Annotated in this window: 92 protein-coding genes and 2 pseudogenes (1 of these 94 only partly in view); 45 read left to right on the top strand and 49 right to left on the bottom strand. The window is 64.0% G+C overall.

The window, feature by feature from the left end; genetic code table 11:
- The first annotated feature begins 140 nt into the window (after positions 1 to 140).
- A complete protein-coding gene (locus D3I60_RS15735; RefSeq protein WP_262777406.1) occupies positions 141 to 1031 on the top strand; it encodes an SDR family oxidoreductase in 891 nt (296 codons plus the stop codon).
- 284 nt (positions 1032 to 1315) lie between these two features.
- Here the strand turns inward: D3I60_RS15735 and hutU are convergent, their stop codons facing one another.
- From hutU to D3I60_RS15750, 3 genes are all read right to left on the bottom strand, one after another.
- A complete protein-coding gene (gene hutU / locus D3I60_RS15740) occupies positions 1316 to 3037 on the bottom strand; it encodes a urocanate hydratase (protein ID WP_262777407.1) in 1722 nt (573 codons plus the stop codon).
- A gap of 279 nt (positions 3038 to 3316) precedes the next feature.
- Positions 3317 to 4528: a CaiB/BaiF CoA transferase family protein gene (locus D3I60_RS15745; protein WP_262777409.1), complete on the bottom strand. Its 1212-nt coding sequence runs from the start codon at positions 4526 to 4528 to the stop codon at positions 3317 to 3319.
- Complete coding sequence (locus D3I60_RS15750) at positions 4525 to 6348, bottom strand: acyl-CoA dehydrogenase family protein (RefSeq protein WP_262777411.1); 1824 nt, start codon at positions 6346 to 6348, stop codon at positions 4525 to 4527. The genes D3I60_RS15745 and D3I60_RS15750 overlap by 4 nt, the downstream gene beginning before the upstream one ends.
- An 89-nt stretch (positions 6349 to 6437) precedes the next feature.
- On the opposite strand from D3I60_RS15750, the gene D3I60_RS15755 reads away from it, so the two are divergent.
- Positions 6438 to 7340 (top strand): LysR family transcriptional regulator, encoded by a 903-nt coding sequence (locus tag D3I60_RS15755; protein ID WP_262777413.1) that lies wholly within the window; start codon positions 6438 to 6440, stop codon positions 7338 to 7340.
- A gap of 317 nt (positions 7341 to 7657) precedes the next feature.
- Positions 7658 to 9130, top strand: a complete 1473-nt coding sequence (locus D3I60_RS15760; protein ID WP_262777415.1) for an MFS transporter — start codon at positions 7658 to 7660, stop codon at positions 9128 to 9130.
- Between the two features lie 77 nt (positions 9131 to 9207).
- On the opposite strand, the gene D3I60_RS15765 is transcribed toward D3I60_RS15760, so the two are convergent.
- The 3 genes from D3I60_RS15765 to D3I60_RS15775 all read right to left on the bottom strand — a co-directional run bounded on the left by D3I60_RS15765 (position 9208) and on the right by D3I60_RS15775 (position 12588).
- Positions 9208 to 10398: a Cmx/CmrA family chloramphenicol efflux MFS transporter gene (locus D3I60_RS15765; protein ID WP_262777417.1), complete on the bottom strand. Its 1191-nt coding sequence runs from the start codon at positions 10396 to 10398 to the stop codon at positions 9208 to 9210.
- A 466-nt stretch (positions 10399 to 10864) separates the two neighbouring features.
- Entirely contained in the window at positions 10865 to 11647 is a 783-nt protein-coding gene (locus tag D3I60_RS15770; protein ID WP_262777418.1) for a CoA-transferase subunit beta, read from the bottom strand.
- The gene (locus D3I60_RS15775; RefSeq protein ID WP_262777420.1) at positions 11644 to 12588 is read right to left on the bottom strand and encodes a CoA transferase subunit A; all 945 of its coding nucleotides are present in this window, start codon (positions 12586 to 12588) and stop codon (positions 11644 to 11646) included. The genes D3I60_RS15770 and D3I60_RS15775 overlap by 4 nt, the downstream gene beginning before the upstream one ends.
- Positions 12589 to 12700: 112 nt before the next feature.
- On the opposite strand from D3I60_RS15775, the gene D3I60_RS15780 reads away from it, so the two are divergent.
- The 7 genes from D3I60_RS15780 to D3I60_RS15810 all read left to right on the top strand — a co-directional run bounded on the left by D3I60_RS15780 (position 12701) and on the right by D3I60_RS15810 (position 22088).
- On the top strand, positions 12701 to 13594 hold the full coding sequence (locus tag D3I60_RS15780; RefSeq protein ID WP_262777422.1) for a LysR family transcriptional regulator: 894 nt from the start codon (positions 12701 to 12703) through the stop codon (positions 13592 to 13594).
- 268 nt (positions 13595 to 13862) lie between these two features.
- Complete coding sequence (locus tag D3I60_RS15785) at positions 13863 to 15086, top strand: acetyl-CoA C-acetyltransferase (RefSeq protein ID WP_262777423.1); 1224 nt, start codon at positions 13863 to 13865, stop codon at positions 15084 to 15086.
- A 201-nt stretch (positions 15087 to 15287) separates the two neighbouring features.
- Complete coding sequence (locus D3I60_RS15790; protein ID WP_262777424.1) at positions 15288 to 16430, top strand: CaiB/BaiF CoA transferase family protein; 1143 nt, start codon at positions 15288 to 15290, stop codon at positions 16428 to 16430.
- A 101-nt stretch (positions 16431 to 16531) separates the two neighbouring features.
- The gene (locus D3I60_RS15795; protein WP_262777426.1) at positions 16532 to 17671 is read left to right on the top strand and encodes an acyl-CoA dehydrogenase family protein; all 1140 of its coding nucleotides are present in this window, start codon (positions 16532 to 16534) and stop codon (positions 17669 to 17671) included.
- Positions 17672 to 17937: 266 nt separating this feature from the next.
- Positions 17938 to 19368 (top strand): purine-cytosine permease family protein, encoded by a 1431-nt coding sequence (locus D3I60_RS15800; protein ID WP_262777428.1) that lies wholly within the window; start codon positions 17938 to 17940, stop codon positions 19366 to 19368.
- A 342-nt stretch (positions 19369 to 19710) separates the two neighbouring features.
- Positions 19711 to 21144, top strand: coding sequence for an Nramp family divalent metal transporter (locus D3I60_RS15805; protein ID WP_262777430.1), 1434 nt, complete (start codon positions 19711 to 19713; stop codon positions 21142 to 21144).
- Positions 21144 to 22088, top strand: a complete 945-nt coding sequence (locus D3I60_RS15810) for a phosphoglycerate dehydrogenase (protein ID WP_262777432.1) — start codon at positions 21144 to 21146, stop codon at positions 22086 to 22088. The genes D3I60_RS15805 and D3I60_RS15810 overlap by 1 nt, the downstream gene beginning before the upstream one ends.
- A 70-nt stretch (positions 22089 to 22158) precedes the next feature.
- Here the strand turns inward: D3I60_RS15810 and D3I60_RS15815 are convergent, their stop codons facing one another.
- The 4 genes from D3I60_RS15815 to D3I60_RS15830 all read right to left on the bottom strand — a co-directional run bounded on the left by D3I60_RS15815 (position 22159) and on the right by D3I60_RS15830 (position 25245).
- The gene (locus D3I60_RS15815; protein ID WP_440588586.1) at positions 22159 to 22584 is read right to left on the bottom strand and encodes a hypothetical protein; all 426 of its coding nucleotides are present in this window, start codon (positions 22582 to 22584) and stop codon (positions 22159 to 22161) included.
- Positions 22526 to 23245 (bottom strand): ATP-binding protein, encoded by a 720-nt coding sequence (locus D3I60_RS15820; protein WP_346659580.1) that lies wholly within the window; start codon positions 23243 to 23245, stop codon positions 22526 to 22528. The genes D3I60_RS15815 and D3I60_RS15820 overlap by 59 nt, the downstream gene beginning before the upstream one ends.
- Positions 23246 to 23327: 82 nt before the next feature.
- Positions 23328 to 24221, bottom strand: a complete 894-nt coding sequence (locus tag D3I60_RS15825) for a dihydrodipicolinate synthase family protein (RefSeq protein ID WP_262777435.1) — start codon at positions 24219 to 24221, stop codon at positions 23328 to 23330.
- 43 nt (positions 24222 to 24264) lie between these two features.
- A complete protein-coding gene (locus D3I60_RS15830) occupies positions 24265 to 25245 on the bottom strand; it encodes an aldo/keto reductase (RefSeq protein WP_262777437.1) in 981 nt (326 codons plus the stop codon).
- 140 nt (positions 25246 to 25385) lie between these two features.
- Between D3I60_RS15830 and pdxA the strand changes: the two genes are divergently transcribed.
- Positions 25386 to 27851 (top strand): 4-hydroxythreonine-4-phosphate dehydrogenase PdxA, encoded by a 2466-nt coding sequence (gene pdxA, locus D3I60_RS15835; RefSeq protein WP_262777439.1) that lies wholly within the window; start codon positions 25386 to 25388, stop codon positions 27849 to 27851.
- 126 nt (positions 27852 to 27977) lie between these two features.
- A complete protein-coding gene (locus D3I60_RS15840) occupies positions 27978 to 28763 on the top strand; it encodes a DeoR/GlpR family DNA-binding transcription regulator (RefSeq protein WP_262777441.1) in 786 nt (261 codons plus the stop codon).
- Positions 28764 to 28797: 34 nt separating this feature from the next.
- Here D3I60_RS15840 and D3I60_RS15845 read toward each other — a convergent pair whose 3' ends face one another.
- Together D3I60_RS15845 and D3I60_RS15850 are read right to left on the bottom strand one after the other, a co-directional pair.
- Entirely contained in the window at positions 28798 to 29967 is a 1170-nt protein-coding gene (locus D3I60_RS15845; protein WP_262777442.1) for a sialidase family protein, read from the bottom strand.
- Between the two features lie 91 nt (positions 29968 to 30058).
- A complete protein-coding gene (locus D3I60_RS15850) occupies positions 30059 to 31432 on the bottom strand; it encodes an Nramp family divalent metal transporter (protein WP_262777444.1) in 1374 nt (457 codons plus the stop codon).
- 238 nt (positions 31433 to 31670) lie between these two features.
- On the opposite strand from D3I60_RS15850, the gene D3I60_RS15855 reads away from it, so the two are divergent.
- Positions 31671 to 32399 carry a sulfite exporter TauE/SafE family protein gene (locus tag D3I60_RS15855; RefSeq protein ID WP_262777446.1) on the top strand — a complete coding sequence of 243 codons (729 nt, stop codon included), beginning with the start codon at positions 31671 to 31673 and terminating at the stop codon, positions 32397 to 32399.
- A gap of 238 nt (positions 32400 to 32637) precedes the next feature.
- Positions 32638 to 34095: a lipase family protein gene (locus D3I60_RS15860; RefSeq protein ID WP_262777448.1), complete on the top strand. Its 1458-nt coding sequence runs from the start codon at positions 32638 to 32640 to the stop codon at positions 34093 to 34095.
- A 155-nt stretch (positions 34096 to 34250) separates the two neighbouring features.
- Here D3I60_RS15860 and D3I60_RS15865 read toward each other — a convergent pair whose 3' ends face one another.
- The 6 genes from D3I60_RS15865 to D3I60_RS15890 all read right to left on the bottom strand — a co-directional run bounded on the left by D3I60_RS15865 (position 34251) and on the right by D3I60_RS15890 (position 42007).
- The gene (locus D3I60_RS15865; RefSeq protein WP_262777450.1) at positions 34251 to 34991 is read right to left on the bottom strand and encodes a DUF1345 domain-containing protein; all 741 of its coding nucleotides are present in this window, start codon (positions 34989 to 34991) and stop codon (positions 34251 to 34253) included.
- 144 nt (positions 34992 to 35135) lie between these two features.
- A complete protein-coding gene (locus D3I60_RS15870; protein WP_262777452.1) occupies positions 35136 to 36443 on the bottom strand; it encodes an amidase in 1308 nt (435 codons plus the stop codon).
- Positions 36436 to 38064: an amidase gene (locus D3I60_RS15875; RefSeq protein WP_262777454.1), complete on the bottom strand. Its 1629-nt coding sequence runs from the start codon at positions 38062 to 38064 to the stop codon at positions 36436 to 36438. The genes D3I60_RS15870 and D3I60_RS15875 overlap by 8 nt, the downstream gene beginning before the upstream one ends.
- On the bottom strand, positions 38061 to 39368 hold the full coding sequence (locus D3I60_RS15880; protein WP_262777456.1) for a M20 family metallo-hydrolase: 1308 nt from the start codon (positions 39366 to 39368) through the stop codon (positions 38061 to 38063). Before D3I60_RS15880 ends, D3I60_RS15875 begins: the two co-directional genes overlap by 4 nt.
- A 60-nt stretch (positions 39369 to 39428) precedes the next feature.
- Complete coding sequence (locus D3I60_RS15885) at positions 39429 to 40754, bottom strand: MFS transporter (RefSeq protein WP_262777458.1); 1326 nt, start codon at positions 40752 to 40754, stop codon at positions 39429 to 39431.
- A gap of 332 nt (positions 40755 to 41086) precedes the next feature.
- Positions 41087 to 42007 (bottom strand): LysR family transcriptional regulator, encoded by a 921-nt coding sequence (locus D3I60_RS15890; protein WP_262777460.1) that lies wholly within the window; start codon positions 42005 to 42007, stop codon positions 41087 to 41089.
- A gap of 416 nt (positions 42008 to 42423) precedes the next feature.
- On the opposite strand from D3I60_RS15890, the gene D3I60_RS15895 reads away from it, so the two are divergent.
- The 3 genes from D3I60_RS15895 to D3I60_RS15905 all read left to right on the top strand — a co-directional run bounded on the left by D3I60_RS15895 (position 42424) and on the right by D3I60_RS15905 (position 46584).
- Positions 42424 to 44790, top strand: a complete 2367-nt coding sequence (locus D3I60_RS15895; protein ID WP_262777462.1) for a DUF222 domain-containing protein — start codon at positions 42424 to 42426, stop codon at positions 44788 to 44790.
- Between the two features lie 210 nt (positions 44791 to 45000).
- Positions 45001 to 45921, top strand: coding sequence for a prolipoprotein diacylglyceryl transferase (gene lgt, locus D3I60_RS15900; RefSeq protein ID WP_262777464.1), 921 nt, complete (start codon positions 45001 to 45003; stop codon positions 45919 to 45921).
- 120 nt (positions 45922 to 46041) lie between these two features.
- Positions 46042 to 46584: an acyl-CoA thioesterase gene (locus D3I60_RS15905; protein ID WP_262777466.1), complete on the top strand. Its 543-nt coding sequence runs from the start codon at positions 46042 to 46044 to the stop codon at positions 46582 to 46584.
- 352 nt (positions 46585 to 46936) lie between these two features.
- Here D3I60_RS15905 and D3I60_RS15910 read toward each other — a convergent pair whose 3' ends face one another.
- The 3 genes from D3I60_RS15910 to D3I60_RS15920 form a co-directional block, all read right to left on the bottom strand.
- Positions 46937 to 48130 (bottom strand): pyridoxal phosphate-dependent aminotransferase, encoded by a 1194-nt coding sequence (locus D3I60_RS15910; RefSeq protein ID WP_262777468.1) that lies wholly within the window; start codon positions 48128 to 48130, stop codon positions 46937 to 46939.
- A 153-nt stretch (positions 48131 to 48283) separates the two neighbouring features.
- Positions 48284 to 48841 carry a hypothetical protein gene (locus D3I60_RS15915; RefSeq protein WP_262777470.1) on the bottom strand — a complete coding sequence of 186 codons (558 nt, stop codon included), beginning with the start codon at positions 48839 to 48841 and terminating at the stop codon, positions 48284 to 48286.
- Positions 48842 to 48961: 120 nt separating this feature from the next.
- Positions 48962 to 49420, bottom strand: coding sequence for a hypothetical protein (locus D3I60_RS15920; RefSeq protein WP_262777471.1), 459 nt, complete (start codon positions 49418 to 49420; stop codon positions 48962 to 48964).
- A 179-nt stretch (positions 49421 to 49599) separates the two neighbouring features.
- Here D3I60_RS15920 and D3I60_RS15925 point away from each other — a divergent pair, with 179 nt between their 5' ends.
- Positions 49600 to 51054, top strand: coding sequence for an NAD(P)/FAD-dependent oxidoreductase (locus tag D3I60_RS15925; RefSeq protein WP_262777473.1), 1455 nt, complete (start codon positions 49600 to 49602; stop codon positions 51052 to 51054).
- 102 nt (positions 51055 to 51156) lie between these two features.
- Positions 51157 to 52347 (top strand): pyridoxal phosphate-dependent aminotransferase, encoded by a 1191-nt coding sequence (locus D3I60_RS15930; RefSeq protein ID WP_262777474.1) that lies wholly within the window; start codon positions 51157 to 51159, stop codon positions 52345 to 52347.
- Between the two features lie 153 nt (positions 52348 to 52500).
- Here the strand turns inward: D3I60_RS15930 and D3I60_RS15935 are convergent, their stop codons facing one another.
- The 3 genes from D3I60_RS15935 to D3I60_RS15945 form a co-directional block, all read right to left on the bottom strand.
- Entirely contained in the window at positions 52501 to 53160 is a 660-nt protein-coding gene (locus D3I60_RS15935) for an OmpA family protein (protein WP_262777476.1), read from the bottom strand.
- Positions 53121 to 53699: a hypothetical protein gene (locus D3I60_RS15940; RefSeq protein WP_262777478.1), complete on the bottom strand. Its 579-nt coding sequence runs from the start codon at positions 53697 to 53699 to the stop codon at positions 53121 to 53123. Before D3I60_RS15940 ends, D3I60_RS15935 begins: the two co-directional genes overlap by 40 nt.
- 141 nt (positions 53700 to 53840) lie before the next feature.
- Complete coding sequence (locus D3I60_RS15945) at positions 53841 to 54491, bottom strand: homing endonuclease associated repeat-containing protein (RefSeq protein WP_262777480.1); 651 nt, start codon at positions 54489 to 54491, stop codon at positions 53841 to 53843.
- A 181-nt stretch (positions 54492 to 54672) separates the two neighbouring features.
- On the opposite strand from D3I60_RS15945, the gene D3I60_RS15950 reads away from it, so the two are divergent.
- Positions 54673 to 55395 carry a haloacid dehalogenase type II gene (locus D3I60_RS15950; protein WP_262777481.1) on the top strand — a complete coding sequence of 241 codons (723 nt, stop codon included), beginning with the start codon at positions 54673 to 54675 and terminating at the stop codon, positions 55393 to 55395.
- Positions 55396 to 55444: 49 nt separating this feature from the next.
- Here the strand turns inward: D3I60_RS15950 and D3I60_RS15955 are convergent, their stop codons facing one another.
- The 3 genes from D3I60_RS15955 to D3I60_RS19215 form a co-directional block, all read right to left on the bottom strand.
- Positions 55445 to 56725: an ArgE/DapE family deacylase gene (locus D3I60_RS15955; protein WP_262777483.1), complete on the bottom strand. Its 1281-nt coding sequence runs from the start codon at positions 56723 to 56725 to the stop codon at positions 55445 to 55447.
- Positions 56726 to 56785: 60 nt separating this feature from the next.
- Complete coding sequence (locus D3I60_RS15960) at positions 56786 to 57085, bottom strand: biopolymer transporter Tol (protein ID WP_262777485.1); 300 nt, start codon at positions 57083 to 57085, stop codon at positions 56786 to 56788.
- 172 nt (positions 57086 to 57257) lie between these two features.
- Positions 57258 to 58058: a VOC family protein gene (locus tag D3I60_RS19215; RefSeq protein ID WP_346659578.1), complete on the bottom strand. Its 801-nt coding sequence runs from the start codon at positions 58056 to 58058 to the stop codon at positions 57258 to 57260.
- A 176-nt stretch (positions 58059 to 58234) separates the two neighbouring features.
- On the opposite strand from D3I60_RS19215, the gene D3I60_RS15970 reads away from it, so the two are divergent.
- Entirely contained in the window at positions 58235 to 61261 is a 3027-nt protein-coding gene (locus D3I60_RS15970) for a DEAD/DEAH box helicase (protein ID WP_262777486.1), read from the top strand.
- Between the two features lie 125 nt (positions 61262 to 61386).
- Here the strand turns inward: D3I60_RS15970 and D3I60_RS15975 are convergent, their stop codons facing one another.
- Positions 61387 to 62484: a type I restriction endonuclease gene (locus tag D3I60_RS15975; RefSeq protein ID WP_262777488.1), complete on the bottom strand. Its 1098-nt coding sequence runs from the start codon at positions 62482 to 62484 to the stop codon at positions 61387 to 61389.
- Between the two features lie 165 nt (positions 62485 to 62649).
- On the opposite strand from D3I60_RS15975, the gene D3I60_RS15980 reads away from it, so the two are divergent.
- Complete coding sequence (locus D3I60_RS15980; protein WP_262777490.1) at positions 62650 to 63894, top strand: glutaminase; 1245 nt, start codon at positions 62650 to 62652, stop codon at positions 63892 to 63894.
- Positions 63895 to 63912: 18 nt separating this feature from the next.
- Here D3I60_RS15980 and D3I60_RS15985 read toward each other — a convergent pair whose 3' ends face one another.
- The gene (locus D3I60_RS15985) at positions 63913 to 65391 is read right to left on the bottom strand and encodes an SLC13 family permease (protein WP_262777492.1); all 1479 of its coding nucleotides are present in this window, start codon (positions 65389 to 65391) and stop codon (positions 63913 to 63915) included.
- Positions 65392 to 65798: 407 nt separating this feature from the next.
- On the opposite strand from D3I60_RS15985, the gene D3I60_RS15990 reads away from it, so the two are divergent.
- The 4 genes from D3I60_RS15990 to D3I60_RS16005 are packed head-to-tail and all read left to right on the top strand — an operon-like array spanning position 65799 to position 71969.
- Positions 65799 to 66962 (top strand): pyridoxal-phosphate-dependent aminotransferase family protein, encoded by a 1164-nt coding sequence (locus tag D3I60_RS15990; protein WP_262777494.1) that lies wholly within the window; start codon positions 65799 to 65801, stop codon positions 66960 to 66962.
- 7 nt (positions 66963 to 66969) lie between these two features.
- A complete protein-coding gene (locus D3I60_RS15995; RefSeq protein WP_262777496.1) occupies positions 66970 to 69924 on the top strand; it encodes an FAD-binding and (Fe-S)-binding domain-containing protein in 2955 nt (984 codons plus the stop codon).
- 54 nt (positions 69925 to 69978) lie between these two features.
- Positions 69979 to 71208: a CaiB/BaiF CoA transferase family protein gene (locus tag D3I60_RS16000; RefSeq protein ID WP_262777497.1), complete on the top strand. Its 1230-nt coding sequence runs from the start codon at positions 69979 to 69981 to the stop codon at positions 71206 to 71208.
- Positions 71205 to 71969 carry an enoyl-CoA hydratase gene (locus tag D3I60_RS16005; RefSeq protein WP_262777499.1) on the top strand — a complete coding sequence of 255 codons (765 nt, stop codon included), beginning with the start codon at positions 71205 to 71207 and terminating at the stop codon, positions 71967 to 71969. Before D3I60_RS16000 ends, D3I60_RS16005 begins: the two co-directional genes overlap by 4 nt.
- A 20-nt stretch (positions 71970 to 71989) precedes the next feature.
- Here D3I60_RS16005 and D3I60_RS16010 read toward each other — a convergent pair whose 3' ends face one another.
- The 4 genes from D3I60_RS16010 to D3I60_RS16025 all read right to left on the bottom strand — a co-directional run bounded on the left by D3I60_RS16010 (position 71990) and on the right by D3I60_RS16025 (position 76643).
- The gene (locus tag D3I60_RS16010; RefSeq protein WP_262777501.1) at positions 71990 to 72406 is read right to left on the bottom strand and encodes a VOC family protein; all 417 of its coding nucleotides are present in this window, start codon (positions 72404 to 72406) and stop codon (positions 71990 to 71992) included.
- Positions 72407 to 72583: 177 nt separating this feature from the next.
- Entirely contained in the window at positions 72584 to 74140 is a 1557-nt protein-coding gene (locus tag D3I60_RS16015; RefSeq protein WP_262777503.1) for an aspartate ammonia-lyase, read from the bottom strand.
- Between the two features lie 15 nt (positions 74141 to 74155).
- Positions 74156 to 75517, bottom strand: a complete 1362-nt coding sequence (locus tag D3I60_RS16020; protein WP_262777504.1) for a flavin-containing monooxygenase — start codon at positions 75515 to 75517, stop codon at positions 74156 to 74158.
- A 199-nt stretch (positions 75518 to 75716) separates the two neighbouring features.
- The gene (locus D3I60_RS16025; protein ID WP_262777506.1) at positions 75717 to 76643 is read right to left on the bottom strand and encodes a LysR substrate-binding domain-containing protein; all 927 of its coding nucleotides are present in this window, start codon (positions 76641 to 76643) and stop codon (positions 75717 to 75719) included.
- 130 nt (positions 76644 to 76773) lie between these two features.
- On the opposite strand from D3I60_RS16025, the gene D3I60_RS16030 reads away from it, so the two are divergent.
- The 5 genes from D3I60_RS16030 (at position 76774) to D3I60_RS16050 (ending at position 82098) form a co-directional block, all read left to right on the top strand.
- On the top strand, positions 76774 to 77226 hold the full coding sequence (locus D3I60_RS16030) for a RidA family protein (RefSeq protein ID WP_262777508.1): 453 nt from the start codon (positions 76774 to 76776) through the stop codon (positions 77224 to 77226).
- A complete protein-coding gene (locus tag D3I60_RS16035) occupies positions 77223 to 77906 on the top strand; it encodes a DUF1028 domain-containing protein (protein ID WP_262777509.1) in 684 nt (227 codons plus the stop codon). Before D3I60_RS16030 ends, D3I60_RS16035 begins: the two co-directional genes overlap by 4 nt.
- The gene (locus tag D3I60_RS16040) at positions 77903 to 79045 is read left to right on the top strand and encodes a M20 family metallopeptidase (RefSeq protein WP_262777511.1); all 1143 of its coding nucleotides are present in this window, start codon (positions 77903 to 77905) and stop codon (positions 79043 to 79045) included. The genes D3I60_RS16035 and D3I60_RS16040 overlap by 4 nt, the downstream gene beginning before the upstream one ends.
- 59 nt (positions 79046 to 79104) lie before the next feature.
- Complete coding sequence (locus tag D3I60_RS16045) at positions 79105 to 80508, top strand: MFS transporter (RefSeq protein ID WP_262777513.1); 1404 nt, start codon at positions 79105 to 79107, stop codon at positions 80506 to 80508.
- A 69-nt stretch (positions 80509 to 80577) separates the two neighbouring features.
- Positions 80578 to 82098, top strand: a complete 1521-nt coding sequence (locus D3I60_RS16050; RefSeq protein WP_262777515.1) for an aldehyde dehydrogenase family protein — start codon at positions 80578 to 80580, stop codon at positions 82096 to 82098.
- Positions 82099 to 82308: 210 nt separating this feature from the next.
- On the opposite strand, the gene D3I60_RS16055 is transcribed toward D3I60_RS16050, so the two are convergent.
- Positions 82309 to 82863 carry a TetR/AcrR family transcriptional regulator gene (locus tag D3I60_RS16055; RefSeq protein ID WP_262777517.1) on the bottom strand — a complete coding sequence of 185 codons (555 nt, stop codon included), beginning with the start codon at positions 82861 to 82863 and terminating at the stop codon, positions 82309 to 82311.
- Between the two features lie 214 nt (positions 82864 to 83077).
- On the opposite strand from D3I60_RS16055, the gene D3I60_RS16060 reads away from it, so the two are divergent.
- Genes D3I60_RS16060 through D3I60_RS16070 form a run of 3 tightly spaced genes read left to right on the top strand, consistent with a single transcriptional unit; the run spans position 83078 to position 86318 of the window.
- Complete coding sequence (locus tag D3I60_RS16060) at positions 83078 to 84685, top strand: AMP-binding protein (protein ID WP_262777518.1); 1608 nt, start codon at positions 83078 to 83080, stop codon at positions 84683 to 84685.
- A gap of 23 nt (positions 84686 to 84708) precedes the next feature.
- Positions 84709 to 85563 carry an enoyl-CoA hydratase/isomerase family protein gene (locus D3I60_RS16065; protein WP_262777519.1) on the top strand — a complete coding sequence of 285 codons (855 nt, stop codon included), beginning with the start codon at positions 84709 to 84711 and terminating at the stop codon, positions 85561 to 85563.
- Complete coding sequence (locus D3I60_RS16070; protein WP_262777521.1) at positions 85560 to 86318, top strand: SDR family oxidoreductase; 759 nt, start codon at positions 85560 to 85562, stop codon at positions 86316 to 86318. Before D3I60_RS16065 ends, D3I60_RS16070 begins: the two co-directional genes overlap by 4 nt.
- A gap of 297 nt (positions 86319 to 86615) precedes the next feature.
- Here D3I60_RS16070 and D3I60_RS16075 read toward each other — a convergent pair whose 3' ends face one another.
- Both D3I60_RS16075 and D3I60_RS16080 read right to left on the bottom strand, forming a co-directional pair.
- Positions 86616 to 88295 (bottom strand): amidohydrolase, encoded by a 1680-nt coding sequence (locus D3I60_RS16075; RefSeq protein ID WP_262777523.1) that lies wholly within the window; start codon positions 88293 to 88295, stop codon positions 86616 to 86618.
- On the bottom strand, positions 88292 to 89695 hold the full coding sequence (locus tag D3I60_RS16080) for an APC family permease (RefSeq protein WP_262777525.1): 1404 nt from the start codon (positions 89693 to 89695) through the stop codon (positions 88292 to 88294). The genes D3I60_RS16075 and D3I60_RS16080 overlap by 4 nt, the downstream gene beginning before the upstream one ends.
- Before the next feature lie 193 nt (positions 89696 to 89888).
- Between D3I60_RS16080 and D3I60_RS19390 the strand changes: the two are divergent.
- Together D3I60_RS19390 and D3I60_RS16085 are read left to right on the top strand one after the other, a co-directional pair.
- Positions 89889 to 90035 (top strand): annotated as a pseudogene (locus tag D3I60_RS19390) (LacI family DNA-binding transcriptional regulator); the annotation flags it as partial.
- An 84-nt stretch (positions 90036 to 90119) separates the two neighbouring features.
- The gene (locus D3I60_RS16085) at positions 90120 to 90914 is read left to right on the top strand and encodes a LacI family DNA-binding transcriptional regulator (RefSeq protein ID WP_262777527.1); all 795 of its coding nucleotides are present in this window, start codon (positions 90120 to 90122) and stop codon (positions 90912 to 90914) included.
- Positions 90915 to 91012: 98 nt separating this feature from the next.
- On the opposite strand, the pseudogene D3I60_RS16090 reads toward D3I60_RS16085, so the two are convergent.
- Together D3I60_RS16090 and D3I60_RS16095 are read right to left on the bottom strand one after the other, a co-directional pair.
- Positions 91013 to 91162, bottom strand: a pseudogene (locus D3I60_RS16090) (transposase); the annotation flags it as partial.
- A 120-nt stretch (positions 91163 to 91282) separates the two neighbouring features.
- Positions 91283 to 91897, bottom strand: a complete 615-nt coding sequence (locus D3I60_RS16095; RefSeq protein ID WP_262777529.1) for a TetR/AcrR family transcriptional regulator — start codon at positions 91895 to 91897, stop codon at positions 91283 to 91285.
- A 137-nt stretch (positions 91898 to 92034) separates the two neighbouring features.
- On the opposite strand from D3I60_RS16095, the gene D3I60_RS16100 reads away from it, so the two are divergent.
- From D3I60_RS16100 to D3I60_RS16110, 3 genes are read left to right on the top strand one after another with little or no spacing between them, the layout of a single operon-like run.
- Complete coding sequence (locus tag D3I60_RS16100; RefSeq protein WP_262777530.1) at positions 92035 to 93591, top strand: APC family permease; 1557 nt, start codon at positions 92035 to 92037, stop codon at positions 93589 to 93591.
- 6 nt (positions 93592 to 93597) lie between these two features.
- Complete coding sequence (locus tag D3I60_RS16105; RefSeq protein ID WP_262777532.1) at positions 93598 to 95559, top strand: primary-amine oxidase; 1962 nt, start codon at positions 93598 to 93600, stop codon at positions 95557 to 95559.
- A 12-nt stretch (positions 95560 to 95571) separates the two neighbouring features.
- Positions 95572 to 96219: a hypothetical protein gene (locus D3I60_RS16110; protein WP_262777534.1), complete on the top strand. Its 648-nt coding sequence runs from the start codon at positions 95572 to 95574 to the stop codon at positions 96217 to 96219.
- Positions 96220 to 96244: 25 nt separating this feature from the next.
- On the opposite strand, the gene D3I60_RS16115 is transcribed toward D3I60_RS16110, so the two are convergent.
- A complete protein-coding gene (locus D3I60_RS16115) occupies positions 96245 to 96571 on the bottom strand; it encodes a CHY zinc finger protein (protein WP_262777536.1) in 327 nt (108 codons plus the stop codon).
- Between the two features lie 380 nt (positions 96572 to 96951).
- Between D3I60_RS16115 and D3I60_RS19395 the strand changes: the two genes are divergently transcribed.
- Positions 96952 to 97287 (top strand): LysR substrate-binding domain-containing protein, encoded by a 336-nt coding sequence (locus D3I60_RS19395; RefSeq protein ID WP_369415390.1) that lies wholly within the window; start codon positions 96952 to 96954, stop codon positions 97285 to 97287.
- A gap of 69 nt (positions 97288 to 97356) precedes the next feature.
- Here D3I60_RS19395 and D3I60_RS16125 read toward each other — a convergent pair whose 3' ends face one another.
- Both D3I60_RS16125 and D3I60_RS16130 read right to left on the bottom strand, forming a co-directional pair.
- Positions 97357 to 99051, bottom strand: a complete 1695-nt coding sequence (locus tag D3I60_RS16125; RefSeq protein WP_262777539.1) for an amidohydrolase — start codon at positions 99049 to 99051, stop codon at positions 97357 to 97359.
- Positions 99052 to 99131: 80 nt separating this feature from the next.
- The gene (locus D3I60_RS16130; RefSeq protein ID WP_262777541.1) at positions 99132 to 100631 is read right to left on the bottom strand and encodes a peptide MFS transporter; all 1500 of its coding nucleotides are present in this window, start codon (positions 100629 to 100631) and stop codon (positions 99132 to 99134) included.
- A 234-nt stretch (positions 100632 to 100865) separates the two neighbouring features.
- Here D3I60_RS16130 and D3I60_RS16135 point away from each other — a divergent pair, with 234 nt between their 5' ends.
- Entirely contained in the window at positions 100866 to 101906 is a 1041-nt protein-coding gene (locus D3I60_RS16135) for a DUF2891 domain-containing protein (RefSeq protein ID WP_262777543.1), read from the top strand.
- Positions 101907 to 101919: 13 nt separating this feature from the next.
- Here D3I60_RS16135 and D3I60_RS16140 read toward each other — a convergent pair whose 3' ends face one another.
- From D3I60_RS16140 to D3I60_RS16150, 3 genes are all read right to left on the bottom strand, one after another.
- Positions 101920 to 103086 carry an amidohydrolase gene (locus tag D3I60_RS16140; RefSeq protein ID WP_262777545.1) on the bottom strand — a complete coding sequence of 389 codons (1167 nt, stop codon included), beginning with the start codon at positions 103084 to 103086 and terminating at the stop codon, positions 101920 to 101922.
- Between the two features lie 394 nt (positions 103087 to 103480).
- Positions 103481 to 105208, bottom strand: coding sequence for an amidohydrolase (locus D3I60_RS16145; RefSeq protein ID WP_262777547.1), 1728 nt, complete (start codon positions 105206 to 105208; stop codon positions 103481 to 103483).
- Between the two features lie 29 nt (positions 105209 to 105237).
- Positions 105238 to 106530 carry an MFS transporter gene (locus D3I60_RS16150; RefSeq protein WP_262777549.1) on the bottom strand — a complete coding sequence of 431 codons (1293 nt, stop codon included), beginning with the start codon at positions 106528 to 106530 and terminating at the stop codon, positions 105238 to 105240.
- A 175-nt stretch (positions 106531 to 106705) separates the two neighbouring features.
- Between D3I60_RS16150 and D3I60_RS16155 the strand changes: the two genes are divergently transcribed.
- Genes D3I60_RS16155 through D3I60_RS16170 form a run of 4 tightly spaced genes read left to right on the top strand, consistent with a single transcriptional unit; the run spans position 106706 to position 109028 of the window.
- Positions 106706 to 107647: an Lrp/AsnC family transcriptional regulator gene (locus D3I60_RS16155; protein ID WP_262777551.1), complete on the top strand. Its 942-nt coding sequence runs from the start codon at positions 106706 to 106708 to the stop codon at positions 107645 to 107647.
- Positions 107648 to 107656: 9 nt separating this feature from the next.
- Positions 107657 to 108082, top strand: a complete 426-nt coding sequence (locus tag D3I60_RS16160) for a (deoxy)nucleoside triphosphate pyrophosphohydrolase (RefSeq protein ID WP_262777553.1) — start codon at positions 107657 to 107659, stop codon at positions 108080 to 108082.
- A gap of 2 nt (positions 108083 to 108084) precedes the next feature.
- Positions 108085 to 108735: a hypothetical protein gene (locus tag D3I60_RS16165; RefSeq protein ID WP_262777554.1), complete on the top strand. Its 651-nt coding sequence runs from the start codon at positions 108085 to 108087 to the stop codon at positions 108733 to 108735.
- On the top strand, positions 108732 to 109028 hold the full coding sequence (locus tag D3I60_RS16170; RefSeq protein WP_262777555.1) for an HNH endonuclease: 297 nt from the start codon (positions 108732 to 108734) through the stop codon (positions 109026 to 109028). Before D3I60_RS16165 ends, D3I60_RS16170 begins: the two co-directional genes overlap by 4 nt.
- Before the next feature lie 69 nt (positions 109029 to 109097).
- Here the strand turns inward: D3I60_RS16170 and D3I60_RS16175 are convergent, their stop codons facing one another.
- The 5 genes from D3I60_RS16175 to D3I60_RS16195 form a co-directional block, all read right to left on the bottom strand.
- A complete protein-coding gene (locus tag D3I60_RS16175; protein ID WP_262777557.1) occupies positions 109098 to 110246 on the bottom strand; it encodes a CoA transferase in 1149 nt (382 codons plus the stop codon).
- Between the two features lie 11 nt (positions 110247 to 110257).
- Positions 110258 to 111115 (bottom strand): FAS1-like dehydratase domain-containing protein, encoded by an 858-nt coding sequence (locus D3I60_RS16180; RefSeq protein ID WP_262777559.1) that lies wholly within the window; start codon positions 111113 to 111115, stop codon positions 110258 to 110260.
- A 119-nt stretch (positions 111116 to 111234) separates the two neighbouring features.
- A complete protein-coding gene (locus D3I60_RS16185; RefSeq protein WP_262777561.1) occupies positions 111235 to 112410 on the bottom strand; it encodes an acyl-CoA dehydrogenase family protein in 1176 nt (391 codons plus the stop codon).
- Between the two features lie 113 nt (positions 112411 to 112523).
- Positions 112524 to 113672 carry an acyl-CoA dehydrogenase family protein gene (locus D3I60_RS16190; RefSeq protein WP_262777563.1) on the bottom strand — a complete coding sequence of 383 codons (1149 nt, stop codon included), beginning with the start codon at positions 113670 to 113672 and terminating at the stop codon, positions 112524 to 112526.
- A gap of 35 nt (positions 113673 to 113707) precedes the next feature.
- Positions 113708 to 115343: the 3' portion of a FumA C-terminus/TtdB family hydratase beta subunit gene (locus D3I60_RS16195; RefSeq protein WP_262777633.1), read on the bottom strand. Its footprint extends 2 nt past the window's final position; 1636 of the gene's 1638 nt are visible here — the last part of the coding sequence; only part of the start codon is in view: it crosses the right edge, with 1 base visible at position 115343; its stop codon occupies positions 113708 to 113710.

Here is a 115343-nt window from a genome sequence, read left to right on the forward strand (position 1 = left end):
CAGCGGCTTCGGCGGTCACCCGGCGGATCGGCCCACCGGTGCCGATCGCTGACTCCGCGGTCTGGGCACGCAGGCGACCGACGGGTAGCCTAGCGTCCTACCCACCTCGATCATCGAACCACGGACGAAGGAGACGGACGATGAGCAATGACAGCATCCTCGGCGAGGGAGAATCCGGACGCTCCCTGGCCGGTCGGACGATTCTCATGAGCGGCGGCAGCCGTGGCATCGGCCTGGCGATTGCTCTGCGCGCGGCCGAGGAGGGAGCGAATGTCGCGCTGCTGGCGAAGACCGCGGAACCGCATCCGAAACTCGAAGGCACGATCTACACGGCGGCCGAGCAGATTGAAGCGGCCGGCGGCAAGGCACTGCCGATCATCGGCGACGTCCGCGACGACGACTCCGTATCGGACGCCGTTGCGAAGACGGTCGAGGCGTTCGGGGGTGTCGACATCGTCGTCAACAATGCCAGCGCCATCGACCTGTCCCCAGTCGAGGACCTGCCGATGAAGAAGTTCGACCTCATGAACTCGATCAACGCACGTGGTTCCTACCTTCTGGCCAAAACGGCCCTGCCGCACCTCCAAACCTCGGACGCCGCGCATGTGCTCACGCTCTCGCCGCCACTCAATCTCAACCCGGCGTGGGCAGGCAGGCACTTGGGCTACACGATGGCGAAGTATGGGATGTCGCTGGTCACGCTCGGATTGGCCGAGGAGCAGCGCGTGGCCGGAGTCGCGGCGAACAGCCTGTGGCCACGGACGACGATCGCGACGGCCGCTGTGAACAACCTCCTCGGCGGCGAACAGCTCATGGCGCGCAGCCGCAAGCCCGAGATCATGGCCGAGGCGGCATGGGTGATCCTCACCAGCGACCCCCGCGAGGTCACCGGCAATTTCTTCATCGACGATGATGTGCTGCGCGGCGCCGGCGTCACGGACTTCTCGATCTACGCCCACGATCCGTCGCGAGTCGGTTCCATCGGCCATGGCCCCGATGACCTCGAACTCGACCTCTTCCTCGACGAGTAGCGCGGGGCGCGGTCGCTCGACGCGCCAGCGCCGACGGCCACTCCCGATCGGCAACCGCCCGCGGCACGGAAAAAGTCGAGCAGCACTGTTTCAAAACTGTGCTGCTCGACTTCTTTCGAGCTATATAACAGTTGCACGGCGAATTCCACGTTCGGTACACCGTGCTCTGAAATACCCACCGAGGAACGTGAGCAATTCAGAACAGCGTGTACCAAAGTGCCCGCTTCAGCCGCGACCGCGCCCGTCGACGCAGCGCCCGTGTGCGCAGCTGCGCCGCAGACTGCTTACTGTGCGGCGGATTCCTCGTCGCGCTTGTCGAGCTCGGGGATCATCGGCACGCGCTGACCGCGCCCCTCAGCCACCTCGGAGGCGCGCTCATAACCGGCATCGACGTGGCGGATGACGCCCATGCCCGGATCGTTCGTGAGCAAGCGTGCCAGTTTCTGAGCGGCCAGCTCGGTGCCGTCGGCCACGGAGACCTGTCCGGCGTGGATGGAACGGCCGATGCCGACGCCGCCGCCGTGATGGATCGACACCCAGGTCGCACCCGAGGAGGTGTTGACCAGGGCGTTGAGCAGCGGCCAGTCGGCCACGGCGTCGGTGCCGTCGAGCATCGATTCGGTCTCACGGTAGGGGCTGGCCACCGATCCGGAGTCGAGGTGGTCGCGACCGATGACGATCGGGGCCGAGATCTTGCCTTCGGCGACGAGCTGGTTGAACAGCAGACCGGCCTGGTGGCGTTCCTTGTAACCGAGCCAGCAGATGCGTGCCGGCAGGCCTTCGAACTCGACGTATTCGTTGGCGGCGTCGAGCCAGGTGTGGAGGTGTTCGTTCTCGGGGAAGAGCTCCTTGAGAGCCTGGTCGGTGACCTCGATGTCCTTCGGGTCGCCGGACAGCGCGACCCAGCGGAAGGGTCCGAGGCCTTCGCAGAAGAGGGGACGGATATAGGCGGGGACGAAACCGGGGAATTCGAAGGCACGGTCATAACCGGCCTTGCGGGCTTCATCGCGGATCGAGTTGCCGTAATCGAAGACCTCGGCGCCGCGGTCCTGGAATTCGACCATGGCCTTCACATGCTTGGCCATGGACTCCTCGGCGCGGATTGTGAACTTCTCGGCATCCTGCTCGGCCTCTTCGTGCCAGTCGTCGACGCTCACGCCCACCGGCAGGTAGGACAGCGGGTCATGGGCCGAGGTCTGGTCGGTGACGATGTCGACTTCGACAGCTTCGGGGCGGTCGAGGATGAGCGGGAGGATCTCGGCGGCGTTGCCGACGAGTCCGACGGACAGGGCCTGCTTGTTCTTCTTCGCTTCGATGACCTTGTTCAGTGCGATGTCGAGGTCGGTTTCGACCTCGTCAAGGTAGCGCTTGCCCATGCGGCGGTCGAGGCGGGTCTTGTCGACGTCGATGATGAGGCAGGCGCCGCCGTTGAGGGTCACGGACAGCGGCTGGGCTCCGCCCATTCCGCCGCAGCCGGCGGTGATGGTCAGGGTGCCGGCCAGCGTGCCGTCGAAGCGCTTGCGGGCGATGGCGCCGAAGGTCTCGTAGGTGCCCTGCAGAATGCCCTGGGTGGCGATGTAGATCCAGGAGCCGGCGGTCATCTGGCCGTACATCATCAGACCTTCGGCCTCGAGTTCGCGGAAGTGCTCCCAATTGGCCCAGTCCCCGACGAGGTTGGAGTTCGCGATGAGCACGCGCGGGGCCCATTCGTGGGTGCGCATGACTCCGACAGGCTTGCCCGACTGGATGAGCAGGGTCTCGTCGTCCTCGAGGTCGTCGAGGGTGCGCACGATCGCATCGTAGGCTTCCCAGGAGCGGGCGGCGCGGCCGGTGCCGCCGTAGACGACGAGGTCTTCGGGGCGTTCGGCGACCTCGGGGTCGAGGTTGTTCATGAGCATGCGCTTGGGCGCTTCGGTCTGCCACGACTTCGCGGTGATCTCGGTTCCGCGATCGGCGCGGATGACGCGGGACGGATCGTGCTGGGTGAACGACGGCTTGGTGGTCATGGGATTCTCCTTGTCGCTGTGTCCGACGAGGCGGATGCTTGGCTGCCGCTTCGCCGTCGCGCCGAGGTGTGGGCTCCCCTGCGCTGTCGGCTCTGACTACACCATCCATTCTGACGACTGGAGCAGAATGCGGAAGTGGCCCAGCTCAAGTTCCGTCCGACATTTCGGACACTAGCGGAATCGGCTACGTCCAGCCGTTCCCCCGAACGCACAGAGCACTGGCCGTCTCGCAAACCATCCGCCCAGACCTCCCCGACGAAGCATCCGCAGCAGTTGTGCTCAGGCCCGCACCGGATCTTCTGCCACCGGATTCCCGGCCTCCGCGAGCGGCTGTCCGTTGACCTCCGCGCCATACTGGCCTTCGCCATCTTCCGCGCCGGCAACCTCCGCCACCGGCTGCACCGGTGAGATCCGATAGCAGGCTGGAGTCCGGGCGAGCTTGATCGGCGAGGCCACTCCGCGGTAGCCGTCACCCATCTCAACGACCATCTCGCGGTGCGCGGTATGCGGGTGCTCGACCACTTCGGCGGCGTCGAGGATCGGACCGGCGGGCACGCCGATGGCCATGAGCTCCTCGGACAGCTTCTCTGCCGACGTCGAAACCATCAGCGCTTCGAGCTCGGTCCGCAGCGCATCCCTATTGCCCAGACGTGCGGCATTGTCGACGAACCGCGGGTCCTCGGCGAGCCCAGGAGCGCCGAGGTGGTCGACGAGCCTGGCGAACTGTCCGTCGTTTCCGGCGGTGATGAAGACCTGCCCGACCCCGGTCGCGAACGCCGAATACGGAGCGATGTTCGGATGGTCGTTGCCGGACAACTTCGGCACGACTCCACCGCCGAAGAAGTTCGGCAGGTGCGGATGCATGACGGAGATCCCACAGTCGAAGAGCGTTGTCTCGACCCGCTGACCGCGCCCGCTGGTCACCCGCTCCTGCAGGGCCATGAGCACGCCGATGGCCGCGTTGAGCCCTGTGACCATGTCGACGGCGGGCATGCCGATGCGCATCGGCCCGGTCGCCTCATCTCCGTTGACCGACATCAGGCCCGACATCGCCTGGATGATCGCATCGTATCCGGGCCGTCCGCCCAGCGGTCCGTCGTCACCGAAGCCGGTGATGGACGCGTGTACGAGGTGCGGGAAGCGGCGCGGAATGTCCGACACCGGGTCGAGCCCCCACTTTGCCAGGGTCCCGGTCTTGAAATTCTCCACGAGCACGTCGGCGCCGGCCAGCAGCCCGTGCAGCGCCTCCTGTCCTTCCTCCGTGCGCAGGTCGATGGTCATCATCCGCTTGTTCCGGTTGATCCCGGCGAAGTAGCTCGACACCTCGGGCGCCACGAACGGCGGCCCCCAGTTGCGCGTATCATCGCCGGACGGCGGTTCGACCTTGATGACCTCGGCACCGTGATCGGCCAGGATCTGCGTGCAATAGGGCCCGCCGAGGATGCGCGAGAGATCGACGACCGTGATCCCGGCCAGTGCTCCCGCGCTCACAGTCCGCCCTCGCCATTGCCCACAGCACCGGGGTCGGCAGAATGATCGGAGCCTCCCTCGCCGAGGATGTCCTCGACAGCCGCGAACGCTTCGTCCCGGCCCATGCCGACACCGTCGATGAGGGCATCGAGGACCGCGTCGTCTTCGACGACGGGGACGAGCGGGTTCTGCGGCATCAGCTTGTGACGCAGCACCAGGGCGGCAAGGACGATGCGCGACCAGTCGCCGCGGCTGCCTCCGATCCGCGCACCTTCCGAGGCCATGATGGACGCGCACACAAGGTTGTAGGTCGCGGTCGCGAGCTGTCGCACACGCGCCTGCTCAACGCCTTCGGGAGTGGATTCGAGCGCGTGCAGCAGCGTCGAACTCAACGACTGGATCTGGCTGCGGAACGCGGTCGGGAGGTCGGCCGCCTCGGCGATGAGCGTCTCCAGGTGGAGGAACAGCGGCCCCAGCGTTCCTGCCCGGTGGGCGGCGCGGATGACGTCGAGGGCGACGATGTTCGAGGTGCCCTCCCAGATGGATCCGAGCTGGGAGTCGCGGAAGACGCGGGCGTCACCGTACTCCTCGATATAGCCGACACCGCCGCGGATCTCCATCGCATCCGCGGTGACCTTGCGGGCGTCGCGAGTGGCGCGGAACTTGATGAGCGGGGTGAGGATGCGCAGCACCGAGGCGGCTTCGGCGTCACCGGCATCGGCGCGGGCGAAGACGTCCGCCGTGTGCAGGGAGATCGACAGCGCCTGTTCCGTGGTCGTCATGATCTTCGCGAGCTGCCGACGTTGCAGGGGCAGCTTGCTCAACGTCGAACCGAAGGCTTCGCGATTGCGGCAGATGTACTTCGACTCCCCGAAGGCCCGGCGCATGAGGCCCGCCGCGCGCACGGCGTTCGACAGGCGGGAGGAGTTGACCATATCGGCCATCTGCACGAATCCGCGTCCGATGTCGCCGACGAGGTAGGCCGTCGCCCCTTGCAGGCTCATCTCACCGCTGGGCATCGACCGGGTGCCGAGCTTGTCCTTGAGACGGACGATGCGCATGGAGTTCGGCGAACCGTCTTCGAGGGTACGAGGCAGGAGGAAGAGCCCGATCCCCTTGATTCCAGGCTTCGCTCCCTCCGGTCGGGCGAGGACCATGGCGAGTTCGGCGTCAGCGTTCGAGCAGAACCACTTCTCACCGGTCAGCGCCCAGGTGCCGTCACCGTTGTCGACGGCCGTGGTCGTCGCTCGGCCGACATCGGAGCCGGCGTCCTGTTCGGTCATGAACATCGCGCCCTGAGTCAGGGTGTCGACATCGGTGCTGGTCAGCCCGTCGATGAAGCGGTCGACGAGTTCGGGTGAACCGTACTTGCGCAGAGTGCGGGTGAGCGAGTCGGTCATGTTCACCGGGCAGAGCAGTCCGAACTCCGCCTGCGTGAACAGGTAGACGAAAACGTACTTGACGATCGGAGGCATCGGTTCGTCCCAGCCGAGGACGCCGGGCCGATGGCTCATCGCAGCAAGACCGAGTTCGCCGAAGGCGACTTCCTGCAAGCGACGGTAGGCCGGATGGATCTCGATCGACTGCTGATCGGCCCCGCTGCGGGTGCGGTGCTGGAGAACCGGAGGATTGACGTCGGCGTCGCGGGCGAGGTCATCGAGCTCTCCGCCGAGGCGGGGCCCGAGATCTTCGAACACCGGCCGCAGGTGCTCAAGCAGCTTCTCATCGAGGTAGAGCGGCAGCAGGTCCTCAAGTGACTTGTCGTCGGCGAATCGGTCGATGCCGTAGCTGTCGGGCACAGGGGTCATGGCCGTGTCGGGCGACGAAGCAGTCTCACGCAAGATAATCTCCTTTGATGGTTTCTTCGACCGTATGCCCGCGAATCTGCGGCTGACAAAGACATTTCTCTTATCCCTGATAATCTTCGGTTATGGCCGAACCGAGTCTCAAGCGCCTCCAGTACTTCATCGCCTTGGCAGAGCACGGAAAGTTCCAGCTCGCCGCCGACGCAGTGAACATCTCGCAGCCGGCGCTGAGTGCCGAACTCAAGAGACTCGAGGACTTCGTCGGCAAACCGCTTTTCCACCGCAGTCCCGTGACGAAGCTGACCGCCGCCGGAGAGGCGCTGCTGCCCTATGCGAAGTCCGCCGTCGGAGCCGCCCACCGATTCAACGAATACGCGGCGGCCGTGAACACGGGGGCGCCGACGTCGATCACGATCGGCACCGTCGCGACGTTCCTCCATCGCGGTCTGCCGCAGACGATCACGGACTTCTCCGCCGCACACCCGGACATCCTCGTCACCACCGAGGAGGCCACCTCGGCGGCGCAGTCGGACATGCTGCTCGGCCACGACATCGACATCGCCTGCGGACACATGCCCCTGCAGCATCCCGGCGTCGTGTGCACTCCGGCTGCCCGGGAGTCGTTCTGGCTGTGCGCTCCGGGGGGCTCACCGATCACCTCCATCGCCGAGGCGGTCGATTCTCCGTTCGTCATCTTCCGCAAGAGCGCTTCCCCGATCTACCACGACACCGTCGTGGGCATCTGCCGCACGCACGGCTTCGAACCGCAGATCCACCATCGGACGGCCAGTTGGTCGGCCGCCGTCGAGATGGTCGCCCACGGGCTCGGCGTCTCCCTCGTTCCCTCACCCGTGGCCCGCAGCTACCACGGTGACGAGCGACTGACCTTCACGCGGGTCGGCACTCGCCCGAATGCCCCGCAGGCGTGGATCACCGTCCGCCGGGAGGATCAGTCGACGCTCATCGGCGATCTCGCCCTCGACCTCGTCATCGCCTCGGAGTCACTCGTCGACCCGGTCGCCGACTGAGGAACCGCGCCCCACCGCACGGGTGTCCGCAGCCGCCTCGGCGAACACGATTTCACACTCTGATACCCAGTCTGACAATAATGACTTACCGAGTAGTCGAGCCTGGTATCAGCAGAAATTCTCCCCTCCCGCTCTACGGGCCGGTAGGCCGCAGAGAATAAGGGAACTCAGCCACAGCATCATTTTGCGTTATGAGGGTATAACCAAAAAGTGTTTGCGCGGCCCACAAGGGCAACTTACGGTGAACGAGCACCTATGCCACGTCAGGGACGCCTGGCATCGGTCGGCGCAATGACGCTCCACCTGAGAGGAATCGCATGTCTGATTCGGTCAACACCGCGAAACGTGCCCGCAAAGCCGGAATCGCATCATTCATCGGAACCACCATCGAGTGGTACGACTTCTACATCTACGGCACCGCCTCGGCCCTGGTCTTCGGGCATGTCTTCTTCCCCGACACCCTGCCTGCCGGCGTCGGCACGCTGCTCTCCTTCGTCACACTGTGGGCGGGCTTTCTCGCTCGTCCGCTCGGCGGCATCATCTTCGGTCACTTCGGTGACAAGTACGGCCGGAAGAAGACCCTCGTCGTCACGCTCGTGCTGATGGGCGCGGCATCGTTCCTCGTCGGACTGCTGCCCGGATATGCGACCATCGGCATCGCCGCTCCGATCATCCTCACCTGCCTGCGCATCCTGCAGGGCATCGCGGTCGGCGGCGAATGGGGCGGATCGGTGCTCATCGCCAGTGAGAACGCCCCGAAGGGCAAGGGAGTCCTCTACTCGGCCTTCGCCCAGCAGGGATCACCGGCAGGAAATCTCATCTCCTCGGGCATGTTCTTCCTCCTCGCGCTCCTGCCGACCCCGCAGTTCCTCCTCTACGGCTGGAGGATCGCGTTCCTCGCCTCGATCTTCCTCATCGTCATCGGCCTCGTCATCCGCCTCAAGCTCGAAGAGCCCGAGAACATGAAGGTCGTGAAGAAGAAGGACGCTGTCGCCAAGGTTCCCGCCTTCGAAGCGATCAGGAAGCACTGGGTGCTCATCCTCCTCGGTGCCGGTGCGCTGCCGCTCATCCAGGTCACCTACCTCAAGACGACGTTCGCCACGGCCTGGGCCACGGACACCGCTCACCCCTGGGCGTACAGCTCGTCGACCTTCCTCGCCGTCGTCACGCTCGCCCTCGTCGTGCAGTTCATCGTCCAGCCCTTCGGCGCGATCATCCTCGACCGGGTCAAGGACATGCGCAAGGCGATCTTCTGGATCATCCTGCCGGAGTTCGTCCTCATGCCGCTCATGTTCTTCGCGATCGAGCTGGGCCATCCCGGGATCGCGCTGGCAGCCATGGCCGCCGCGACCGTTCCGCACTCTCTGTTCTACGCCGGCATCGGCGGAATCATCGCCCGGGCGTTCCCCACGCGAGTCCGGTACACGGGAATCTCGCTTGCCTACCAGCTGTGCTCGATGACCGTGGGAGGCGGCACCGCTGCGGCAGCACAATGGATGTACACGAGCTCGGGATCCATCATTCCGGTGGCGATCCTCAGCGCCGGCTACGCACTCGTCTCCCTCGTCTGCACGCTCATCCTGCTCAACAAGACCGGCTGGACGGCCAGCGAGAACTCGAAGGCCGAAGCCGCCGACGAGGCGGAGTTCGCCGCAGCTCTCGCCGCCGAGAAGGCCGAGCGCGACGCCGACTCGAAGAGCGCGCCTGGCGCGACCGGCTCCGCGCCGGCCGCCGACGCCACACGCGCGGGCTCCGAACCTGCACCGGCGCGCGCTCCCGTCGCTCCCTGAGGGTCCAGCCTCTGCGCCTCGACAACAATGCGGCCCCGGGTCCACCACGGACTCGGGGCCGCATCGCTTTGCGGGGCCTACTGGGCATAAGAGGTCAGGACGCTGTCGACGGGTGCAATCAGCCGAAGAAGCGGAACCGCGACCAGCAGTGCCGTTGTGGTCGCGATGACGGCCACCCAAACCGGTCCGAGCGCACCCGGCCAATCGCTGAGTGCGACTGCGGCAAGTAGGGGACCGACGGCTGCGCCCAGGTTGAGTGCCGCAGTCGCATACGACCCAGCCATCGTGGGAGCACCCGACGCCGCATAAAGCACTCGAGTGATCAGCGTGCTCCCAACAGCGAACCCCAACACACCCAGAGCGAATACGAGACCGAGCAGAGCAACGGGGTTCGTCGCGAATATTGCCAACGAGATCCACCCGAGCACAAGAACGCTTCCACCGCCCACTATGACGATTCGGGGTCGGGAGTCTGAGAACCGTCCTGCAACTGTGACACCGATGAAAGAACCAACGCCGAAGAGTACAAGAGCCACCGACACCCACCACTGGCTCAGGCCAGCGGTATGAGTAACGATCGGCGCTAGGAAAGTCAGCGTGGAAAAGATTCCGGCATTCACCAGGGCAGCGAGCAACATTGTCAAGACGAGGCGCGGGGAGGCAAGCTGCGAAAGCTCCGCTCGAAGCGAAGCCGAGGACGACTCCACCTTTGATGAGGCGACAGACTGAGTAGTGAAGCCCGCGGCAATGCCGATTGCTGCGGGAACGCAGAGAAGAGCGATCGCCCAGAACGCCGACTGCCAACCGAGTGCCGCCCCAAGCAGAGCACCCGCGGGGACGCCGGCGACGGTTGCGACGGTGGTCCCCGCCAACAGAATCGCCACGGCCCGACCTTTGGCGTCGGGTGCCACGAGTTTCGTCGCTGCGACCAGCGCGACAGCCAAGAAGCCTGCATTGACGACCGCGGCGATCACGCGCGTAATGAACAGAACAGTGAAGTCCGGCGTGCGTGCTCCGACCGCATGGGACAGCGCGAACACGACCACGCAGCCCAAGAGTGTCGCTTTCACTGGGAGGCGGCGAGTGAGCGCAGCCATCACAGGTGCACCGATCACCATCCCTACGGCGAACGCCGATGTCAGGAGACCAGCGATCCCCACGGAAACGCCGAAATCGGTCGAGATGTCGGGCACGAGGCCCGCAAGCATGAATTCGGAAGTGCCCATGGCGAAGACCACCAGGGCAAGAAGATAGAGAACGAAAGGCATCGAGTTAGCTCCGAAGCGAGAGTACGAACTAGAGAACGTCTCGTCACCACGGTCAGCACCCAAAGAAACACCCGAAGACCGAGCTGCGTGCAACACTGGGCAGCAGCGTCAGTGGCTCAGCGAAGGTGAGGGGCTGACGGCGTGACCGACAGCCCCTGAGTGTCTGATTCAGGGCTCGACATACGACTCATCGTACCCGTCTGCTCCGCAGCTCCCAACAAGCGTCAACATCTTCATGGCCAGCAACGTTTCGGTACTGTCTTCTCTGAACTGCTCAAGTTCCTCGGTGAGCAATTCAGAGAAAGGTGTGCCGATTCGTGCCTGACACCGCGGTGGGCACAGCAACCGCCGCGCGCTGCTCGCTGCTCGTGGTTCGGCACGGCACCCCGCTTCCGGCGCCCCACTGCCGCCGAAAACTGCCGACCAACGTCTGCCCGCACCCGGCAGCCGGCACCCTGCCCCCGACTCAGCGCAGGTAGAGGCGGACCGTGTCGATCTCGTCGCGGAGCAGGCGCACTTCTTCGGCCGTCGGCGCCTGGGTCTGCGTGACATCCTCGGCGACGGCGAGGTCCCAGCCGGTCGCTTCCTGCACCTGCTCGACGGTCACTCCCGGGTGGACCTCGGTGAGTTCGAGCTCGCCGAGGCGCTCACGCCGCCGCAGTATCCCCAGCGGGGTGATGACGGTGGAGACGCCGAATCCGCGCGGTTGGATGAAGTCCGGGTGTTCGGCCGCGCGCACGGGCGATGCCGAGGTGACGAAGTCGAGTTCGGCGGGGAAGGCCGCCGGATCATGGCGGCGGAGGACGACGAAGACCTCCCCGGCGCCCGCCATGATGTCGGCGGCGCCGCCCGAACCGGGCAGACGCACTTTCGGAGAATCCCAGTCGCCGATGACTGTCGTGTTGAGCGAACCGTACCGGTCGACCTGAGCCGCACCGAGGAATCCGACATCGACGTTCCCACCTTGGAGAACGTAGCCGAAGAGGGCATGCATATTGACGACCGCCTCAGCGCCGGAGACGACGACGGAGTCCGCGATGCCTTCGGCCATCGATTCGGGGTGCGCGCCGGCTACCCCGGATTCGTAGATGAGCTGGATGTTCGGATTGACCGTGCGGTGGGCGAGGTCGACAGCCAGCGTGGGCAGTCCGACACCGGCGAAGACGGTGCGGCTGCGGGCGAGCATCTTCGCAGCTGCGCAGACGATGAGTTCGGTTTCGGTGAAGTCCTTCGCCGAGGCGGTGCTCACTTCAGGTTCCCTTCGCTCGCTTGCGTACGGCGTCCGTAATCGACCACGCCCGAAGGGCGCGGATCCACGAGCAGATCGCGGAGGCGATGGTGACCGATCGATTCGAGGTATTCGGCGTGGTTGCGGGTGCCGCGTACGTGGATGTCGAGCCACTCCTGCAGCTTCGCCGGATCCTTCGAGATCGGGGTCCATTCGCGATAGAAGGCATTGTCGCGGTCGTAGGAACCCTGCACATAGGACGGGTGCGCGCCGGTTCGCACTTCGCACACCGCGTCGACGGCATGGGCAGGAATGAGAGTGCGATTCGGGTCGGAGCGGACGACCTCGTCGTCGACGATCTCCTCGACGGTGACGATAACGTGCGTCGCCGCGTAGACGGCTTCCTGCTGGGTGCCGGTGATGCCCCAGATCTGGACGTTGCCGTGACGGTCGGCGCGCTGGGCGTGGATGATCGTGACATCGGGGTTGAGGGGCGGCACGACGTACGTCCTCTTGCCCGAGTACGGGTCGACGACGGAGCGGATGTCCGGGTTGCTGCCGGGGATGTCGGAGCCGACGAACGAGGCGATCGGAGCAAACGGCAGCCCGGCGGCCCCGGCGTGATAGCGCAGGGTCATCGCGTGGTGTGAGTACTCTTCGACCGCGAGCGGCCGCGGGTCAGCCGATTCGATGCGGCGCCGCACTTCGTAGAGGCTGCCTGCCGAACCGGAGGCGAAGAAGGAGCAGACGAGACGATCGACGCAGTCGGCGGCGATCATCATATCGCTGAGCAGATCGGGGGTGAGCCGGCAGAAGGTGAGTCCGGAGATTCCCCGCCGGATGATCTCGTGTCCGGCGGCGAACGGGATAAGGTGGGAGAACCCCTCGAGCGCCACCGTGGCCCCTTCCTCGACGTAGCGTTCGATGGCCTCAGGCAGACTGACGACTGTGTCACTGTGCATGGTTCGCAGGCTATAGCAATTACCGAAATACGCAAAATATCTCTGTGATTATTGCGTATTCATGCAATAATTAGCGCATTCGTCCAGCGGCCACCTGACACAGGAGAACATTATGGAGCTGCAGCAGATCCGCGCCTTCGTCGCCGTCGCCGAGGAACTCCACTTCGGCCGCGCCGCCGAACGCCTCGGCATGGCCCAGCCTCCGCTGAGCCGCACCATCCGTTCCCTGGAGACCGAGCTCGGCGCCTCACTGTTCCAGCGCACCACCCGCTCGGTCAGCCTCTCCCCCGCAGGCGAGGCCCTGCTCGAACCGGCCAAGCACATGCTCGCCACCCAGCAGGCCGCCGTCGAGTCCGTCCACCGCTCCTCCAGCGGCGAGGTCGGCCGCGTCCGCTTCGGCTACTCGCACCCCTCCTCCCGGGACCTCGCCGCAACCCTCGTGGCGGCCTCACACGAGCGCAATCCGGGCATCACCTTCCACCTCGAATCCACTGTCTACGCCGACGAAGGCCTCGAGAGGATCATGGACGGCACTCTCGACCTCGCACTGGTCCGCTGGCGTCGACGGCCTCCGCTCATCGCGGGTCGCCCAGTGGCGATCGAGCGCCCATGTGTCGCCATGCCGAGTTCACATCGCCTGGCGAATCGGAAGAAGATCGACGTCGCAGAGCTCGCCGATGAGCCTTTCGTCCTCCTGCCCGCACGGCCGAATTCGAACCTGCGCGAGACCGCCATGCGCCTGTGCCTCGATGCCGGGTTCAGCCCGCGCACGGTCCAGGAGGCCCCCGATTCGCAGTCGATCTCGGCGCTCGTGGCCGCAGGAATGGGCGTGACGATCACGTTCGACTCCGTGGCCGCGGGCTACGACTCGCGAATCACCGCGGTGCCGCTCGATCTCCCGAACGAAGCCACCCAACTTCACCTCGCATATCGCCTCGATCAGCAGGACGCGGCCCTGAGCACGGTCCTCGATGTCGCCGAGGAGGTCCTGCCGACAGTCCGCTGAGCTCGGCCGGTCTCACCGCCGTTCACAGAGCCTCCGCGGCCGTCGCCCACGCGACCGACCCCACCATCGTTCGCCGCGCACGCGTCCGCCGGCCATCTGATGCGCGTCCGGATGCCCATTCATTGAGACGACCTCTTGTCTCCGGCGATCTATTCGGATATGTTCATAAATCAGAATGTATTGATATCAGCTTCGGTAGTGATATCGAAGGGATCGATGCCCCACCGCCGCGGCAGGACGGCTCGATCACAACCCTAAGGGAGACTCTGTGTCCGAAGACATCGTCATCTGCGAACCTCTCCGCTCCCCCGTGGGCGGATTCGGCGGACAGTTCAAGAACGTTCCGCATGAGGAGCTCGGCCGACAGGTCCTCACAGCGCTGCTGGAGAAGACCAACCTGCCGGGCGAGGCCATTGAGGATGTCGTCCTCGGCAACTGCTATCCGCACATGGAGACGCCCGCGATCGGACGCGTCGTCGCCCTCAATGCGGGACTGCCGATCACCGTTCCCGGCCGCCAGGTCGACCGTCGCTGCGGCTCCGGCCTGCAGGCGATCGCCGACGCTCACGCGATGGTCTCAGCCGGCTTCGCCGACCTCGTCGTTGCCGGCGGCGTCGAATCGATGAGCCGCGCTCCGTTCTTCAACGAGGAGATCCGCTGGGGCGTCAAGGGCGGCAACATCGAGCTCAAGGACGGCCTCGTCCGCGGCCGTCTCACTGCCGGCGGCAACGATTACCCGGTACCCGGCGGAATGATCGAAACCGCGGAGAACCTGCGTCGGGAGTACAGGATCTCGCGGGAGGACCAGGACGCCTACGCCGTGGAATCGCATCGTCGGGCCGCCTCGGCGACGGAAGAAGGGAAGTTCGCCGACGAGATCGTGCCGATCACGCTGCCTGCCACCAGGAAGACCCCCGAACAGGTCATCACGACCGACGAGCACATCCGCCCCGGATCGACGGTCGAGAAGCTCGCGAAGCTCAAGCCGATGCTCGGGAAGTCCGACGATGAGGCCACGGTGACCGCTGGCAATGCCTCCGGACAGAACGATGGCGCTGCTCTGTGCATCGTCACCACCGCGTCCAAGGCCGCTGAACTCGGCCTGCGGGTCTTCGCCCGCATGCGCAGCTGGGCGGTGGCCGGAGTGCCGCCGAAGACCATGGGCATCGGTCCGGTCCCGGCGACCGCGAAGGCACTGCAGCGTGCGGGTCTCGAACTCGGCGATATCGACCTCATCGAACTCAACGAGGCATTCGCGGCGCAGGTGCTCGCCTGCACGACCGAATGGAAGCTGTCCGAATCCGACTTCGCCGAGCGTCTCAACGTCAACGGCTCGGGCATCTCACTCGGTCACCCGGTCGGCGCGACCGGTGGGCGCATCCTCGCCACCCTGCTGCGCGAGATGGATCGTCGCGAATCGCGCTACGGCCTCGAGACCATGTGCATCGGCGGCGGTCAGGGCATGGCAGCCGTCTTCGAGCGCGTCGCCTGACAGGACGGCCTCGCCTGCGGCCCACAGATCACCGCAGGCCGAGTGAAGGGCCGTCTGCGTCTGTCGCGGACGGCCCTTCACACCGACTCAACCCACCCCAGGAACGGACCGCCCGTCAGCGCTCGGTATAGTCCGACTCCTCGGACGAAATCCGGGGAGACTCCGTTGTCTTCGCCCAGGTCAGCGCCGAGGATGAGGATCATGAACGCAACGAAGCAGCTGCTGACCGGGGTTCGGGTCGCCGATTTCTCCCGAGTCCTCGCCGGTCCCTACGCCACGGCGATGCTCGCCGATCAGGGTGCCGAGGTCATCAAGATCGAGATGCCCGGCCACGGCGACGATTCCCGACATCTCGGACCCTTCACCGAGTCCGGGTCGACTTACTTCACCGGACTCAACCGCGGAAAGCGCTCGATCGAGGCGGATCTCAAGGACCCGGAAGACCACGCTCGCCTGTTCGATCTCATCAAGACCTGCGATGTCGTCGTCGAGAACTTCCGCCCGGGCGTCGCCGCGAAGCTCGGCCTGTCCTATGAGGACCTCAGGGCCGTCAAGCCCGATATCGTCTACGCGTCGATCTCCGGCTTCGGACAGCACGGTGCCCAAGCCAAACGCCCCGCCTATGACACCGTCATCCAGGCCCTGAGCGGGCTCATGGCCTCGACCGGCTTCCCCGACGGCTCCCCCACCCGGGTCGGAGAATCCATCGCCGACGTGTCCGCCGGAGTCTTCGCCGCCTTCGGCATCTCCTCGGCGCTCTTCCACCGCCAGAGCACCGGCGAAGGCGCCCATATCGACATTCCGATGCTCGACGTCATGCTCGCAATGCAGCCGACGAACGCCTCCCTTCACTCCGCCGGATCCGCCCCCACCCGGGTCGGCAATCGCCACCCCGTATCGGCACCGTTCGACACCTATCGCGCCGCCGACGGACTCCTCGTCATCGCCGTCGCCAACGACCGCCTCTTCGGCACACTCGCCCAGACCCTCGACAAGCCGGAGCTGGCAACCGATCCGCGCTTCGCCACCGATGCTCATCGGTCGGACAACGACGAGGCCCTGCGCATCGAGATCGAAGAATTCACCACCGGGCGCACCGTGACCGAACTGTGCGAGATCTTCGATGCAGCCGGAATCCCGAATTCTCCCGTCCTCGATTTCGCCGAGGCGCTCACCGGCCCCATCGGCTCTGATCGCGATCTCACTGCCACCGACCCCCGGTCCGGGCACGCCTTCCTCGGCCACCCGCTCCTCGTCGACGGCGCCCGCCCCGCGTCCGCACTTCCGGCACCCCGCCTCGGCGAACACAACGCCGACTTCGCCCCACCCACCGACGCACCCTGACCTCGCCGAGGCGGTCGCCTCCGCACGGATTCCCGACCCTTCGGATCTGGTCCCGTAACCCGACGCCATCGACCCGATCCCCACCGCAAAGGATCACTCTCATGGCCTTCGACATCACCGCCGATGAACAGGAACTCGTCGACGCCGTCGTCACGATCAGCAAGGACGTCCTCGTCCCACAGGCCGCGGCCGCCGACGCGAATGAACGCGTCTCCGACGAAACCCTGAAGACCCTCGCCGAGGTGGGGGTCATGGGGCTCAACCTGCCCGAGGAATTCGGCGGACCCGGAGTCGGATCGGTGGCGATGAGCCAGATGGTCGCCGCCATCACTGAGGCGTGCGCGTCGACGGCGTCGATCGTCACCGCGCAGTTCCTCGCCACGGACTCGATCCTCCTCGGCGGCACCGATGCCCAACGCGCAGCGTGGCTGCCACGTGCCGCTGCCGGCGAGGTCATCGGAGCTTTCGGGCTCACCGAGCCGGGTGCCGGATCGAACCCGGCGGAGATGTCGACGAAGGCCACACGGGTCGACGGCGGTTGGCATCTCAAGGGCACGAAGTGCTTCATCACGAACGCCGGGTTCGCGGATTTCATCGTCGTCTACGCGAAGACCGACGTCGATGCCGGCTACAAGGGAATCAGCGCATTCATCGTCGATACCGCGGCCGCCTCGGCGGGCTTGGATTTCAATCCCCCGGAGAAGACGATGGGCCTGCGCGGCAGCCCGGTCTTCGAATTCGTCATCGACACGATCGTTCCCGAGGATGCCCTCCTCGGGAACGCAGGTGAAGGCTTCACCACAGCAATGCGGGTGCTCGACCGGGGTCGCATCGAGGTCGCGGCGATGAGCCTGGGAATCGGCAAGGCCGCGCTCGACGCCGCCGTGGATTGGGCGGGCGAGCGCAAGATCAGCGGGAAACCGCTCAACCGCCTGCAGGGCATTGCGTTCAAGCTCGCGGACATGTACACGAAGTACCGGTCGGCGTGGCTGCTGACGATGGACGCCGCCGAACAGCGCGACGCCGAGATGGACTTCACCCGATCCTCGGCGACGGCGAAGCTCGCCGCCTCCGAGGCCGCGGCCTTCATCGCCGACGAAGCCCTGCAGATCCACGGCGGCTACGGATTCACCCGGGACTTCCCGCTCGAACGCTACGTCCGCGATGCCCGGATCTACCGCATCTACGAAGGCTCCTCGGAGATCCAACGCACGATCATCGCGCGCTCTCTGTCGAAGTAGGTGCCGGCACGACACTCATGCGGCCTCAGCCCAGGTAGGGGCCGGGCACGGAACGCAGGTGCCGGTGTCCGAGTTCCAGTCGATCTGTGCGGAATTCGGAAGCGAGGACCCGCACGATTCGTCCGGAACTCGTCGATCCCACGTGAGGCGGGGCCGCCTCGGCGAAATGTTCCGATATTTCGGACAGAATGTGTGATCCGGACCTCGTCGGGTGTTGTGCAGTGGTGCCACACTGAATCAGGTCCATCAGTTCAAAGGAGAAATTCATGGCTAGTACGACCAGTTCGGGGATCGAGAAGCGATCCATCGAGATGGTGCCTGACGCCGAGCGTCACGGAACGCCACGTTCCCAGTTCACCCTGTGGTTCGGCGCCAACACTCAGATCACCGCGATCGTCGACGGGGCTCTGGCTGTCGTCTTCGGCGCCGACGCGCTGTGGGCCATCATCGGCCTGCTCATCGGCAACATCATCGGCGGAGTCGTCATGGCGCTGCACTCGGCGCAGGGTCCGCAGCTGGGACTGCCGCAGATGATCTCCTCGAGGGCCCAGTTCGGCATCATCGGTGCGATCATCCCACTCGTGCTCGTCGTGCTCATGTACATCGGCTTCGCCTCGACCGGCGCAGTCCTGTCCGGCCAGGCAGTCAACCTCATCATCGGCGTGCAGACCCCGTGGATCGGCATCGTCATCTTCGGCGCACTCACCGCCCTGGTGGCCCTGCTGGGATACAAGTACATCCATGTGCTCGGACGGATCTCCTCGGTGACGGGTCTGCTCGGATTCCTCTTCATCACCTACTGCGTCATCACACAGGTCGACGTCCCCGGACTGATCTCGGGTTCAGCGTTCGCCTTCCCCGCCTTCCTCTCCGCCATCGCCCTGTCCGTGGGCTGGCAGCTGACCTATGGCCCCTACGTCGCCGACTATTCGCGGTACCTGCCGCGATCGACCCCGTCGTCGAAGACCTTCTGGTTCACCTTCGGCGGATCGGTCATCGGTTCACAGTGGTCGATGACCCTCGGCGCGCTCATCGGAGCCGCCGCCATGACGGAGTCCGGCAATGAGTTCGTCGAGAACCAGGTCGCCTACGTCGGTGACATCGTCGGCGGTGGTGTCTTCGCGCTCCTCATCTTCATCGTCATCCTGCTGGGCAAGCTCACCGTCAACACGCTCAACGCCTACGGTGCGTTCATGTGTACGCTGACGATCCTCACCTCCTTCGGCAACAAGGCGACCATCCGCCGCTGGACCCGCGCGGTCTTCGTCATCGGCATCGTCACCCTCACCGTGCTCGTGGCGCTTCTGGCCTCGGCGGACTTCCTTGCGAACTTCAAGAACTTCGTGCTCGCGCTGCTCATGGTGTTCACGCCATGGAGCGTCATCAACCTCACCGACTACTACCTCATCTCGAAGGACCGCTTCGACATCCCCGCCTTCTACGACCGCCACGGGCGCTACGGCAACTGGAACTGGCGTGCGCTGGTCGCCTACGGCATCGGCGTCGTCATCCAGATCCCGTTCCTCGCTCAGTCCTTCTACACCGGACCACTGGTCGCCAAACTCGGCGGCGCGGACATCTCGTGGCTCGTGGGGATCGTCGTCACCTTCGTCCTCTACTTCGTGCTCATCCGCAATCACGGAGTCGCCCCGAAGGAGACGATCTACCCCAGCCTCGAGGAACTCGAGCGGAAGTGAGCCCCACCCTCACCGAGGCGGCGCTGACCCAACCGGGCATCTGACCTCGGCAGGGTGGTTCCGCCCCTCCGACGGCCGTCGGCCGGCAGCCTACTTCGCTGCCGACCGGCGGCCGTCGTCGATAGCTCACTCAGGTCGAATCGCCACACCTCGCTCACAACGAGCACTCCATCATCGTCGAACCACTCCTATGTGCGCGGTTCATGCATTCATGTTGCGCACATCACGCATTCGATGGCACACTTGCATGAGCCGTGCCGGCGGGGCCCTCGTGCTCCGATTGGCCCCCGAGGCACCGGCACGATCGCTGAACAGAACCACCTTCGTGCAAGGAAGCCGAGTATGACCGCGCAGAACATCGACCTGGACGACCACACAGGCGCCGACACCGCCGTCGACCCCTACCACCTCGACCCCAAGGACGTGCTCGAACCGCCCACGACCTTCGCAGGCAAACTCAAGTACCTCGGCCCCGGTCTCGTCATCTCGGCGGCGGTCATCGGCTCCGGCGAACTCATCACCACCACGGCACTCGGTGCCAAGGCCGGCTTCGTCCTCCTCTGGCTCGTCATCATCTCCACCGCCGTCAAGGTCTGGGTCCAGCTCGAGCTCGCTCAGTGGACCATCCTCTCGGGCAAGCCCGCACTCGAGGGCTACGGCCACGTCGGCCCCCGCCTCATCGGGCGTGCCGGATGGATCAACCTGCTCTGGATCCTCATGGACTTCGCGAAGGTCCTCCAGCGCGGCGGCATCATCGGCGGTGCCGTCGCTGCACTGAGCATCATGGTGCCCGTCTTCGGCGAGCCGCTCTCGACTCCGTCCCTCATCTTCTGGACGGTCGTCTCGCTCGCAGTCGTCATCGCCCTGCTCGTGACGAACAAGTACAGCATCGTCGAGAAGTTCTCCGTCGGCGCAGTCATCATCTTCACGGTCTCCACCGTCGGACTCGCGGTCTCGCTGCCCTTCACCGACTTCGCCTACACCTCGGCCGACGTCATGAGCGGCCTCACCTTCGCCATTCCCGCCGGCACCCTGGGCTTCGCGGTGGCGATGTTCGGCATCACCGGTGTCGGCGCCGACGAAATGACAACCTACACCTACTGGTGCCTCGAGAAGGGCTACGCCCGTTACACCGGCCCGAACGACGGCAGCGCGGATCGCGCCCGCCGTGCCCGCGGCTGGATCTCGGTGATGCGCACCGACGTGCTCGTCTCGTGGATCGTCTCGACGGTGTGCACGATGTCCTTCTACGTCATCGGTGCGGCCATCCTCCACCCGCAGAACCTCGTGCCCGAGGGCAACGACATGATCACCACGCTGTCGTCGATGTACTCCTCGACGATGGGCGAAGCCGGCCACTGGATCTTCCTCATCGGCGCCTTCGCCGTCCTCTTCTCAACGTTCATCGCCTCAACCGCGAGCGTGCCCCGGCTGTGGACGAACACGGTGTCCATCCTCGGCGTCTTCGAATGGGAGAACACTCTCACACGGTCACGGATCGTCCGCGTGCTCACCGTGGCCTTCCCGATCATCTGGGCACTGAGCTACCTCATCATCCAGTCCCCGGTGATCATGGTCCAGATCGGCGGAGTGGCCAGCGGCGTCTTCCTCATCGCCGTCGTCATCGCCGTCTGGTACCTTCGCTCCCGAGAGGTGCCGGCCGAGTTCAAATCCAACCACTTCTTCACGGTGATGCTCGTCTTCGCCTCCCTGGCGATCGGCCTGCTGGGCATCTACACAGTGTTCGAGACCTTCGGAATCGAGATCGGAGCCTGATGCGCCTCACCGTCCTCACCCCGTCCTTCGGCAAGTATTCGCAGCGACCGAGTGCGCGGTCCGCGCAGCTCGGCCTCGACCTCGACTATCGGACCGAGAATCATCCCAAGACCGGACAGGACCTCATCGAAGCGATCTCCGGCGCCGAGGCGGTCATCGTCGGTCTCGATCGGATCGACGCCGAGGTGCTCGCCGCCTGTCCCGACCTCAAGGTCGTCGCGAAGCACGGAGCCGGAGTCGACAACATCGACTTGGACGCCGCCGCTGCCGCCGGAGTCAGGGTCGTCAACACTCCCGGAGCGAATGCCGAGTCCGTCGCCGACCTCACGCTCGGGCTCCTCATCATGGGCGCGCGCCGGATCCGCGCGGCCGAGGATTCTCTGCGCGCCGGTGAGTGGGGCGTGTTCTTCGGTTCGCAGCTGAGCGGCAAACGCCTCGGCATCCTCGGCTTCGGCCGCATCGGACGGGAGGTCGCGAAGCGTGCCGCAGGATTCGGCATGAACATAGCCGCGTACGATCCGTACGTCCCGGATGAGGCCATCGCCGAGGCGGGGGCCGAGCCCCAGAACCTCGCCGAGGTGGTCGCGGGGTCCGATTTCCTCACCCTCCACCTGCCCGGTGGCGACGAGCCGCTTCTGTCAGCCGGGCTTCTCGCCACGATGCCCATGGGGGCCGGGCTCATCAACGCGGCCCGCGGCGGGCTCGTCGACGAGGCGGCTCTGGCTGAGGCCCTCGGATCCGGGCGGCTGTCATTCGCCGCACTGGACGCCTTCGCCATGGAACCGCCTGCGGCGGACGACCCTCTGCTCTCCGCACCGAATCTCATCGCCACCCCGCACATCGGCGCGTACTCCGATATTGCCAACGAGAACATGGGCACGTGGGCCGTCGAAGACGTCGTCCGGGTGCTGCAGGACGAGGAACCGCGCTTCTCGGTGGTCTGACCTGCGCGTAGTTCAGTGCAGTTCACCTCCGCCGACTCGGCGGTCGGCTCCGAAGTGACCAGACCCTGACTCACGCCTCGTCGGAGAGCAGGAATTCGGGAATCCTACGGTGTTGGATTCCATTCGCGTTTCCCCCGACAAGCGGGTCGAGAGTCAGGAGGTACTTCGGATGGTTGTCCGCAATCGCTTCGAGCGACCGGTGCTCTCGGCGCCTGGTCTCCTCAGTCGCGATCGTCGTGGCAACCTGGAGGTAGATGACTTCATCGGCACGCTGTGCCGCAAAGTCGACTTCAGCTCCTCCGATCCGGCCGACGGTGACGTCGTAGCCGCGTCGCCGCAGCTCCATCCATACGATGTTCTCCAGCACTCCCGGAAGACGCTGATCTGAGTATCCGAACAGGGCATTGACGATGCCGTGATCTCCGACGAAATACTTCTCATCCGTCGCGAGAATCGCCTTGCCGTTCAGATCGAACCGGGGCACTCGCGCGATCACAAAGGCTTCGGCCAGCGCCGTCAGATAGTTGAGTACGGTCCCATGGCCGATCGACCTGCGCTGGGACTTCATGAATACAGCGACACGTCGAGCGGAGAACGGAGAACGGATTGTCCACATTATCGATCGCGAACGCAGCGACGCGTTCGAACATCTCCGCGTCGCGAACTCGATTCCGCGCAAACACATCCCGGACGAGTGTGGACCTGTAGATATCCATGATCATCGAGCGGGCGTCCGCTTCGTCGAGGGGCAGCATGTGTACACCCGGGAACCCGCCGAGTCGAAGATAGCGCGTGAACTCGGCGCCTGTGTCCGCCATGTCGTCGACGGCGAACGACTCCCGGAACGACAGGTATTCACGGAAGGACAGCGGCCATACCTCTATCGTCACGTAACGTCCGGCGATGTAGGTCGTAATCTCACCTGAGAGCAGTCGTGAATTCGACCCGGTGATGTAGAGATCTGTCCTCCCGTCAGCGAGAAGCGAATTGACCAGGCGCTCCCACTCAGTGACTTCTTGGATCTCATCGAGGAGGACGTAGCTGCGGCCCTCGCTCGGCAGCACATCCTTGAGGTGCGCGTTGAGCGTTTGAGCCGATGCCAACGACGCATGCTCGAGGGAATCGAAGTTGAGACGCGCGATGCGTTCGGGGTCGATCTAACCCATTGTGGCGATCATAGTCGCCGCGACTTACCACACGAAGGAAACTGGCGGTTGTGATCGCCACGGACGTGGCGTCTCAGGCCAGGCCGCGCTCCACATCGGCGGCGACCGTCGCAGCGACCTGCTTCTTCGCCTCGTCCGAGAGCGCATTGAACGGCGCCCGCGCCGGGCCGAGTCCGAATCCGCGTTCGTTCGCGGCGGCCTTGACGACCGTGTTCGGGTTGCCGAGTGCCAGGCAGTTGCGGATCGGGCGGATGCTGTCCTGCGCGGAGCGCGCAGCAACGGTGTTCCCGGCGACGAACAGGTCATAGATCGAAGCCATGGTCCCCGGGTAGATGTTCGCGATGCCGCTGATCCCTCCGGCGCCGCCGGCCAGCAGGGTCCAGAGGATGAGGGAGTCATTTCCGGAGATGACGTCGAAGGTGTCGCGATCGGTGCGCTCGAGGTACTGCAGGATCGTGTCGAAGTTCCCGCTCGAGTCTTTGACCGCGGTGATGTTGTCCACGGCTGCGAGCTTCTCGAGCGTCGCCGGTGCCACGGCATTGCCGGTCCGCGCAGGAATGTTGTAGACGATGACCGGAACGTCGACGGAGTCGGCCACGGCCCGGAAGTGATTCTCGATCTCGACCTGCGAAGCGGCCGCGAAGTACGGGGTGATGATCGACAGTGCGTCGGCACCGGCTGCAGCGGCATCGGAGGCGATCGCGATGGTCTCCCGGGTCGTTGCGGCTCCGGCACCGATGACGACGGGGACGGCGCCGGCCACCTCTTCGATGACGATCCGTGCGGCTTCGGCGCGCTCGGCCGCGGACTGAGCGTAGAACTCACCGTTCGTGCCGAGGGCGAAGATGCCGTGGACTCCGGCGGTGAGCTGACGGCGGACATGGGCGCGCAGGGCTGCCTCGGCGATATTCTCGTCTTCGTCGAACGGAGTGGCAGTGGCGGCGAGGATGCCTCGGATGGCTGTCATGGTGGTTCCTTCTCAGATGGTGGAGTGGTTGAATGGCGACGGGTCAGCGGTTGTACTTCGGCTGGGAGCCGCGGATTGCGGCGGTGGCGTCGTCGACTGCGGTGAGCACATCGGCCGGCAGCGGGCCTTTGGCGATCGCGGCAATATTGCCTTCAAGCTGGGAGACGCGGCTGGATCCGAGCAGCAGGGCGGAGATTCCGGGCGCCTCGGCAACCCAGCGCAGAGCGAGCTCGGCCTGTGGGATCCCGGATTTGTCGGCGACGGCGGCGAAGGCCTCGACCGAGGCGAGGACGGAGTCGGAGAGGTAGCGCTGCGAGTACATCTCTGCCAGCACGGACCCCGAGAAACGGTCCCCCGTTCCGTCGGTCGACGGGCGGCGGGCGAGCAGGCCCCCGGCCAGCGGGTTGTAGGCCATCGTTGCGATGCCGTGGGACTGTCCGCATTCGAGCCATTCATCCTCGATCCGGCGAGCCAGGACGCTGTAGACGTTCTGCGCCACGACGGGGCGCGGTGCGCCCGCGCGCTCGGCGGCGGCGATGACGTCGACGGCCTGCCAGGCGGCGAAGTTCGAGATGCCCAGCGCGATGATCTTGCCTTCGGCCCGCAAAGCGGCGATGGTTTCCAGCGTCTCGTCGAGCGCGGCCACACGGTCGGGCTGGTGGAGATAGAAGAGGTCGATCGATTCGACGTCGAGGCGTCGCAGCGATCCTTCGACGCTCGCGCGCAGGCCCGCTGCGGACAGCGGCGAATGCTCGCCGGCGTCGGCGTGGGGCATTCCGGCCTTCGTCGCGAGCACGATCCGGTCGCGGTGCTTCTTCACCAGCGGCGAGATGAGACTCTCGGTCGTCGACTTCGCATATCCGTTGGCGGTGTCGATACCGGTGATCCCGGCCGCCACGGCCGCTTCGAAGACCTCGTGCGCTGCCGCTTCGGTCACGGTGTCGCCGAAGGTCATCGTGCCGAGCACCAGCCGGGACAGAGGGACGGAGACTCCGTCGAGCGTGATGGTCGAGTCTGTGGTCAAGAGAGTCTCCTCGTTGAGTGGGGCAGATCGTCGATACACCGATCTTCCCATCTGTGCGTGGATCGTGCAACAATTTGCGCATTTCGCGCACACATGTCAGTGTAGAGGTTGTTCAGCCGGACCGGACGCAAAGGAGTGCCATGTCATCAGGCGAATCCGGTGTCCTGGTCATCGCCGACGATCTCAGCGGCGCTGCCGAGGTCGCCGCCACACTCGATCCGGGCACCCCGATCGTGCTCACCGCGTCGAGTGCAGAGTCCGCGACCGGCTCAGGTGACACCATCGCCGAGGCGAACGCCGGCGCAGAATCCGATCGATCCTTCGCCGAGACGGTCGATACAGATCCCCGGGACCTCGTCGTCGATCTCGACTGCCGTTATCTGACAGCCGAGTCGGCCGGCGCCCGCACTTCGGCGGCGCTTCGTGACTTCGGCTCGCCCCGCGCCACACTCGTCAAGGTCGATTCCCTGCTGCGCGGCAATATCCGCGCCGCGCTCACTGCGGCCCTCGGCCACGCGAGCGGACCCGTGATCTTCGCTCCGGCACTTCCGCAGCAGAGCCGCACGGTCGTCGGCGGAGTGCCCTTCGACAACGGAATTCGGCTGAGCAGCACCCGCGCCTGGAGCCTCGAGAACGGCAGCGCACCGGAGACGCTTTCGGATCTGTGCCCCGTCCCTGCCCGCCATTTGGGCCTCGACGAACTGCGATTGCTGCCAGGCAGCGATGCTGCCGACGTCTTCGACGACGCCGCTGACAGCCGCGACGTCGCTGTCAGCTCGGATGCCAGCATCGATGCCTCGAATGCCGGCTTCGGCGGCGAGCGCCTCATCACCGCCGATGCCGAGTCGATGGAGGATCTCACCCGTATCGTCACTCTCGCCGAGGCGACCTCAGCCATCCTCGTCGGCACTTCCGCACTCGCGCGCGCCCTGGCCGAGTGTCGAAGAGGCGGACTCACTGCGCCAAGCGACGCATCTGCCCAGGCCGATGCGGGTGACGCGGCAGAGGAACGGCCAGACCCGTCATCATTTCCGCGCACGCCCGCACGGGTCCTCACTCTCCTCGGCACCGCGGCGGAAAGGATCGAGACGCAGATCGCTCACCTGCGTGACCACTCGGACACACGTGTGCTCGACTTCCCCGCCACCGCGGTGGCCGCATGGGCCGACGACCCCCACCGTCTCGGCGATTCCGCCGTACGCGTACGCGAGGCCCTGGCCGAGTCCCACCTCGTCGTCCGACTCACCGACACGGGGGCCTCCGTCGACCCTCGGCCACTGCCGGGCCTCCTCGCCGAACTCGCCACCCGTGCACTGTCCGGATTCGGTCCCGTCGCCCTCGCCGCCGCCGGCGGCGAGACGGCACGAGCCGTGTTCGACCGCCTCGGCGTGCACCGGATCGAAGCGATCCGCGAAATCCACCCGGGTGCTGTCCTGTCCACGGTCGAGACCGCATCGGCGAGCATTGCCGACGATGTCGACTTCGCCGCCGTCGTCACCCGGCCCGGCGGCCAGGGCGGACCCGATTCCCTCACCCTCATCCACGCGGCTCTGACCACCGGTGAGCCCACCACGACGACCGCGGCCACCGTCGCGAACCACGAAGGAGAGTCAATGAACGCGCTTCCCACAGTCGCAGTGACCATGGGCGACGGGGCCGGCGTCGGCCCCGAGATCTGCATCGCCGCCTGCCTCGACCCCTCGGTGCTCGCCGTTGCCGCCCCCGTCGTCATCGGGGATGCCGCACGGCTCGAGCGGGCCGCGCAGGTGCTCGGCACCACGGTCGAGATCCGCGCCGTCGACTCCCCTGCCGATGCCGAACACGTTCCCGGAGTCATCAATGTCATCGACCTCGCCCTCCTCCCGGGTGATCTGCCCTGGGGCGAACTCTCACCCGTCGCGGGAGATGCGGCGTTCCGCTACATCGAACGTGCCTCGCAGCTGGCGATGTCCGGTGAGGTGCAGGCGATCTGTACGGCGCCGCTCAACAAGGAGGCCCTCCACTCCGCCGGGCACAAGTACCCGGGGCACACCGAAATGCTCGCCTCGCTCACCGGCACCGAGGAGGTCTCGATGATGCTCTCCTCCCCCAAACTGCGCGTCATCCACGTGACCACCCACATCGGACTCATCGATGCCGTGGCGAAGATCGAGCCCGGCCTCGTCGAACGCACCGTCCGCCGCGGCCACGATGCACTCGTCCGGGCAGGACTGGAGCGCCCGCACATCGGCGTCTGCGCGATCAACCCGCACGCAGGTGAGAACGGGCTCTTCGGCTACGGCGAAGAGGAGGAGAAGATCACTCCGGCGATCACGAAGCTCCAGGCCGAGGGCATCGACGCCGTCGGGCCGCTGCCCGCCGACACCGCGTTCTTCCTCGCCGGCCGCGGCGACTACGACCTCATCGTCGCGATGTACCACGACCAGGGGCACGGACCCATCAAGGTCCTCGGCATCGATGCCGGCGTCAACATCACCGTCGGCCTGCCGGTCATCCGCACCTCGGTCGATCACGGCACCGCGTTCGACATCGCCGGCACCGGCAAGGTCGACACCGAGTCGATGAGCGAGGCGATGCGGCAGGCCGCAGCTCTCGCCGTCGTCTGAGTCGCTGCTCTGCGCAGTCCGCGCGACCGTCGGACCGGGTTCTTCCCCCGCAGCGAGGCGGCTATGCGCGGTCCGCGCAAGAATCCGCGATACAGTGGCGATCAACGACAACTGATCAGGAGTGAGATGAACGCAGGCGAACGTCGCGAGGAGATCCTTCAACTTGTCCGAACGCAGGGCGAGATGAGCGTCGAGTCCCTGTCGGAGATGCTCAAGGTCACCGCGTCGACGATCCGTCGCGACCTCGCGAAGCTCACCGACTCGGGAGAGTTGGCCCGCACCTACGGCGGCGTCATCGCAGTCCCCACGGAGTCCGAGACCACGCTGGCCGAACGCTCCCACGAAGCCCCCGAGGTGAAACGGGCCATCGGCTCCTGGTGCGCCAGACAGGTCCCGGCCGGCTCGCATGTGCTCCTCGACGCCGGCACGACGACCGCGCAGGTCGCCCGTGCGCTCCGGGATACCGCGCCTCTGTCCGTGGTGTCCTCCGGCCTGACATCACTGCAGCAGATGGCCGACCTCGAAGAGGTCGAATTCACCCTCCTCGGCGGCCGCTATCGCCCCGTCAGCCAGGGTTTCATCGGCCCCATCACCGAGGCGGGGCTGGAGAAGTTCACGTTCGACTTCGCCTTCCTCGGCGCCGATGCCGTCACTGCCGAGGACGGCGTGTGCGAGGCCCTGCCCGAACAGGTCCGCCTCAAAGAGCTGATGAGCCGCCGCGCCACCCACGTCTTCGTTCTCGCCCATGCCGAGAAGCTCGGCCAGCGACCCTTCCATGCCTGGGCCGACCTCGGCAACGGCTGGACGCTCGTCACCGACGATTCGGCCGATCCGGCGCAGATCACACCGTTCGAAGACCGCGGAATCGCCGTCGTCCGTGTCGACCAGATGGGCAACGCCGTGCAGAGCTGACGGCACGCGAGCATACAGAAGCCCCGGGGGGGGCTCAGCCCCAGAGTTTGCAGTCGGTGTGGACCTGATCCTCGACTCCGGAGATCCACTTCTCGTCGAAGACGACGTGTCGGATCGCCCGGCGGGAGCTAAAGGCGTAGACGACGTGGATGAGCCCGTCGGCGTCGACGATGCCGTGCGGGTACTCCTGCCGGCGATTGCTGCGCAGATTGCCCTCACCGGAGAACCCGTCACCGGGTTCGATGACTCGACGCACGGGCCAGGTGCGGCCCTCATCGTTCGACACCGCGATGACGAGCCGCATCCGTTCGTACGGCCAGACCACCTCGCCGGGTTCCGTGGCGACCTGGTGCTCGTTCGAGACGAGCGCGAGCATGCCCGAGGGCAGGCGGAAGGCGCTGAGACCGGCGTTGTTGTTCGGCACCTCGGTGGCTTCGGGCACCGACCACGTCTCTCCTCCGTCTTCGGATCGGCTGAGGTAGACCCAGTCGGCGAAGCGTGAGCGGAAGAGGCTGACGAGGCGTCCCGGTTCGAGCTCGACGATGTTCGGGTGGACCCGGCCTGCGGCGTCGGGGAAATCGACCTGTCGCCAGGCCGATCCCTGATCCGAGGAGATCTGGACGACCGGCTGGTCGGAGCCGTTCTTCGAATCGTCGTCGAAGCACAGCCACTGAGTGTGCACCCACCTCCCATCCTCAAGGACCTGGATGGGCTGTCGGCAGAACGTTCCTTCGCGGTCGAAGAGCGTCTCCGGTTCGCTCCAGCTCACTCCGTCGTCGGTCGAACGGATCATCTTGACCACGGAGGTGTGCTGGAGGTTGAAGGTCTCCGGCACTCCGGACTGCCGCGACAGCTGGGAGGTATAGACGAGCCAGATCGTCCCGTCGGGGGCGGCGAAGAGACCGGGGTTCTGGTCGGATCGGATCTCATCGTGGGTCACAGCCGCCGAGGCGGTCCACCGCCTCGTATCGAAGTCGAACCGGGAGACCAGGATGTCGATGTCCTTGTTTCCCTCATCGCTGCCGCCGAACCAGGCGGCCAGCAGACCGCCGCCGGGCAGGGACAGGATCGACGGCGCGTGGTTCGAGCGCCGATCGGTCGGGACCACCGCGGCCGCGGAACCGTCGTCCTCGAAGAAGCGGAGCCGGCCGTCAGCCGACGGTGCGGGAACTCGTTCGAGTGCGGGCTGGGACAGCAGTGTCATGGGTGTCTCCTCCATGTCTTGGCAACGGAATCAGGATATGCAGGGGGGGGGCGCCTCGGCGGGGGAATCCCGGACCGACGGTCCGAACTCATCATCCGAACGCAGTCTGGAACATCGAGGGGATCTGCATTGCGATCTGGACGCCGACGACGATGGCGATGATGCCCAGGAGAAGCAGCAGTCCGGTCTGCCACTTCCGGTTGACCGCGTAGGAGTGCATGTGCTTCTTCCGTGAGGTCAGCAGCAGGATGCACACGACGATGATCGGGAGGCTGAGCACGGTCGAGATCGCGGTGCCGACGATGTTGAGCGAGATGAGATCCGGGGCGCCGGGGATCGTCGAGGCCAGGGGCAGGATGATGAAGACGATCGACTGGATCCACCGGAAGGCGGGATTCTCCTCGTCACGGCCGAGGAACTTCCGCATCGACGGCACGGTGTGGTTGATGCCGTTGACGGCCAGCTGGGAGAACCCGCGCGACTGCGGCGGGAAGCTCGTCATCGCGGCGAAGAAGATGCACATCCACAGCAGATAAGGGCCGATCGGACCGACGGCGACCGAAAGCATATGGGAGAGGTCGAATTCGTCGGCGATGGAGAAACCGGGGTGGGCGGCACTGAATTCGGCGGCGACGATCCAGAACAACAGGTTGATGATGAGCAGCGGGGCCATGCCGGCAATGAGGTCGAACTGCTGGATCTTCCGATACTTCGGCCCGACCCAGCCCTTGTCGCGCATGAATCCGGAATAGAGGAGGTTGGGCATGTTGCCGGCGATGGTGCCGATCGTCGCCGAGGCGATGACGATGGGCGCGAACGCCGAGGTGTTCTGCTCCTTCGGGATCTCGAAGGCCATGCCCTGGACGAACCCGGCGATGTCGAAGGTGCCGATCTTGATGAGTGCGTAGACGAAGGCGATGATCATCGCGACCGAGGCGAAACGGGCGAAGTATTCGAGGACGACGAACTGCTTCCGCAGCATGACCAGAGACAGAGTGAGCGCAACGATGATGATCGCGCAGAAGAACCTGCCCCAGCTGCCTCCCCACTCACCTCCGGTGAGCTCGTGGAGCCCGACGGACGCAGCGAGGAGGAAGGTGGCTTGGGTGATGAAGCCGGCGATGAGGACGACCGCGGCCATGATCCCCGGCAGCACCGGCGACAGGCGGGCGAATCCGTCGAGGATCTGAGTATCGCCGTGCTTGTTCATCAGCGTGTACTTCGCGATGGACGAGATGATGAACGTGCGGGCGACGAGCGAGAGGATGAGCGTCCACAGCAGCGCATACCCGTAGGAGGCGCCGGAGACGGAGGAGCTGACGAGGTCGCCGGTGCCCAGGAAGGACATGGCCAGCACGAGGCCGGGGCCGACCGAGGTGACGAGACCGAGACCGCGCGGCAGCGGATTCTGCGCGGGCATCGAAGAGACAGAGCTGCGTTTCACGCTATGGACGTCGGCGGCCATGGCTGCACTCCCATGTGTAGATGGACATCTGTGCGATTGCCCGATGAATGATGCAAGGATTGGTCCGCGTCATCACCGTGCACAATCTTCGTAAAGACTAGCGCATTTATGCGTGTTGTGCGCAAGTGATCTCGCGAAAAAGATGCTGAACTGTTCATTCTGCGCATAGACTGGGTGCATAGTCCGCGCAATCTGCGCCGCATGGTCCAATGTTTCAAGGCAGAGGAAAGAGGAGACGATGGAGATCGTCCAGTACCTGATCATCGGGATCGTGGTGCTGAGCTCAGCCTGCCTGCAGGGCTCCATCGGGTTCGGCCTCGGTATGATCACCGCACCGGTGCTCGCGCTCCTGCGCCCCGATCTGCTGCCGTCCGCTCTTCTGCTGTTGGCCACCCTCACCTCATTCACGGCGTTCGCCCGTGAGCGTCAGGACGTCGATTGGAAGCTCGTCGGCTGGGGCGCACTCGGACGACTGCCCGGCATCGCGATCGGCACCGCCGCCGTGGTGCTGCTGCCGGATTCCGGACTGTCTCTGATGCTCGCGATCACCGTCCTCGCCGGTGCCGCATTCAGCCTTGTCGGCTGGTCACCGGCGGCCTCGCACCGCAATATGTTCATCGCATCGTCGGTCTCGGGGATCTTCGGCACGGCCACGAGCATCGGCGGACCCCCGATCAGCCTCATCATGCGCTCGCTCGATCCGTCGTCGATGCGCTCGACGATGAGCGCCTACTTCACCCTCGGCAGCATCCTGTCTCTGACGGGACTGACCATCGGCGGCGAAGTCGGCACCAGGCACCTCATCGCGGCGGCGGTCCTGCTGCCGTTCATGCTCATCGGACTGTGGCTGTCGAACTTCGTCATCCGACGCGCCGACCGCCGACTCCTCTACCGCCTCGCCGTCGGCGCCTCGATCGTCGGCGCGCTCCTCGTCATCGTCGAAGTCGTTCGCTCTCACCTCGCCTGACCAGACCCGACCAGACAACAGACCGAATCTGCCACTTAACTACCACTCAGTTCTACTATCAAGTAATGTGTGTGACGCCCGTCACAATCAGGGCGTCCAACGGTGAACACTCTGGCCGACAGCACCCCGTCACCACACTGACCTCACCGTCACGGTGCACTCCACCGCGATCTGCACCGACACTACTGTCCCGCACCTTCTCAATGCCGAGAGACATGGCAGAACAGGACCACCGCCTATGAGCACGCCAACCACAGCACTGCCCACCACCTCCTCACACGGGCCCCGTCGTCGCCTCCAGGCTCTGAGCGCCGCAGCCGTCGTCGGCCTCGCACTCACTTTGTGCACGACCACCGCACCAGCACAGGCCGCCGAACTCGTTCCGCAGACCGATGCCGAGGCCGAACAGTTCCTCGACGACCGTGCGGCAGAGGATCCGAGCACACTTGATCGCGAATCCGTCCCCGAGGGCATCAGCGTCGAACAGGCGAAGAAAGCCGTCGAGAAGACCGACGAGCTCACGCCCGCCGACGTCGAATACGCGGCCGCACAGGAAGATCTTCCGGCATCAGGAGTCCCCGGGAACTTCTATCAGACCCCGGACTCGCTTCCGAGCGAGGACGGCACAGTGCTCAAGCAGGCCGACTCGGAGTTCTACCTCGATCCGGTGAAACTCATCAAGCATGACGCGAAATCGACGGTCTTCATGTACAAGACCACTGATGAGAAGGGCCAGGCCCGAGCCGCGACCGCCACCCTGCTCACGCCGAACGGCGCGAGCGGCCATGCCGACGATGCCGTCGTCATCTCGCCGGGCACTCAGGGCGTAGCCGACAAGTGCGCTCCCAGCCGTCAGCTGGGTATGGGAACCGAGTACGAGGGGATCTCAGTCGCCTCGGCTCTGGCCGCGAAGCATCCTGTCGTCGTCGTCGACTACATGGGCCTCGGCACCGAGGGCACTCACCACTTCGTCGATCGCGTCGAAGAGGGTCGGTCGGTCCTCGATGCGGCACGTGCCGTCCAGCAGGTCGAGGGCAGCGAGATCGATGAGGACACCAAGCTCCAGCTGCGCGGCTACTCGCAGGGCGGTCATGCCACAACGGCTGCCCTGGAACTCCAGAAGGAGTGGGCACCCGAGCTCAACATCGCCTCGGCTTCGGCCGGCGCAGTGCCGGTCGATCTGCACAAGACCGTGTCCGGGCTCTCGAGCGTCTATACGGCATTCGCGCTCTACGGTGTCGTCGGGTTCGCCGAGCAGGCCGACATCGATACAAGCGAATTCCTCAACGAGAAGGGACAGAAGATGGTGGCCGAAACAGCGGACAAGTGCACCGTCGAGGCCCTGCTCTCGACAGCCTTCACTGATGGGAAGTCGCTGACGAAGAACGGCGAGTCATTCACCGACATCATCGACGAGCACTTCACGGACATCGTTGACCGGCAGCGGTTGGGCAAGGCCGAAGTGCCGGATGTTCCGCTGTTGGTCAACCACAGCCGCCTCGACGACGTCATCTCGTTCGATCAGGGCAAGGAACTCGCCTCGACGTGGTGCCGAGCCGGCCACAAGGTGGCATTCGAGGACAACCTCGGGCCCACGCACGTCGGCGGCTACGTCGCCGCGCTGCCGCGCATCGAAACCTTCACCACCCGCACCTTCACGGGCAAGGCTCCGCTCGACAGCTGCTGGAGGCTGTGACCTCCGACCTCGCCGAGGCGGCCCGCCCAGTTGAGTAATCCAACTTCACCGAGGCGGCCCGCCCAGTTGAGGAGCCCATACGACCGAGGCGGTCCACCCTGAACGGGGTGGGCCGCCTCGGCGATATTCACAGGGTTGGGCTGTTCCAGTGACGGTCACATGAGGTAGGAGAGGATCATCGAGACGAGGGTCGCAACGACGACGGAGTTGAAGGCGAAGGCGACGATGACGTTCGTGCGCACCATTCGCCAGGCTGTCCGCGATACCGCTCGGCCGGGGAGCGCGGCCGTCATCGTCGACGACAGCACGGAGAAGGTGAGGTAGTCGCCGAACTCGCGCGGGCCTTCCATCTCGAACTCGAGTTGCCGCTCCCCCGGGCTGCCGCCGCCGCTGAGGTCGAGACGCATGAACTCGAGTGCGAACGAATACACGAGCACCGCCCACGAGGCGATGACATTCGCGATTCCGAGCGATGCAGAGACGACGATGCTGGCGTTCGAGCCAGAGGTGACGAGGAAGATGTTGACGATGAATGCGAGGTAGGCAGCCATGGTCGCCCAGGACACTGCTCCGCCCATCCCGAACCGCGACCACCACCGGCGGCGGTTCGCCACTGACCACCGGGAATGGACGATGAGCTCGATCTCGTCGAGGTCTCTCAGTCCTGCGTGGGTCCACAGCAGATAGGTCAGCGCGAAGAGCGGCCAGAAGACGAGGAAGAGGTTGAAAACCTCATGCGGCAGGGCCAGCGGTGCCGCCATGTTCGGGCCAGAACCCAGTGGGTCGAAGTCGAATCCGAACACGAGGATGCCGCTGACGATGAGCGCAGGAACTCCCGCGATATTTGCACGCATATCGTCGGAGAGGGTGAGCATCTGACTGTGCGTGGGTCTCATCGGCCCGACTCCGGTTCGTTCGACGCGGCGGCTGTCGGAATTCAGCCTAGTCGAGGGTGGGTTCGGTTGGCCCGATCCCCGATTCAGACCAAGCGGCCTGCGACAGACCAGCCAGGGTCCCCGGATGACTCCGGCCGGCCCGAGTCAGACCAGCCGCGAGGCGAAGGCGAGCAGTTCCCGATCACCGCCGGGGCGACCGACCAGCTGCACCGCCTGCGGTCCGGCTCCGGCGCCGGGCAGCGGGATCGTCAAGGCCGGCCAGCCGAGGACGTTGAACGGCATCGAATAGCGCATGAGCTTCGCCGCCGTGCCTGAGTCGATCTCATCCCACCGGACCACGGGCCCGTCGATAGCTGGAGTGAGCAGGTAATCGGTGCCGCCGAAGACCGCGAGCGACCGTTTTCGTAGTTCCGCGAGCGCGTCCAGCTGCTTCCGGTATTCCGCATGCTCGAGGCGTCGTCCCGCCTCGACCTTCGTGGCCACACCCGGCTGGTAGTCCGCGGCACGTTCGGCGAAGAGGTCTTTGTGGACCTCGAATGCCTCATAGAGGCGGATGTAGTCGTAGATCGGTGCGAGGTCGTCGAGGAGATCATCCAGGACCGGCCCATTCGCCGAGGTGATCGTGAGGTCGGGAACCGACATGAGCAGTTCGTTCGACCGGTCATCGTCTTCGGCGAAGAGACTGACATCGAGGGTCCGTTCTCCACTGCCCATTGAGCCGTCCACCGGTGTCGCGGCGGTTCCTGTCCTGCCAGCGGCCGGGCCGGTCCAGCCTCCGGCGGCAATGCCCGACGCTGCGCTGTCGCCTCGGTCATCACCCGCACCGGTTCCCGCGATCACGTCGAAAGCCCTGGTCAGTATGCCGAGGTCGGAGGCGAAGAGTCCGACGGTGTCGAAGCTCTGCGAGAGCGGGAAGACTCCGTCCACGGGCACTACCCCGAAGGTCGGCTTGAACCCGAGCACGCCTTGGCAGGCCGCCGGCACGCGCACAGATCCGGCTGTGTCAGTGCCCAACGACAACGGCACCACCCCGGCAGCGACGAGTGCGGCCGATCCGGAGCTCGACCCGGCGGTGCACAGCTCCGGATCGACGGGATTGACGACGCGGCCGAAGGCGGACTCGTCGCCGAGGATTCCGTACGAGTACTCCTGGCAGTTCGTCTTCGCGACCGGGATCGCGCCCGCCGTTTCGAGCCGGTCGACGACCGTCGCCGAGGTGGTCGCCGGGGCATCGCTGCGAACATTCGATCCCATCGTCGTCGGGTAGCCGACGAGGTCGATGACGTCCTTGATGGCGAAGGGAATCCCTTCCAGACGCCGAGGCGGCTGACCGGAATCCCGACGGTCGATCGATTCCGCAGTGAGGGCATTCGCGCGGTCGACGGTCATCGCTGTGACGGCGTTGAACTGCGTTCCTGCTCGCTCCACCTCGGCGAGGGCGTGCTCATCCATCCGATGAGCCTATCTGAACCGTCGGCGCCAGTCCTGCCCATGGGCGCAGCTGCTCGATCGCGGCGGCGACGTCGAAGGCGCGGGCGTCGTCATAGGTGTGGGCGATGACCTGGACGCCGGTGGGGATGCCGCAGTCAGCCATGCCCGAAGGCACATTGACGATCGGCGCGCGGTTGCAGATATTGAACGGCATCGTCATATGCGCCTGCCAGTAGTGGTCGAGCCGGATCCCCTCAACCGGGTGCTCCGCACTGTCCTCATGTCCGGCGTTTCCGGCACCGCTCGAATCGGCGCTTCCCGAATCTGAGTGCACTTCGCGACCGATGCCGTCGGCGCCGATCGTGATCCCGTCGAGGTAGCTGGCTCCGGCCTCCAGTCCCGCCACCGCCGAGGTGGGTGCCAAGAGCACATCGAACCCGTCCATTGCTGACGCCAGCTCCGCCTGGATCTGAGCTTCCATGGCGAGTCCGTCGTAGAAGGAGCGTCGGCCGGCGACCGCCTCGGCGTCGGCCATGAACCGCAGCGTGTATTCGGCCAGGGTGTCCTCGTGTCCACGGGTGGCGGCGCGCATGGCGGGGGCGAGGAGATTCCCGAAGTGGGTGAACGCGGTTTCGAAGATCCGCTCGGCCGTCCACGGCAGTTCGATCTCCTCGACGTGTGCCCCGGCCGATTCCAGCGCCGAGGCGACCGCGCGGGTATTCGCTTCGATGTCCTTCCCGACGGGGAAGTCCCCCAATCGCACGCACAGCGCGACCCTGCGTCCGCGGAGCCGGTCGGCTGCCTCGGCGGGGTCGAAGTCATCGAGGAACCCGGGCGAGGCGATGGTCGCATGATCGCTCGGATCGACCCCGACCATGACCTTGGCGAGCAGGGCGGCGTCGGCGACGGTGCGCGCCATCGGCCCGTCCCCGCGGTACCAGTCCGCGGCCAGAGGTTGGGCGCCGGGGATCCGACCGTATGGGGCCTTGTAGCCGACGGTGCCGGTGAAGGCGGCGGGCAGCCTCGTGGATCCGGCGATGTCCGAGGCCGTGGCCAGGGGCGCGAACCCGGCGGCCAGCGCAGCACCGGACCCGCCGGAGGACCCGCCGGGCGAGAGGTCGGGATTCCACGGATTGCGGGTCACGCCCCACATCGGCGAGTGCGTGATCGTCGCGCAGCTGAACTCCGGAGAGGTCGCCCGGGCGTGGACGAATCCGCCGGCGGCGCGGATGCGGGCGATGATCGCGGCATCATGGTCGGCGACGGTGTCCCGTTCGTGCAGCAGTCCTTGAGTGAGGCCGCGGCCGGCGAGCGCGTGCTTCTCCTTGGCGATCACGGGAAGTCCGAGCAGCGGACGGGTGGCGGCCGCCCCGGCGAGGTCATCGCTGGTGGCGTTCGCGTAGAAGTCCTCGGCCTCCCGCGCCGAGGTGACCGCCTCCTCGACGACTTCGGTGACCGCATTGATGCGCTCGTCTTCGGCGGTGATGCGGCCGATGAAGGAGGTCAGGTAGTCGATTGGGGACAGATCCTTGGACCGGAAGGCGGCGAGCGCCTCGGTGGCGGACAGGGTCCAGGGTTCGGTCGTCGAGCTGGTCGGGACTGCGGCCGTGGCGGCGCTGGGGCGCGGGTCGGCGTTGCTCATGCGCGCGCCTCGGCGACGGACGAACCGACCCAGACGGCACCGTCACGGACATCGGCGAGCTCACCGCGGACGAGTTCACCGGCCACCGAAGTGAGTACGCGGACACCGCGAAGCATGTCCTCATCGGTGGTGAACTCGCGTTCGCAGTGGGAGACGCCGTCGACGCTGGGAACGAACATCATCACGGCGGGCACACGGTGATTCATCGCCACGGAATCGTGACCGGCCATCGTCTCCAACCGGCGGATGCTCAGGCCTTCGTTGGCCACGGCCTTCTCGGCGAGTTCGACGCCTTCGGTCGGGAAGTGGCGCTTGTCGCGGATGTCGAAGTCGCGGGCGTTGATGGTGATGTCGTGGGCACGGGCGATCTCAGCGATCTGGGTCTTCAGTGAGTTGCGGGCAGCTTGGACGATGGCCGGATCGGAGGAGCGGAGGTCGGCGACCATGTGGACGCGGCGGGGCACGACGATCGGCGAGTTCGGTTCGACGACGTGCTGGCCGACCGAGGAGACGAGGGCTTCTTCCTCGAACTCGTCGACCACCTCGGCGACGGCGAGGACGACCTTGGCCGCGGCGACGAGAGCGTCGTGGCGGTCGGCCATCGCCGTGGCCCCGGTGTGGGATTGTTCGCCGAGGACATCGACGTCGAGCTTCTGCGTGTACCAGCTGGACTCGACGACGCCGATGTCCGTGGCTTCGCGTTCGAGGATTCGGCCCTGTTCGATGTGGATCTCGGCATAGGAGATCGCCTCGGGCGGGGTGTCGGTGCCGGCATAGCCGATGGCGTCCAGCGCCTCGGCGACGGTGGTGCCTTCGAGGTCGGTGACGGCGAGCATCTCATCGAGGTCGAAGAGCCCGGCGTAGACGGAGCTGCCCATGATCGACGGGGCGAAACGGCCGCCTTCCTCGTTGAACCAGTTGACGACTGCGAGGTTGAAGGCGGGCTGCAGGCCCGATTCGGCGAGCTCCTCTTTGACGCGCAGGGCCGCGAAGAGGGCGGCGATGACTCCGTAGGCGCCGTCGAAGCGGCCGCCGAGCGGCTGCGAGTCGAGGTGGGAGCCGATGAGGACGTACGGGGCATCGGGAACGAACTCGAGGCACGCGAACATGTTGCCGATCGCGTCGACGCGCACGTCGAAGCCTTTGTCCGTCGCCCAGCCGCGCATCCAGTCACGCGTCTGCTTGTCCTCCGCCGTCAGCGCCTGTCGGTCGACGCCGTTGTTGTCGGTGGCACCGATGGTGGCGACGAAGTGGAAGTCTGCGAGGAAGGCCGCGTCGGAGGATGGGGGTGCCTGAAGGTTCATTGCTGATCGCTGCTTTCTTATGGGTGGTGTGGGTGTGGGTCTGTGGTGGAGTTGGCGCGCCTACCCCAGCCGTCCGCGGGTCTCGGGGAGGCGCGTGACGAAGATGAGGACGAGGCACACGGCGGCCGCAGCGGCCATGTAATAGCCGGGCGCGGTATTGACGCCGGTGATGTCGACGAGCCAGGTGCCCACGAACGGAGCGGTTCCGCCGAGCGCCGCGTAGGAGATGTTGTAGCTGATGGCCGCCGAGGTGAACCGCGTCTTCGTCGAGAAGCGCTCGCAGAAGAAGGTGTAGCAGCCGCCGCCGTAGCAGCAGAGCGCGAGGACGAAGATCGTCTGCCCGAGGAATGCCAGCCCCATGTGTCCGCTGGTGACCAGCCCGAATGCCGGCACCGAGGTGACCGCGAGCAGGATCGCACCCGCGATGAGCATGGGCCGACGTCCGAATCGATCACCGAGGTGGCCGGCGATGGGCAGGAAGATCGTGTAGCTGGCCATCGCGATCGCGTTTGTCAGCAGCGACTGTTCGCGGCTGAGGTCGCCGGTGGTCTGGATGTAGGTGACGAAGTACGCCGAGAGCATGTAGAAGCCGAGCGCGGTGACGCCGAGGACGAAGAAGACCTGGAGCATCCCGACCCAGTTCTCGCGGAAGCTTTCGCGGATCGGGCTGAACTCTTTGGGCCGTTCGGCAGCTGTCTTCTTGAACAGCTCGGATTCGTCGGTCTTCGACCGGATCCACAGTCCGACGGCCGACAACGGCAGCGCCAGGAGGAACGGAACGCGCCAGCCCCATGAGTCGAATGAGGCGTCGCTCATCACCGTTGACAGCAGGAGGATGAGGCCGCCGGCGAATACCGAGGGCAGAGCGGTCGCGGCCAGGGTGATGTTGATCCACAGTCCGCGCTTGGCAATCGGAGCGTGCTCGTAGACGAAGGACGGTCCGCCGACGGATTCGCCGCCGGCAGAGAAGCCCTGGCCGAGTCGGGCGAGGATGAGCAGGATCGGCGCGAACCAGCCGATCGTGTCGAACCCGGGGAGGATGCCGATGAGGGCTGTGCAGGCTCCGACGAGGAAGATCGTGATCGTCAGGGTCTGCCGCCTGCCGACCTTGTCGCCGAGAGCTCCGAAGAACAGTCCACCGAGGGGGCGCATGACGAAGGCGACTCCGAAGGTCGCGAAGATGACCAGCAGACCGGTGATCCGGTCGCCGTCGGGGAAGAAGTACTCGGACAGGATCACTGCCGACAGACCGTACAACGTGAAGTCATAGAACTCGACGAACTGGCCGATGCTGCCGCCGAGCAGCACCTTCCGCTGCATCTTCGTCGACGGACCGTGACCGTCGACAGCCCGCGTGTGCTCCTGGCCGGTGATGGGAGTGGACATCAAAGCTCCTTTGCTCTGTCCCATGAAGGGTCTGTCACCCTGATGGGGCGGAAGCATCACCGTCTGCCCGTGTGATGCCTGCCATTCATTGTCATCAGCGATTCGGAATCGGTCCAACAGATACTTTTGAACATTGTCATCAATTGAATCAATGAGAACTGGCCGGGTCGGCGGCCTTTGCTCGTCCACTGCGCCGCGATGTCGCGATGTCGCGATGTCGCGGTGTCGCGGTGTCGCGATGTCGCGGTGTCGCGGTGTCGCGGTGTCGCGATCACCGCCGATCCTCCGCGCCGGCCGCGGGCCTTCGGTGCATACATGCCAGATCCGGACCGTCACTGTTGCACGGCAGCACCCAGAACCTCTCTGCTGACTTCGCAGAATGCCTTCCCGCGTCGGCTCAAGCGCACGCCGCTGGGCCAGATCACTGCCAGGTCGATGCTCGGGAAATCGTCGAGCAGGGGAACGTCGACGGTCTGCAGGCCGATATAGGTACCCGCCGACACGCTTTGGCTCAGCAGCGAATACCCGTGCCCCATCGCCACGAACGAACGCAGCGTCTCGTAGCCGGAGAACGAGTGACGGGTCTTCGGCACAATGCCTGCGATGCGGAACAGTTCGTCGTAGTACTGCCTGGTGAACGGCAGATCGAGCTGAATGTAATCTTCCGCAGCGAGCTCACTCAGACGCACCGGCTTCGGATCCCCGCCCCCGGCAAGGCGATGATTGCGTGACACCAGAACGTGAGGCTCGACGACATCGAGAAGGAATGTGTCGAATCGGCCCGTCGGACCGAGCATGTACGTCAGCGCCAGATCACAGTCGCCTGCTGTGACGGCCCTCTGCAGCTCCTCCAGGTCGGCCTCGAGGTAAGTCACCTGCACATCCGGGTAGCGTTTCGCGAACTCGTCGTGGATCAGCGGCAGTCGGGTCGGCGCGATCGGCGAGAACACGCCGACAGTCAGACTCCCACTCAAAGACCGGGACAGCCCCAGCGCTGTTTCTCCGAGCGCATCAGAGGCTTCGAGAAAGCTGGTCACTTCGGCCAGGAATCGCTTTCCTGCCGGAGAGAGCACGACCGATCGGTTCTTCTGCCTGATGAAAAGGTCGAGGCCGATGGTCCGCTCGAGCTGCGCCATCGCCGTCGAGATCGCCGACTGAGTGACGTTGAGCTGCTTCGCCGCCTCGGTCATGTTCTCCCGCCTGGCGACCTCCTGGAAATAGCGCAGCTGCACCAGGGTGAAATCAAGGGCCATAGCTCCCCATCATCCCACCCGCAGTGACCTCGCGTGCAGATCCAATCTCGCCGAGGCGGTTCTATCCGAGCACTACCGTCCGACACATTCCGGACGGCCAGGCTCCGCCCCTTCCTGGACGACCAGGCTCCGACGCTTCCTGGACGGCAGGCATCGCACAGATCACCCACCTCTATCGCGTCGGATCCAGTTCCGAGAATCCTCCCGACACTTCAATCGTCATCGGTCCCGAGTCAGTGCCGACGAGTAAAGTGCCCTCAAACTGACTGACATCCCGATAAACCATCCAAAAGCGACCTCCACATTTAGCATGTCATTTCCAGTCGAATCTTTTTCGAAGATTATATTGCTTTCAATTCACCTACTGTCTACAATTGGGCTAAGAGGCCTTCAATGACGAACGGAACTCAACAGCGATGACCTTCACCCCCGACCGCAAGCGACGCAAGTCAGGAAAGCGCGACCGCTGCGCTGCCGCTGACTCGCGCGGTGGGGCGAGCAGAAGACCGCCGACGAACACCGCACCGGCAGACCTCACGGGCCTGACTCCTCGAGATGCTGGCGCGCTGAAGGACACCGAGCCTGCACAATCCGAGGAAGCATCGAGCCCCACATCGCTGGCCGAACAGCTCAAGGCAGCCGGGCTCGACCTCAGCGGCCACCACTTCGCCGAGGTGTTCGAGGCCCTTGACCCAGTTTCGTCCGACGATGACGAACCGAACGACGATACGTCGATCGCTGACGTCGAAGAACCAAGCAATGCAGTTGGAATTGCCGGTTCCGACCAACCACGCGAAACCGTCGAATCAGCGGACACAACAGAGCTCACTACGACCGCTCCGGCCGAATCGACTGCGCAACCCGGAACGGATGAGCAGGACAAGACGACCACACATCCTGCACCGGTCCAACCGGCAGAACCGGCCGCAGCAAGCAACAACACCGCAGATCGCCACGCGACACAGCCAGAAGGCGGAGACGTTACTCAACGCCCGACTTCGATGCACCCGATCCTCACCGACGCCGCCTGGAACGACCTTGCTGCGAGCGCTCCCGAAATCACCGACTCGATCGCCTCGCTCACCGGACTGGTCGGAGGTCTTCGTGCATTCGACCGGCCGATGGGGCCGAACGAGGCACTGCAGGTCATCGATGGGGCAGAGGCTCTGCGTCGACTCAGTGAATCTCTGTCCACCCTGGCGCTGGCCGTCTACGAACGCGTCGGCACGCCCAAAGACAGTGGCGCCAAGTCGACCAAGGCGCTCATTCAGGAACGCCTCAACCTCTCGGGGAGAGAAGCGAACCGCAGAGCAAAGCTCGCAGAGAATCTCGGCGGACGAGTCGCACTCGACGGCCAACCGCTTGAGCCCGAACACCCGCTTGTCGCCGAGCAGCTCCACCTCGGCACCCTGCCCGCAGAACATCTCACTGCCATCGAAGACTGCCTCAAGGCACTGCCCGCATGGGTGGACCACGAGACGAAGTCCCGTGTGGAGACCGACCTCGTGAAGTACGCGAAATCGGTGACTGTCAGCGAGCTCCGCGATGTCTTCCGTCAGATGCTCACCCTCATCGACCCCGACGGAGCCGAGCCGCTCGACCCCAGCGATCGTTCCGCCTACTTCATCACTGCCCGGCCCAAGCGCAATGGAGACTGGAGGCTGGAGGGCGTCCTCGATCCCGTGGCGGGATCCGAACTGCACGGACTGCTGACCTCGCGGATCCAATCCGCGAAAGACAACACATCGACAATCGCAGAACCCACCGACTCCGATGCGGACGAAGCCGAGCGCGAAGACGCTTCCCCACTCGCTCCGAACGCCGGGCCAGACCAGACTCCCGGTAGTGGCGGCCTCGACCGTGGCGGCCTCGGCCAGACCCTCGACGAGCAACGGCTCGAACCTCTCGATGCCGTCCTTACCGGAGATCGTTTCGATGCACCTCCATGGGCCGTCATCGAGGCCACCGGAGGCACCGCAACCGCCGATGATGCCAATAGCGCCCGGGACTCCCACACCGTCAACGGTCCCGAGTCCACCAGTGGCATCGAGTCCACCAGTGGCATCGAGTCCGCCAGTGGCACAGAGGCTCCAGATGATCCCGAGCCCGAATCCGCGGATCCCGCTGCCAACCGTCCCGTTCCTGCCGGTCACGGGGTCCGCGCCGATGGTGCGGCAGTCGATCTCATGAGCGAGCAGCCCAGTGCGAAGGCTTGGATCTACGAACGTTTTGCCACCCTCATTTCACGCATCAGCATGAAGGAAGCAGCCAAAGGCTCGCCCTACGCCCTGGTCGTCACAGCCAAAGCGTCCGACATTGCCAACGGCATCGGCGAAGCTACCACAGGCTCCGGCGACCGCTTCCCGATGGGCGACGTCGCTCGACGCGGCCTCGATGGCACCGTTTTCTTCCACCTGATGGACGAAAAGGCTCGCACGGTGGAAGTCAGCACTGAACAGCGCTTCGCCAACAAGAAGCAGACCGCAATCGTCACCGCCAGGGATCGCGGATGCGTGTTCCCCGGTTGCGATGCACCGGCGGGGTGGTGCGACGTGAACCATATTGTGCCGCACGCCCTGGGCGGCAAGACCGACATCAACAACATGTGCCTGCTGTGCTCCTTCCACCACCACCTCATGGACCGCTCCGACTGGGAAGTCTTCATGCTCGGCGACGGGCGGCCGGCATGGCGACCGCCCGAAAGCATCGACCCCGCTCGCACCCCGATCTTGCATTCGAGGTACATCACTGACGACATCATCGACGGCCTCTTCGGCACATAGCTGCGAATGGCAGTTCAATGGCACCGCTGTGCCTCCATTCTGATGTGAGCGCGAATGGCCTTGTCGCGGCCACCTTCACCCCACAGGGCTCGTGTTTACGCGCTAGTCAGAGCGCAGGCGGCACAGCGATCGGCCCGAAAACGGTCCTCGCCGGTCAGAGACCAGCCGCTGCATAAGAGATTCTCAGACGGGTGCAAATAGACTGGCCCCATGCACCTCGGCCTAGTGACTTCCAGCGCGACCGCGATTCCGCACGACATCTCGGCGGCAATCCCCAGCCCGTCCATCTCGAGCTTCCAACTCGGACCGCTGACGATCCACTTCTATGCGCTGTGCATCCTCGTGGGCATCATCATTGCGATCGTGCTGACGAACCATCGCCTGACCAAGCGCGGCGTCGAGGACTGGCAGGTGCTCGACATCGCAACCCTGGCCGTGCCGATGGCCATCGTCTTCGCGCGGATCTACCACGTCATCACGCATTACACCGACTACTTCGGCCCCGGCCGCAACCCCTGGAATCCGTTCGAACCCGGTTCGGTCTGGGCGATCTGGGAGGGCGGAATCGCGATCTTCGGTTCGCTCATCGGCGGAACCTTGGGCGCATGGATCATGTGCCGCAGACTAGGCCTCAAACTCACCACCCTGCTCGACGCCCTGGCTCCGGGACTCATTCTCGCCCAGGCCTGCGGGCGCTTCGGCAATTGGTTCAACCAAGAGCTGTTCGGCCAGCCCACCACCCTGCCATGGGGCCTCGATATCGATCCGGGCAACCCGGCCATCCCGCTGGGCACTCCGCCCGGCACGTTGTTCCACCCGACGTTCCTCTATGAGGTCATCTGGAACAGCCTCGGCGCGCTCGTCCTGCTCTACTTGGGCCGGCACATCTTCTTCCAGTGGGGACGCCTCTTCGCCGTCTATCTCATGTGGTACGGCGCCGGACGCATCGTCTGGGAATCGATCCGCCTCGACCCGAGCTTCGTCATCCTCGGCCTGCGGACAAATGTGTGGGGCGCGATCGGCGCGGTCGCCCTCGGTGTGGCTATCATGCTCATCCAGTGGAAGCGCCACCCCGAACCCGAAGAATCACCGTTCCTCCCCGGCCGCGAACCCGAACCTGCGAAGGACTGACAGAGACCCTCGCCGAGGTGGCACCCGTCGCTCGCGCAAGAATTCGCCTCCGCGACCGTGAAGGCGCTCCTCGTTCAGATGCGCTTCCACGCGAAACTACTGTGAAGTAACATCGGTTTCATGCACTTCTTCCGCATGATCCTGCACCTGCTCAGGTCCCGGCGACGTTCCGCGCGCGATATCTGGGACACCTATTCCCTCCCCATGCGCGTTCACCTGGGTGAGATCGACATCTTCATGCATCTCAACAACGGCAAGTACTTCTCGATCATGGACTTGGGGCGACTCGACATGATGGTGCGCAGCGGAGCATGGCAGGCGATGCGCGACCGCGGCTGGACAGGCGTCGTCAGCGCCGAAACCATCAGCTTCCGCAAGTCGCTGAAACTCTGGCAGCGCTACAGCCTCGAGACCAAGGTCTGCGGCATCGATGAGCGCACAGTGTTCTTCGAACAGCGCATGGTCGTCGACGGAGAGATCTTTGCCCGGGCCTTCGTGGCCACCCGACTCATTTCCGAAAGCGGCCCGCTCACCAGGGACGACCTCGTCGACGCATTCGGGGCGCCGGAGAACGAACCCGAACTTCCTGACTGGATCCACAATTGGCGCCGTGACAACGCGCTGCCGAGCACTCGCCGACCAGCGTGGCACAGCTGGACGTAGTTGAGCCATAGTCAGAAACGGCTGGCCGAAACTGCGCCGCAGCCAGTCACTGTTGAACTCAGTTGACGACGATTGGACCCAGTCACTACTGACCCCAGCCAGTAACGACGGGACACAGCCAGTAATGACGGGGCACAGTCAGGAACGGCCCGCCGCAGTCGGCCAAGGTCGGACCTGCCAGCACACACCGAGATCCGAACTCCGTTCAGCACACACCGAGATCCGAACTCCGTTCAGCACACACAGAGATCCGAACTCCGTTCAGCACATGCAGAGATTCGGAGTCCGTTCAGCACACGCAGACGCCCGGAGTCCGTTGAATCGACCTGCCCGACCTGCCCGACCAGTCGGCTCAGGCCTCGATCCACTCCTTGAGTCGCCCCAGACCCTTCGTGATCGCGGCTTCCTCGATACCCGAATAGGCCAGCCGGATATAGGATCGATCCTCACCGGGCTGCGGTGAGCCGAAGTGCTCGCGAGTGCAGAAGGAGACACCCGTGTTGTGCAGAGCTTCGGTGGAGAAGTCGGTCAGAGTCGCGATCCCCTTCGACTCCATCGCCTCGGTGACATCGGGAAAGACGTAGAACGTCGAGCCCGGGGTCGCCACGGACATGCCGGGAATCTCATTGATGAGCCGGCAGGTCGCATCGCGTCGCTTGCGCAGCACCTCGAGCATCTGCCCGACCGGACCCTGCGGTCCGCGCAGTGCGGCGATCCCTGCCCACTGCACATACTGGTTCGTGCAGGATTCGTCATTGGTGTTCATCAGCGAGATCGCCTCGGCGACTTCCTTCGGCGCCACCGCACAGCCGAGCCGCGAACCAGTCATCGCATACTTCTTCGAAAACGTGTAGAGGATGACGGTGCGCTCCCTCATCCCCGGCAGCGCGGCGATCGACTGCGACTTTCCCTTGTAGCGCATCTCGAAGTACGCCTCGTCGGAGAGCACCCACAGGTCGAACTCCTGCGCGATTGCAGCAATGGCCTCCCGTTCGCCCGGAGTGGACTCCGCCGAGATCGGATTCTGCAGATCGTTGTAGATGATGGCCGTGGTGTTCTCATCGATCGAAGTCCGCAGATGGTCGAGGTCGATCGCGAAGCCATCGGAGGTCGGGACGTACCGGTAGGGCAGTGCCGTACCGCCGAGATATTCGATCTGGGATTCATAGATCGGGAATCCCGGATTCGGGTAGAGCACTCCCTCGCCGGGATTCATCACTGCTTGGAGGAATTTCGTGATCACGGGTTTTCCTCCGGTGGTCACGACCACCTCGGCGGGGTCGATCGTCATTCCCCGCCGCGAGCCGATGTCATCGGCGAGCGCCTCCCGAAGTTCAGGGATTCCCGGTCCGGGGCAGTAGCCGGTCTTTCCGTCGGCGATGGCCTGCTCGATCGCATCGACGATATGCCCGGCCAAGGGAAAGTTCAGATCACCGAGGTGGAACGGGAACACCTCGTTGCCCTTCGCTTTCCAGTCGGCGGCGGCCTGGGCCACGCGGAAAGCGGTCTCGGTGCCGAGGTTGTCCAAACGGCGAGCAGTCTTCATCGTCGACTCCTTCTTCGGGGTACATCTCTTCGAGGGCAATACTGAGGTGTCCGTGGGTGCTGCGCAACGTAGGACGAAACCGTCCCGGCACGGTGCGCACCGGTTCACTCACGATAGAGCACCTGGCCAGGGATTGTCAGCGGTGTCCGAGATTCATCCGACGGCGAGCGCGCTGCGTCCGGCGAGCAGACACCACAGGCCGATGGCGAGGAAGACCGGAGCGCCGAGGGTGCCGCACCAGAAACTCGGCGCCGCGGTCTTGCGCGGCAAGATGAACGCGACCACCGCGATGATGGTCAGCAGCAGCCCCGCCACGTGAAGGACGGGCTGGCCGAAGACGACAGCGAGCGCGAAGAAGTGGATACCGACGATCGCGAGGATGAGCGGAGCGATGATCTCGGCCCGGCCGGTGCGGATGAGGAAGAAGCTCGCCACCGCGCCGATGATGACCTCGGCCCAGAACACGATGAGGTATAACGCGAATGCGGAATTCCCGGTGATGAAAGCGCTGGGTTCCGACCAGTTGCCGATGGCGATGAGAATGCTCGGCACTGCGAGTGCGAGGCCCGCGACTCCGAGCCCGGCGAGCACGAGCCGCCAGACCAGTGCTCTGGGCGGCGCTTCCTGCGCCCAGCCTGACCAGATGAACGCGGCGAGTCCGAAGATCGCGCCGATCATGACGAGGTCGCGCGGGTGGGCCAAGTCGATCATCGTTGATCCCTTTCGTCCAAACGGGCTGACTTCGACACTACTCAACGAGGAGAACCTGCGCCCATGACGTTTTCCCGACTCCCTCGGCCCCTGCGCACCCTGCTCGCCAGAGCGTGAAGTTCACCCTTCGCTGGGCGAAATGAACAGCTTCCGCAGCGGCGTTCCGTCGATGTACCAGCGCGTCTTCATCCCGTCATCGAGGCAGACCAGCAACCCCGGCACCAGTTCGATGGGGTCACGGCGGGGTTCGTCGAATTCGATGCGTCCGGTCCCGGAGATGACGAGAAAGACCTCGTCGCCTTCGATATCGCGCATCGCTCCTCCGCTCATCTCCCACAGCCCGAATTCGGCTCCGCCGATCGTGCCTAGTTCGGCGACCCCTGTCGTCACAGGTTCGACCGGCGGCTCAGCCGAGACTGCGTCTTCTGATACCTCTGCCGAGGCGGCCGTCCCTTCCGACTCGACCGAGCTGCTCCAGTTGGTGCCCCTCACCGAGGCAGTCGAGACGTTTTGCCAATCCTCGACCGGTTCGTGGCTGAGAGGGAAATCGTGGGTGTTGATCGGCTCCGTTGCGCTCATGCGAACAGTGTAGTCAGACGGCTCGCCCAAGTCCCGCGATAACGAAGAGATCAGTAGGTTGCCGAGCTTGTTTCAGCACTCAATACAGAGCGGCGCAACTATTTACTTCACCTTGCGAGTGAGATAGAACTGTTTCCGTAGGCGACCGCCTGGTTCGCCTCGAGTTCAGGAGATGATCCGTGTCCTACTTCAATGGTGAAGCCTCGCATTGGCTGGCGGCCTCCCCCGCCGACGACATCGACTCAGCCCCTCTGCCGCGCGAGAAGCAGGACCTCGTCATCGTCGGCGGCGGACTGACCGGTCTGTGGTCGGCCTACTACGCCAGGCAGGTTCACCCCGATTGGTCGATCACCATCATCGAAGCCCGACATATCGGCTACGGCGCTTCCGGTCGCAACGGCGGATGGCTGTCGACCCTGCTTCCGGGTAACCGCACCAAGTTCGCCGAGGCGGTCGACCGTTCCCGGAAAAACGATCCCACAGGGCCGGTCGGCTCGGCAGGGCTCGACGGCGTGGCCAGCGTGAGCGCATTCCAATCCGCACTCTTCGACTCCATCGACGAGGTCCTCGACGTCTGCAAAGCTGAAGGCATCGATGCCCACCAGGTGCGCGGGGGCCATATCGACATTGCTCAGTCGGAGGCCGGACTGTCCCGTCTGCGCGATCTTCAGGCCGGCAACGAGCAGTTCGGCTATGGGCCCGAGGATATGCAGTTCCTCGACGCCGAGGCGACACGTGCCCACATCAACGTCGACAAGGCGCTCGGCAGCCTCTACTGCCCCGGCACCGCCGCCATCGATCCCGCGCTGCTCACCCGGGGACTCGGCCACGTCCTCAGGAGACAGGGTGTGACAATCTGCGAAGCCACCTCGGCGAGGCATGTCCGCAGAGATTCGGTCGCCACGGACCGCGGGCCCGTACACGCGGACACGATATTCGTGTGCCTCGAGGGGTATTCGGACACGGTCGGCGGCGACCTGCCGGGATTGCAGGGACGCCAGGTCATCCCGGTGTTCTCGTCGATGATCGCGACCGAGCCGCTGTCCGACGAGGCGTGGGCATCGATCGGCTGGGCGAGGCGCGAATGCCTCGGCGACACGGCGCACACATTCATCTATGCCCAGCGCACCTCCGATGGTCGGATCGCGCTCGGCGGCCGCGGGGCACCGTATGCCTATCGGTCGGGTCTGCCTGGTGACGGCGAGGTTCCCGCCGAGGTGGTGGACCTATTGGCCAGGCGCCTGTCCTCGCTCTTCCCGGACCTCGAGTTCGAGGTGGCACATGCCTGGCGGGGTGCGCTCGGGGTGACTCGGGATTGGTGCGCCGGTGTCTTCTTCGACCCAGCACAGCGCATCGGGGTAGCCCGGGGCTACGCCGGACACGGGGTGACGGCGACTCATCTGGCTGCGAAGACCCTTCTCGATCGGGCCGCCGGGGCCTCGACCCCGCTGACCGGACTGCCATGGAACGACCACTTCTCCGGACAGTGGGAACCCGAGCCGATCCGGTGGCTGGGTATCCGATCGATGTACAAGATATTCGGTTTAGCTGACTCGTGGGAGGCAGCGACCGGGGCGAAGAAGACGAGCCTGCTTGCCCGGTTCGGGTCCCGGTTGGCGGGGCTGCACGAGTAGGCGGGGCGGTCTCACGCCGACGAAGCGCCACCATGTGCAGGCACGGTCTCGCGCTTCGACCCGTCCTTGTCGCTCCCGCAGGATCAGAGGCAGACTGAGGCCATGACGAGTTCGCACAGCCGCATCTCCCCCATGGCCGCTTCCTACCCGGCGTCGAGCATTCGCAAGATGTTCAACCTCGCCCTCGACTTTCCCGATGCCGTGAAGCTCACCGTCGGCGAGCCGGACTTCACCACTCCGGAGCACATCAAGGCCGCCGGCATCCGCGCGATCGAGAACGACAAGACCCGCTACGTCGCCAATGCGGGCATCCCCGAACTGCGCTCCGCCATCGCCGGAAAGTACTCAAAACGCTGGAATCGCAGCATCGCGCCCGAGAACGTCATGGTCTCCTTCGGCGCTATGGAAGCGCTCACCTTCGCCCTCGATGTCACAGTCTCCCCCGGTCAGGAGGTCATCATCCCCGATCCGAGCTTCCCCAACTACATGGGTCAGGTGCACCGCCTCGGCGGGGTTGCCGTGTCCGTCCCCGTCACCGAAGACAACGATTTCAAGCTCCGCGCCGAGGATGTCCGCTCAGCGATCACGAACAGGACCGCGGCCGTGATCGTCAACAGTCCGTCGAATCCGTTGGGTTCGGTGATGGATCGGGCCGACCTCGAGCAGATCGCTGCGCTGGCCGATGAGTACGGGTTCACCGTCATCTCCGATGAGGTCTATGACGAGATGGTCTTCGATGATGCCGTCTTCACCTCCATCGCCGAGGTGAATCCATCCACCGCCGAGGTGGGGGCTGAGTTCGATCGGTTCCTGGCCATCGGCAGCTTCTCGAAGACCTATGCCATGACCGGGTGGCGGTGCGGTTTCGTCATCGGTTCGGACGATCTCATCGCCCCGATGGCATTGCTGCAGGAGGGTCTGACGTCGAGCCTGCCTGGATTCGTTCAGGAGGCTGCGGTCGCAGCGATCGAGGGACCGCAGACGGCTGTCGAAGAGATGGTCGCCTCCTATGCCAGGCGACGCGAGCTTATGGTTGAGCGCATCAATGCCATCTCGGGCTTGAGTCTGCTCCGACCGGCGGCGACGTTCTATGCCTGGGTGAACGTTTCCGAGTGGGGTTTGGACTCGTGGGAGTTGGCGACTCAGCTCCTCGAGATGCACAACCTCGCAACGATTCCCGGTTCGGCTTTCGGCCCGGCCGGCGAAGGCTACCTGCGCCTGACCTTCGCGGTCTCGGACGACACCATCAACACGGCGTGCGACCGCCTGGAAGCGTTCGCCGCCGGACGGTGAGCTGACAGACCGAGAGTCGGCCGGCTGTAGGCTGGCCGGAGTTGAGCCGGCGAGCGCTCAAGTTACCGCCGACGGCACAATGCGTAACACGAGCGGTCGGCGGGGCGATGTGCTGTCGATGAAGAATGGCCCTCGCTCGACAGCGCCCGGCGCTCAGCTGTCGTCGTAACTGATTTCGACGCGGCGGTTCTTCGCCCGACCCTGCGGGTAGTCGTCGCCCTTCTTCGTCGTGTTCTTCGCGACAGGATCGGCTTCGCCGAAGCCTTTGACTCTCAGATCGAGGTCGTCACGTTCGTCCTTGATGACATCGGCGACGGCCTGCGCCCGCTTCTTCGACAGCTTCTTGTTCGCTTTGTCGTCACCGACCGAGTCCGTGTAGCCGGACACAGTGATTTCCGTACCGTCGGGGACTTTCTCCACAGTCTTCGCGATCGCTTCCTGAGCGTCAGCGGAGATCTTCGCGCTGTTGAAGTCAAAGAGGATGTCGCTGGCCAGAGTGATGACCGCGTCGTCGCCGTCCTTCTTGTTCGTCACCAGCGGTTCGACAGATTCGGAGGTGTTCCACTCGTGCACCCCGTTCGGCTTCCAGCGTTGAACCGAATCGTCCAGCTGCGTTTTGGTCGGCTGAGGCAGGTCCGCTGGCGAAGTCACCTGCGATTCGGCGGCAAGACCGGCAGAGGAGCTGGTCGTGATTCCAAGCCCTGAGCCCAGCAGAACACCGACTCCGACGACGCTGAGAGCAGGAACCCAGCGAAGACGCATCCCTGTGATCATCACGATTCCGTGACCGGAATGTCGGTGAACTTCGGCCACGACTCCTGCAGACGTATGTCGACGGAGTCGATGTCGTTCTCCGGAGCTTTGAACACCGCCCACGCTGTCATCGGCTGATTGTTCGTGGTCTCGGTGTATACCGAATCCGCGGTCCACTCCTCGTAGGTGTCCGAGATCGGCGAATAGACCTTGAGATTGTCCGCATCGATGAGCTGCGGGAAGAACCTGTTCTCACCCCACGTGTCATAGATGCTGATGACGTCATCATCCGCCACGGATTTGAAGTGCGGGGTGATGACTACGGTCAGGGTTTGTGTCTTCCCTTTGACCTCGAGAGAGTGGATCCCGACGGTCACCGTATCTTCTTTGGAACCGGGGACTTTGACGTCTTGTTTGACGATGACATCGTCAGGATCGACATCCTCGACTCCTGGCTTCGCCCCGTCTTTGCCACCGCCGTCTTGCGACGTTGAATCCTTATCCTTGGAGTCTGAGTCAGGTGATGACGAGCATCCCGTCATGGCCAGCGCACAGATGGCTGCACCGGCGAGGCCCCTGCTGAGTCTGCGGGAGATCACAGTGAGAATACTTTCCTGTCGTCGGTCATGGCACGAAACCACCGACGCCGACAGCTTCGTCATTCTCGATATTTCACATTAGCACCGGCGTGGTCGTTGACAAAGGATGTTGACACAAAGGATAAAGCCATCTCCATCCTCTCAACCGACGGCGGCGAGCGCCGCGTTCCAGCTTCCGTAGAACTTCCGGACAGCCGCGGCCGAGGGGACCTTGCCCTTATGCTCCGCGGCATATTCGGTGTAGGCCTTGTAGGTGGTGGCGGTCCCACGTGACTCGCAATCGGCGAGGAATTCAGCGATCGCCCTGTCGTAGGCGGCCGCGTCGAAGCGCAGCTGCCCCTTGGCCCGACCGATCTTATTCGTCGCCAGACCGGCGGCTTTGAGAGCTTCGTTCCAGGATCCGAACCGCTGCACTGCGGTCTGACTGGTCGGCGGCCAGATGGTTGCGCCCTTCGCCGAGGTGGCACCGAGGCTCTCGAGCACCGTGCTGCGGACCTTGTCGTACCTGCTGGCAGTGAGACTGGGGACCTCGGCCCGGCCACGGACGTACGCAACTGCCGCAGCCACCTCGGCGAGGGTGGACGTCACGGATATTCCTGAGCCCTCGAGTTGGACGGTCAGTGCGGATTCCACCTCGGCGAGGGTCTCCCGGTCGGTAGAGCTGAGCTTCGCCGGGTCGGCGCTCGCGGGGGTCCCCGGCGTGCCGGCGGAATCGAGGCTGCGGGCGGCGACGAACAGAAGCGCGCCGATCACAGCCAACGATGGGGTGTGGGATCTCCCGGTATCAGACATCCACTCCATTGTACGATCTCAGGTGCCGACGCGCGCGACCAAGTCGGTCATTCCGCCGATTCCGTGTGATTCCGTATCGATGGCGCCGTGCCGATGGGGCCCTTGTCGACTCCGAACACCGCCCAGTCTAGGCGGACGGACTGACATGGACGGCCTGATCTGCTCGGGCTACCGTGAAACCATGAGCACAGGATTCGATTCGGTCGAGGCCCTCGTCTTCGACATGTTCGGCACGGTCGTCGACTGGCGAACACGGGTGGCCGCCGAGGTGGCAGTGCACCTGCGCGACCATGTTCCCGATCTCGACGCGCATGATTTCGCGGATCGCTGGCGCGCGGAGTACCAGCCGTCGATGGAGCGGGTCCGCAGCGGTGAGCGGGAGTTCGTCCGCCTCGATGTGCTCCATCGGGAGAATCTCGAAACTGTGCTCAGAGGGTTCGGCGTCGATCCGGACTCGATTCCCCCGCAGGTTCTCGACGAGGTCAATCTCGCCTGGCATCGGCTCGATCCGTGGCCGGATACGATCGCGGGGCTGACTCGGCTGAAGGAGCGGTTCATCATCGCTCCGTTGTCGAATGCGAACGTCCGGCTCGCCCTCGACGTGGCCAAACGGGCCGGCCTTCCCTGGGACGCGATCCTCGGAGCCGAGGTGGCCGGAGCGTACAAACCGGATCCACAGTCGTACCTGCGGACCGCCGAGACCCTCGGCATCGAACCTCATCAGGTCGCCATGGTCGCCGCACACAACAGCGACCTGGCCGCGGCGCAGGCACTCGGGCTGCGGACGTGCTTCGTCTATCGCCCTTCCGAGCACGGACCTGCCCAGACGACGGACCTCGAGGCCGAAGGCGAGTGGGACGTCATCGCGGAGGACTTCGAGGACCTTGCCGACCAGATCGGCTGACGCATCGGTCAGGCGCGGCACCGAACGTCGATAGGCCGCCTCGGCGCGTCTAACTCAGCGGCTCCAGCCCGCACCACTCGGCGATGAAGAGCGCGATGGTCTTGGTGATCTTGCGGACGGATTCGATGTGGACCCGTTCGTCGAAGGCGTGGATGTCGAGGGACCTGGGCCCGTAGGTCAGGGTCGGCATCGCTCCGTAATTCGTATAGACCCGACCGTCGAGGTAGCCCGGCGTGGTGAACGACTGCAGAGGCTGGCCGAACACATCGTGATGGGCCGAGCCGAGCACGGACTCTGCTTCCCCACCTTCCTCGAGCCGATATCCCGCAGCGAAGAAACCGGTCTTCTCCATCCGTGGCAGACGACCGTCCTGGCCGAGCCGCGCGATGCTTGCATGCCGGACGTGCTCCTGGATCTCTTCCCACGCCTGTTCCGGATCGACCCCTGGGTAGATGGCGGCGCGCACGGAGATCTCACACCATGACGGGACACTGGAGGGCCAGTCTCCGCCCGAGATCTCTCCGACATTGAAGTTGATCGGATGATCGACGTCCTCGAAACCTGGGTGCTGGTCCTTCTGAGCATTCCACTCCGCTTCGAGTGCGCGCAGGTCGGCGATCACGTCATTGGTCGCGTCGAAGGCGTTGAATCCCTGACTCATCTCGCGGACATGACTCGGTTTTCCTTCGACCCGAACGGTGAACCAGATGACTCCGACGTTGGTTCGCACCAGAGCGTTCTCCTCTGGTTCAGGAACGAGCACGGCATCGCCGGTGTAGCCGCGCAAGAGGGCCGACAGCGCACCGTTGCCGGTGCTCTCCTCCTCCACGACCGACTGAAGCTGGAGTGGTGCCGCGGGAGCGAAGCCGGCAGCAGTGATCGCGTCGAAGGCGAAGAGGTTGGCAGCGAGCCCGGCCTTCATGTCCCCGGCACCACGTCCGTAGAGCCATCCGTCCTCGATTCGAGGCTCGAAGGGCGGGGTGGTCCAATTCTCCAGCGGCCCGGTCGGCACCACATCCACATGTCCCTGCAGAATGAGCGACCGGCCCCGCACGACAGTCGGCCGATAGCTGCCCACGACGTTGAAGTCTTCGTCGTAGGGCACGGTCATCGGACCGAAGCCCGCATGATCTTCGATGTCCTCTTCGTCGATGCGCCAGCGGTCGATCTCCAGTCCTCTGTCGGCGAATTCCTGTTCCATGCGGTCCTGGATCGCCGCTTCACTGCCGCGGACCGAAGGACAGCGGATCAGATCACCGGTGAACTCAAGCTGACGATCGAATGCGTTGTCGACGGCGTCGGTGATGGCCTGGGCGACTTCTCGATTCATTCTTCACTCTTCCACATACTCAGGTTGTTGGTTGACGGAGCTGCTGACTGGCAATTGAGCTCAGCGTAGTTCCTGCAGTGACTCCTCGGCACGTCGTTCGCGGTCTTCAACCGCCATGTCCCACCAGTATTCGCCGCGTTCGCCGAGACCGTGCTTCGCGATGTTCACCTTCCGCCTCGCCTCCGCGAGATCGTTCTCATCGCCCCGCTTCTTTGCTTGCCTGACGGCATTCCTCGCAGCGCCGAGGTGACTCTTGAGTTCCTCGACGACACGAGGTTCCAGTGCGGGATCGGTTCGCCGCCACCGCCGTCCCTTGACGATCAGCCACCGATCGTCATCGCCGTCGCCGTTCTCGCTCATGCGACGAAGATACAGGACGTGTCGCCGAAGAATACAGGTCGCGTCGGCGCGTCGATGCAGGACTACTTCGCTCCCGACGAGATCGAACTGTTCAATCCCTGAGCCCTGACCACACTGGAGCCCCTCGATACCGAGACATCAGCGATCTGCCGTCGAGCCCACGCATTCACTTTCAGGCCACGAAGATGCAGAACGGGTGCCCGGAAGGATCCGCGAAGACGTAGAGCGGCTCGTTCTCGTCATCGGCTCGGTCGAGAATCAGTCGCGCGCCGAGGCTGTCGGCGCGTTGTCGCTGAAGTTCAAGATCGTTCAGATCCTCGACCGTGAAATCAAGGTGAAGCTGCATGGGCACTGTGGGATCGGGCCACGTACTCCGTTCAAGGCTCTCGGTCTTCTGGAAGGCGATCATCCTCCGCCCTGCTCTGTCTGTAAGCACCAGCCAGACATCGTCATCGGGGCCAGTACCTTCAGGCGGCTCGTCACCAGGGCGATAGACATAGCCGAGCAGCTGCCGATAGAACTCGGCGAGTTCTCGCGGTTCGGTTGCGTCGATGACGGTGTGCAGCAGGTGGGGATAGTCGCCAGTGCCAGACTGCTGCACCGGATCGTCGACCGCCATCGGGGTGAGCACGGCGATCTTCCACCCGCCATCATCCTGCACGAGCTGATACATGTTCCGCTCGTCCGGCGCACCGCCGTGATATCGCCAGGTGACGTCGGCCCAGATGCTGTGCCCGGTCGATGCCGTCACGGTGACGGCGGCGTCGACCTCCGTGACGCCTTCGTACTGTCCGAAAGCCTGCGCGAAGAACTGCTCGCTCTGCCGCGCCTCGGTGACGAGGATCCGCTGTCCCGGGAACTCGATGAGTGCCGGCACCGCATAGTGGTCGGCAATCGCCACGGCATCCCGGTCGAGCAGCGCACGGGTGTAGGCGTCGAAGAACTGTCTGTGAACATCGCTGTTCTCATCCATGCCGCAGATGCTACTCCGCGCTCATGACACGACGATCCCCTATCGGACCGACAACGTCCCGGTCGGCACGAATCCATGCGATGACCCGTCGGCAACATCTCGGCATGCCCTTCTCAAGGAGCAGCGCTGCGCATCCGTCGAAAGTCCGCGTCACCGACAGGTGAGAAGATGGCTTTGTGCCTGAAACTCAACCGTCCGCTGTCACGACCGGTTCCGCCATCCCCGCCGATTGGCGCGATGCCTTCGCACCACTCGCCGAGGCGGCTCCGCACTCGCACACGCCCGTGGCCTTGGGATTCGAGCTCGTCCAGGTCATCCCCCGCACGTGGTTCGAGGCCCAGCACTCCGTCCTCCTCGACAAGGACGATGTCACCCCGGGCGCGAATCCGAGCCTCGCGATCCGTCCGCTCATGCTCAGCGAGTCCGGCAACTGGGTGAAGAAGTCCCTGTCATGGCGCACCATCGACCGCATGGCCCGGCAGTTCGACATCGACCCGGCCCACCAGGAATGGTTCACCCAGCTCGCCGGACTGCGCACCCGCGGGAAGACGGACTTCACTCCCGACGGGGCGCCCTACCACCTCGGCGATTTCCGAACTCCCCTGCTGTGGGACCACTTCGTACAGGGGAAAAAGCTCGGCATCGAATTCGTCGGCATCAACCCTGACATGACAGTCCGCATCGGTCACAACGCGAAAGCCGCCATCGACATCCGCCGCAGCCAGAGCCGCCTGCAGGTGCAGACGCGGGCAACCATCGACGAACGCGAATATCTCCCCGGGCTGATCAGACCGATCTGGACGCACGGATTCTTCGGCATCGACATCACCAGCGGTTTCACCGTCACCCTCGCCCCCGCGGAGACCCCGACGAAGGAAACCGCGCTGCCCGTGCTCCAGTCTCCCGGGCCGATCACGATTCCCGCGGCCGAGGCCGAAGAGTTCTTCGAGGAGTACTACCCGTTGCTGCGCTCCAGCGCCGAGGTCATCAGCAGCGACGCCACCGTCGCCTTCCCGCAGTATGGTCGCCCCCGGCTCGTCGTCTTCGCCGCGTTCGGCGCCGGGGACAAACTCTCCTTGCGCTGGTACTGGGAATACCAAGGACCGCGCCGCACCTTCCCGGTCATCGATCGGACGAATCTCAGCGCCGCCTCGGCGAGGGAGTACGCGGAGCAACGCGAACTCGACTTCGAAGATGCCGTCGTCACCGAGGTCGACAGACTCCTTGCCGACACCCACGAAGCCGGGTCCGCTCTGCCGGGCATCGTGGACGTCGAACTCGACGACGCGGACACCGCGGATTTCGTCGTCAACGTCCTGCCCGGGCTCGAGGAGCTCGAGCACGTCAAGGTCATCACACGCGGGAAGAAGCAGCCGTACCGGGAGCTCGGCGGGGAGCCGAACGTGAAGATCACCTCGGTCGAGTCGGAGAAGAACGACTGGTTCGATCTCGGCTTCCAGATCAGCATCGACGGCCACCCGGTCCCCTTCGTCAAGCTGTACAAGGCGCTGGCGGCCGGGACGAAGAAGATCAAGCTCTCAGACGATTCGTTCCTGCCGCTGAACAAGCCGATCTTCGACAAGCTCAAGGCACTCCTCACCGAGGCGGACCTCATCCCCGAGTGGGAGCCCGGGGCACCGAAGATCTCCCGCATGCACGCGGGCCTGTGGTCGGATTTCGAGGACCTCGCCGATGAGTCCGAACCGGCCGCGACCTGGCGCGATTCCGTGCGGGCCCTGGCCGACCTCGATCGCCTGCCCGCCACCGAGGTGCCCGATCTGAACGGCGCGAAGCTGCGTCCGTATCAGGTGCAGGGTTTCCGGTGGTTGGCGCTGCTGTACTCGTGCCGCCTCGGGGGGATCCTCGCCGACGATATGGGCTTGGGCAAGACCCTGCAGACGCTCGCGCTCATCAAGCATGCTAAGGCCAGCGCCCCCTTCCTCGTCGTGGCGCCGACCTCTGTGGTCCCGAACTGGGTGAAGGAGGCGACCGCATTCACTCCTGACCTGGATGTTCGTGTCGTCGCCGAGTCGACGCGGGCCCGTGGGGTCGACCTCGCCGAGGTGGCTCACGGTGCCGATGTCATCGTCATGTCGTATGCGATGCTCCGATTGGAGGAGGTCCCGATTTCGCGGATGGAGTGGGCGGGTCTGATCCTCGACGAGGCACAGTTCGTGAAGAATTCCAATGCTCAGACGCACTTGGCGGCGAAGGAAGTGCGTGCCCCGTTCCGTCTGGCGCTGACCGGAACCCCGTTGGAGAACTCGCTGAAGGACGTGTGGTCTCTGTTCTCGATCACGTCGCCAGGACTGTTTCCGTCACCGCATCGATTCGAGGAGGAGTACGTCCGACCGATCGAATCGGGTGAGAACCCGGGACGGATGCAGAGGCTGCAGCGGCGGATCCGGCCTTTCATGATGCGCCGGACGAAAGATCTGGTGGCGGCGGATCTGCCGGAGAAGCAGGAACAGGTCATCTCGGTCGAGCTCAATTCCGCGCACCGGAGACTCTACGATCGGATTCTGCAGAAGGAGCGGAAGAAGATCCTCGGCTTTGTCGACAGCGAATACGACAAGCAGCGGTTCATCGTGTTCCGGTCGCTGACGCTGCTGCGGATGCTCGCGCTCGACCCGTCCATCGTCGATGCCGAGCATGCCGAGGTGCCGTCGTCGAAGCTCGCAGCGCTCCTGGAACGGCTCGGGGATGTCATCGCCGAAGGCCACCGGTCGATCGTGTTCAGCCAGTTCACGTCGTTCCTGTCCAATGTCGCTGCCGAACTCGATCGCCGAGGCGTTCCCTATGTTCTCCTCGACGGTTCGACGCGGAATCGCGGGGCCGTGGTCGATGCGTTCCGGTCGGGTGAGGCACCGGTGTTCCTCATCAGCCTCAAGGCAGGCGGCTTCGGGCTCAACCTCACCGAGGCGGACTATGTCTTCCTCATGGATCCGTGGTGGAATCCTGCCTCAGAGAATCAGGCGATCGACCGCGCGCACCGGATCGGGCAGACGAAGAACGTCATGGTGTACCGCTACGTCGCCGAAGGCACGATCGAGGAGAAGGTGCTCGCCCTGCAGAAGCGCAAGGCCCAACTCTTCGACGAACTCATGTCCGATGCCGGCACCTATGAGGACCGCGGCCCCGGCGGCCAGGCCTTCAGCCAGACCATCACCGCCGCGGACATCAAGGGGCTGCTCGAGGGGTAGAAGCGGCGCCGAGCAGAAGATTCTGCCAAGCGCGGAGTCCGCGTCGTACCGGCCCGCATCTGGGCTCACAGATCCGCCGAGACGATCTAGGCCAGCGGTCCTTAAGCAGATATTCTCGGCCCGGCTCAGACCAGATAGCGCTTCACCGTGGCCCGGATAGCCTCTGCATGGAGGTAGATCTCTTCAAGACCTTCGATCGTGTGCCTGGTCTCGACCTTTTCTTCATCGAAGAGACCCAGGTACTTCTGCTTCTTACCATTGAAATGGAGTCGAGCGATGGGCTTTCTGTTGTTGTCATCCAGAAGCACGGCAAAATAGGACTTCGCATCACGTTGAACTACTCGTTCCGGCTTCACCTCGCTGCAGCTGATGGCCTTGACGATCTGGTAGCCCTCGAGTTCTTCCAACGTCGTTTCGATCACTGTATCTCTGTCCAGATCTGATTCGACGACAGGCTCGCTGGCCACAGTATCCTCCCTAGCAGGATCCTCCGCTTGCGGAACATCAGAGGCTCCCAACGCAGTCTTCAGGCGGTCGTTCACCCTTTCATTGAGGAACTGTTTCGCCGCTTTGGACACCAACTGGGTGAACTGCGCCTTGGCGTCCTGCGTAAATCGACCGTCGTAGACACGGCTGGTGAAGAGGCGCACGAACGCCTCATCCGGCTCCTTGAACTGCCCGGCGATTTCCCTCTTGATGGCTCCGACGTACTTCAGTTCTTCTGCAGCGCTGACCACCGAATCGAGGTCGAACACTTCTTTGGTCAACTTCTTGAGTTCCGGAACGATCGTCTCGTCGATCTCATTGAGGTCGAGCACCAGGAAGGGCCTGTCGTCCATTTTGTTCGGTGCATCGAGGTCGGTATAGAAGTTATAGACCTCGCCGTTTGTGAGAACTGCGATCCGAGCATTTGTCACGGAGAAATACCGGAAGAGCTGGGACGCGTGCTCGATCTTCAACGGCTCCGTCGACTTCTTGCACTCGATGAGGATCTGCACTTCACCATCGCGCATGATGGCGTAGTCGACCTTCTCGTTCTTCTTCACTCCGACATCGGCCGAAAACTCTGGCACCACCTCAAGTGGGTTGAAGATGTCGTAACCCAGGATCGTTGAAATGAAGGGCATAATAAACGCGTTTTTCGTTGCCTCTTCGGTCTGAATCGCTTCTCGCTGGTTGCCAACCTTGGCAGCCAAGGCAGACAGCCGCTCTTCGAACTCCATTGTTCCTCCACAAGCTCACGTCATCGATAGTTGCGTAATTTCAAACTGTAGCCTGCTGGGAATGATATGAACCGTCCGGACGCGCATAATGCTGTTTGCATCAGCCGGAGCGTTTAGTCTTGGACCGAGACGACCCGACAGTCCGATCACAGAGGGAAGGCTCCCATGCGCACACCGATCCCCGACTATCTCGACGAGATCCTCGATGCTCTGCGCGACGATGACTCAGGAAGCGTCGCCGACTACATCCCGGCACTCAAGGCAGCGAACCCCGATCTGTTCGCCGTCGCCCTGACGACAGTGGCAGGCAGGACGTACAGCTCGGGCGACTGCGATGTCGAATTCTCGATCCAGTCGATGTCGAAGCCCTTCACCTACGCTGCCGCACTCGCCGACCGAGGCGAGCAGTTCGTGACCTCACACGTCGGAGTCGAACCTTCCGGTGAGGCCTTCAACGAGCTCTCCCTGGAGACCGGGAGCCACCGACCGAAGAACCCGATGATCAATGCGGGCGCAATCACGACTCACCACCTCCTCGTCGACTCCGGCACCAGCCGACAGGCTCGGGTCGAACGCGCCCGCGATTTCTTCTCCGAACTCGCCGGCCGCCGACTGCACATCGATGAGCGGATCTTCGAATCCGAGCTCGAAGCCGCCGACCGCAACCTCGCCATCGCCCACATGCTGCGCAGCTACGGCATCATCGAGGACGACCCGCACGAAGTCGTCGCCGGATACACCGCGCAATGCTCGATCTCAGTGACGGTGCGCGACATCGCGATGATGACTGCGACACTGGCCAACGGCGGAATCCATCCCGTCACCGGCACCACAGTCGTCGCCCGCCCCATCGCCCGGCGGACCCTGTCGGTCATGGCCGCTGCAGGCATGTACGACGCCGCGGGTTCCTGGTTCACCGATGTCGGAATTCCGGCGAAGAGCGGAGTGGCCGGCGGCCTTCTCGGCGCCCTTCCGGGGCAGGTGGGCATCGGCACGCTCTCCCCACGCCTCGATGACCACGGCAACAGCGTCCGAGGCCAGAGAGTCTTCCGTCGCCTGTCTGCGGATATGGGGCTCCACCTCATGGACGCCGAGGCGCTCGGTTCACGTGAGCCGCGCAGCATCGCGGTCGGTGGAGATACGACGACCGTTGCCCTGCAGGGAATCATCGACTTCACCGGCGCCGAGGTGGTCCTCGACCGACTCGACCGCTCCACCCCGACGACGCCGAAGGTCATCATCGACCTCTCTCGGGTCGACAGCTTCACCGACGTCGGTCGCCGAATGGTCCTCGAGGGGATGCGGCGCCTGAGCCTCGACGGTCTCGCTGTCGGACTCAAGGATCCGGATGGCGTCCTACCCGAGCCCGACCTCGGCGATGGGACCTTTCCGTTCATCCCGAACGGCTGAGCCCGGCGCCGACGCCGCTCACCCCCAACCGGGGACGACGAAGATCAGCCAGGTGACGATCGGTGCGATGACGACCATCGAGAAGCCCCACACCATGAGCTGCTTGAACACCCTGTCCCGCTGTTCTTCAGGCGAGTTCGCCACAACCAGAGCACCAGAGGTGGAGAACGGCGAGGAATCGACCACCGAAGACGAGATCGCCAGGGCGATGATCAGCCCGATCTCGCCGACGCTGCCTGTGAGCAGGAACGGCACAGCCAGAGGAATGAGTGCGCCGAGGATGCCCGTCGTCGACGCGAATGCAGAGACGACCGCGCCGATGAAGCAGATGATCAGTGCCGCGAAGAGCGGAGCTCCCATGCCGGCGACCTGACCGCCGAGCCAGTCGATCGTGCCCAGACGTTCCATGAGCTCGACATAGGTGACGATGCCGCAGATCAACAGCACAGTGGGCCACGCGATCTTGCTCACCGCGCCCTTGCTGGTTCGGGGCGAGAAGAACGAGATGATCACGGCGATGCTGATCGCGGTGAAGCCGACGTCCTGATTGAGCGGGGGCACAACCATGACCGCAAGAACGATGAGCCCGACGAGAGTGACGATCCGATTCCGATCGAGGGTGGTGACTTCGACATCCTCGTCGGTGTCCTTGACCATCGTCGTCTGGACCGACCGTCGAGCCGCCCTCCGCTCGGGATCGTGATACGGCGCGGGCGAGCCGCCCGATCCGCTGCCAGAACCGCCCACCCCGGCACCATCCAAGCCAGACGTGCCCGAGTTGCCGCTGCCTCCGGCACCGCTGCCGGAGTCGACGCCGCCGCCCCCACCGGATGCGCCGACGTCGACCAGTTCCCCGTCTTTGTCCTCGAGGCCGTGGCCCAGGTCGCGCTTGCCCAGCAGCTCCCGTCCGCCGAAGAGGAAGAAGCAGACAAAGCCGAGGATGACATTGAAGACGAACGATGCGAGGAAGAGCAGCAGCGGGCTGCCCGGAAGGTCATTGCGTTCGACAACCTGATTGGTGATCGTGCCGAAGATGCTCAACGGCGAGAAACCGCCGGCTGTCGCACCGTTGATGACCATCAGCCCCATGAGCAGCGGTCGGATGCCGTACCGCCGGGCAAAGCCCATCCCCATCGGCGCGATGATCGCGATGGCGGCCGGCACCACGGAACCGAAACCGGACAGAAGAGCCGTGACGACGAAGAACACCCACGGGATCAGGGCAATTCGGCCGCCGACGGCCTTGACGAGGACATGGACGATCCAATCGACTGTGCCGTTGTCCTTCGCCAAGGCGAACAGATAGGTGACGCCCACCAGAATGAGGAACAGATCTGCAGGGAAACCCGACAGCAGAGTGTCGACGTCCTCACCCAGGACAAAGGTTCCGAACAGAAACGTCGCCATGAGCGCGAGCGCGCCCATATGGACCGAAACGAAGGTGGCGATGACGAACAGGGCCACGAGGACGAGTATCGAAGCAATTTCCAAAGACACAATTCGCTCCTATGCGATGTGTAAATCAGCCGGAAACGACCCCATTGCCGCAACCGGCATTCCACGATGTGGAAATGTTCTTGCTACTTTATGAAAGTCTGCCCCGAGCAATTCCAAATCGTCAAGACATCGACTTCAGTTTCCCGAATATCAGGATCATGTATACCGGGACGCTTCCGGCAAAAGAATCACGGCGTCTTACGGATCCACATATCCCCAGGTCCAAAGCTCAGAAGAAATGGAATACCTCCAGCTGAATCGGAGCAGAAATACTCGACTCGCTCGACGAGACGATCGGCGCAGATTTCCGTTCCGAATCCTGGAAAGGGCATTTTTCATTCGAAATCATTGTGGTAGCGTCAAATGAAAATGATGTACCGCATCGTGGAATCAGAGAGGATTCTTCAATGACTATCAGCGGACGGCATTTCCTACAGATTCCGGGCCCCAGCAACGTTCCCGATACTGTTCTTCGGGCCATTTCGATGCCCACCATCGACCATCGCGGCCCGGCGTTCAAAGAGCTCTTCAGTCATGTGCTCTCAGGCATGGCCGACATCTTCGGAACCGCCAATCAGGTCGTCATCTACCCAGCCACGGGAACCGGGGCGTGGGAGGCTGCGCTGGTCAACACGCTCAACCCCGGCGACGAGATCCTCTGTTACGAAACCGGTCATTTCTCCTCACTATGGAAGACGATGGCCGAGAAATGGGGTCTCAGACCCACGGTCATTGCCGGGGATTGGCGCACCGGTGCCGATCCGCAGAAGATCGGCGAGGCTCTCGCCGCCGACACAGCTCACCGCTTCAAGGCCGTATGCGTCGTCCACAACGAGACCTCAACCGGAGTCACGAGCCGCATTCCCGAGATCCGCGCGGCCATCGACGCCGCAGACCACCCAGCTCTGTTCATGGTCGACACGATCTCCTCGCTCGGTTCCGTCGACTACCGGCACGACGAATGGCGCGTCGACGTCACCGTCTCGGGCTCACAGAAGGGCCTCATGCTCCCGCCGGGGCTGTCCTTCAACGCCGTCAGCGACAAGGCGCTGGCCGCCCACGAGTCCTCGTCCCTGCCGAAGTCCGTATGGAACTGGACGGAGATGCTCGCCGCCGGCAGAAACGGAATGACTCCCTACACCCCGAACACGAACATCCTGTTCGGACTCAAGGAGTCTCTGCGGCTGCTGAACGAAGAGGGCCTGGAGAACGTCTTCGCTCGACATATCCGCTTCGGCGAAGCGACGCGAGCCGCGGTCGAAGCCTGGGGCCTCGAAGTGCTGTGCACGAACGAGAGCGAATACTCCCCCGTGCTCACCGCCGTCGTCATGCCCGAAGGGCACGACGCAGACGAGTTGAGAAAGCTCATCCTCGACCGCTTCGACATGTCTCTGGGGGCGGGCCTCTCCAAACTCCAGGGGACGGTCTTCCGGATCGGCCACCTCGGCGATCTCAATGATCTCACCCTTGCAGGCACACTGGCCGGGGTCCAGATGGGACTGCAGCTGGCGGGAGTGAAGATCGACCCGGCCGGCCTCGGAGCCGCCCTCGACATCCTGCGCGAGGGCTGAGCTCACCATGAGCGCCGACACGACTGCTGACACGAACACGAACGTCACCGACCTCGTCACCGATCTCACGCGCAGCATCGAAGGCGGCGTCGACACCTCGGCCCGCCGTCTGGCCGAATATGCCGTCGACGCCTCGAACTACCGGATCGTCCCGCAGGTCGTGGCCTTCCCGAAGACCACGGCCGACGTCGTCACGATCCTCGACGTGGCCAGGTCACACCGGGTGCCCATCACCTCCCGCGGCGGCGGCACCTCACAGGCGGGCAATTCGATCGGCACCGGCATCGTCATCGACTTCTCCCGCCACCTCAACCGTATCCTCGACATCGACCCGGTGGCGAAGACCGCTCGTGTCGAACCCGGGGTGCTCATGAGTCAGCTGCAGAAAGCCGGGAAACCACACGGGCTGACCTTCGGGCCTGATCCGTCGACGAAGAACCGGGCGACGATCGCGGGCATGATCGGCAACAACTCCTGCGGACCGCACGCGATCTCGGCCGGTCGCACCGTCGACAACATCGTCGAGATGACGGCCATCGACGGCAACGGCCGGTCGTTCCTCGCCGGGTCCGGGCTCGATCCCATTCCCGGACTCGCCGAGGTGGCCGGCCGTCATCTCGGAGTCATCCGCACCGAGTTCGGTCGGTTCAGCCGCCAGGCATCGGCCTATGCGATGGAGCATCTGCTCCCGGAGAACGGCCCGAATCTCGCGAAGTTCCTCGTCGGCAGCGAAGGCACCCTGACGACGATCACCGAGGCGGTCGTGAGCCTCGGCGATCTTCCGAACTCACCGACGGTGCTCGTCCTCGGCTACCCTGACATGTTCGAGGCCGCCGATGCCGTGCCCCGGGTGCTGCCCCATGGGCCGCTCGCCGTCGAAGGCATCGACTCGCGGCTCATGGACATGGTCCGCAACCACAAGGGCAAGGACGCCGTGCCTGAGCTGCCGGCGGGCGAGGGCTGGCTGCTCATCGAGGTCGCCGGCGCCACCGCGGACGAAGCGGTCGCGAATGCCGAGGTCATCGCCGCGGATGCCGGCACCGATCACTTCCGCATCCTGCCTGCCGGCAAGGAGGCGAGCACCCTGTGGGGCATCCGCGCCGACGCCGGCGGACTGGCCGGACGCACCGAAGACGGCAATCCCGCCTGGACCGGATGGGAAGATGCCGCGGTGCCGCCCGAGGTGCTCGGCGACTACCTGCGCGACCAGGACGAGCTGATGGCTTCCTACGGCGTCCGCGGTCTGCCCTACGGTCACTTCGGGGACGGCTGCGTGCACATGCGCACGGACTTCCCCTTCGACCGTCCCGACGGCGTCGAGATCTTCCACGATTTCGTCATGGAGGCCGGGCGACTCGTCACGAAGTACGGCGGATCCGCTTCCGGCGAGCACGGCGACGGGCGAGCCCGCTCCGAACTCCTCGGTCTCCAGCACTCGGATGAGGCGATCGCCGCCCTCGGCGAGGTCAAACGGCTCTTCGACCCGGACAACCTGCTCAATCCGGGCATCATCGTCGACCCTCTGCCGATCACCGCTGACCTGCGCAGGCCGCAGTCGATCTCGATCGGCACGGCCGGCGGCTTCGCCTTCGCCCACGACAAGGGCAGCTTCACGAACGCCGTCCACCGCTGCGTGGGCGTCGGCAAATGCCGTGCGGATACCTCCGGGGCCGGCGGCTTCATGTGCCCGTCGTATCTGGCGACGAAGGATGAGAAGGATTCCACCCGCGGCCGCGCCCGAGTCCTCCAAGAGGTGACCAACGGAGGCCTGTTCGACACCTGGGACAGCGCCGAGGTGGCTGACTCGCTCGACCTGTGTCTGAGCTGCAAGGCCTGTTCGTCCGACTGCCCGGCCGGGGTCGATATGGCACAGTACAAGTCCGAGGTCCTCCACCGCACCTACCGCGGCAAGCTCCGTCCGCTGTCGCACTATTCCCTGGGCTGGCTGCCGAGCTGGGGGCGACTGCTCACCGCGATTCCCGGAGTCAGTTCAGTGGTGAACGCGGCGCTGGGGGTCCGTCCCCTGGCCAAGCTGGTCCTGTCCGGCGGCGGAATGGACCCCCGACGGAAGATGGTCCGGTTCAACGACCGACGCTTCTCCCGCTGGGCGAAGTCCCGCCTCTCCCCCACCGAGGCGCGCGATGCCTCAACGGCGGATCGCGACGCCCTCGTCGCCGACGAATACATCAGCACTTCCGACGCAAGGAAGAAGCAGGTCCTGCTGTGGGCGGATTCGTTCACCGAATACCTCTCCGACGCCGGGGCGAGAACGGCCGTCGACCTGCTGGAGTCGGCCGGTTTCGAGATCCTGCTGCCTTCGAAACAGGCCTGCTGCGGGCTCACACTCATCTCCACCGGACAGCTCGACGCGGCGAAGCGGAAGCTCGAGTCGACGATGGCGATCCTCGATCCCTACGCGCGGAAGAACATTCCCATCGTCGGAATCGAACCGAGCTGCACCGCGGTGCTGCGCAGCGACCTCGACGACCTGTTTCCCGATGACGAACGGGCCAGGCGGATCGCGGCGACCACCTCGACGCTGGCCGAGGTCCTCGTCGATGCGGAGTTCGATGTTCCCGATCTCACGGGCCGCACCGTCGTCGTCCAACCGCACTGCCACCAGCATTCGGTCATGGGCTTCGCCGCAGACCGGGCGCTCCTCGAGCGCACGGGAGCGACGGTGCGCGAGCTCGCCGGCTGCTGCGGTCTGGCCGGGAACTTCGGCATGGAGGCCGGCCACTACGAGACTTCGGTGGCGGTGGCTGAGAACGCTCTGCTGCCGGCTCTGCGCGACGCCCCGGCGGATTCGATCTTCTTGGCCGATGGGTTCTCCTGCCGGACACAGGCGGCGGATCTCGCGAACGTGAACGGCATGACACTGCCGCAGCTGCTCACCGGCGAAGCCTCGAAGCCGGAGCATTCGGCCCGCGCCTCCCGTCTGCCCGAACCCGCCGATGGGTGAACTGGCGGGTGCCCCGAAACGACTGAGACGAACCGACCGATCAGAGAGGACGAGATGAGTGAGGACTCAGCACCAGGACCGCTGTCGGGGGTGACCGTGCTCGAGCTCGGCGTGTTCATCGCCGGACCGTACGCGTCGATGCAGCTAGCCGATATGGGCGCCCGCGTGATCAAGATCGAACCGCCCAGCGGCGATCCGATGCGCTCTTCAGGGCCGTTCGTCGATGGCGAGTCGAGCCCGTTCATCCGCCTCAACCGCAATAAGGAGTCGATCGTCCTCGACCTCAAATCAGACGCAGGCAGGGCGGGTCTGCACAGTCTGCTCGCCGAGGCGGATGTGCTCGTGGAGAACATGCGACCCGGGGCGCTGACAAAGATGGGGTTCGGGTACGAGGATCTGCGTCAGGACCATCCCGGGCTCATCTACGCTTCCGCCTCCGGGTGGGGTCAGGACGGTCCGCTGGCTCCGCTGGCCGGCCTCGACATCATGGCGCAGGCCCGGTCGGGACTGATGAGCATCACAGGATTCCCCGATCAGCCGCCGGCGAAGGTCGGGGTGCCGATCTCCGATCTCTCGACCGCTCTCTACGTCGCGCTCGGCATCGTCTCGGCGCTGTATGAGCGGCGCGAGTCCGGGCAGGGCCAGTACCTCGACGTCTCTCTCTTCGAATCCGCCGTGTCCTTGGCGGTGTGGGAGGCCGGCGGGTACTTCGGCGCCGGGACGGTGAGCCGACCGAACGGCTCGGCGCATCAGGCGCAGGCACCGTATCAGGCGATCGAGGTCGGCGACGGGTTCGTCACCATCGGTGCGAACACCCCAGCCACGTGGATGCGGTTCTGCTCGGCCTTCGACCTCGCCGATCTCGAGCACCACCCGAAGTACGCCGAGCCCGAGCTGCGGTTCGCCAACAGGGAGGCTCTCATCGCCGTCATCGAGGATCGGCTGCGGAAGCGCACCATCGCCGAGGTGGTCGAGGAGATGAATCGCGTCGGCGTCCCGGCCGCCCCGATCAATGACTACGAGCAGGTCTTCACCGACGCTCACCTGCGGGAACGGAACTTCTTCTGGCCTTCCCAGCACCCCCGCCTCGGCGAGGTGACGCAGGTGGGCAACCCGATGCGCTTCTCCCGTTCGCCGCTGACCCACGGCCCTGCCGGACCGTCACTCGGCGCGGACACCGACCGGGTGCTCGCGGAGTTCGCGGGCACTGCGGAGACGGGCGCTGCCGGATCGGGCACCGCCGATGCCGGAGCCCGCAACGTCACCGAGGAGGTCCGGCCATGAGCGATCATGTGCTCACCGAAGTGGTCGGGGCCGGTCTGCGCGTGACCTTCAACCGTCCCGAGGCCCGCAATGCGATGACGTTCGAGATGTACCAGAAGCTCGCCGAGGCGGCTGCCCGGGTCGACGCGGATCCGGATCTGCGTGCCCTCGTCCTTCGCGGAGCCGGGGGTCGGGCCTTCGTCGCCGGCACGGACATCGCGCAGTTCCGTGGGTTCACCGGTGAGGACGGTGTCGCGTACGAGCGGCGCATCGACGAGGTGCTCGGTGCCCTGGCCGCGGTCGACAAACCGGTCATCGCCGTCATCGACGGCCACTGTGCGGGCGGAGGACTGGGAATCGCGTGCTGCGCGGATCTGCGGATCGGATCTGCCTCCTCGGCGTTCTCCGTTCCCATCGCTCGGACCTTGGGCAACACTCTCTCGGCGAACACGCTGCGCCGGCTGGTCCGGGCTTTCGGCGAACCGCGGACCGCGTCGATGCTCATCACCGCACGGAAGGTCGACGCCCAGGAGGCGCTGGCCTCCGGATTTCTCACAGCGGTCGCCGAGGATCTCGATGCCGAAGCCGAGGCCCTCATCGATCGGGTCGTGTCCGGGGCACCGTTGACGCAGTGGGCGATCAAGGAGAATCTCCGCCGGCTGGCCGACGGCAATCCCGTCGACGATGCCGATGTCGTCTCACGGGTCTACGGCAGCCAGGACTTCGCGAACGCCGTCGAAGGCTTCCTCACCAAGACCCCGGTGGAGTGGACCGGGGAGTAGCCGGTTCTGCCTCGACGCGGCTAGCCGTCAGACGCGGCGGCAGTATCGACGATCCACGGCACCCCGTACTTGTCGAGACACATGCCGAAGCCTTCGGACCAGAACGTCGGCCCCAGCGGCATCTGGACCTCGCCTCCCTCGGACAGTCCGGCGAACACCGTGCCGGCGGCCTCCAGGTCGGAGGCCGTGTAGGACAGAGCGATGCCTCGCCTCGGACCTCCGTCACCTGTGGTGTCGTCCGAGCCCATCAGCAAGGTGTCCCCGAATTTCAGGGCAGCGTGCATGACGGTCTCATCGGTCGAACCGGGCATGCGCTGGTCTTCGGGGACGTCTTTCATCAACATGATCGTCAGCTCGCCGCCGAAGATCTCCTGGTAGCGGTTGAACGCTTCAGCGCATGTTCCGTCGCTGAAGAACAGATAGGCATCAATCGACATCGTGCGTCACCTCTCGGAGCTGTCATCGGTCGGAGAATCAGTGGTTCCACGTGCACAGTGCTCCTGCAAGGTTACGCGCGCGGACACACGACATGTGCAGTCCGGTGATGCCCTGGGCGGACTGCGATCATCGAGCGTCGAAGCAGCAGCGCGCTTGGCGACGGACAACCGAGCCGTTCAGCCCTCCGAATCAGGGATGACGGGAAGCTCCCCGGTCATCTCGTCGCGAGGAACCGCCTCGGCGCTGTCGGCCGAATTGTCGACGCTGTCGTCAGCCGGCATTCCGGTCAGCCGTTCGGGACTGAGGATCTCACCGAGCTGATCTCGCTCGAGCAGGCCGTGTTCGACGACGAGGTCCGAGATCGATTGGTTCCTCGCCAGAGCCTCCTTGGCCAACTTCGCTGCCGAGGCATAGCCGATGACCGGGGCGAGCGCGGTGATGACGGTGACGGAGCGGTCGACGATATCGTTCAGCCGGTCCTCGTTGGCAGTGATTCCGGTGACGCAGTTGACCCGGAATGTCTGGCAGGCCCGTTCGAGCCACGTGATCGACTGGAACAGCGAGTGAGCGACGATCGGTTCGAAGGCATTGAGCTGCAGCTGCCCAGCCTCGACGGCCATGGACACGGTGACATCGGCCCCAGCCACGGAGTACGCGACCTGGGAGACCGCCTCGGGGATGACGGGATTGACCTTGCCGGGCATGATCGACGACCCCGCCTGACGGGCGGGCAGGTTGATCTCGCCGAGGCCGGCCTGCGGTCCCGAGGACAGCAGACGCAGATCGTTGGCGATCTTCGACATCTTCAGCGCACTGCGCTTGAGCGCACCCGAGAACGTGATGAAGACTCCGGTGTCAGAGGTGGATTCGACGAGATCGCCGGCGGTGACCAGATCGAGACCGGTGATCTGTCGCAGGTGCTTGATGACCGCTTCCTTGTAGCCGACCGGGGCGTTGATCGAGGTGCCGATGGCCGTGGCCCCCATGTTCACCTCGCCGAGGAGTGCGACTGCCTCTTCGAGCCGCTGAACGTCCTCACGCAGAGTCACCGCGAACGCGGTGAACTCCTGACCGAGGGTCATCGGCACCGCATCCTGCAGCTGGGTGCGCCCGACCTTGACGATGTGAGCGAATTCCCGCCCCTTGGCCGCGAAGGCGTCGGCGAGCAGGGTGAGCTCGCCGAGGAGGTTCTGCAGTGAGAACGACAGTGCGATCTTGATGGCGGTCGGGTAGGTGTCGTTCGTCGACTGACTGTGGTTGGTATGGTCGTTCGGGTTGAGGAAGGCGTAATCGCCCTTGGGTCGACCGGCGATCTCGAGGGCGCGGTTGGTGATGACCTCGTTGGCGTTCATATTCGTCGACGTGCCGGCTCCGCCCTGGACGACCCCGACGGTGAACTGATCATGGAGCTTGCCGGCCTTGATCTCTTCACACGCGGAGTCGATGAGGTTCGCCCGCTGCTCGTCGAGCGCCCCGATCTCCGCGTTCGCCCGAGCCGCGGCCTGCTTGACGCAGGCGAAAGCGCGGACGAAATCAGGGTAGACGTTGATCGGGCGGCGGGTGATCGGGAAGTTCTCGTTCGCCCGGGCCGTGTGCACGCCCCAATAGGCGGTGTCGGGAATCTCCATGCTGCCGATCGAGTCGGTCTCGGTGCGGGTCGGCACGGTCTGCGGGTTCTGCGAGGTCAGGGGAATCGAAGCGGTCTGCGGTGAGGATGAAGTCGACTCAGTCATAGTGATTTCAGCGTCTCACATTTCGACGGGTGCGGGAATGAGACCTCGGTGACGGCTGTCCGGCTCCTCGGACTGCTGACGGTTTCCTGACCCTGCCGTCTCAACCGCAGCCGCCGTCCTCGGCGTGTAGTCACGGTACATCCGCTGGATGCCGATCTGGTCGGCGAGGTACTTCGCGTCGTGCCACACTCCCCAGATGAAGCTCGACCCGCGTCGGGACAGCCAGGGCAGCCCGAGGAAGTACATACCGGGGACAGGGCTGACCCCGCGCTTCTGCACTGGGTATCCGCTTTCGTCGAGGACGCCGTCGACGCCTAACCAGGAGTAGTCGACACCGAATCCGGTCGCCCAGATCACGGTGCGGATCCCCGCTGCAGCAATGTCGAGTTCGCGGATCGGGTCGCTGACGCTGTCCGGGTCCGGTCCGAGGACGTGCGCCTCGGGCTCGGGTGGCAGGTCGAGGCCGTTGCGTTCGATGTACTCATCGGCTTCACGCAGCAGCGACAGGTAGTTCTCGTCGCCGCGGGCGATGTTCCGCTGCAGGTCGTCACCGATGTGCAGGATGCCGTCGGCATAGGAGTTCGCTCGGCCGAGCAGGGTGATGCCCGAGTTCGCGAGGTCACGGAAGTCGACGGTGTGTCCGCCCTGCGCTCCGCTGACGGCGATCGTGACATGCTCGGCTCCGGCCGGCGGGGTGGCCATGTCCCATTTGCCCAGCACGCCGAGCCACCAGCAGAAATCGCGGCTGCGGTAGGCGCGCGGCGGACGGTCATGGGGACCGACGGCGAGGTGGACCGGTCGACCCGACCGCTGGATCTCGGCGGCGATCTGCACGCCGGACGACCCGGCGCCGACGACGAGGACGCCGCCGTCGTCGAGCTGTTCGGGGTTCTTGTAGTCGTTCGAGTGGATCTGCGTCAGTCCCGCCTCGGCGGGGATGATCTCGGGGATCCGCGGGGTCTGGAACGGGCCCGTGGCGGCGACGACGTAGTCGGCGTCGATGACTCCGGCATCGGTGGCCACGCGGAATCCGCGGGATCCCGCGTTCTCCGTCACCGAGGTGGCACTGACCCCGGTGCGCACCGGCAGGCCCTTGGCCTCGACGAGGGTCTGGAAGTATTCGGCGACCTGTCCCTTCGTGGCGAAGCCGTCGGGATCGGTGACCGCGAACTCCTGTGTGGGGAAGCGATCGTGCCAGGCGGGTCCGTTGGCGACGAGGGAGTCCCACCGGCGGGAGCGCCAGGCCTCGGCGACCCTGTCGCGTTCGAGGACGACATGGGCCACTCCCCGTTCGCTGAGATGCTCGCTCATCGCGACACCGGCCTGGCCGCCGCCGATGACGACGACCTCGGTGGTTTCTGCGGCTGTGTTCGACATGGACACCCTTCCGTCGGTGCCGCGCTGCGGCGGCATCTGCTTCGTTGCTGGCGGGCACAACTTCGATGTTGCCCTGACGCCTTCCAGCAAACCGCAGGTGGAAGCGGCAATGCCAATAGTTCTTCACGGTCCACTGCATCTTATGAATAGATGCAATACTTAGTCGTCGATCGCTTAGGGGTATCTAACGGAAACGCTCTCAGCCTGACTCGGGAGCCACCTCGGCGAGGATCTCGCGGACGACGTCGGACACGGCAGCGGCCTTCGCCGTCTGGCCGGATCGAGCCAGGGTGGACACGGCCACGTGCAGGGTGGGGACGGGATCGGAGATCTCGAGGATCGTCGTCCGCTCCCCCGTGTAGGTCTGTCGGATGCGCGGTCGCTGGTTGAGGATGGAGAACCCGAGGCCCATGGCGACCATCGAGCGCACAGTCTCGTAGCTCGAGCTGCGATAGCGCACATGCGGGGTGATGCCGGCCAGGCGGAGCATGTTGAGGAAGTACTCTCGACTGTCGGGCAGGTCGAGGACGACGAAGTCATCTTCGGCGAGCTCGGACAGCGAGACCTTCTTCCGACGGGCGAGACGGTGATCGGTGCCGACGATGACGTGCGGCCTAGCCTCGCCGACGATCTCGGCGCGGATGCCGTCGGATTCGGTGAGGTCGTAGTTGAGCGCGAGTTCGACCCGCCCGCTGCGCAGGGCGTCGATGCTCTCCTCGTGGTCTCCCTCGACGACCTCCACGGTCAGCTCGGGGTGACGCTCGCCCAATCGCTGGAGCAGCTGCGGCAGCAGGAAGGGCGCGATCGTCTGGAAGCAGGCGATGACGATGGTTCCGCGCACCTCACGCTGTCCGGCCTGGATCGAGTCGACGGCGTCGGTGATCCGCCCGAAGATCTCCCGGGTCTCGTGCAGCAGGCTCTCGCCGGCCGAGGTCAGCACGAGGCCCTTCGAGTGCTGACGCACGAACAGCGGAGCACCGAGGGCCTTCTCCAGCTGGTTGATCGCCGTCGACACCGCCGACTGGGCGATGTGCAGCTCCTGGCTGGCTTCGGTCATATTGAGCGTCTTCGCGCATTCGGCGAAGTACGACAGCTGAGTCAGCGTGATCGCGAATCTCTGCACCATTGCGGCTCCCAGCGATGAAGAATCTGATTTGTAGATGCTCTGACTAAATTATAACTATTTCACAGATGAATGGAATGTCTCGAGAATGGGTGCAGACAACGACCGCTTCACTCGACGAGGAGACACCGCCATGGCAGAGCCGACGCATACACGACTGAGAATGTTCAACACCAAGGACACCTATCCGGAGCAGAATCTCGACAACGATCTCTGCCAGGCCGTCGTCGCCGGCGGTGTCGTCTACCTGCGCGGACAGATCGGTCAGGACCTTGAGACCCGGGAGTCGGTGGGCATCGGCGATGTCACCGCGCAGGCCGAGAAGGCGATGGCGAACATCGCAATGCTGCTCGAAGAAGCCGGCAGCAGCCTCGCCGACATCGTCAAGGTCACCGTCTACATCATCGACCCCCGCTACCGCGAGGACGTCTACCGGACGATGGGCAAGTGGCTCAAGGGAGTCTTCCCCGTCTCGACGGGCATCGTCGTCCAAGCTCTGGCTCGGCCCGAGTGGCTCGTCGAGATCGACGCCACCGCCGTCATCAGCAACACCGCCGAGGCGGGACGGACCGAGGTGGCCCAGTGACCTTCTCGCTCCTCCTCCACGATGCCGAGACCGGGGAGTTCGGCTCCGCGATCTCTTCGTCCTCACCGGCCGTCGCCGCACGCTGCATCAATCTCGCCGACGGGATCGGCGGGGTGAATTCCCAGAACATCACCGACCCGCGGCTCGGCCCGGCCATCATCGACGAGATGCGCGCCGGCAAAGACGCGCAGACGGCACTCGACGCCGTCGTCGCTGCTGCCGATCCGACCGCGATCGACTTTCGGCAGCTCCTCGTCATCGACGCTGCTGGTAACACCGCCGCGCACTCGGGCGCACAGGCACTCGGCATCTTCGGTGCCCGCACCGAGACCAACGCCGTGGCCGGAGGCAATATGCTCGCAAACCTCGAGGTGCTCGACGCCTTCGTCGAGACCGCGCTGTCTGCCACCGGTCGCCTCGAAGAACGCCTCTTCGCAGCCTTCGAGGCAGCGATGGCCGCCGGCGGCGAAGCCGGCCCCGTCCACTCCGCCGGCCTGTCCGTGGTCAACGGCTCAGGCTGGAGGGTCACCGATCTGCGCGTCGATTGGGCCGATGAGGATCCGATCGGGCAGCTCGGCCGCCTCCTCGAGATCTGGATGCCGCAGCGCAACGACTACATCACTCGCGGTCTCGATCCGGCGGCCTCACCGTCCTACGGCGTCCCCGGAGACGACCGATGAACGACGCGGCAACCGCAGTCAAGGATCGAGTCGCCACCCGAATTGCCGAGGTTGTCCCACGGCTCATCGAACTGTCGAACTCCCTCCACGATGACCCCGAGCTCGGCTGGCAGGAGTTCCACTCCTCGGCCGCCGTCGCCGAGGTCTTGGCCGAGCACGGCTTCACCATCGAACGCCCCTACCTCGGGCTCGAGACCGCATTCCGCGCCACGTACGGAACCGGTGAGTTCACCGTCGGCTTCCTCGCCGAGTACGACGCCCTGCCCGGCCTCGGTCATGCCTGCGGCCACAACCTCATCGCCGCGATGAGCGTCGGCGGGGCGATCGGCCTCGCCGAGGCGGCCGCGGAGCTCGGCATCACCGTCGAAGTCATCGGCACCCCGGCCGAAGAGGGCGGCGGAGGCAAGATCGAACTGCTCGACCGCGGGGCCTTCACCGAACTCGACTTCGCGCTCATGGCTCATCCAGCGCCCGTCGATGTCGCCGAGGCCGAACCCTTCGCCGTCACTCATTGGCACGTCGAATACACCGGGCGGGCCGCTCATGCGGCCGCTTATCCCGAGCGCGGAATCAACGCCAATGATGGCTTCCTCATCGCCCAGGTCGCCCTCGGCCTCCTGCGTCAGCAGCTGCCGAATACCGTGCGCGTCCACGGAGTGATGACAAACGGCGGCGAAGCACCCAACGCGATTCCGGAGAAGACCGAAGGCCGCTGGTACGTACGCGCCGAGACGACCGAAGAACTGCTGGCCGTGGAGAAGAAGGTCATCAACTGCTTCGAGGCCGGAGCCCTGGCCACCGGGGCACAACTGACCATCACTCCGGAGAGCCGCCGCTACTCGGAGATGCGCACCGATGAGGCAGCGCTTGAGTACTACCGATCCAACGCCGAGGCTCTGGGCCGGAACTTCGACGTCGACCCTGTCGCCGCGACGATGAACCGTGCCTCGACGGACATGGGCAATGTCTCTCAGATCGTCGACGCCATCCACCCATATATCGGTGTGGGCGGCGATGCGAGCAACCATCAGGCGGCGTTCGCCGAGTCCTGCGTCGGCGAGAGGGCCGAGAGCACACTCATCGACGGCGCCACCGCTCTGGCCTGGACTGCTGCGGACGTGAGCGTCCAGCGCGTCTGAACGACGGCCGCACCGCCAGCACAGCGCTGGCAACCACGATTCCAAAGGAGGATTCGGACATGTCAGGTGACACACAGGCTGCCGAGGGGCTGGCCTATCAGAAAGGTCTGCGCAAGAGCGTGGTCGCCGGCTCCATCGGCGTTCTCGTCCACTGGTTCGACTGGGCCGTCTATGCCTATATGGCCACGACGATCGCGGCGATCTTCTTCCCCGAGGAGGACAGCACGGCAGGACTGCTCGCCACTTTCGCGGTCTTCGCCGTCTCCTTCCTCGTCCGGCCGATCGGCGCGGTCATCTTCGGCCGCCTCGGTGACAAACTCGGACGCAAGCACACCCTGTCGCTGGTCATCCTCGCCATGGCCCTGTCTACGCTCGCACTCGGAGTGCTGCCGACCTACGGAACCATCGGTGTACTCGCTCCGATCCTCCTCATCGTCACCCGCATCGTGCAGGGCCTGGCCGCCGGTGGCGAGTTCGGCAGCGCGGCGGCATTCCTCGGTGAGTTCTCACCGCCCAAGCGCCGAGGCTTCGGCTGCAGCTGGCTCGAGGTCGGTTCGCTGGCCGGGTTCCTGCTCGCCTCCTTCGTCGTCTTCCTCCTCAACCAGGCGCTGACGCCCGACCAGGTGAGCGCATGGGGCTGGAGGATCCCGTTCCTCATCACCGTGCCCCTGGGCTTCATCGGCCTCTACATCCGTCGAAAGATCGAGGACACCCCGGAGTTCTCGGCCCTGCAGAAGATGGAGACCGTCGCCGAGGCGCCCCTGCGCGAGGTGTTCAAGCGCAACCCCAAGCAGTTCCTCCAGACCTGCGGAATGGAGACGTTCATGAACGTCACCTTCTACGTCGTCCTCGTCTACCTGCTCACCTATCAGGAGACCGCTGTCGGCATCGAACCCGGACGGGCAGCGCTGCTGTCGACCCTGGCCTCGGCACTCGGCCTCGTCGTCGTCCCGCTGGCCGGCCTCGCCTCGGACAGGTTCGGACGCAAGCCTGTGCTCATGACCGCGGCGATCGCACTCACGGTGCTCTCGGTTCCGCTGTTCCTCCTCATGGGCGCCGACTACCCCTGGGCGTCGTTCGTCTCGACCTTCGGCCTGGCTTTCATCCTCGCGATCATCCTCGGCACGCACGCCGCCACCGTCGTCGAGCTCTTCCCGACCCGCACGAGGCAGACGGGGCTGTCCATCGCCTATGCGCTGACCGCCGCACTCTTCGCTGGTACTGCGCCGTACATCCTCACCTGGCTCATCGACACCACCGGCAGCACACTGAGCCCCGGCTGGTTCCTCGCCGTCGTCGGCGTCATCGGCATCGTCACCGTCGCCTCGCTGCCCGAGACCCGTGGCATCGACCTGCTGCGCTCCGACGACCTAGAGGAGTCATCGGCAACTCCGGTCGCCGAGGCGGCCGCCCCGACAGATACACCCACAGCGCCCACGGTGGACCCGACCGGCGACCTCTGACCCACTGACCACCGCTTCCCGTCCGCCGACCATCGGCGGGCCCTCGTCACATCCCGAAGGAGACCCTCCATGACCGCGACTCTGACCGACACCTCGACCCGGCCGGCGACCCTGACCGAGTGGCGGGCCGCAGCAGCGGCTCTGACCATCGACGGACGCCCCGTCATCGACGGGCGACGTGTCGACGCCCGCTCGGGGCAGACCTATGCGAAGACGAACCCTGCCACCGGTGAGGTGATCTCGCAGCTCCACCTCGGTGACGGATCCGATATCGATGCGGCCGTGGCGAGCGCTCGCACCGCCTTCGACGCCGGCGAGTGGTCGCGCGCCTCGGCAACGCATCGGCGTGAGGTGCTGCTGCGCCTGGCCGAGCTCATCGAAGCGCGATCGGACGAATTCGCCCTCCTCGACACGCTCGACATGGGCAAGCCGATCGGCGAGTCCTCAACGATCGATGCTCCGGGGGCCGCGGCCCTGTTCCGCTTCTACGGGGAGGCGATCGAGAAGCTCAGTGACGAGATCCCCGTGACACCTGCCGGGTCGACGGCGCTCGTCACGCGCGAACCGCTGGGTGTCATCGGCGTCATCGTGCCGTGGAACTATCCGCTGGAGATCGCGACGTGGAAGATCGCGCCCGCGCTGGCGGCCGGCAATGCGCTGGTCGTCAAACCGCCGGTCGAGGCCTCGCATTCGGTCCTGCTGCTGGCCGAGATCGCTGCCGAGGCGGGGCTGCCTGCGGGCATCCTCAACGTCGTTCCCGGTCGCGGCTCCGTAGTCGGATCCGCGCTCGGTCGGCACATGGATGTCGACATGCTCGGCTTCACCGGGTCCACCGAGGTCGCCAAGCAGCTGCAGGTCTACGCCGGTGAGTCGAACATGAAGCGCCTCGCTCTCGAGGCCGGGGGCAAGAGCGCGAACGTCATCTTCGCCGACACCGATGACCTCGCTGCTGCGGCCCGGAAGGCGGCGTTCGGCATCTTCTACAACCAGGGCGAGGTCTGCTCGGCTACCTCACGGATCTTCGTCGAACGCCCCGTGTACGAGGAGTTCGTCCATCTGCTCGAACACGCGGCGGAGGACTTCCAGCCCGGAGATCCGCTCGATCCCGACAGCGCGATCGGCTGCCTCGTGTCCGAGAAGCACGCCGATGAGGTCTGGGAATGCATCGAAGAGGCCCGCGCGGACGGAACCGTCGTCCAGGGCGGCAACCGCCCGGCGATCAACGGACGACGCACTTTCGTCGAGCCGACGATCATCACGGACCTGCCTGACGATCACCGTCTGCACAGCCACGAGATCTTCGGACCGGTCGCCCTCGTCACCCCCTTCGACACCGAGGAAGAGGCGATCGCCAAGGCGAATGAGACGCCGTACGGTCTGGCCGCGGCCCTGTGGACGGGAAGCATGGCCCGGGCCCATAGAGTCTCAGCGCGCCTGGTCGCCGGCACCGTGTCGGTCAACACCGTCGACGCACTGGGCTTCACCACGCCCTTCGGCGGGTTCAAGCAGTCCGGCTTCGGCCGCGACCTGTCCGTCCACGCCCTAGAGAACTACTCGGACTTCAAGACGACCTGGCTGCAATGGGGGTGAGCGGGCCCACCGCTCCAGGCTGGAGCCCGGGTGTGATCCGATCTTCGGGTCAGCTTCTGGTATCGAGCAGAGTCAAACCCCACGCCTCATTACCCAGCGTGTTCCGCTGAAGAGTCCTCGCATCTCGCCGACCATGGCTGGTCGGTCAGGCCGCATCCCGTCGCGTCGGGGAATCGGCCAACCGACCGACTCTGCCACGCGGCTCGCGAGTCAGCTCTGTGATCCGTCGACTCGCCCCAATCCCTTGAGCAGGATGTCGCCGAGCTCTGAGAATGCCTGGCCCGCCCCGAGCCCTGTGTCCTCGGGCAGGCGACCGGAGTGGATGCCTTCGATCGCCCAGCCGATGAGGTGACCGGCGAAGTTCGTGTTGATATCCCGGAAGTGTCCGCTTTCGACGCCGTGCTGGATGAGGGACTGAACGCGCCTGGCGGCGGCGGCGGAGTTGACGGTGTAGACCTCGGCGGTGGGTCCGAAGGACACCATATCCCGGTAGAACGCGGGCGACTGCTCCGACATCGCTGCACCGACACCTTTCAGGTAGGCCGAGATCCGCAGACCGGGATCGTCGATGCCGGAGATGGATTCTTCGATCCTCGTTGTGGCGAGGCGGAAGAAGCGTTTGGTGACTGCGACGACCAGTTGTTCCTTCGTGGGCGCTACGGAATAGATCGTCGATTTCGAGCAGTGCAGGCGACGGGTCAACTCGTCGACACTGATGGTGGTGAAGCCCTCTGACAGGAATTCGCTGCTGATCTGTTCCAGCAATGACTCCCTGCGCCCCTCGTCGACCTTTCGCCGACGAGGTGTGCGAAGAGCAGGTGCTGTACGGCTGGAACTCATTTTCTCAGTATCACATACCGCCGGTGCGACGTTTCCGAGCGACGTGATTGATCCATTCGGACATACGTATTGACCGTCGCATCCTGTTTGGGTACGTTACAACTATTAATCGTACTCTAAACAGTATCTAGGAGTGGTTGTGGTTACCGAAGCTGCTGACCTCAATGTCCGAGTGCAGGAGATCTGCACTGAGTTCAAGGATCCGAGTCTCACCGTTGCCGAACAGCTGTGCGACAGACATGACGCCGACGCTGTGGCCTTCACGTTCATCGATTCTGCGCTGGGCGGCACAGACGTCACCTTCGGCGAGCTTGCCGACAGGTCGCGCCGAATCGCCGGCGTGCTCGCTGCCGAAGGAGTCGGGCCGGGCAGCCGCGTGGCATCGTTGATGAGCAAGGGGGCCGATCTGCCGGCGCTGATGCTCGGGATCTGGCGGCTCGGCGCGGTGTACGTTCCTCTATTCACCGCGTTCGCCGCCGATGCTGTCACTGATCGTCTGGAACGCTCGGAAACGGCAGTGGTCGTGACCGACGCCAAATGGCGCGATAAGCTCACCGACGGACCGTGGTCTGTGCTCGTCGCAGGCGCTGAGGCCGACGGCGAGGAGTCTTTGGAGCATCGACTCGATGGCGCTCAGCCTGTTGAGGGCGACACGCCAACGGGTCCAGATGTTCCGCTGGTACATATGTTCACCTCCGGCACGACAGGCAAACCCAAGGCTGTCATTCACCCCAAGTCCTATATCGCCGGGTGGCAGGGGTATCTTGAGTTCGCACTCGGTGTCACGAGCGGCGAAGATGTCTTCTGGTGCGGAGCCGACCCCGGTTGGGCATACGGCCTGTATACGGCGATCATCGGGCCGATGGTGGCGGGACATCGAAGTCTGCTGACCATCGGCGCCTTCACACCCGAAGCGACGTGGGATGTCTTGGAGAAGTTCGAGGTCACTGACTTCGCGTCGGCTCCGACGGCGCTGCGGGCGATGCGCAACAGCGACGCCGCGCGGCCCCTGCCGCATCTGCGCAGGCTCTCCAGCGCAGGTGAACCCCTGACACCGGATGTGCTGGAGTGGACCGAATCCATCGGTGTGACCGTGCATGATCATTTCGGGCAGACGGAGATCGGCATGAGCGTCGGATTCCCCCATCACTCGGCGATCGAGATCGCCCCAGAACCGAAATCGACAGGGATCAGTTTCCCCGGATGGACGATGACAGTCCTCGACCTCGCCCACAATAGTCCTGCAGAGGTGGACGAGATCGGCCGATTGGCCCTCGAGGTCGATTCCAGCCCGTTCTTCACGTTCACCGGCTACGGCACCGACAGAGACTTCAGATCCGACAGGTTCACCGACGATGGTGCTCACTACCTCACCGGCGATCTGGCTCGTGTCGACGAGGCGGGAATCTTCCACTTCTCCTCGCGCGATGACGATGTCATCCTCATGGCTGGCTACCGCATCGGACCGTTCGAGATCGAATCCACACTGCTGGCACATCCCGCAGTCGTGGAAGCCGCTGTTGTGGCAGCGCCCGATGAGATGCGCGGAGAGATCGCCCACGCGTTCATCGTCGTCGAGGACCCCACTTCGACCGAGGGCCTGGAGGCAGAACTGCAGCAGTGGGTGAAAGACAACTACGCCGCGCACGCCTATCCGCGCCGAATCGACTTCGTTGACGAACTGCCCAAAACCCCCAGCGGCAAGGTCCAGCGCGCCGTGCTGCGCAAGAATCTTGCCACCAGCTGATGACAAGCAGAAGGATCACAGCATTGAACGATGAGGACCAGAGCATAGCCACGAGGGGTTCCGATGACGAGGTGCTGCTCGTCGAGGGACACGGAGACACCGAGGTCTGGCGGTTCAACCGGCCGGCGGCCCGCAATGCGCTGAACCCCGATCTGGTTGCCCGACTGCGCGCCGAGCTCGAACGCACCAAAGCGTCGGGCATCCGAGCGGTCGTCCTCGCCGGCAATGGACAGAGCTTCTGCACCGGCGCCGACTTGAAATACCTTATTGACTGCGCCGAGTCGGGTGCCGATCCGCGACCGTTCCTGCAGTCCATCTGCGATCTCACTGTCGAGATGGAACATTCTCCGATCGTGTTCTTCGCAGCCGTGCACGGACATGCGGTTGCCGGTGGATTCGAATTGGCCCTGGCTGCCGACGTCGTCATCGCTGCGGAGGGGACGCTGATCGGTGACGGGCATGTGAAGAACAACCTCGTCCCCGGCGGCGGTTCGAGCGTGCGAATCGTCAGCAAGCTCGGGGCCGGTCACGCGAGATGGCTGGCATTGAGCGGGCAGCTCATCGACGCTGCCGAATTGCGGTCGACAGGGTGGGTGCACGAAATCGCAGCTGCGCACGTAGACGGGGATCATTCGGACCCCCTCGTGGATTCTCCGACAGCTGTGGTCGACCGCGCATTGGAACTCGCCGAGGTGGTCAATGCAGTTTCACTGGACGCGCGCACCCGGTTCAAAGCACGTCTCGTCGGAGACAGGGCTGTCACTGAGGCCGCGTTGAGCGCGGAGCTCGATAAGTTCGACGAGCATTGGCGCAGCAGCGATGTCATCGCTGATCTGCGCGCATTCTTCAACTCACGGAAACAGAGGACCCAATCATGAGTAATCGATACGAAGGACAAAGCGTCCTGGTCACCGGAGGAGCCCAAGGGCTCGGCTTGGCCATGGCACACCGATTCGCTGCCGAAGGCGCCAGAGTTCATATCGCCGATGTCGATCCGAAGACTTTGGCGAAGCTGGAAGAAGCACCGATCAATGGGACCGGTCAGTTCATCGCCCATCAGGTTGATGTCAGCGACTCGACAGCGGTCGATGAATGGGTCAATGGGGTTGCTGCGGCTGATGGGCGCATCGATGTGCTGGTCAACAATGCCGGAATCATCCGCGACAACAGAGTCGAAAAGATCGACGATGCCGATTGGGACGCGGTGATCTCGGTGAACCTCACGGCCTCGTTCTACGGGGTACGTGCCGTGATGCCTCATATGAAGGAACGCGAGTACGGGCGGATCGTCTCGTTTTCCTCGATGAGCTGGCGGGGGAACTTCGGACAGGCGAACTATGTCGCCGCCAAGGCGGGCATCGTGGGTCTGACCCGAACGATCGCCTTGGAGGGCGCACGCAAGGGAATTACGGCGAATGCGATCGCGCCGGGTCTGATCGAGACTCCGATGCTGGCCTCGATGAACGCTCCGGCCAGGGAGAAGCTGATCGGCAAAGTGCCGCTGGGACATTCAGGCGATCCGAGCGACATCGCAGAAGCGGCTGCGTTCTTAGCCTCACCCGAGGCCCGGTATATCACCGGAGTCGTCCTCGATGTGGACGGCGGCCTGGGGATCGGTTCGTCGATTCGATAGGCCACGCAGATCCGAACAGCACAATCGGACGGCAGGATGAAGAGTTCTCCATGAGGAGGGGCTAGTGATGAAGATGAACCATGCGGTCACCTTCGTTTGTGGGCATTGGCGAGACGAAGCCATCGAGACGCTCCCCACCCACCTCGGCGAGGAAAATATGCGCCGAGCCGAGCTTCCTCTACGACAAGCCCCGCTGGGAACGACGGTACGGCTGGGCGTGGGACATCGACCTCAACCGAATTCTCAACTCCAGTGAGATCTCTGAACTGCGAGTTCTGGGAAAGAACACCCAGCGCCTCACTCCCTGCGGTGGGTGACGACGCCGTCCGACACCGTGAGGAGCACCTGGCCGGCCCCCAGCGTCTCGGCGTCCACCGTGAGCGGATCCACGTCGAGTACCACGACGCTCGCCGGCTGACCGACTGCGAGGAATCCTCCCGACTCACCGATCGCGGCTTGCGGCCCTGTCGTGTACCCGGCGAGTGCTTCGACGGCGGTGATCGCCTGCTCTGGCAGCACGGGCACAACGCTCGGCTCCTCGACCGGCCGCCGCAGTTGGGCGTCGGCCATGATCGGCAGCACCGGGAACGGTGCGACCGGGTAGTCCGAGCCGAGGGCCAACACGGCCCCCGAGTCGATGACGTCGCGGATGCACCAGGCCCGTGCGGCACGGGTCTGCCCGAGGCGTATCGACCAGTCGTCGCTGCCGTCGGCCTTCGTGTAGTGGGTGCAGTGCGTCGGCTGCATGCTCGCGGCGATACCGGCACGGCCGATCAGCTCAATGACGTCCTTCGGCACGGATTCGATGTGCTCGATCCGGTGCTGCGCGCCCGTGGCCGGCAAGCCGGCCAGAGTCTCGGCGACCTCACGAATGCCACGTTCTCCGATCGCATGCGTGGCGGTGGGTACGCCGGCGGCGTTGAACTTGCGCACCCGCGCCGCGTAGTCCTCGATTCTGCCCCAGACAGACTCGGTGCTCTCGCCTTTGGTGTCAGGCGTCTCGAGCCAGGCGGTTCCTCCCTCGACAGTTCCGTCGATGAAGAACTTCACTCCCCCGACCCGCCAACGCCGGCCGTGCAGAGACTGCTTGGTCACAAGCTCGTCGCATTCCTGATCGCTCATCGCCGGAGTGCACCACGGTGAGATCCGCAGCTTCACGGGCAGCGGGGCATTCGCCTCGGCGGCGGTGAGCAGTTCGGGGATCTCCGGGTCGTTCATGTCCATAACGTGGACCTCGCCGATGCCCTGGGCGGCCATCGCTTCGAGCAGTCCGCGCAGGGCCGCGACCCGTTCATCCAAGCTCTGCACCGGTAAGACTGCCTGGACCTCGGCCATCGCCTCGAATTCGAGCAAATGCCCGGTGGGGGCACCTTCGGCATCGACGACGATGGTCGAGCCGCTGTCCCAGGACCGTGCGCCGCTGATCCTCGCCGAACGCAATGCGGCCGGCGAGGCGATCGCGGAGTGGGCGTCGAACATGGTCACATAGGCTTTTCGGTCGTCGCCGAGTGCCGAGCGCAGGACCTCGTTCGTAATGGCGCCGTCTGTGAAGTGGTTCGGATCGAGTCCCCACCCGAGAACCCAGTCCCCGCCCTCGGAGTCGACACGCTCTGCTTCGGCCACGAGCGCATCGGCAACGTCCTTGAGGCTGCGGGTGCTCGAGAGATCGGCGCCGCGAGCTGTCGACAGGCTCATGATCGGATGGGCATGAGCGTCAGTGAAGGCCGGTACGATCGTGCCGTCGAGATCGATGATCTCCGTAGCCGAGGTGGCAGTCGCGTCTATCTCGGAAGCCGGCCCGAGTCCGATGATCATCCCGTCACTCACGGCGATCGCCACGGGCCCTGCACCATTCCCTATGCCCGGGTGCGAGGATTCGGCGTCACCTCCGGCCGGGAGATTCACTTCGGCAGGGCCCATGGTGCGGATGGCTTGAGCGCGGATAATGAGTTCGGGTGATGGTCTGAAAGTGCTCATTTGTGTCCTCTCTCGGGGTGGGTCACGGCGTTCAGGTCGGGGACATCTGCTTCGGAGAAGTCCATTGTCGGTACGGGACGGCTGAAGAAGTGGGTCTTCGCGGCGAGGATGCCGACTCCGATGATTGCCCAGATGCCGCCGATCACCCAGGTGAATGGTTCGAGCGAGGTCCACAGCCAGATGCACAGACCGAATCCGATGAGCGGAAGAAGGCCGTAGCGGATGATTCCCGTGACACTGCGTTCGCCGGTTCCTTTCGCTGGGAAGAGGTACGTCCGGATGACAGAGAGGTTGACCATGCTGAAGGCGGCCAACGCACCGAAGCTGACCATGAATGCGACCTGGTCGAGGGACAGGAAGAGGCAGGACAAGGCGATGACCGAGACGACGCTGGTCGCGATAACCGGAGTCTTGAATCGGCGTGAGAGGCGACCGAGCGGGCGGGGCAGGATTTCGTCGCGGCCCATCGAGAAGAGAATCCGAGAGACCGAGACCTGGCCGGCCAGTCCGGAGCCGAGACAGCCGGCGATCGTCGCGATCACCATGATGACACCGAATACATCGCCGCCAACGAAGTTGGCGAGCACCACCCCGGCCGAATCGAGCACCTCCGAGGGAACTGCCGACCAGTCGTCCGGGTGGTAAGCCAGGGCGCCGACCCAAGAGACGAGGATGAAGATCCCACCGCCGAGGAGGGTGGTCAGAATGATGGCCCGCGGTATGTCACGGTTGGGGCGTTTGGCCTCCTCGGACAACGTGGAAACAGCGTCGAAGCCGAGGAAAGAGAGCGCAAGGATGGCGGCGCCGGTGAGTATCGGGCTGAATCCCTGGGAACCCGGGAGGAACGGCTCGAGCAGACCGGGAGCCTCCGGGTCGCCGATGGCCGATTTGAGTGCGAGGATTCCAAAGGTTGCCACGACGGCGGTGGAGACGGCGACGGTGGCGATATTGAACCGGCTGGCGAGTTTGATGCCGAGGATGTTGAAGATGTAGATGACGACGATCGCGATGAATGCCGGGATCTGCATCGGGATGCTCGGGAACTGGCCGCTGACGTAGAGGCCGAGGATGAGGAAGTTGAGCATCGGAATGAAAAGGTAGTCGAGCATGAGCAGCCAGCCGGCGAGGAACCCGACAGTGCCGCCGAAGGACTGCTGAACGTAGGTGTAGGACGAACCGGCGACGGGGAACTTGTGCACCATTGCCGCGTAGCTCAGAGCGGTGAAGAGCATCGCGACTAGAGCAACGACGTAAGACAGAGGCAGTCGTCCTTCGGTCACCTGGTTGACTATCCCGTACGTGGTGAAGACGGTGCCCACGGCCATATAGGACAAGCCAAAGAGCGTCAGGCCCGTCAGGCCGAGCGCTCTCGTGAGGTGCGGTGCGGATTGCTGAGCCACGGTCTCTCCTTCGAGTGGGTGTCTCCGATGTGACGTCGAGTGCATTCGGCGTGAGGTCGACATAGCCGTCGTACGGTCGTTCTGGGGTCACAAGCAGCGTGCTGGGCGTATCTGATGCAGTGTTTCGTATCGATACTAAATCGGTTAAGTGATTGGCGCAACAGCTTCTCAACGTTCTGCTACGGTCAGACTCATGACACAGCCTTGTCCTGCTACGCTCAAACAGGTTGCCGAGCAGGCGAAAGTCTCGCGAGCGGCGGCTTCCTTCGCGCTGTCCGGCCGACCGGGGGTCTCTGATACCACTCGGGCTCGAGTGCTGCGGATCGCTGAAGAGCTCGGATACTTCCCCAATCGCGCGGCTCGAAATCTACGGACGTCCACTTCGGGGATCATCGCAATCTGCTTACCGCCGAACGTGACGACGATGAGTTACTACATGGAGGCGACCTTCGGTGTGATCGACCGCGCCGAGGCGTCAGGACGGGTAGTTACGCTCATCCCTCATTCGCTCGAGGAGACTGGGCGACGTCGGCTGAACGCGGACGGAATCATCGCCTTCGATCCTTCCCCGGATGATCCGATGTTGGCCGACCTGCTTGAGACCGGTCTGCCGCTGGTCAGCGGAGAAAGGATGCCGGCCGAGCTGTCGGCTCCTCGAGGTCAAGTCGTCTCGGATCATTCTGCTTCGACGAGGGAGATCCTCGATTCGTTCGCCGCCGCGGGCGCGACGTGCCCCGCCCTGATCACACCGCAGGAGCAGATGACGTGGGTGCTTGAGGTCGAGGCGGCCTATCGACAGTGGTGTGAGACGCAAGGAGTGGCGCCGCGCCTCGAGGTCGCCTCGCTGGAGGACATTGCGGAATCGACGCGTCGAGCCACCCGTGCACTGCTCACTGGCGATGATTCTGAGACGCCTATTGTCGACGCGATACTGGCGCTGACGGACGGCTCCGTGCTCAACGTCGTCACGTCGGCAGCGGAGTTCGGGCGCTCGGTCGGCGAGGATCTGCTGATCGCCGCAGCCGTTGACTCACCGGTCCTCGGTTACACCGACCCGGCGGTCACTGCGGTCGACCTGCGACCACGCGAGTTCGGCCGCACCTGCATGTCGGTGATGGAACGCGTTCTCGAAGCCGGCGACGCGGAGACTGGGCTGATCACCGAAGTCGTGGGCACGCGTGTCACTCACCGGGCGTCGACTGCCGGGCGGCGAAGGTGAGGCGAAGTTCGACAATCGGAGCCTGAAGCCGCCGGCCTCTAAACTCCGAACGATGCTGCACTAAGGTACCGGAACCCTAGCGCTGAATCACGCAGTGGTTCCACCGCGGCCCGAAGCTCTTCGGCAGCAGCGGTCTTGAACTCGGTGAACCCGTCCATCGCCACGACCTCGATACCATCACGGTGCTCCTTCGACTGTCCGGCCAGCCACGATGTGAACACGGCCTTCGATTGTCCCTGGTCGGTGTCATGGCGCCACTCATCGTCGGCCGTCGGGATACACAGGAGCACTGTTTCTGAAACGGTGTCTTGCTGGCCCATACAGTGCAGGTCGAGTGCATAGGGGCGGCAGAATGTGATGAAATCCAGTCATTCTGATGTCGTCTCCACCAGCCTGCACCCGGTCAGCACCTCGGCGTTGGCCGCGATGAGTTCGAAGATGTCATCGGCGTCGAGCGGTGTTCCGCCCATGAAGTGCAGTCCGTAGGCGTCCTCAAGAGCCACGAGGTTGCTCGCCGCCGTCTCCACGGGCAACGTCATCGTGAAAGCTCCCGCATCGACGCCCTCGGTGAGCACCGCGGCGTAGAGCGAGACCTCGAGCCGGTAGAGCTCGGCCATGAGACCGGCATGGAAAGTATCCCTGTACGCGTGGGTGTGCAGCTCGTTGAGCACCTGGAAATCGATGTCGTCCGAGGACACGGGGATGCCGCTGCGGATCACCTGAGCCAACTTGGTCTCCGGGGTCTCATCTGCGATCCCCAGTTCGCGCCTTTTCCAATAGAAGCGGGATACCGCATCCTCGTGCACCTCGCGCACCAGATCGCCGAGGTCCGGGTAGTAGTAGGCCACCGACCCGGCCCCGACCTCGGAGTGCGCGGCCACGTCGATGGCACGCAGCCCGTTGAGTCCGCGCTCTGCGATCGCCTTCTTCGCCGCCTGCACCAGCTGTGCCCTACGGCCCTCCTGATTCTTCGGTCGCGCCATGGCCCCATTATCTCCTGAAGTGATGCAGGCAAACGCAGATCGGTATGACCGCACCTCTGTCAATCGGCGATCGTCCGTGCAATTCTTTACGGTGTAACTCAAAGAACTCTATCGGACGCCCACTCACAAGGAGGTGGATGGTGTCTTCCCTTGAACGCACGACTGCATATGCGGACGAACAGAAGCAGCATCTGAAGAAGACGCTCGGCCGATTCGACATCGTGCTCATCGTCATGTCGGCGGTCTTGAGCATTGAGGTCCTCGCCGAGACCGCGGGATTCGGAGCGGAGACCTTCACCTGGACACTCGTCCTCGCGATCTTCTTCCTCGTGCCCTACGCCCTCGTCTTCGCCGAGACCGGCAGCACCTTCGTCGGCGAGGGCGGAGCCTATATCTGGGTCCGCCAGGCCTTCGGACGCCCCGCAGGCGCGATCGCCTCGATACTGAGCTGGGTCACTCAGCCGGTGTGGGTGGGCGGCTCAATGGCCTTCCTCGCCGCCGGCACCTGGAACCAGTTCATCAGCCCGCTCGAGGCCGGATCGATCGGCGACTGGATCTTCAAGATCGTCTTCATCTGGATCACGGTGATCGCGGCGATCCTGTCGTTGGCGAAGGCGAAGTGGCTGCCCACCCTCGGGGGCGTGCTCAAGGTCGTCTTCATCGCGTTCTTCCTCTTCACTACGATCATCTACGCCGCCCAGCACGGAGTTCAGCCGCTCCACCTCTCGGACTTCAGCCCCAGCCTCGGCGGTTTCCTCGGGCTCGTCCCGCTCCTGCTCTTCTCCTACCTCGGGTTCGAGGCCTCGAACAGCGCCTCGGACGAGATGAAGAACCCGAAGAAGGACATCCCCGTCGCAATCGCACGTTCCGGTTTCATCTCCGCGCTCTGCTATCTCCTACCGGTCCTCGCCATGCTGCTCGTGTTGCCGACCGAGACGATCACCGGCATCGGCGGACTCCTCGACGCCGTGCAGACGGTCTTCACCGTCTACGGTCCCGCCGCTGAGATCATGGTGGTACTCGCAGCCCTGATGTTCGTCATCATCCTCGCCTCCCAAGGCGCGGCGTGGATGATCATGAGCGATCGGATGCAGGCACTGACCGCGGCCGACGGCGCCTTCTTCGGAGGATTCTTCGGCAAGATCTCCCGCAGCCTCGGCACCCCGGTCAACGTCAACCTGCTCTCGGGCACCGTCGCCACGGTCTTCCTCATCGCGGCCATGCAGCTCAGCGGTGACGCCGGTGCACTGTTCGGGGTCGTCCTCTCGATCTCCATCTCGACCTTCCTGCTCAGCTACCTGCTCATCATCCCCGCGGCAATCAAGTTGCGGTGGAAGCACCCCGGCATCGAACGCCCCTTCCGGGTGCCAGTCAGCAATGTCGGGTTCACCATCCTCGGCGGCATCGCCTTCCTCTGGATCCTGCTCGGCTCCTGGGTCGCGATCTTCCCCGGCACGCTCGATCAACTCTTCGGCCAGGAGTACAACTTCCTCGACGAATGGGGCGTCGATCAGGGCCCATTCACTGCGCTCACTCTCGGCACCCTCGTCGCCCTGGGCGCACTTGCGCTCATCGGGTATGTGCGCGGGCACAGGATCCGCGTCTACCGCCCCGTTCCCGCGGACCCTCAGGATCTGCTCGACGACCTCGACCCCGCTCTCGACAGCAAACTCAATACACAGAAAGGCATGTGAAAACTCATGACTGCACCGACAACGACTGCCGTCGGCACTTCGACTGCACATCCCCTCGACCGCCTGACCGGTGAGGAGATCGAGCTCAACCGGGCCATCATCGTCGATGCCGGCCACGTGAGCGAACAGACATTGTTCGCGCTCGTCAGCCTCGTCGAACCGGATAAGCGCGAGGTCATCGCAGGTGCCACCGATCTCGACCGCCGGGTGCGCTCGCTCATCATCGAGCGCAGCACCGGGGAGCAGACGGAGCTCCTCGTCTCGCTGACCGAGCGCAAGGTGCTGATCGCTCGGGTGCTTGATGTCGCGGCCGAAGGTCAGGCACCGATCACCATGACCGAGTACGAAGAGGCCGAGCAGATGATCCGCAATGACGCGACGTGGCGGGCGGCCGTTGAGGCTCGCGGCATCACCGATGTCGAGACCGTGCGCATCTGCGCGCTCTCGGCCGGATGCTTTGACATTCCCGGCGAGGCCGGCCGCCGCCTCGTGCGCGGTTCGTCGTTCATCCAGTCGGACCCGCAGGACAATGCGTGGGCGCATCCGCTCGAGGGGCTCGTCGCCTACCTCGACCTCAACACAGGGGAGGTCGTCGAGGTCGTCGACACCGACATCGTCCCTGTGCCCCAGGAACGCTTCGACTATCACCTCGACTCCTGGCTGCCCGAACCGCGGACGACGCAGAAGCCGATCGAGATCACCCAGCCCGAGGGTGCGAGCTTCACCCTGAACGGGGATGTGCTCGATTGGGAGAAGTGGCAGGTGCGACTCGGTTTCGACCCGGTCGAAGGGCTTGTGCTCCATCAGATCAGCTTCGATGACGAGGGCGAGCGACGCCCCATCGTCTATCGCGCCTCGGTGGCGGAGATGGTCGTGCCCTACGGTGACCCCAGCCCGGTGCGCTTCTGGCAGAACTACTTCGACGCCGGCGAGTACTCGATGGGCAAGAACACGAACTCGCTCGAACTGGGCTGCGACTGCCTCGGCGAGATCCACTACTCGGACGCCGTGCTCGCCGATGATCAGGGGCATGCGCACACGATCACGAACGCCATCTGCATCCACGAGGAGGATGCAGGGATCCTGTTCAAGCACACCGACGAGTTCACCGGAGCCGTCGACGTGCGCCGCAACCGCCGACTCGTCATCTCCTTCTTCATCACCGTCGGCAACTACGACTACGGCTTCTACTGGTACCTCTACCTCGACGGCACGATCGAACTCGAGTGCAAAGCCACCGGCATCGTCTACACGGCCGCATACGGCGACGAGGCTCAGCGGCAGCGCTGGTCGTCACCGCTCGGCGACGAGGGACTGGGCATGCCCTTCCACCAGCACATGTTCTGCGCCCGCCTCGACATGCAGGTCGACGGCATCGCCAACGCCGTCGACGAGCAGGAGGCAGTCCGCGTGCCCTTCGGCGACGACAACCCCTACGGCAACGCCTTCACCCGCAAGCTCACCCGGCTCACCGCCGAGGGCGGACGGACAGCCGATGGGGAGGCCGGACGAGTCTGGCACATCGTCAATCCGGACAAGACCAACCGGCACGGGTTCCCCGTTGGCTATGAGCTGCGGGTGCCCGACGAGCCGACGATGATGGCGGCCGAGGGCTCGTCGATCTCGAAGCGGGCAGGTTTCGGCTCGAAGCACATGTGGCTGACGCATTTCGATGCGGACGAGCGTTTCCCTTCGGGCACGTATCCGAATCAGAACCCGGGGGCCGGGACCATTACGCAGTGGGTCGAGCAGCAGCGTCCGGTCGACGGTGATGACATCGTCGTGTGGGCGTCGTTTGCGATGACGCACTTTCCCCGTCCCGAGGACTGGCCGATCATGCCCGTCGACAAGCTCGGGTTCACAATGAAGCCGTATGGCTTCTTCGACCGGAATCCCGCGCTCGACGTGCCGCGCCCGAAGTCGGGTCACTGCGGTACGGATTCCGGTCACGCCTGCGAGTGTGACTGACGGGCGCAGACGATGAGCAGCCTCGCCTCTTTCCTCATGGTCGCCTCGGGGATCCTGTGCCTGATCGGGGTCGTCGCCGCGAGGGGGAGGCCGGCCATCGTCGCAGCAACGGTGATGGTCCTTGCCATGGTCGACCTCGCCTTTACCGCGGTGGTTCCGTCTGTGATCTGGTCTGCGGCGCTGCTCATCGCAGGGCTCTGCCTGGCTGTCTCCCTGCGATCACAGTCAAGCGTCCCCTCGCCGAGGCGGTCCCCCGCTCTCGTTGCGAGCGGCGCGGGCGGCATCCCCTGGTCCGAGGTCGACCTTGGTGGTCGGGCATCGACCGCGTCCGACCGCTGCGCGTCAAAGCCTGATTCCCATTCGGGCCCGACGGCTGCCATCCTCTCCGCCATCACCTATCCGGTCATGGCGTGGCAGGTCCTCAACCATGGGGCCCACATGAGCGGTGCAACGCATACCGGCGGTCATGGAACCGGCGGCCATGGGCTGCATGCCGGTGACATGTCGCTCATCAGCACGTTTCTCACAGTGGCCGTTGTCGTCCTAGCTGTGCTCTTGGTGATCTGTGCCGTCCACGACATCGCCCGCAGGCGTCCACTGGTCTCACTCGACTGCTGGGGTATGGCAGCGATGATCGTGGTGATGCAGTTCCTTCACTGAGCGGGTTCCACAGTGAGCGGAATCTTCACTGGCTCGCGAAGTAGAGATCCGAATGCGCCGCGCATCGGGGGTTGAACGGCGCGGCGCATTTCGGACATTCATTGACGGCCTTGTACGTCTCGATCGTCATTTCGGTCCAGCAGTTCCCGCACAGGATGGCGGGCTGGTCGAACTTCTCGCGTGGCCACTGCTGTGCGGGATGATCCGCAGTCTCGGAATGGCACAGGTGGCAGGGATAGTAACGATCGCAACAGACGAATCGGATGGCGATAATGTCAAGTTCGGTCGCGTAGTGGACGCACCGAGTCTGCTCATCGACCGTCGGGCCGAATACTTCAGGGGTCCGATTCACGGCTCTCCTGCCTTTCGAGGATTGGACCGATAAGAGCCCGGCACAACAGACGCAAACCGTGCACTGTCACTGGAGAACTCCGTTGCAAGTCGGCACTACAGTACCGCGAAGAAAGGAGGGGCCGCGACGGCTGCCCCTCCTTTCGTTTGTCGGATCAGCTCGTCCTGCGGGTCCAGAACCCTTGATGAGCGATAGTAGCCTCATCCTCCAACAACGGACCGACAACGTCGATCTCTCGCTGCCCCCGCGACAGCACTTCCCGGCAGGGGAGGTCAAATGTCGGATTCTCGGGGTCGTCACCAGCCAGCGCCAGCAGACGGCGCTCAGACAAGGCATAGACGATCCGCCCGATGCCCGTCCAGTAGATGACTCCAGTACACATGACGCACGGCTCAGCACTGCCGACAAGCGAGTACTTGCAGTCGACGCAGACTTGGCACACCGACTCCTACGAGGTACTTACTGCACTCGCTCGGTCAGGCCTCGGGTCGGCGACCCTGCCTCGCCAGCTCGTTCTTCCGGAGATCGCTTCCGGCGAACTCGTCGAACTTCGCCTCGATGCCTATCCATTCACCGATTGGTTGGTTTCGGTCGATCTCATCTGGCACCGGGGGCGGCGTCTCGGCTCGGTAGAGACCTGGTTGCTCGATCGATTCCGACGGCACCCTGTGCACGAGGTTGCCGAAGACGGACAGAGTACGATCAGGATGTGCTGACCTTCCGTCGCCGATTGGTGGAGTCCTGTCGGCTGCGGTCACCGTCGCCCATCTGAGACCGTGCTGAACTCACTTGGCGGCTGAATGAGCCCACCCGCGCAGATACACCACTTCTCCTGCCGAGATCGTTGTCTCGACTCTGATGTCACCCAGCTGTCGTCGCTCAACGTCAAAGGGATCGGAGTCAAGAATGACGAAGTCCGCCGATTTTCCGACTTCAATGCTCCCGGAGACGTCCTCGTAGCTGTTGGCACGAGCGGCTTCGAAGGTATAAGCACGAAGCGCTTCTTCGACTGTGATCTCCTCGCCCGGCAACAGCGGTTCGTTCTGAGCGACCTCGTCCTGCCCATGCGGGTCGGCCGGCGGAGCCGTTCTGTTCACCGCGACGTGGATTCCCCAGATCGGATCGGGACTCGAAACCGGCCAGTCGCTCCCGAACGCAAGCCGGACGCCGGCGTCTCTCATCGTTGCGAATGTGAAGTGGTGGGCTTGCTGGTCATCGTGAAGGAGCGGGAGTTTGGTCTCAACGAGGACAGAATCTCGACGGGCCCAAAGCGGCTGCACGTTGGCGATCAGTTCGCTGGACGCCATTCTGGCGAGATCCTCGGGATCCGCGATGTCCAGATGCGCGATCTGATGGCGGCGGCCGGTGGCCGGACCATCTTCCTGAGTCAGCGCGTCCACCGCGAGCTTGAGAGCCTGATCGCCCACAGCATGGATGTGGATGTCGAAGCCATGCCGCTCGACTCCCCGAGTGATCTCGTTGAGTTCGTCGGCCGTGAACATCAGCAGCCCGTGTTCGTGATCATGGCCACGATAGGAGCGCTTGAGGGCTCCAGTGAGATTCTCACAGACTCCGTCGAGCATGATCTTCACAACGGTGACCTGTACACCGCCAACGCCTCGGTCGCTCTCGACCCGTCGGATCACGTCTCGACGCTCCTTGAGCGTCTCGATCTGCTCGGCGTAGGGCACGTCCCGATCCCACCAGAGCGCGGCGGTGACTTTGCTGTTGAACGCGCCCGCTTCCGCCATAGACAAATAGGGAGGATAAGTGTCGACCGGCGATCCGGTGAGCACTCCGACGCCTGCGTCCTGCCATCCGACGATCCCCAGAGAGTGGAAGTACTCCTGGGCACTGGCCAGCGCCTGCTCTACGTCGGTCGAGGTGGTCGCTGGCAACAGGTTCTTGACGAGCTCTGCAGCGGTCTCAAAGAGCAGACCAGTGGGTTCGCCGGATTCATCCCTGACGATCCGACCGCCGTCGGGGTCCGGAGTTTCACGGTCAATACCGGCAGCTTCGAGTGCCCGCGTGTTCACCCAGCAGCCGTGAGCATCGTGGCTGTCGAAGACCGCGGGCCGGTCTGAGATCACGGAATCGAGGTCGTGCCGGTGGGGAAATCCTCCTTCGAAGACGTCGCCGTACCAACCGGCGCCGATGACCCATTCGTCCTCTGGATGGTTGCGCACGTACTCGGCGATGCGTTCGAGGTAATCCCGATATCCGTGGAGATCATCTAGGTTGCAGTGGATGAGGTTGATGCCGCCGAGTACCGGATGAGCATGCGCGTCATGGAAGGCAGGTATCAGCGTCCGACCGGACAGGTCGACCGCCTCGGTGTCGGGGCCAGTCACACTGTCGCAGTCCGCGGTGCCGAGGGCGATGATCTGCCCATCGGCAATCGCTACGGCGTCGGTGTTCGGATTTGCGGGGTCAACCGTGTGGATGGTCCCGCCTCTGTAGATGCGATCGGCACTCGGCACAGTCGCTCCTTCGTTTTCGCTGTCGATTGGTACGGTCAGGTAAGTTTGTGCACTGGGTGATACTCGTGACATACAGCGATTCACTTCAGCCCGAGCGCGTGCAATGGGCGTCGCAGACTGTAGAGGACGAGGCCAGTAGCGAGGCTTATTCCAGCCATGAGTGAGAAGAACGCGACTTCACTCATGCCTCCGTAGATTTGGCCCATGAATCCTGAGAGACTGGCACCTGCGGCAGTCGTCAGTCCCCACAACGCCATCATCTGGGCATTGAACGCCTGAGGAGAGAGCTGGGATGCTGCCGACAATCCGATCGGGGCGTACATCACCTCGGTGACGCCCATGACGATCATGCCGATGATGACAGGAATGAGCGGAACTCTGCCGTCGAAAATCATCGGATAGAGGGCGAAGAGTGCGAAGGTCAGCGTCATCATGAGGAAGCCGAGGCCGAGTTTCGAGCAGGTGCTCGGCACAGCACGGTTCGAACGGCCTGCGACCTTCTGCCCATAGGCGGCAATGAGCGGACCGGCGATGATCCCAGCGATGACCTCGAAGGTGCTGATATAGGCGGCTGGCATGGAGTAGCTGCCGATCGTCAACGTGACTCTGGTATCGGCGTAGACTGCGAAAGTGGTGAAGAGCTGAAGGATCATCGTCCAGAATACGGTGCCTGTGATGAAGAGTGGGATGAAGGCTTTGACCCGCTTATGTTCCTCGGGGGTCACTTTTTTCGAGCGCAGCATAACGAGGAAGTACATAATGCTGACGACGCAGATCGTCGCCAGAACGTAGTTGTTGAGGTTGCCGGTGGTCAGCACCCCCGTACCCACCAGGACAGCGATGAGAGCCACGAGTGAGATACCGACTCCGGCAGCCTTCCACTTCCCAGACGAAGCGATCGGATTGGGAACCACGCGCGCTTCTTGCGGCACGGTATTGCGGCCGAGGAAGTAAGTGGTGAGGCCGACGAGCATGCCGACGGCAGCGGCGCCGAATCCGTAGTGGAAGCCGAACTCGGTCTGCAGGAAACCTGTAGCCAGAGGCCCGACGAGCGCCCCGACGAGAATGCCGGTGTAGAAGATTGCGTAGCCTGAGTCTCGCCGTGGCGAGTGCTCCTTGTAGAGGCGGCCGACCATCGTATACACGTTGGGAGTCAGAGCCCCAGTCCCGATTGTGATCAGGGCGAGTCCGATGATGAGCCCTGCCAGACCCGGTACGGTCGCCAAAGTGATATGACCGGCCATGATGATGACTCCACCGGCCATGACCATGGTCCGTGCAGGAACGAGACGGTCGGCGAACCATGCGCCGATGGGCTGTCCCAAGTAGACGGCACCGCCGTAGGCCCCGGTGATGGCGAGGGCTTCACCTTCCGAAAGCCCCAATCCTCCGTCGCCCGCAGTGTAGTAGATGTAGTAGGCGAGGATGACCTGAAGGCCGTAGAAGCTGAAGCGCTCCCACATCTCAATGGAGGACAGCGTGAATAGACCGACCGGCTGCTTGCGCTCGGTTCTGGAGGCGGGGCTCGTCTCGGCAGAATCTGTCGGTTCTGCTGAGTCGGTGATCTGCGAATTGGACATGACTTCCTCGGCATGTTGAGTGCTCTGTCGAGCATGAGATTCTGTGCAGATCGGCAAGGCGAATCATCGGCTTGCCATCTGCGCTGAAGAGGCAGTTCGAGCCTAATGAGCGCGCTTCGACAGTTCCAATAGTCGTTGTGGATGCTCTCTGTCTGATTTTCAGATGAACAGTTCCCCCAGGCTGGGCGGGACTCAATTGCGAGTAATGTGGACCCCCCGAGCCGATGAGGATCCATGCCGCAGAATGACGACTACGTCCACCCTTTCGCCGAGGTGGCCCTTGCCAACATCACCCGTGAGTATCCGTTTGCCTCCCATCATCTGGCGCGGAGTCTCGCCGACATCGTGCCCGCGGTGGAGAAGAATCCGGCGTTCGCGAACTCCAATGACTGGCATTCGAGCGTGCACATGCACTACCTGCTGGCATCGCTGCTGGAGACCGAGGCGGCGAAGGCTGCGAGTTGGCGTGAGCAGGCGCTCGAAGTTCTGTCTTCACACCTGAGCGAAGAGAATATGCTCGCCGAGGCGGCTTTCCTCCGTGACAATCCTTCATGGGAGCGGCCGTATGGCTGGGCGTGGGCGGTCGAACTCAACCGAGTGCTCAATACCAGTAGTGTCGACGAGCTGCGTGAGCTCGGCTCGAACACCCAAGTGCTCGCGGATACGGTCTTCGACCTTACATCGACGTGGCTGCCGAAGGTGGCCGCACCGGTTCGGCATGGGGTGCACTCGAATACGGCGTTCGGACTGCGCCGAATTCTCGTCGGGGCTCGGGCTGCAGATCGGCGGGATGTCGTCGATGCCATCGCGGGTGCAGCGCGTCGATTCTTCGCAGAGGATGTCGCATGGAACTTCCGCCAGGAACGCAGCGGTCACGACTTCCTCTCCCCCGGTTTGTGCGAGGCCGATCTCATGGCTGAGATCCTCACCGAAGATGAGCTCGCGTCATGGCTGCCGGAATTCCTTTCGGACCTGTCCCCCGAATCACCGGCCCTCACTCCTGTGAAGGTCCTCGACCCGACCGACGGTCAGCAGAGCCACCTTTACGGGCTGGGAATATCGGTCGCAGCATCCGTTTTGCGATTGGCACCAAGGCTGGCGGCAATCGCCGAAAAGTCGGACGACCGCGAACTCATGGCTCAGGCCAAAGGCATGCTCACTCGCGTCGACGCACTCATGTCGCCCGGCCTCGAAGCCGCTGTCTCAGACGAGTACGTATCTTCCCACTGGATCGCGACCTTTGCGTGGGAGGCGATGGACTTGCGTTACCCCTGACAATAATCAGCTCTCACCAACACCGACGTCCACTGCCACGATCTACACGGTAGTCCGGCCAAGGCAGGTCGACCGGGGCTGCAAAGTCAGCCGGTAGCAGGGCGGGCATCGGCTCTTTCGCGATCCGCGACTCATATTCCTCTTTTGCCTGGGCCAAGACGTCCGGCGAAGTGAATAAGTCGAGGAACATCCCTGAGATCGTCTTTCCAGCTGTGAGAATCGTCGGCGCGATGAGCTCGGGCATCCCGCCGAGTGCGTTCATCACCCATCCTGGGTACGGTCCGGCTCCAGGCGCCGAGGCGAGCGCAGGCCGCGATACATAGAACCTGACCAGCGGCGCGTAGTGGCTCATTTCAACGTAGTCGTCGCTTGTCCAGTTTCGTTGCCAGGCGGGCATCTGCTCTCGCAATTGTCGTTCGGCTTCCTGCGGTTCGATGAGCCGTTCGGTCTCGGGAAGGAACGGATTCTCGCTGACCTCGACACCCAGATTCCGCTGCACTTCTTGGGCGAGCGCCACCGCCTTGGATCCGTACACTGGTGGCCCTACCTCGGCGAGATTGTCGTACAAGGCCTGCGCGAGCACATGATTCGTGCGACCTGGACGGCTTCGAGCCACCCACCGTTCCTCGACCGAACAATGGGCCATCATCGCGGCAGCAGTCGCATTCCGATCAAGGATAGCCAGGACGTGCTCCGCCATTTCGATGTCCGGTGTCCGCCAGGAGAATTGCACCCGTGCCACGCGTTGAGGAAGATTATCGGCGGTCGCCTGACCATCGGTGAGGATGGCATCGGTAAAGCTCCACCCTCCGGTGGCCGGCAGCATCGAATCCAGCATCGATCGCGAGGAAGTGAGCATCTGAGTCAGCGCGAGATTCGCACCCGGGGCACGCGCCGCCGAGTGCGAAGCCGGGATGGGCGAATGGGGGTCCGCACTGGACAGTTGCCAGGTCTCCGGTTCGTCGCAGAGGAACGAGTAGACCTTGCTGTAGTACGCCCCGCACTGGGTGTCCCACCGCGCGGTGTTGCACAGCGGGAGCATATAGAACGGGTGGAAGGACACAATTGCGTCCGCCTCGTCGTAGTAACCACGCAACCCGTGGACGACCTTCGAGCCGTGCATCTTCTCAGCAGGTTCTCCGGTATAGAGAAGTGTTCCGGTGATGCCGTGGGTGGTCATGGCGTGCTTCGTTGCGAGCAGCCCTGCCAGCGTAGAAATTCCCAGTGCCGAATGTGGATCCGTGTGTCCAGGTGCGAATCGGGAGAGCTCGCCTCGAGGCTCCTCGTGAGTTGTTGCCGCCTGTGAGTTTCCGGGCACGGCGTCGTACTCGGCATAGGTGAGAAGCCTCGGCCCTGGCCCATTCGACCATCGCGCGCTGAAAGCCGTCGGCATTCCACCTGAGCCGTCCTCGACTTCGAAACCCCCTTCGCGCAGCCGCCGCACGTACCACGCCTGGGAGTCGAATTCTCGCCAGGCTGGTTCTGCCAGTTCCCAGATATGGGTATGCCAGTCGAGGAGTTCGCCGATGTGCTCGTCAATCCACGCCCGTGCTGTGTCTTTGAAGCTCACTAGTTCACTCCCCACTCAAAGTCGATTCGGATCTTGGCAGTCCGCTTTGAGCCACTGCGATTTCGTCGTCCGCCCTATACCGGCAGACTCCATCGACCCACGTTTCAAGGACCGATATGGCCGCAATCTCCTCTCCCGGGACCTCGAGCAGGTCTGCCTCGAGCACAGTGAAATCTGCTCGCTTACCGACGGCTAAGGACCCAAATTCGTTGTCCCTGCCCAATGTGATTGCACCCTCGAGCGTGTGGGCACGTAGTGCTTCCTCGGCCGAAATGCGCAACGAATCCGGGCCTAGCTTGCGCCCTCGGCGGGTGACGCGAGTGACCGCCGCCTGGATCGCTTCGAGAGGTCTGGGTTCGGCCACCGGGGCATCCGAGGACAAGGTGATCGGCACGCCCGCATCCCGGAACTCCCCCAGCGGGTTGAACCGTTCTCCTGGTGTTCCGATGGCCTGTTCGACTCCTTCGCCCCAGTTGTAATAATGCTGGGTCTGGTTGACAGGCCTGATCCCCAGCTGCGCCATCCGTATCACTTCGGCCGGGTCAGGGAGTCCGCAGTGTTCGATCCGGTGACGAGCGTCCAAATCGGGACGTTCAGCCAAGGCAGTTTCGATGGCGTCGACGACCATCTTGATAGCGATTGGCGATTGCGCGTGAGTGGCTGTCTGCAAACCAGCGACGTGGGCCCGGCGTAGCAGTTCGGAATATTCTTCGGGAGAATGGTAAAGCTGACCGGTCCGACAGGGATCGCCGAGGTACCCGTCCGGGAAGTAGGCTGTCCATCCTCCCAGTGTCCCGTCCGCGTAGAGCTTGATACCTGCGGCGGAGAGGAAGGCGTTGCCGAACGGTCCCGTGAGACCGAGGTCGAGCACTGCATCAAGAATGTGAGAGAGGAAATACATCGACACTCGCATCTGGAGCCCACCTCTGTCGGCCATGCCGAGGTAGGCAGCGAACTCACGTTTCGAAACCTGAGCGTCCCCGATAGCAGTGACGCCTCCTTTGAGGAACTCGCGTTGAACGATGTCGAGTTGACGTTGATGCTCGGCTGCTTCGTCGCCGAGGTGGAAGTTCGGCCCGTGGTGACCGATCTTCACTCCGCCCATTCCGGTGAGGATATTGCAGGCGGCGTCTGAGAGCTCTCCGGTCAGCTCGCCCTCCGAGTCGCGGAAGAACTCGCCTCCCTCGGGATTCGGAGTGTTCCGGGTGACCCCAAACTTCTCGAACGTGAATGTGTTGACCACTCCTCCATGGCCAGAAGCGTTCATGATATAGACCTCGCGGTCGCGGGAGACTTCGTCGAGTTCTCGTCGAGTCGGATGTCGCCGTTCGATGAGGTTGCGCTGCTCATATCCGTACCCACGTATGGGCACACCGGCGGGGAGTTTCGCTGATTCCTGACGCAGAATCTCAATGATCTCGGGGATCGAGGTTACCGCATCCGGGGAGACATCGATCCAGGTGTGCAGCTGTCCGTACATGAGCGGGTGCGCATGCGGATCAATGAAGCCCGGGACGATCGTGGCCTGTGGGAAGTCAACGTGGACAGGAACGAGTCCACGGTCGGCGGCGACCGCCTCGGCGTCGGCGATAGTTCCCACCGCGAGGATCTGCCCCCCGCCGATCAACATCGCCGAGGCAGTCGGACGGCTGCCATCGATTGTGCGGATCATTCCGGCAGTGATGAGGGTAGGGTTGGAATCGCGGGCATCATACGTGGTCAGGTGTCTCACGGGGATCTCCTCGAACAGTTCGTGACAGGTCAGGGCTGGGCGGGTTCAATTTCGTCGCTGTGCTGCGGAGCCAGTGCCGTCGCGATCCACGCCACAGCAGAGAGGAATCCGAAGAGGCCGATCACCGACCAGATTGAGCCGGTAGCGGCCATTAGCGAGGTCGCGACGATGGGCGAGAGTCCACCCCATACGGCGGCACCCACGCCATAGGCCAAGGACATCGAAGTGTAGCGCGCCTGCGGGCGATACATCTGCGTGAGGAGTGCTGACAGAGGTGCCCAGGTTGCGCTCATCGTCACGCGTATCGCGCAGACGAAGATGTAGATCAAAGTCACCGTGTGGTTCTCGATGGCGAGGATGAGCGGGATGGAACAGATGAAGGACAACCCCACACCGAGGTACATCAGGCGCTTTCCGCCCCACTTGTCGCCGAGCCACGCCAACGGAAGCGTGACGATGGCTTCGAGGAAGGATGCGAGCGTCATCGCGCCGAGGATGATTGAAGCAGCAAGCCCGATTTCCTCGCTGGTGGCATAGCTCTGGACATAAGAGGTTGCGAGATAATAGCCACCCGAGGCGATCGCAACCATCCCGAATCCCAAGAGCACGGGATACCAGTTGAAGCGCAGTGTATGGATGATCGGCGTCGACTCACTGGAGCCGCTCTGCTGGAAGACTGGGGTCTCTTCGACACGCAGTCGAACCCAGATGCCGACAGCGATGAGGACGATGCTGATGAGGAACGGCACGCGCCATCCCCAGCTGAAGAGAACATCGTCACCCATGAGCGAGAGTACCCAGAAGGCACCCGATGAGAGAAGTGCGCCCAACGGATTACCCAGTTGCGTGAACCCTCCGTAGAAGGTTTTGAATTTCGGTGGAGCGCTCTCGACGGCCATGAGACTCGCACCTCCCCATTCTCCTCCGACAGCCAGCCCTTGGACGATGCGGAGCACGATGAGAAGCACCGCTGCGGCCATGCCCCATGTGTCATAACCGGGAAGACAACCCACGAGGACCGTCGCAACGCCCATCATCATGAGGGTGATGGTCAATGCCGGTTTGCGACCAAGTCGGTCACCGATGTGTCCGAAGATGATTCCTCCGAGCGGCCGGACGAAGAATGCCACAGCGTAAGTGCCGAAGGAGGCAAGCGTTCCAAGTGTGCGGTCGACTTCAGGGAAGAAGACCTGCGGAAAGACGATCGCGGCGGCAGTGGCGTAGACGTAGAAGTCGTACCATTCGATCGTCGTTCCGACGGCAGCGGCAAATCCCGATTTGAGCGCTCGCCGGTGCGAACGTTCGGGTGCTGGGGTGGTCATCGTGAGCTCCTTTGCTCGGATGGGCCGCGACTGCTTGTCAATTTTCTGACGGCGGTGGGCTTGAAGCGATGTTAGAACGGTTATCACCCGGAGTCACGACGAATGATTCGCAACTATCGGGATGGATCTGCTGATCTGTCGACTCGACCGATCTCTTCGGCGAGAATGTACGGCAATGGTTCGCACCTACCGTCTATTTGGAGGGGCATTGGTACAGACGGAGGATTCTCACCTCGACACTGCGATCATCCGCATGCTTCAACACGACGGCCGTGTCAGTGTGCTCGACCTGGCACGATCGTTCGGAGTATCTCGACACCTCATCGCCGAACGATTGCGGATCCTCACTGAGCTCGAAGGGCTGCGAGTGGTCGCGGCCCTCGATCCAGGAGTTGCCGGCCATCACGTGCTCACACATTCGATGGTTCGTATCGACGGGCCGGTGCGTCCTGTTGCCGAGGCAGTTGCTCAGCTTCCCAACGCCGTGTTCGTGTCGATGACCAGCGGCGAGCGGCCCCTGGTCTTTGAGTCACGACACGGTTCAAGTGCCACCTTGCTCGAGACTCTCGAAACGGTCCGAACGTTTCCCGGGGTTCATGAAATAAGGGTCACGACCTATGTCGATGTACTGCGCGGATTCTTCGTCGCTCAGCGTCGCCAGAACATTTCATTGGACGATGTGGATCACGAGCTCATCGCTGCCTTGCAGGAAGACGGCCGGACCAGCTATCGGGCACTCGCAGAGGTGGTTCATCGGTCACCCTCGGCCGTTCGTTCGCGGGTACGACGACTTATATCTGCTGGAGTCATTCGCATTGCCGCCATCAAATCCGGCGGATTGTCCACCAACCGTTTCGCGACCGGTCTGGGCATCACGCTCGCGGGCCCTTCCGCACCAGTTCGGAAGTTCATACTCGAATCCGGATCGATTGAGTTCGCCGCGCGTTCTCACGGCGCTCACGATTTCATCGCCACTGCAGTCGGTTCCACCTCCGCCGAAGTGCTCTGCACAATGGAAGATCTACGAGCACTCGACGAAGTTGCCGCTGTAGAATGTTGGACCCACTTCGACCTCGTCAAGGAAGACTATGCGCGGGCGATTGGAAAGTTAGCATAGTCTGTAGACATGAGCGAAACTCTTCGAGTAGTCGCAGCGGTCTTCCACGCCGGCAATCAGGTGCTTGCGTGCAGACGTAAGCCGGAAAAGACCGCAGGCGGCAAATGGGAATTTCCTGGCGGAAAAGTTGAGGCGGGAGAATCTGCCGAGGAGGCGCTCCAGAGAGAATTGGCCGAAGAACTCAGCCTGGAGAACAGCTCTATCGGAAGCTTGATATCGCGAGACACCACAACGACCACCCGAACGTCGATTGATCTCGCTTGCTATTGGGCTGAAACCGAAACACGTCCTCAACGGAGCACTGATCACGACGAGCTTCGCTGGTGTTCCGTGGAAGAGCTTGACCACCTTGATTGGGCCGAACCAGACCTTCCAGTAGTACGCCTCATCCAACGAAATGGGATCAATGCCGAAGTTGACGGGAAAGTAGGCTAGCTGTGGCTGAACCCGCAGGGCTTCGAGAGGCAGCAATCTCTTGGTTGCAAATGCGAACGGACGGAGGTCGTGACCCGCTCACTCGAGAAGAAATTCAAGACTTTCAGTTCGACGGCAAGCAATTCAAACTGCAATCAACTCAGCAAGGAATTCGAAAACCTAAAGGATTTTCGTCAGCGCTTTCAATCCAAACTGTCTTCCGCGGACCGGGCCAAAAAAGGCCATACGAGGACGCCATCGGCGATGATGGCCTGTTCAGATACATGTGGCGCGGAGACGATCCCTTCTTCTCCGAAAATATTGGCCTCCGAAACGCAATGGAAACGCAGGTTCCAATTATCTGGTTCTGGGGTGTAGGCATGCAACCTGCACGTTTCCAGGTAATCGCACCGACGTATGTCGTCGGTGAAGAACCTCGAGAGAAGCGGTTCCTATTGACGACACCCGAAGATGCCAGTGACATCAGCGGGATCGATTTTTCTGCACAAGAGTTTGTAGCTAAGCGCTACCTCAGGCGGATGGCGAAGGTACGTGTCCACCAATACGTGTCCACCAACCCGTATTTAGATCCACCGTGCTCGCAGCGTATGAGAACCGCTGTTCAGTCTGTAATTTGGCACATCCGCCGCTTCTCGACGCTGCACATATCGTGAACGATTCCGACGAGAAAGGGGTGCCTTCAGTAGTTAACGGTTTAGCGATGTGCAAGATCCATCACGCTGCGTTCGACAAATTCTTCCTTGGAGTCCGTCCAGACTACACAGTCGAAATCCGGCATGATCTCCTCAATGAAATTGACGGTCCTATGCTTAGACACGGCCTGCAGGAACTTCACGGAATGAATCTCATGACAGTCCCGAAGCATAGGCGAGATCGACCCCAGCATGATCTACTCAAATACAAATATGACCAGTTCAAGAACGCCACAGCCGCTGATATAGCCTGAACTAACTACCGTAGAGAGTCGACGACGCTGGTGTGTCAATGGACACTGCAAACTAGTGTCTACGACAGCTTACTTGCCAGCTAGCACAGCCTCAGTATCCCCACCCAATGCTGGCGCTGGCACAGCATCTGGCACCGGCGTTCCTCCGAACTCCAACGGCACACGTGGGGCGAGTACTCGTCCGACACCCGTCTGGTCGATTTCGGTGAGCATCGGATTCTCCGTCGAACACCGAGGATCGTTCGTCACTAGATCCTCGAACGTCTGGAATCCGCCGACGAGTACCCCGGCTTCAGCCAACGCTGCTTCAGCCTCCTCGGCGGCGTGCTTGGCGAACCACGGCCGCACGACCGCGTCGATCGCTTCCCGAGCCTCGAACCGACCACCTTCGGTCGACAAGTCCACATCAAGCAGCGGTCCGATCATCTCCAATTTCTCGGCAAGCCCTGTCGCCTTCCCCAAACCGCGCCAGTGCTTGTTAGAGATGACGACAACCATCACCTGACGGCCATCCGCGCACTCGAACGACTGCCCATAGGCACCGTAGAGACCATTGCCCAAGGCACCTCGAGTCTTCCCTGTCGCCTGAACCTCGGCGATATAGCCGAGGTTGCCGACGGTGGCGAGCATCACATCTGACAGCGCCAGAGTGATCTCCTGGCCCTTGCCCGAGGAACGACGATCCAGCTCGGCAGCCATGATTCCATTGGAAATATAGAGTCCTGCGGCGACGTCCCACGCCGGGACCGCGTTGTTCACCGGACGCTCGTCATCGCCGGTGATGATCGGGAACCCGCTGGCCGCATTCACCGTGTAATCCACTGCCGGCGATCCGTCGTGCCACCCACCCAAGCGCAGCATGACGAGGTCCTCACGGTGCTGCACAAGGTTCTCGTACGAAAGCCACCCTCGGGCCGGAAGGTTAGTGATGAGCGTGCCCGCCTCGGCGATGAGGTCTGTGGCGATCTTCTGGCCTTCCTCGGACTTCAGATCCAGCGTGACCGAGCGCTTCCCCTTATTCAGAGACGCCCAATAGATCGAGGTGCCTTCATCGCTGATCGGCCACCGGTTCGCATCGATGTTCCCACCGATCGGATCGATGCGAATAACATCAGCACCGAGTTGCGCCAATGTCATCCCGCCCAAGGGGGCTGCGACGAACGCAGAGATCTCAACAATCTTGAGGCCGGTCAGGGGTGCGGGGCGGGTGTCGGTCATGCTGTTTCTCCTCAGTTCTTCGTCGTCACTGTGGCTGCGATTGCGGTCTTCCCACCTGGGGCGATTGCCTGCAACTCGTGTACTCCGACCTCGCTCTCGCGCCCGACGAGGTGGATCTGCTCGTTCGCGAACAACGGGGACTTCGCGGTGAACCGGTATCCGGTCACGGCCGCCTCGGGGTGGGTGGACATGAACGCGTCCAACAGCAGCGTCGCGGTCAACGGTCCATGGGTGACGAGCCCGGGGTAGCCTTCGACCTCGGTGACGTACGGGTGGTCGTAGTGGATGCGGTGGGAGTTGAACGTCAGCGCCGAGTAGCGGAAGAGCATGACCTCGTTCGGTCGGACCGAGCGCGTCCAGTCCCAACCGTCCGGGACCGGCGAGTCCTCACGCGGGGGCTTCGCCGCCGATCCCTCCGGCACCGAGGTGGCCTCGCGGTAGACGATCGTGTGCCGATCTGTCGTGGCAGGCTTCCCATCCGCGGTGAGCTCGTGGCGGAGCACAACGAAGCACAGGGGCCCGGTGCTCCCCGTCTTCTCCGTGATCGATTCGATCGTCGTCGTCCGCTCGATCGTCTGCCCGGGCAGGATCGGGGCGTGGAACTCGAGCTTGCTGCCGGCCCACATCCGCCTGGGCAACGGCACCGGGGGCATGAACCCGCCGAGCGCGGCATGCCCGTCGGCCCCGAGTTCACTCATCGGCACATCGTCTTCGGAGAAGTGCAGCCAGTGCCCGAGTGGGAACAGTGGCGCGACCCGGTCGCCGTCGTGACCGAGAAGTGTTGCCAGTCGTGCGGCCCGCTCCCCGTCGGCGGTCTCTGACATGGTCGCGGTTCGCCCGACCCAATCGTGGATGTTCGTCTCAGTCATCGCAGTCAAGTTCCTATCGGTGATTCGTGTAGTGCGCCCAGAGGTTCCCAATTGCTACCCGACGGCGGCGCAGATACCTGGCGCCAGGTTGCTGGGCCGCCGTCGGGTAGTAATTGGGATTAACGTCCTAGGAGTTCGTCGGAGATGATGCGCATCTGGATCTCCGACGAGCCCTCGAAGATCTTCGTCAGGCGAGCATCCCGCCAGTGGCGTTCGACGGCGAAGTCCTTCGTGTATCCGGCACCGCCATGGATCTGCAGAGCCTCGGAGGTGACCTTCTCGCTCATCTCTCCGGCCAGGTACTTCACCATCGCCGCTTCCTTGTCGCACCGACGACCCGAATCGATCTCCGTGCATACGTGGTACATCAGCTGTCGGCACGCCTCGATCTGCGCGGCCATGTCCGCGACCTTGAACCGCAGGTGCTGGAAGTCCGCGAGCGGATGCCCGAACTGCTCCCGTTCCTTGAGGTACTTCACCGAGTCCTCGAGCGCCGCCTGTGCCAGACCGATCGACCGGGCCGCCGTGTGCGCACGTCCGACTTCGAGGCCCGACACCGCCTGGTAGAACCCACGGCCTTCCTCACCGAGGAGCGAATCGGCTGGCAAGACGAAGTTGTCGAACGACAGTTCCCAGGTCTTCCACCCGTGGTAGCCGATCTTCTTCGCCGGTGCCCCGGAAATGCCTTCGGGGAAGGTGCCGCGTTCCTTCTCGACGAGGAACACCGAGATCCCCCGATGCCGCTTCTCCTCCACCGAGGTGCGGGCGAAGAGGACGATGTAGTCGGCCTGATCGGCATACGTGCACCACATCTTCGTCCCGTTGATGACCCAATCACCATCGGCATTGCGTTCGGCCTTACACCGCAGATTCGCGACATCGGACCCGGCTTCGGCCTCGGAGAGGGCGAACGCGCCGAGGTACTCGCCGGCAGCGACCTTCGGCAGCAGACGGGCTTCCTGCTCGGGGGAGAACCCCCCACCCATGCCGTTGCCGCGGGCGAGCAGTCCGGCCACCGACATCCAGGCACGTGAGAGCTCTTCGGCCACGAGGCAGTACTCGAACACGCCGAGCCCCAGTCCCCCGTACTCTTCGGGGATGAGGATGCCGAAGAAGCCCATCTCGGCCATCTGCTTGACCATAGAATCCGGGAACTGCCCCTCGACCGGGTCGAGCTCGTTGGCGATCGGCAGGACGACATCGCGGGCGAACTCGCGGGCGAGCGCCTGAATTTCGAGGCGCTCCTCGGTCATCATGTGCGGAGTGTCCGGACGCGGACGGGGTTTGTGAGTCATGTTCTTCCCTCGAGTTGAGTTCGTGGCCAGAAGTCTGGAGGCGGATCGTGCGGGTACGTCAGGCGCGGGTGGGCAGGTTGCCCAACCGTGGGCCAGCAGTAGCCGGTGAACCCTCAGGCCTTGTTCCGGCCGATGAGCTGCTTGGCGATGACGTTCATCTGGATCTCGTTCGTACCTTCGCCGACGATCATCAGCGGAGCGTCACGGTAGTAGCGCTCGACGTCGTACTCGGTGGAGTATCCGTAACCGCCATGCACGCGGATGGCGTCGAGGGCCACCTCGGCGGCCATCTCCGAGGCGTAGAGCTTCGCCATTCCGGCCTCCATGTCCACTCGCGCACCCGAATCGTAGGTACGGGCGGCGTGGAGGACGAGCTGCCGGGCGGCCTCGAGCTTCGTGGCCATCATGGCGAGCTTGCTGCCCACCGACTGATGCTTCCAGATCGGCTTGCCCATCGACTCACGCTCCTGCGAGTACTTCACCGCATCATCGAGCGCCGCCTGCGCAACACCGAGCGACCGGGACGCGACCTGGATGCGGCCGATCTCGAGTCCCTTCATCATCTGCTTGAACCCGACCCCCTCGGCCTCTCCGAGCAGCTGCGACTGCGGCTGCCTCAGACCGTCGAAGGACAGCTCGCAGGTCTCGACGCCCTTGTACCCGAGTTTCGACAGATCCTGGGAGACGGTGAACCCCTCCCCCTTCTCCACGAGGATGATCGAGATGCCCTTATGCCGCGGTTCCGCCTCGGGGTCGGTCTTGCACAGCAGCGCGATGAGATCGGACTTCCGGGCATTCGTGATCCACGTCTTCGAACCGTTGATGACGTAGTCGTCACCGTCCTTGACCGCAGTGGTGCGCATGGCCTGCAGGTCGGAGCCGCCGCCGGGTTCGGTCAGCGCCATCGTCGCCCGCAGCTCGCCCGTGGCCATTCGCGGCAGGTACTTATCCTTCTGCTCATCGGTGCCGTATTCCTGGAGGAGCTTCGCGACGACGGTGTGCCCGCCCATGGCACCGGCCAGCGACATCCACCCGCGAGCGAGCTCCTGAGTGATGAGCGCATACGCCTCGGTCGAGACCTTGCCCATCCCCCACGGCTCGTCGATGGCGAGCCCGTAGATGCCCATATCCTTCATCGTCTGAATCCACGCCTCGGGATACTCGTTGGCGTGCTCGACCTTGTTGACCGATGGCTTGACCTGCTCGTCGATGAATTCGGCGACCAGATCGATCATCATCTGCTCTTCATTGCTCACTGCCATGGTGAAATCCTCTGCTCGTTCGTTGTTGTCATAGCTCAGTCCAATCGGGTGCCGTCGCGCACCGTGCGGGTCCGCCCGAGGCCGAGCGTCGGTGGACCGGTGCTGTCGAAAAAGTCATTTCCCTTGTCGTCGGTGATGATGAACGCAGGGAAGTCCTCGACCCGGATCTTCCACACGGCTTCCATCCCGAGCTCTTCCATATCGAGAACCTCGACCGAGGTGATGCAATCCTGCGCCAATCGGGCGGCCGGTCCGCCGATCGACCCGAGGTAGAAGCCGCCGAATTCGGCGCAGGAGCTCTTCACCTGTGCGGACCGGTTGCCTTTGCCGAGCATGATCATCGACCCGCCGGCCTCCTGGAACCGGCGCACATAGGTGTCCATCCGCGACGAGGTGGTCGGACCGAACGACCCCGAGGGCATCCCCTCGGGCGTCTTCGCCGGCCCCGCGTAGTAGATGGGGTGATCCTTGAAATAGTCGGGAAGCTGCCCACCCGCGTCGAGGCGGTCCCGCAGTTCCGCGTGGACGATATCGCGAGCGACGACGACCGTTCCCGTCAGTGACACCCGATCCCCGACCGACAGCCCGGACAGCTGTGTCTGCAGGTGCGGCATCGGTCGGTCGAGGTCGATGGCGGTGACATTCCCGGATTCGATCTCCTCGACGCGGCCCATCGCCGGCAGGAACCTCGCCGGATCGTGTTCGAGCTCTTCGATGAATACGCCGTCTGCGTTGATGCGGGCGATGATCTGCCGGTCGGCCGAACAGCTCACGGCGATCGCGATCGGCAGGGACCCGTTGTGTCGGGGCAGCCGGACGACCCGGACGTCGTGGCAGAAATACTTGCCGCCGAACTGGGCACCGAAGCCGAGGTTCTGAGTGAGTTCGAAGACGGTCTTCTCGAACTCCCGGTCTCGGAAACCGTGGCCCAATGCGGCATCGCCGGTCTCAGGCAGGTCATCGAGATAGTGGGCGCTGGCGAGCTTCGCGGTCTTGAGCGTGAACTCGGCCGAGGGTCCGCCGATGACGACAGCCAGATGATAGGGAGGGCAGGCCGCGGTGCCCAGAGTGGAGGTCTTCTCCGCGAGGAAGTCGAGCATCGCCGACTCGTTGAGCACGGCCTTCGTCTCCTGGAAGAGGAAGGACTTGTTCGCGCTTCCTCCTCCCTTGGCCATGAACAGCAGCTCGTAGTCATCGGCCGGGCTCAGGGCCACCTCGATCTGGGCGGGCAGGTTCGTGCCGGTGTTCGTCTCCTCGAACAGGCTCGTCGGTGCCAGCTGCGAATAGCGGAGGTTGAGCTCCTCGTAGGCACGGCCGATTCCGCGGGACAGGTGCCTGGCATCGTCGCCGTCGGTGAGCACGTTCGGGCCGCGCTTGGCCGAGACGATCGCCGTGCCCGTGTCCTGACACATCGGCAGGATCTCCCCGGCCGAGACTGCGGCGTTCTGCAGCAGATCGAGGGCGACGAAGACGTCGTTGTCGCTGGCCTCCGGGTCATCGATGATCGCCCTCAGACTGGCCAGGTGGTCCGTGCGCAGGTAGTGCGAGATCTCCTTGAAGGCCACCTCGGCGAGGTCGGACAAGGTCTCAGGTGCCACGGAGAGGAAACTGCGAGACGTCCCGGCCACCTCGGTGGTGGTCGTCTCCACTCCTCCGATGTCGAGCCTGCGC

This window comes from Brevibacterium permense (genome assembly GCF_025506275.1).
GTDB lineage: Bacteria > Actinomycetota > Actinomycetes > Actinomycetales > Brevibacteriaceae > Brevibacterium > Brevibacterium permense_A.

Excerpts from the sequence above, each read along its gene's own strand:
- D3I60_RS15735 (WP_262777406.1), top strand. The coding sequence starts at position 141 with ATGAGCAATGACAGCATCCTCGGCGAGGGAGAATCCGGACGCTCCCTG.
- hutU (WP_262777407.1), bottom strand. The coding sequence starts at position 3,037 with ATGACCACCAAGCCGTCGTTCACCCAGCACGATCCGTCCCGCGTCATC.
- D3I60_RS15755 (WP_262777413.1), top strand. The coding sequence starts at position 6,438 with ATGGCCGAACCGAGTCTCAAGCGCCTCCAGTACTTCATCGCCTTGGCA.
- D3I60_RS15760 (WP_262777415.1), top strand. The coding sequence starts at position 7,658 with ATGTCTGATTCGGTCAACACCGCGAAACGTGCCCGCAAAGCCGGAATC.
- D3I60_RS15765 (WP_262777417.1), bottom strand. The coding sequence starts at position 10,398 with ATGCCTTTCGTTCTCTATCTTCTTGCCCTGGTGGTCTTCGCCATGGGC.
- D3I60_RS15775 (WP_262777420.1), bottom strand. The coding sequence starts at position 12,588 with ATGCACAGTGACACAGTCGTCAGTCTGCCTGAGGCCATCGAACGCTAC.
- D3I60_RS15780 (WP_262777422.1), top strand. The coding sequence starts at position 12,701 with ATGGAGCTGCAGCAGATCCGCGCCTTCGTCGCCGTCGCCGAGGAACTC.
- D3I60_RS15790 (WP_262777424.1), top strand. The coding sequence starts at position 15,288 with ATGAACGCAACGAAGCAGCTGCTGACCGGGGTTCGGGTCGCCGATTTC.
- D3I60_RS15795 (WP_262777426.1), top strand. The coding sequence starts at position 16,532 with ATGGCCTTCGACATCACCGCCGATGAACAGGAACTCGTCGACGCCGTC.
- D3I60_RS15800 (WP_262777428.1), top strand. The coding sequence starts at position 17,938 with ATGGCTAGTACGACCAGTTCGGGGATCGAGAAGCGATCCATCGAGATG.
- D3I60_RS15805 (WP_262777430.1), top strand. The coding sequence starts at position 19,711 with ATGACCGCGCAGAACATCGACCTGGACGACCACACAGGCGCCGACACC.
- D3I60_RS15810 (WP_262777432.1), top strand. The coding sequence starts at position 21,144 with ATGCGCCTCACCGTCCTCACCCCGTCCTTCGGCAAGTATTCGCAGCGA.
- D3I60_RS15825 (WP_262777435.1), bottom strand. The coding sequence starts at position 24,221 with ATGACAGCCATCCGAGGCATCCTCGCCGCCACTGCCACTCCGTTCGAC.
- pdxA (WP_262777439.1), top strand. The coding sequence starts at position 25,386 with ATGTCATCAGGCGAATCCGGTGTCCTGGTCATCGCCGACGATCTCAGC.
- D3I60_RS15840 (WP_262777441.1), top strand. The coding sequence starts at position 27,978 with ATGAACGCAGGCGAACGTCGCGAGGAGATCCTTCAACTTGTCCGAACG.
- D3I60_RS15845 (WP_262777442.1), bottom strand. The coding sequence starts at position 29,967 with ATGACACTGCTGTCCCAGCCCGCACTCGAACGAGTTCCCGCACCGTCG.
- D3I60_RS15850 (WP_262777444.1), bottom strand. The coding sequence starts at position 31,432 with ATGGCCGCCGACGTCCATAGCGTGAAACGCAGCTCTGTCTCTTCGATG.
- D3I60_RS15855 (WP_262777446.1), top strand. The coding sequence starts at position 31,671 with ATGGAGATCGTCCAGTACCTGATCATCGGGATCGTGGTGCTGAGCTCA.
- D3I60_RS15860 (WP_262777448.1), top strand. The coding sequence starts at position 32,638 with ATGAGCACGCCAACCACAGCACTGCCCACCACCTCCTCACACGGGCCC.
- D3I60_RS15865 (WP_262777450.1), bottom strand. The coding sequence starts at position 34,991 with ATGAGACCCACGCACAGTCAGATGCTCACCCTCTCCGACGATATGCGT.
- D3I60_RS15870 (WP_262777452.1), bottom strand. The coding sequence starts at position 36,443 with ATGGATGAGCACGCCCTCGCCGAGGTGGAGCGAGCAGGAACGCAGTTC.
- D3I60_RS15875 (WP_262777454.1), bottom strand. The coding sequence starts at position 38,064 with ATGAGCAACGCCGACCCGCGCCCCAGCGCCGCCACGGCCGCAGTCCCG.
- D3I60_RS15880 (WP_262777456.1), bottom strand. The coding sequence starts at position 39,368 with ATGAACCTTCAGGCACCCCCATCCTCCGACGCGGCCTTCCTCGCAGAC.
- D3I60_RS15885 (WP_262777458.1), bottom strand. The coding sequence starts at position 40,754 with ATGTCCACTCCCATCACCGGCCAGGAGCACACGCGGGCTGTCGACGGT.
- D3I60_RS15890 (WP_262777460.1), bottom strand. The coding sequence starts at position 42,007 with ATGGCCCTTGATTTCACCCTGGTGCAGCTGCGCTATTTCCAGGAGGTC.
- D3I60_RS15895 (WP_262777462.1), top strand. The coding sequence starts at position 42,424 with ATGACCTTCACCCCCGACCGCAAGCGACGCAAGTCAGGAAAGCGCGAC.
- lgt (WP_262777464.1), top strand. The coding sequence starts at position 45,001 with ATGCACCTCGGCCTAGTGACTTCCAGCGCGACCGCGATTCCGCACGAC.
- D3I60_RS15905 (WP_262777466.1), top strand. The coding sequence starts at position 46,042 with ATGCACTTCTTCCGCATGATCCTGCACCTGCTCAGGTCCCGGCGACGT.
- D3I60_RS15910 (WP_262777468.1), bottom strand. The coding sequence starts at position 48,130 with ATGAAGACTGCTCGCCGTTTGGACAACCTCGGCACCGAGACCGCTTTC.
- D3I60_RS15915 (WP_262777470.1), bottom strand. The coding sequence starts at position 48,841 with ATGATCGACTTGGCCCACCCGCGCGACCTCGTCATGATCGGCGCGATC.
- D3I60_RS15920 (WP_262777471.1), bottom strand. The coding sequence starts at position 49,420 with ATGAGCGCAACGGAGCCGATCAACACCCACGATTTCCCTCTCAGCCAC.
- D3I60_RS15930 (WP_262777474.1), top strand. The coding sequence starts at position 51,157 with ATGACGAGTTCGCACAGCCGCATCTCCCCCATGGCCGCTTCCTACCCG.
- D3I60_RS15945 (WP_262777480.1), bottom strand. The coding sequence starts at position 54,491 with ATGTCTGATACCGGGAGATCCCACACCCCATCGTTGGCTGTGATCGGC.
- D3I60_RS15950 (WP_262777481.1), top strand. The coding sequence starts at position 54,673 with ATGAGCACAGGATTCGATTCGGTCGAGGCCCTCGTCTTCGACATGTTC.
- D3I60_RS15955 (WP_262777483.1), bottom strand. The coding sequence starts at position 56,725 with ATGAATCGAGAAGTCGCCCAGGCCATCACCGACGCCGTCGACAACGCA.
- D3I60_RS15960 (WP_262777485.1), bottom strand. The coding sequence starts at position 57,085 with ATGAGCGAGAACGGCGACGGCGATGACGATCGGTGGCTGATCGTCAAG.
- D3I60_RS19215 (WP_346659578.1), bottom strand. The coding sequence starts at position 58,058 with ATGGATGAGAACAGCGATGTTCACAGACAGTTCTTCGACGCCTACACC.
- D3I60_RS15975 (WP_262777488.1), bottom strand. The coding sequence starts at position 62,484 with ATGGAGTTCGAAGAGCGGCTGTCTGCCTTGGCTGCCAAGGTTGGCAAC.
- D3I60_RS15980 (WP_262777490.1), top strand. The coding sequence starts at position 62,650 with ATGCGCACACCGATCCCCGACTATCTCGACGAGATCCTCGATGCTCTG.
- D3I60_RS15990 (WP_262777494.1), top strand. The coding sequence starts at position 65,799 with ATGACTATCAGCGGACGGCATTTCCTACAGATTCCGGGCCCCAGCAAC.
- D3I60_RS15995 (WP_262777496.1), top strand. The coding sequence starts at position 66,970 with ATGAGCGCCGACACGACTGCTGACACGAACACGAACGTCACCGACCTC.
- D3I60_RS16000 (WP_262777497.1), top strand. The coding sequence starts at position 69,979 with ATGAGTGAGGACTCAGCACCAGGACCGCTGTCGGGGGTGACCGTGCTC.
- D3I60_RS16005 (WP_262777499.1), top strand. The coding sequence starts at position 71,205 with ATGAGCGATCATGTGCTCACCGAAGTGGTCGGGGCCGGTCTGCGCGTG.
- D3I60_RS16010 (WP_262777501.1), bottom strand. The coding sequence starts at position 72,406 with ATGTCGATTGATGCCTATCTGTTCTTCAGCGACGGAACATGCGCTGAA.
- D3I60_RS16015 (WP_262777503.1), bottom strand. The coding sequence starts at position 74,140 with ATGACTGAGTCGACTTCATCCTCACCGCAGACCGCTTCGATTCCCCTG.
- D3I60_RS16020 (WP_262777504.1), bottom strand. The coding sequence starts at position 75,517 with ATGTCGAACACAGCCGCAGAAACCACCGAGGTCGTCGTCATCGGCGGC.
- D3I60_RS16025 (WP_262777506.1), bottom strand. The coding sequence starts at position 76,643 with ATGGTGCAGAGATTCGCGATCACGCTGACTCAGCTGTCGTACTTCGCC.
- D3I60_RS16030 (WP_262777508.1), top strand. The coding sequence starts at position 76,774 with ATGGCAGAGCCGACGCATACACGACTGAGAATGTTCAACACCAAGGAC.
- D3I60_RS16040 (WP_262777511.1), top strand. The coding sequence starts at position 77,903 with ATGAACGACGCGGCAACCGCAGTCAAGGATCGAGTCGCCACCCGAATT.
- D3I60_RS16045 (WP_262777513.1), top strand. The coding sequence starts at position 79,105 with ATGTCAGGTGACACACAGGCTGCCGAGGGGCTGGCCTATCAGAAAGGT.
- D3I60_RS16050 (WP_262777515.1), top strand. The coding sequence starts at position 80,578 with ATGACCGCGACTCTGACCGACACCTCGACCCGGCCGGCGACCCTGACC.
- D3I60_RS16070 (WP_262777521.1), top strand. The coding sequence starts at position 85,560 with ATGAGTAATCGATACGAAGGACAAAGCGTCCTGGTCACCGGAGGAGCC.
- D3I60_RS16075 (WP_262777523.1), bottom strand. The coding sequence starts at position 88,295 with ATGAGCACTTTCAGACCATCACCCGAACTCATTATCCGCGCTCAAGCC.
- D3I60_RS16085 (WP_262777527.1), top strand. The coding sequence starts at position 90,120 with ATGAGTTACTACATGGAGGCGACCTTCGGTGTGATCGACCGCGCCGAG.
- D3I60_RS16095 (WP_262777529.1), bottom strand. The coding sequence starts at position 91,897 with ATGGCGCGACCGAAGAATCAGGAGGGCCGTAGGGCACAGCTGGTGCAG.
- D3I60_RS16100 (WP_262777530.1), top strand. The coding sequence starts at position 92,035 with ATGGTGTCTTCCCTTGAACGCACGACTGCATATGCGGACGAACAGAAG.
- D3I60_RS16105 (WP_262777532.1), top strand. The coding sequence starts at position 93,598 with ATGACTGCACCGACAACGACTGCCGTCGGCACTTCGACTGCACATCCC.
- D3I60_RS16110 (WP_262777534.1), top strand. The coding sequence starts at position 95,572 with ATGAGCAGCCTCGCCTCTTTCCTCATGGTCGCCTCGGGGATCCTGTGC.
- D3I60_RS19395 (WP_369415390.1), top strand. The coding sequence starts at position 96,952 with ATGACGCACGGCTCAGCACTGCCGACAAGCGAGTACTTGCAGTCGACG.
- D3I60_RS16130 (WP_262777541.1), bottom strand. The coding sequence starts at position 100,631 with ATGTCCAATTCGCAGATCACCGACTCAGCAGAACCGACAGATTCTGCC.
- D3I60_RS16135 (WP_262777543.1), top strand. The coding sequence starts at position 100,866 with ATGCCGCAGAATGACGACTACGTCCACCCTTTCGCCGAGGTGGCCCTT.
- D3I60_RS16140 (WP_262777545.1), bottom strand. The coding sequence starts at position 103,086 with ATGACCACCCACGGCATCACCGGAACACTTCTCTATACCGGAGAACCT.
- D3I60_RS16150 (WP_262777549.1), bottom strand. The coding sequence starts at position 106,530 with ATGACCACCCCAGCACCCGAACGTTCGCACCGGCGAGCGCTCAAATCG.
- D3I60_RS16155 (WP_262777551.1), top strand. The coding sequence starts at position 106,706 with ATGGTTCGCACCTACCGTCTATTTGGAGGGGCATTGGTACAGACGGAG.
- D3I60_RS16160 (WP_262777553.1), top strand. The coding sequence starts at position 107,657 with ATGAGCGAAACTCTTCGAGTAGTCGCAGCGGTCTTCCACGCCGGCAAT.
- D3I60_RS16175 (WP_262777557.1), bottom strand. The coding sequence starts at position 110,246 with ATGACCGACACCCGCCCCGCACCCCTGACCGGCCTCAAGATTGTTGAG.
- D3I60_RS16180 (WP_262777559.1), bottom strand. The coding sequence starts at position 111,115 with ATGACTGAGACGAACATCCACGATTGGGTCGGGCGAACCGCGACCATG.
- D3I60_RS16185 (WP_262777561.1), bottom strand. The coding sequence starts at position 112,410 with ATGACTCACAAACCCCGTCCGCGTCCGGACACTCCGCACATGATGACC.
- D3I60_RS16190 (WP_262777563.1), bottom strand. The coding sequence starts at position 113,672 with ATGGCAGTGAGCAATGAAGAGCAGATGATGATCGATCTGGTCGCCGAA.